General features: G+C 68.5%; 117 protein-coding genes and 1 tRNA gene (2 of these 118 only partly in view). 81 read left to right on the forward strand and 37 right to left on the reverse strand.

Features of this window, described 5'->3' with window-relative positions; genetic code table 11:
• Positions 1–58, reverse strand: partial view of a hypothetical protein gene (locus AC3A3G_RS05895; RefSeq protein ID WP_368923681.1) — the start only. The gene continues 218 nt to the left of window position 1, outside the view; only the first 58 of its 276 coding nucleotides appear in the window; it begins with the start codon at positions 56–58; the stop codon falls past the left edge of the window.
• Positions 59–230: 172 nt separating this feature from the next.
• Positions 231–1,442: a patatin-like phospholipase family protein gene (locus tag AC3A3G_RS05900; protein ID WP_487487759.1), complete on the reverse strand. Its 1,212-nt coding sequence runs from the start codon at positions 1,440–1,442 to the stop codon at positions 231–233.
• 173 nt (positions 1,443–1,615) lie between these two features.
• Here AC3A3G_RS05900 and dnaG point away from each other — a divergent pair, with 173 nt between their 5' ends.
• Together dnaG and rpoD are read left to right on the forward strand one after the other, a co-directional pair.
• Entirely contained in the window at positions 1,616–3,496 is a 1,881-nt protein-coding gene (gene dnaG, locus AC3A3G_RS05905) for a DNA primase (protein ID WP_125900562.1), read from the forward strand.
• Positions 3,497–3,571: 75 nt separating this feature from the next.
• On the forward strand, positions 3,572–5,494 hold the full coding sequence (gene rpoD, locus AC3A3G_RS05910; protein WP_200167047.1) for an RNA polymerase sigma factor RpoD: 1,923 nt from the start codon (positions 3,572–3,574) through the stop codon (positions 5,492–5,494).
• A 239-nt stretch (positions 5,495–5,733) separates the two neighbouring features.
• Here the strand turns inward: rpoD and AC3A3G_RS05915 are convergent, their stop codons facing one another.
• From AC3A3G_RS05915 to AC3A3G_RS05930, 4 genes are all read right to left on the reverse strand, one after another.
• Positions 5,734–6,087, reverse strand: coding sequence for a DUF1428 domain-containing protein (locus tag AC3A3G_RS05915; RefSeq protein ID WP_368923676.1), 354 nt, complete (start codon positions 6,085–6,087; stop codon positions 5,734–5,736).
• Between the two features lie 136 nt (positions 6,088–6,223).
• Positions 6,224–6,715 (reverse strand): VOC family protein, encoded by a 492-nt coding sequence (locus AC3A3G_RS05920; RefSeq protein WP_003166059.1) that lies wholly within the window; start codon positions 6,713–6,715, stop codon positions 6,224–6,226.
• Complete coding sequence (locus AC3A3G_RS05925) at positions 6,712–7,188, reverse strand: SRPBCC family protein (protein WP_368923672.1); 477 nt, start codon at positions 7,186–7,188, stop codon at positions 6,712–6,714. The genes AC3A3G_RS05920 and AC3A3G_RS05925 overlap by 4 nt, the downstream gene beginning before the upstream one ends.
• 3 nt (positions 7,189–7,191) lie before the next feature.
• Positions 7,192–7,638 (reverse strand): VOC family protein, encoded by a 447-nt coding sequence (locus AC3A3G_RS05930; RefSeq protein ID WP_487487760.1) that lies wholly within the window; start codon positions 7,636–7,638, stop codon positions 7,192–7,194.
• A gap of 93 nt (positions 7,639–7,731) precedes the next feature.
• Between AC3A3G_RS05930 and AC3A3G_RS05935 the strand changes: the two genes are divergently transcribed.
• Positions 7,732–8,421 carry a winged helix-turn-helix transcriptional regulator gene (locus AC3A3G_RS05935; RefSeq protein WP_487487761.1) on the forward strand — a complete coding sequence of 230 codons (690 nt, stop codon included), beginning with the start codon at positions 7,732–7,734 and terminating at the stop codon, positions 8,419–8,421.
• Positions 8,422–8,431: 10 nt separating this feature from the next.
• On the opposite strand, the gene AC3A3G_RS05940 is transcribed toward AC3A3G_RS05935, so the two are convergent.
• On the reverse strand, positions 8,432–8,644 hold the full coding sequence (locus AC3A3G_RS05940; RefSeq protein WP_487487762.1) for a flagellar hook protein FlgE: 213 nt from the start codon (positions 8,642–8,644) through the stop codon (positions 8,432–8,434).
• Positions 8,645–8,869: 225 nt separating this feature from the next.
• Between AC3A3G_RS05940 and AC3A3G_RS05945 the strand changes: the two genes are divergently transcribed.
• Both AC3A3G_RS05945 and AC3A3G_RS05950 read left to right on the forward strand, forming a co-directional pair.
• Positions 8,870–10,876: a DEAD/DEAH box helicase gene (locus AC3A3G_RS05945; protein ID WP_368923666.1), complete on the forward strand. Its 2,007-nt coding sequence runs from the start codon at positions 8,870–8,872 to the stop codon at positions 10,874–10,876.
• 50 nt (positions 10,877–10,926) lie between these two features.
• Positions 10,927–11,247 (forward strand): Mpo1-like protein, encoded by a 321-nt coding sequence (locus tag AC3A3G_RS05950; RefSeq protein ID WP_024353661.1) that lies wholly within the window; start codon positions 10,927–10,929, stop codon positions 11,245–11,247.
• Positions 11,248–11,322: 75 nt separating this feature from the next.
• On the opposite strand, the gene AC3A3G_RS05955 is transcribed toward AC3A3G_RS05950, so the two are convergent.
• Positions 11,323–11,886 (reverse strand): 3D domain-containing protein, encoded by a 564-nt coding sequence (locus AC3A3G_RS05955; protein ID WP_087138784.1) that lies wholly within the window; start codon positions 11,884–11,886, stop codon positions 11,323–11,325.
• 394 nt (positions 11,887–12,280) lie between these two features.
• Between AC3A3G_RS05955 and AC3A3G_RS05960 the strand changes: the two genes are divergently transcribed.
• The 3 genes from AC3A3G_RS05960 to AC3A3G_RS05970 are packed head-to-tail and all read left to right on the forward strand — an operon-like array spanning position 12,281 to position 15,141.
• A complete protein-coding gene (locus tag AC3A3G_RS05960) occupies positions 12,281–13,312 on the forward strand; it encodes a phospholipase C/P1 nuclease family protein (RefSeq protein WP_487487763.1) in 1,032 nt (343 codons plus the stop codon).
• A 51-nt stretch (positions 13,313–13,363) separates the two neighbouring features.
• Positions 13,364–14,299: a nucleoside hydrolase gene (locus AC3A3G_RS05965; RefSeq protein ID WP_200167065.1), complete on the forward strand. Its 936-nt coding sequence runs from the start codon at positions 13,364–13,366 to the stop codon at positions 14,297–14,299.
• On the forward strand, positions 14,296–15,141 hold the full coding sequence (locus AC3A3G_RS05970; protein ID WP_200167067.1) for a ribokinase: 846 nt from the start codon (positions 14,296–14,298) through the stop codon (positions 15,139–15,141). Before AC3A3G_RS05965 ends, AC3A3G_RS05970 begins: the two co-directional genes overlap by 4 nt.
• A 7-nt stretch (positions 15,142–15,148) precedes the next feature.
• Here AC3A3G_RS05970 and AC3A3G_RS05975 read toward each other — a convergent pair whose 3' ends face one another.
• On the reverse strand, positions 15,149–15,358 hold the full coding sequence (locus AC3A3G_RS05975; protein ID WP_087140890.1) for a hypothetical protein: 210 nt from the start codon (positions 15,356–15,358) through the stop codon (positions 15,149–15,151).
• Between the two features lie 126 nt (positions 15,359–15,484).
• On the opposite strand from AC3A3G_RS05975, the gene AC3A3G_RS05980 reads away from it, so the two are divergent.
• The 21 genes from AC3A3G_RS05980 (at position 15,485) to AC3A3G_RS06080 (ending at position 33,793) form a co-directional block, all read left to right on the forward strand.
• Positions 15,485–16,258 carry a YebC/PmpR family DNA-binding transcriptional regulator gene (locus tag AC3A3G_RS05980; RefSeq protein WP_125900570.1) on the forward strand — a complete coding sequence of 258 codons (774 nt, stop codon included), beginning with the start codon at positions 15,485–15,487 and terminating at the stop codon, positions 16,256–16,258.
• A 123-nt stretch (positions 16,259–16,381) separates the two neighbouring features.
• Positions 16,382–16,900, forward strand: coding sequence for a hemerythrin domain-containing protein (locus tag AC3A3G_RS05985; RefSeq protein WP_200215627.1), 519 nt, complete (start codon positions 16,382–16,384; stop codon positions 16,898–16,900).
• Positions 16,893–17,594: an MgtC/SapB family protein gene (locus tag AC3A3G_RS05990; RefSeq protein ID WP_125900572.1), complete on the forward strand. Its 702-nt coding sequence runs from the start codon at positions 16,893–16,895 to the stop codon at positions 17,592–17,594. Before AC3A3G_RS05985 ends, AC3A3G_RS05990 begins: the two co-directional genes overlap by 8 nt.
• Before the next feature lie 59 nt (positions 17,595–17,653).
• Positions 17,654–18,376, forward strand: coding sequence for an MgtC/SapB family protein (locus tag AC3A3G_RS05995; RefSeq protein WP_125900573.1), 723 nt, complete (start codon positions 17,654–17,656; stop codon positions 18,374–18,376).
• Between the two features lie 58 nt (positions 18,377–18,434).
• A complete protein-coding gene (ruvC, locus tag AC3A3G_RS06000; protein WP_200215629.1) occupies positions 18,435–18,947 on the forward strand; it encodes a crossover junction endodeoxyribonuclease RuvC in 513 nt (170 codons plus the stop codon).
• Positions 18,944–19,567, forward strand: a complete 624-nt coding sequence (gene ruvA, locus AC3A3G_RS06005; protein ID WP_200215631.1) for a Holliday junction branch migration protein RuvA — start codon at positions 18,944–18,946, stop codon at positions 19,565–19,567. The genes ruvC and ruvA overlap by 4 nt, the downstream gene beginning before the upstream one ends.
• Positions 19,568–19,577: 10 nt before the next feature.
• Positions 19,578–20,603 carry a Holliday junction branch migration DNA helicase RuvB gene (gene ruvB / locus AC3A3G_RS06010; RefSeq protein ID WP_200167075.1) on the forward strand — a complete coding sequence of 342 codons (1,026 nt, stop codon included), beginning with the start codon at positions 19,578–19,580 and terminating at the stop codon, positions 20,601–20,603.
• Positions 20,604–20,684: 81 nt separating this feature from the next.
• Positions 20,685–21,068, forward strand: coding sequence for a hypothetical protein (locus AC3A3G_RS06015; protein ID WP_234287621.1), 384 nt, complete (start codon positions 20,685–20,687; stop codon positions 21,066–21,068).
• 4 nt (positions 21,069–21,072) lie between these two features.
• Positions 21,073–21,516: a tol-pal system-associated acyl-CoA thioesterase gene (gene ybgC / locus AC3A3G_RS06020; protein ID WP_200215633.1), complete on the forward strand. Its 444-nt coding sequence runs from the start codon at positions 21,073–21,075 to the stop codon at positions 21,514–21,516.
• A gap of 135 nt (positions 21,517–21,651) precedes the next feature.
• Positions 21,652–22,404, forward strand: a complete 753-nt coding sequence (tolQ, locus tag AC3A3G_RS06025) for a protein TolQ (RefSeq protein ID WP_200215635.1) — start codon at positions 21,652–21,654, stop codon at positions 22,402–22,404.
• Positions 22,405–22,407: 3 nt separating this feature from the next.
• Positions 22,408–22,869 carry an ExbD/TolR family protein gene (locus tag AC3A3G_RS06030; protein ID WP_087140878.1) on the forward strand — a complete coding sequence of 154 codons (462 nt, stop codon included), beginning with the start codon at positions 22,408–22,410 and terminating at the stop codon, positions 22,867–22,869.
• A gap of 6 nt (positions 22,870–22,875) precedes the next feature.
• A complete protein-coding gene (locus AC3A3G_RS06035; protein WP_487487764.1) occupies positions 22,876–23,745 on the forward strand; it encodes a hypothetical protein in 870 nt (289 codons plus the stop codon).
• Between the two features lie 119 nt (positions 23,746–23,864).
• Positions 23,865–25,247, forward strand: coding sequence for a Tol-Pal system beta propeller repeat protein TolB (tolB, locus tag AC3A3G_RS06040; RefSeq protein ID WP_487487765.1), 1,383 nt, complete (start codon positions 23,865–23,867; stop codon positions 25,245–25,247).
• A gap of 152 nt (positions 25,248–25,399) precedes the next feature.
• Positions 25,400–25,957 carry a peptidoglycan-associated lipoprotein Pal gene (gene pal / locus AC3A3G_RS06045; RefSeq protein ID WP_200167086.1) on the forward strand — a complete coding sequence of 186 codons (558 nt, stop codon included), beginning with the start codon at positions 25,400–25,402 and terminating at the stop codon, positions 25,955–25,957.
• A gap of 110 nt (positions 25,958–26,067) precedes the next feature.
• The gene (locus AC3A3G_RS06050) at positions 26,068–27,216 is read left to right on the forward strand and encodes a DUF3667 domain-containing protein (protein ID WP_200167088.1); all 1,149 of its coding nucleotides are present in this window, start codon (positions 26,068–26,070) and stop codon (positions 27,214–27,216) included.
• A 43-nt stretch (positions 27,217–27,259) separates the two neighbouring features.
• Complete coding sequence (locus tag AC3A3G_RS06055; protein WP_200167090.1) at positions 27,260–28,108, forward strand: tol-pal system YbgF family protein; 849 nt, start codon at positions 27,260–27,262, stop codon at positions 28,106–28,108.
• Positions 28,108–29,400: a tRNA lysidine(34) synthetase TilS gene (gene tilS / locus AC3A3G_RS06060; protein WP_487487766.1), complete on the forward strand. Its 1,293-nt coding sequence runs from the start codon at positions 28,108–28,110 to the stop codon at positions 29,398–29,400. The genes AC3A3G_RS06055 and tilS overlap by 1 nt, the downstream gene beginning before the upstream one ends.
• A 42-nt stretch (positions 29,401–29,442) precedes the next feature.
• Positions 29,443–31,419 carry an ATP-dependent zinc metalloprotease FtsH gene (gene ftsH, locus AC3A3G_RS06065; RefSeq protein ID WP_368923638.1) on the forward strand — a complete coding sequence of 659 codons (1,977 nt, stop codon included), beginning with the start codon at positions 29,443–29,445 and terminating at the stop codon, positions 31,417–31,419.
• A gap of 147 nt (positions 31,420–31,566) precedes the next feature.
• A complete protein-coding gene (locus AC3A3G_RS06070; RefSeq protein WP_487487767.1) occupies positions 31,567–32,781 on the forward strand; it encodes an acyltransferase family protein in 1,215 nt (404 codons plus the stop codon).
• A gap of 63 nt (positions 32,782–32,844) precedes the next feature.
• On the forward strand, positions 32,845–33,483 hold the full coding sequence (locus AC3A3G_RS06075; RefSeq protein WP_200167094.1) for a hypothetical protein: 639 nt from the start codon (positions 32,845–32,847) through the stop codon (positions 33,481–33,483).
• Positions 33,484–33,487: 4 nt separating this feature from the next.
• Positions 33,488–33,793, forward strand: a complete 306-nt coding sequence (locus AC3A3G_RS06080; RefSeq protein WP_200167095.1) for a winged helix-turn-helix domain-containing protein — start codon at positions 33,488–33,490, stop codon at positions 33,791–33,793.
• Between the two features lie 27 nt (positions 33,794–33,820).
• Here AC3A3G_RS06080 and rnk read toward each other — a convergent pair whose 3' ends face one another.
• On the reverse strand, positions 33,821–34,240 hold the full coding sequence (gene rnk / locus AC3A3G_RS06085; RefSeq protein ID WP_487487768.1) for a nucleoside diphosphate kinase regulator: 420 nt from the start codon (positions 34,238–34,240) through the stop codon (positions 33,821–33,823).
• 464 nt (positions 34,241–34,704) lie between these two features.
• Between rnk and folP the strand changes: the two genes are divergently transcribed.
• Positions 34,705–35,541, forward strand: a complete 837-nt coding sequence (gene folP, locus AC3A3G_RS06090; protein WP_487487769.1) for a dihydropteroate synthase — start codon at positions 34,705–34,707, stop codon at positions 35,539–35,541.
• On the opposite strand, the gene AC3A3G_RS06095 is transcribed toward folP, so the two are convergent.
• Entirely contained in the window at positions 35,527–36,264 is a 738-nt protein-coding gene (locus AC3A3G_RS06095) for a hypothetical protein (RefSeq protein WP_200167097.1), read from the reverse strand. The genes folP and AC3A3G_RS06095 overlap by 15 nt on opposite strands.
• 89 nt (positions 36,265–36,353) lie before the next feature.
• Complete coding sequence (locus AC3A3G_RS06100; RefSeq protein WP_487487770.1) at positions 36,354–36,800, reverse strand: SRPBCC domain-containing protein; 447 nt, start codon at positions 36,798–36,800, stop codon at positions 36,354–36,356.
• Positions 36,801–37,064: 264 nt separating this feature from the next.
• Between AC3A3G_RS06100 and AC3A3G_RS06105 the strand changes: the two genes are divergently transcribed.
• From AC3A3G_RS06105 to AC3A3G_RS06115, 3 genes are read left to right on the forward strand one after another with little or no spacing between them, the layout of a single operon-like run.
• A complete protein-coding gene (locus tag AC3A3G_RS06105; protein ID WP_125900593.1) occupies positions 37,065–37,406 on the forward strand; it encodes a DMT family transporter in 342 nt (113 codons plus the stop codon).
• Positions 37,406–38,227: a bifunctional hydroxymethylpyrimidine kinase/phosphomethylpyrimidine kinase gene (gene thiD / locus AC3A3G_RS06110; RefSeq protein WP_125900594.1), complete on the forward strand. Its 822-nt coding sequence runs from the start codon at positions 37,406–37,408 to the stop codon at positions 38,225–38,227. Before AC3A3G_RS06105 ends, thiD begins: the two co-directional genes overlap by 1 nt.
• A 24-nt stretch (positions 38,228–38,251) precedes the next feature.
• Positions 38,252–38,824, forward strand: coding sequence for a nucleotidyltransferase family protein (locus tag AC3A3G_RS06115; RefSeq protein ID WP_125900595.1), 573 nt, complete (start codon positions 38,252–38,254; stop codon positions 38,822–38,824).
• 81 nt (positions 38,825–38,905) lie between these two features.
• On the opposite strand, the gene AC3A3G_RS06120 is transcribed toward AC3A3G_RS06115, so the two are convergent.
• The gene (locus AC3A3G_RS06120) at positions 38,906–39,280 is read right to left on the reverse strand and encodes a hypothetical protein (RefSeq protein WP_125900596.1); all 375 of its coding nucleotides are present in this window, start codon (positions 39,278–39,280) and stop codon (positions 38,906–38,908) included.
• Between the two features lie 267 nt (positions 39,281–39,547).
• Between AC3A3G_RS06120 and AC3A3G_RS06125 the strand changes: the two genes are divergently transcribed.
• The 4 genes from AC3A3G_RS06125 to AC3A3G_RS06140 are packed head-to-tail and all read left to right on the forward strand — an operon-like array spanning position 39,548 to position 42,369.
• Positions 39,548–39,898 (forward strand): hypothetical protein, encoded by a 351-nt coding sequence (locus AC3A3G_RS06125; protein ID WP_125900597.1) that lies wholly within the window; start codon positions 39,548–39,550, stop codon positions 39,896–39,898.
• Positions 39,899–40,579 (forward strand): response regulator transcription factor, encoded by a 681-nt coding sequence (locus AC3A3G_RS06130; protein WP_487487771.1) that lies wholly within the window; start codon positions 39,899–39,901, stop codon positions 40,577–40,579.
• 10 nt (positions 40,580–40,589) lie between these two features.
• Entirely contained in the window at positions 40,590–42,053 is a 1,464-nt protein-coding gene (locus AC3A3G_RS06135) for an ATP-binding protein (RefSeq protein ID WP_234288743.1), read from the forward strand.
• Between the two features lie 19 nt (positions 42,054–42,072).
• Positions 42,073–42,369: a hypothetical protein gene (locus tag AC3A3G_RS06140; protein WP_200167100.1), complete on the forward strand. Its 297-nt coding sequence runs from the start codon at positions 42,073–42,075 to the stop codon at positions 42,367–42,369.
• Between the two features lie 61 nt (positions 42,370–42,430).
• On the opposite strand, the gene AC3A3G_RS06145 is transcribed toward AC3A3G_RS06140, so the two are convergent.
• Positions 42,431–43,015, reverse strand: coding sequence for an HAD-IA family hydrolase (locus AC3A3G_RS06145; protein WP_487487772.1), 585 nt, complete (start codon positions 43,013–43,015; stop codon positions 42,431–42,433).
• Between the two features lie 225 nt (positions 43,016–43,240).
• On the opposite strand from AC3A3G_RS06145, the gene AC3A3G_RS06150 reads away from it, so the two are divergent.
• The 13 genes from AC3A3G_RS06150 (at position 43,241) to AC3A3G_RS06210 (ending at position 57,711) form a co-directional block, all read left to right on the forward strand.
• Complete coding sequence (locus AC3A3G_RS06150; protein WP_200167102.1) at positions 43,241–44,587, forward strand: hypothetical protein; 1,347 nt, start codon at positions 43,241–43,243, stop codon at positions 44,585–44,587.
• A gap of 18 nt (positions 44,588–44,605) precedes the next feature.
• The gene (ccmI, locus tag AC3A3G_RS06155; RefSeq protein ID WP_487487773.1) at positions 44,606–45,424 is read left to right on the forward strand and encodes a c-type cytochrome biogenesis protein CcmI; all 819 of its coding nucleotides are present in this window, start codon (positions 44,606–44,608) and stop codon (positions 45,422–45,424) included.
• A gap of 67 nt (positions 45,425–45,491) precedes the next feature.
• Positions 45,492–45,983, forward strand: coding sequence for a cytochrome c maturation protein CcmE (gene ccmE / locus AC3A3G_RS06160; RefSeq protein ID WP_487487774.1), 492 nt, complete (start codon positions 45,492–45,494; stop codon positions 45,981–45,983).
• Between the two features lie 3 nt (positions 45,984–45,986).
• The gene (locus AC3A3G_RS06165) at positions 45,987–47,996 is read left to right on the forward strand and encodes a heme lyase CcmF/NrfE family subunit (RefSeq protein ID WP_487487775.1); all 2,010 of its coding nucleotides are present in this window, start codon (positions 45,987–45,989) and stop codon (positions 47,994–47,996) included.
• Entirely contained in the window at positions 47,993–48,475 is a 483-nt protein-coding gene (locus AC3A3G_RS06170) for a cytochrome c-type biogenesis protein (RefSeq protein ID WP_487487776.1), read from the forward strand. Before AC3A3G_RS06165 ends, AC3A3G_RS06170 begins: the two co-directional genes overlap by 4 nt.
• A 298-nt stretch (positions 48,476–48,773) precedes the next feature.
• Entirely contained in the window at positions 48,774–50,324 is a 1,551-nt protein-coding gene (locus AC3A3G_RS06175; RefSeq protein ID WP_487487777.1) for a Do family serine endopeptidase, read from the forward strand.
• A 65-nt stretch (positions 50,325–50,389) separates the two neighbouring features.
• Positions 50,390–51,061 carry a response regulator transcription factor gene (locus tag AC3A3G_RS06180; RefSeq protein ID WP_292055863.1) on the forward strand — a complete coding sequence of 224 codons (672 nt, stop codon included), beginning with the start codon at positions 50,390–50,392 and terminating at the stop codon, positions 51,059–51,061.
• Positions 51,062–51,070: 9 nt separating this feature from the next.
• Positions 51,071–52,507: a sensor histidine kinase gene (locus tag AC3A3G_RS06185; RefSeq protein ID WP_487487778.1), complete on the forward strand. Its 1,437-nt coding sequence runs from the start codon at positions 51,071–51,073 to the stop codon at positions 52,505–52,507.
• Entirely contained in the window at positions 52,504–55,389 is a 2,886-nt protein-coding gene (locus AC3A3G_RS06190; protein WP_487487779.1) for a bifunctional [glutamine synthetase] adenylyltransferase/[glutamine synthetase]-adenylyl-L-tyrosine phosphorylase, read from the forward strand. Before AC3A3G_RS06185 ends, AC3A3G_RS06190 begins: the two co-directional genes overlap by 4 nt.
• Before the next feature lie 67 nt (positions 55,390–55,456).
• Positions 55,457–56,086, forward strand: coding sequence for an EF-hand domain-containing protein (locus AC3A3G_RS06195; protein WP_200215643.1), 630 nt, complete (start codon positions 55,457–55,459; stop codon positions 56,084–56,086).
• A gap of 62 nt (positions 56,087–56,148) precedes the next feature.
• Entirely contained in the window at positions 56,149–56,724 is a 576-nt protein-coding gene (locus AC3A3G_RS06200; protein ID WP_200215645.1) for an RNA polymerase sigma factor, read from the forward strand.
• A 10-nt stretch (positions 56,725–56,734) separates the two neighbouring features.
• Entirely contained in the window at positions 56,735–57,175 is a 441-nt protein-coding gene (locus AC3A3G_RS06205; RefSeq protein ID WP_200167116.1) for a hypothetical protein, read from the forward strand.
• A 2-nt stretch (positions 57,176–57,177) separates the two neighbouring features.
• Positions 57,178–57,711 carry a periplasmic heavy metal sensor gene (locus tag AC3A3G_RS06210; RefSeq protein ID WP_487487780.1) on the forward strand — a complete coding sequence of 178 codons (534 nt, stop codon included), beginning with the start codon at positions 57,178–57,180 and terminating at the stop codon, positions 57,709–57,711.
• Here AC3A3G_RS06210 and AC3A3G_RS06215 read toward each other — a convergent pair.
• From AC3A3G_RS06215 to AC3A3G_RS06230, 4 genes are all read right to left on the reverse strand, one after another.
• A complete protein-coding gene (locus tag AC3A3G_RS06215) occupies positions 57,696–60,083 on the reverse strand; it encodes a PAS domain-containing sensor histidine kinase (RefSeq protein WP_368923602.1) in 2,388 nt (795 codons plus the stop codon). The two genes, AC3A3G_RS06210 and AC3A3G_RS06215, sit on opposite strands and share 16 nt — an antisense overlap.
• 91 nt (positions 60,084–60,174) lie before the next feature.
• Positions 60,175–60,765: a hypothetical protein gene (locus AC3A3G_RS06220; RefSeq protein WP_200215649.1), complete on the reverse strand. Its 591-nt coding sequence runs from the start codon at positions 60,763–60,765 to the stop codon at positions 60,175–60,177.
• Positions 60,766–60,854: 89 nt separating this feature from the next.
• Positions 60,855–61,268, reverse strand: coding sequence for a CBS domain-containing protein (locus tag AC3A3G_RS06225; protein ID WP_125900616.1), 414 nt, complete (start codon positions 61,266–61,268; stop codon positions 60,855–60,857).
• Positions 61,269–61,349: 81 nt separating this feature from the next.
• Positions 61,350–63,194, reverse strand: coding sequence for a vWA domain-containing protein (locus AC3A3G_RS06230; RefSeq protein ID WP_487487781.1), 1,845 nt, complete (start codon positions 63,192–63,194; stop codon positions 61,350–61,352).
• Positions 63,195–63,376: 182 nt separating this feature from the next.
• Between AC3A3G_RS06230 and AC3A3G_RS06235 the strand changes: the two genes are divergently transcribed.
• The 3 genes from AC3A3G_RS06235 (at position 63,377) to AC3A3G_RS06245 (ending at position 67,212) form a co-directional block, all read left to right on the forward strand.
• Positions 63,377–65,242 carry a monovalent cation:proton antiporter-2 (CPA2) family protein gene (locus AC3A3G_RS06235; RefSeq protein ID WP_487487782.1) on the forward strand — a complete coding sequence of 622 codons (1,866 nt, stop codon included), beginning with the start codon at positions 63,377–63,379 and terminating at the stop codon, positions 65,240–65,242.
• A gap of 6 nt (positions 65,243–65,248) precedes the next feature.
• Positions 65,249–66,559 carry a nicotinate phosphoribosyltransferase gene (locus AC3A3G_RS06240; RefSeq protein WP_487487783.1) on the forward strand — a complete coding sequence of 437 codons (1,311 nt, stop codon included), beginning with the start codon at positions 65,249–65,251 and terminating at the stop codon, positions 66,557–66,559.
• Positions 66,560–66,639: 80 nt separating this feature from the next.
• Positions 66,640–67,212 (forward strand): NADPH-dependent FMN reductase, encoded by a 573-nt coding sequence (locus tag AC3A3G_RS06245; RefSeq protein ID WP_200167126.1) that lies wholly within the window; start codon positions 66,640–66,642, stop codon positions 67,210–67,212.
• Positions 67,213–67,219: 7 nt separating this feature from the next.
• Here the strand turns inward: AC3A3G_RS06245 and AC3A3G_RS06250 are convergent, their stop codons facing one another.
• Both AC3A3G_RS06250 and AC3A3G_RS06255 read right to left on the reverse strand, forming a co-directional pair.
• Positions 67,220–67,885 carry a class I SAM-dependent methyltransferase gene (locus AC3A3G_RS06250; protein ID WP_412876169.1) on the reverse strand — a complete coding sequence of 222 codons (666 nt, stop codon included), beginning with the start codon at positions 67,883–67,885 and terminating at the stop codon, positions 67,220–67,222.
• On the reverse strand, positions 67,872–68,447 hold the full coding sequence (locus tag AC3A3G_RS06255; RefSeq protein WP_487487784.1) for a hypothetical protein: 576 nt from the start codon (positions 68,445–68,447) through the stop codon (positions 67,872–67,874). The genes AC3A3G_RS06250 and AC3A3G_RS06255 overlap by 14 nt, the downstream gene beginning before the upstream one ends.
• A gap of 124 nt (positions 68,448–68,571) precedes the next feature.
• On the opposite strand from AC3A3G_RS06255, the gene AC3A3G_RS06260 reads away from it, so the two are divergent.
• The 3 genes from AC3A3G_RS06260 (at position 68,572) to AC3A3G_RS06270 (ending at position 70,232) form a co-directional block, all read left to right on the forward strand.
• Entirely contained in the window at positions 68,572–68,979 is a 408-nt protein-coding gene (locus AC3A3G_RS06260; protein WP_046651673.1) for a hypothetical protein, read from the forward strand.
• Positions 68,979–69,176 carry a helix-turn-helix transcriptional regulator gene (locus tag AC3A3G_RS06265; RefSeq protein WP_487487785.1) on the forward strand — a complete coding sequence of 66 codons (198 nt, stop codon included), beginning with the start codon at positions 68,979–68,981 and terminating at the stop codon, positions 69,174–69,176. Before AC3A3G_RS06260 ends, AC3A3G_RS06265 begins: the two co-directional genes overlap by 1 nt.
• Positions 69,177–69,302: 126 nt before the next feature.
• Positions 69,303–70,232, forward strand: a complete 930-nt coding sequence (locus AC3A3G_RS06270; RefSeq protein WP_200167134.1) for an alpha/beta fold hydrolase — start codon at positions 69,303–69,305, stop codon at positions 70,230–70,232.
• Between the two features lie 7 nt (positions 70,233–70,239).
• On the opposite strand, the gene AC3A3G_RS06275 is transcribed toward AC3A3G_RS06270, so the two are convergent.
• Both AC3A3G_RS06275 and AC3A3G_RS06280 read right to left on the reverse strand, forming a co-directional pair.
• Complete coding sequence (locus tag AC3A3G_RS06275; RefSeq protein ID WP_200167135.1) at positions 70,240–71,082, reverse strand: DUF3298 and DUF4163 domain-containing protein; 843 nt, start codon at positions 71,080–71,082, stop codon at positions 70,240–70,242.
• Between the two features lie 25 nt (positions 71,083–71,107).
• Positions 71,108–72,127, reverse strand: a complete 1,020-nt coding sequence (locus tag AC3A3G_RS06280) for a UbiA family prenyltransferase (protein ID WP_487487786.1) — start codon at positions 72,125–72,127, stop codon at positions 71,108–71,110.
• Positions 72,128–72,188: 61 nt separating this feature from the next.
• Between AC3A3G_RS06280 and AC3A3G_RS06285 the strand changes: the two genes are divergently transcribed.
• Together AC3A3G_RS06285 and AC3A3G_RS06290 are read left to right on the forward strand one after the other, a co-directional pair.
• Positions 72,189–73,436 (forward strand): MFS transporter, encoded by a 1,248-nt coding sequence (locus tag AC3A3G_RS06285; protein ID WP_487487787.1) that lies wholly within the window; start codon positions 72,189–72,191, stop codon positions 73,434–73,436.
• Positions 73,437–73,514: 78 nt separating this feature from the next.
• The gene (locus tag AC3A3G_RS06290; protein ID WP_487487788.1) at positions 73,515–74,153 is read left to right on the forward strand and encodes a DUF2238 domain-containing protein; all 639 of its coding nucleotides are present in this window, start codon (positions 73,515–73,517) and stop codon (positions 74,151–74,153) included.
• 6 nt (positions 74,154–74,159) lie between these two features.
• Here the strand turns inward: AC3A3G_RS06290 and ppk2 are convergent, their stop codons facing one another.
• The gene (gene ppk2 / locus AC3A3G_RS06295; RefSeq protein ID WP_125900628.1) at positions 74,160–74,903 is read right to left on the reverse strand and encodes a polyphosphate kinase 2; all 744 of its coding nucleotides are present in this window, start codon (positions 74,901–74,903) and stop codon (positions 74,160–74,162) included.
• Positions 74,904–74,998: 95 nt separating this feature from the next.
• Between ppk2 and AC3A3G_RS06300 the strand changes: the two genes are divergently transcribed.
• The 3 genes from AC3A3G_RS06300 to AC3A3G_RS06310 all read left to right on the forward strand — a co-directional run bounded on the left by AC3A3G_RS06300 (position 74,999) and on the right by AC3A3G_RS06310 (position 77,328).
• Positions 74,999–76,099, forward strand: coding sequence for a serine hydrolase domain-containing protein (locus AC3A3G_RS06300; protein ID WP_487487789.1), 1,101 nt, complete (start codon positions 74,999–75,001; stop codon positions 76,097–76,099).
• A 92-nt stretch (positions 76,100–76,191) separates the two neighbouring features.
• A complete protein-coding gene (locus AC3A3G_RS06305; protein ID WP_487487790.1) occupies positions 76,192–76,926 on the forward strand; it encodes an extensin-like domain-containing protein in 735 nt (244 codons plus the stop codon).
• A 198-nt stretch (positions 76,927–77,124) separates the two neighbouring features.
• Complete coding sequence (locus tag AC3A3G_RS06310; protein ID WP_125900630.1) at positions 77,125–77,328, forward strand: cold-shock protein; 204 nt, start codon at positions 77,125–77,127, stop codon at positions 77,326–77,328.
• 79 nt (positions 77,329–77,407) lie between these two features.
• Here the strand turns inward: AC3A3G_RS06310 and gluQRS are convergent, their stop codons facing one another.
• Both gluQRS and AC3A3G_RS06320 read right to left on the reverse strand, forming a co-directional pair.
• Complete coding sequence (gluQRS, locus tag AC3A3G_RS06315; RefSeq protein ID WP_487487791.1) at positions 77,408–78,256, reverse strand: tRNA glutamyl-Q(34) synthetase GluQRS; 849 nt, start codon at positions 78,254–78,256, stop codon at positions 77,408–77,410.
• Positions 78,257–78,272: 16 nt separating this feature from the next.
• Positions 78,273–79,406, reverse strand: coding sequence for a JmjC domain-containing protein (locus tag AC3A3G_RS06320; RefSeq protein WP_200167149.1), 1,134 nt, complete (start codon positions 79,404–79,406; stop codon positions 78,273–78,275).
• Positions 79,407–79,451: 45 nt separating this feature from the next.
• Here AC3A3G_RS06320 and AC3A3G_RS06325 point away from each other — a divergent pair, with 45 nt between their 5' ends.
• The 7 genes from AC3A3G_RS06325 to AC3A3G_RS06355 all read left to right on the forward strand — a co-directional run bounded on the left by AC3A3G_RS06325 (position 79,452) and on the right by AC3A3G_RS06355 (position 83,621).
• A complete protein-coding gene (locus AC3A3G_RS06325) occupies positions 79,452–80,105 on the forward strand; it encodes a DNA-3-methyladenine glycosylase family protein (protein ID WP_487487792.1) in 654 nt (217 codons plus the stop codon).
• A 62-nt stretch (positions 80,106–80,167) separates the two neighbouring features.
• Entirely contained in the window at positions 80,168–80,830 is a 663-nt protein-coding gene (locus tag AC3A3G_RS06330; protein ID WP_487487793.1) for a trimeric intracellular cation channel family protein, read from the forward strand.
• Between the two features lie 21 nt (positions 80,831–80,851).
• Positions 80,852–81,250 (forward strand): ASCH domain-containing protein, encoded by a 399-nt coding sequence (locus AC3A3G_RS06335; RefSeq protein ID WP_487487794.1) that lies wholly within the window; start codon positions 80,852–80,854, stop codon positions 81,248–81,250.
• A 136-nt stretch (positions 81,251–81,386) separates the two neighbouring features.
• Positions 81,387–81,959, forward strand: a complete 573-nt coding sequence (locus tag AC3A3G_RS06340) for an HNH endonuclease (protein WP_200167182.1) — start codon at positions 81,387–81,389, stop codon at positions 81,957–81,959.
• A gap of 92 nt (positions 81,960–82,051) precedes the next feature.
• Positions 82,052–82,726 carry a helix-turn-helix domain-containing protein gene (locus AC3A3G_RS06345; RefSeq protein ID WP_200167153.1) on the forward strand — a complete coding sequence of 225 codons (675 nt, stop codon included), beginning with the start codon at positions 82,052–82,054 and terminating at the stop codon, positions 82,724–82,726.
• 49 nt (positions 82,727–82,775) lie between these two features.
• A complete protein-coding gene (locus tag AC3A3G_RS06350; protein WP_125900638.1) occupies positions 82,776–83,132 on the forward strand; it encodes a hypothetical protein in 357 nt (118 codons plus the stop codon).
• Positions 83,133–83,171: 39 nt separating this feature from the next.
• Positions 83,172–83,621, forward strand: coding sequence for a hypothetical protein (locus tag AC3A3G_RS06355; RefSeq protein ID WP_200167154.1), 450 nt, complete (start codon positions 83,172–83,174; stop codon positions 83,619–83,621).
• 15 nt (positions 83,622–83,636) lie between these two features.
• Here AC3A3G_RS06355 and AC3A3G_RS06360 read toward each other — a convergent pair whose 3' ends face one another.
• Together AC3A3G_RS06360 and rpmB are read right to left on the reverse strand one after the other, a co-directional pair.
• Positions 83,637–85,337: a M1 family metallopeptidase gene (locus AC3A3G_RS06360; RefSeq protein ID WP_487487795.1), complete on the reverse strand. Its 1,701-nt coding sequence runs from the start codon at positions 85,335–85,337 to the stop codon at positions 83,637–83,639.
• Positions 85,338–85,532: 195 nt separating this feature from the next.
• Complete coding sequence (gene rpmB, locus AC3A3G_RS06365; RefSeq protein ID WP_087140498.1) at positions 85,533–85,829, reverse strand: 50S ribosomal protein L28; 297 nt, start codon at positions 85,827–85,829, stop codon at positions 85,533–85,535.
• 229 nt (positions 85,830–86,058) lie between these two features.
• On the opposite strand from rpmB, the gene AC3A3G_RS06370 reads away from it, so the two are divergent.
• A complete protein-coding gene (locus AC3A3G_RS06370; RefSeq protein ID WP_234287632.1) occupies positions 86,059–86,544 on the forward strand; it encodes a DUF3617 domain-containing protein in 486 nt (161 codons plus the stop codon).
• Between the two features lie 82 nt (positions 86,545–86,626).
• Here the strand turns inward: AC3A3G_RS06370 and AC3A3G_RS06375 are convergent, their stop codons facing one another.
• The 4 genes from AC3A3G_RS06375 to fdxA form a co-directional block, all read right to left on the reverse strand.
• The gene (locus AC3A3G_RS06375) at positions 86,627–88,234 is read right to left on the reverse strand and encodes a M56 family metallopeptidase (protein WP_487487796.1); all 1,608 of its coding nucleotides are present in this window, start codon (positions 88,232–88,234) and stop codon (positions 86,627–86,629) included.
• Complete coding sequence (locus AC3A3G_RS06380) at positions 88,231–88,611, reverse strand: BlaI/MecI/CopY family transcriptional regulator (RefSeq protein WP_487487797.1); 381 nt, start codon at positions 88,609–88,611, stop codon at positions 88,231–88,233. Before AC3A3G_RS06380 ends, AC3A3G_RS06375 begins: the two co-directional genes overlap by 4 nt.
• 170 nt (positions 88,612–88,781) lie before the next feature.
• The gene (locus AC3A3G_RS06385; protein ID WP_046652322.1) at positions 88,782–89,327 is read right to left on the reverse strand and encodes a CarD family transcriptional regulator; all 546 of its coding nucleotides are present in this window, start codon (positions 89,325–89,327) and stop codon (positions 88,782–88,784) included.
• Between the two features lie 310 nt (positions 89,328–89,637).
• On the reverse strand, positions 89,638–89,979 hold the full coding sequence (fdxA, locus tag AC3A3G_RS06390) for a ferredoxin FdxA (RefSeq protein WP_003166185.1): 342 nt from the start codon (positions 89,977–89,979) through the stop codon (positions 89,638–89,640).
• Between the two features lie 168 nt (positions 89,980–90,147).
• Here fdxA and AC3A3G_RS06395 point away from each other — a divergent pair, with 168 nt between their 5' ends.
• Positions 90,148–90,786, forward strand: a complete 639-nt coding sequence (locus AC3A3G_RS06395) for a YceI family protein (RefSeq protein WP_487487798.1) — start codon at positions 90,148–90,150, stop codon at positions 90,784–90,786.
• Here the strand turns inward: AC3A3G_RS06395 and AC3A3G_RS06400 are convergent.
• Both AC3A3G_RS06400 and AC3A3G_RS06405 read right to left on the reverse strand, forming a co-directional pair.
• Positions 90,783–91,067 carry an RNA-binding S4 domain-containing protein gene (locus tag AC3A3G_RS06400; protein WP_200167160.1) on the reverse strand — a complete coding sequence of 95 codons (285 nt, stop codon included), beginning with the start codon at positions 91,065–91,067 and terminating at the stop codon, positions 90,783–90,785. The two genes, AC3A3G_RS06395 and AC3A3G_RS06400, sit on opposite strands and share 4 nt — an antisense overlap.
• Positions 91,064–93,598 carry a helicase-related protein gene (locus AC3A3G_RS06405; protein ID WP_487487799.1) on the reverse strand — a complete coding sequence of 845 codons (2,535 nt, stop codon included), beginning with the start codon at positions 93,596–93,598 and terminating at the stop codon, positions 91,064–91,066. Before AC3A3G_RS06405 ends, AC3A3G_RS06400 begins: the two co-directional genes overlap by 4 nt.
• Before the next feature lie 285 nt (positions 93,599–93,883).
• Here AC3A3G_RS06405 and AC3A3G_RS06410 point away from each other — a divergent pair.
• Positions 93,884–93,960: transfer RNA gene (locus tag AC3A3G_RS06410), tRNA-Arg, on the forward strand.
• A 116-nt stretch (positions 93,961–94,076) separates the two neighbouring features.
• Here the strand turns inward: AC3A3G_RS06410 and AC3A3G_RS06415 are convergent.
• A complete protein-coding gene (locus tag AC3A3G_RS06415) occupies positions 94,077–94,259 on the reverse strand; it encodes a hypothetical protein (protein ID WP_200215659.1) in 183 nt (60 codons plus the stop codon).
• A 302-nt stretch (positions 94,260–94,561) separates the two neighbouring features.
• Here AC3A3G_RS06415 and AC3A3G_RS06420 point away from each other — a divergent pair, with 302 nt between their 5' ends.
• From AC3A3G_RS06420 to AC3A3G_RS06435, 4 genes are read left to right on the forward strand one after another with little or no spacing between them, the layout of a single operon-like run.
• Positions 94,562–97,057 carry a heavy metal translocating P-type ATPase gene (locus AC3A3G_RS06420; RefSeq protein WP_487487800.1) on the forward strand — a complete coding sequence of 832 codons (2,496 nt, stop codon included), beginning with the start codon at positions 94,562–94,564 and terminating at the stop codon, positions 97,055–97,057.
• Positions 97,057–97,476, forward strand: a complete 420-nt coding sequence (cueR, locus tag AC3A3G_RS06425; RefSeq protein WP_200215662.1) for a Cu(I)-responsive transcriptional regulator — start codon at positions 97,057–97,059, stop codon at positions 97,474–97,476. The genes AC3A3G_RS06420 and cueR overlap by 1 nt, the downstream gene beginning before the upstream one ends.
• 60 nt (positions 97,477–97,536) lie before the next feature.
• Complete coding sequence (locus AC3A3G_RS06430; RefSeq protein WP_487487801.1) at positions 97,537–97,734, forward strand: heavy-metal-associated domain-containing protein; 198 nt, start codon at positions 97,537–97,539, stop codon at positions 97,732–97,734.
• A 2-nt stretch (positions 97,735–97,736) separates the two neighbouring features.
• Entirely contained in the window at positions 97,737–98,222 is a 486-nt protein-coding gene (locus tag AC3A3G_RS06435; RefSeq protein ID WP_200167167.1) for a DUF411 domain-containing protein, read from the forward strand.
• Positions 98,223–98,326: 104 nt separating this feature from the next.
• On the opposite strand, the gene AC3A3G_RS06440 is transcribed toward AC3A3G_RS06435, so the two are convergent.
• The gene (locus AC3A3G_RS06440; protein WP_374759269.1) at positions 98,327–98,887 is read right to left on the reverse strand and encodes an OmpA family protein; all 561 of its coding nucleotides are present in this window, start codon (positions 98,885–98,887) and stop codon (positions 98,327–98,329) included.
• A 319-nt stretch (positions 98,888–99,206) separates the two neighbouring features.
• Between AC3A3G_RS06440 and AC3A3G_RS06445 the strand changes: the two genes are divergently transcribed.
• Positions 99,207–100,079 (forward strand): hypothetical protein, encoded by an 873-nt coding sequence (locus AC3A3G_RS06445; protein ID WP_487487802.1) that lies wholly within the window; start codon positions 99,207–99,209, stop codon positions 100,077–100,079.
• Here the strand turns inward: AC3A3G_RS06445 and AC3A3G_RS06450 are convergent.
• Positions 100,076–100,867 carry a prepilin peptidase gene (locus tag AC3A3G_RS06450; protein WP_487487803.1) on the reverse strand — a complete coding sequence of 264 codons (792 nt, stop codon included), beginning with the start codon at positions 100,865–100,867 and terminating at the stop codon, positions 100,076–100,078. The two genes, AC3A3G_RS06445 and AC3A3G_RS06450, sit on opposite strands and share 4 nt — an antisense overlap.
• Positions 100,868–101,028: 161 nt before the next feature.
• Between AC3A3G_RS06450 and AC3A3G_RS06455 the strand changes: the two genes are divergently transcribed.
• From AC3A3G_RS06455 to AC3A3G_RS06470, 4 genes are all read left to right on the forward strand, one after another.
• On the forward strand, positions 101,029–101,502 hold the full coding sequence (locus AC3A3G_RS06455; RefSeq protein ID WP_200168180.1) for a helix-turn-helix domain-containing protein: 474 nt from the start codon (positions 101,029–101,031) through the stop codon (positions 101,500–101,502).
• Positions 101,503–101,584: 82 nt separating this feature from the next.
• Positions 101,585–102,061: a hypothetical protein gene (locus AC3A3G_RS06460; RefSeq protein WP_234287633.1), complete on the forward strand. Its 477-nt coding sequence runs from the start codon at positions 101,585–101,587 to the stop codon at positions 102,059–102,061.
• Positions 102,006–102,332, forward strand: coding sequence for a hypothetical protein (locus AC3A3G_RS06465; protein ID WP_234288793.1), 327 nt, complete (start codon positions 102,006–102,008; stop codon positions 102,330–102,332). Before AC3A3G_RS06460 ends, AC3A3G_RS06465 begins: the two co-directional genes overlap by 56 nt.
• A 117-nt stretch (positions 102,333–102,449) precedes the next feature.
• Positions 102,450–104,825 (forward strand): TonB-dependent receptor, encoded by a 2,376-nt coding sequence (locus AC3A3G_RS06470; protein ID WP_487487804.1) that lies wholly within the window; start codon positions 102,450–102,452, stop codon positions 104,823–104,825.
• A 91-nt stretch (positions 104,826–104,916) separates the two neighbouring features.
• Here the strand turns inward: AC3A3G_RS06470 and AC3A3G_RS06475 are convergent, their stop codons facing one another.
• Positions 104,917–105,288, reverse strand: coding sequence for a DUF983 domain-containing protein (locus tag AC3A3G_RS06475; RefSeq protein WP_125902151.1), 372 nt, complete (start codon positions 105,286–105,288; stop codon positions 104,917–104,919).
• Between the two features lie 252 nt (positions 105,289–105,540).
• Here AC3A3G_RS06475 and AC3A3G_RS06480 point away from each other — a divergent pair, with 252 nt between their 5' ends.
• Positions 105,541–108,316, forward strand: partial view of a tetratricopeptide repeat protein gene (locus tag AC3A3G_RS06480; RefSeq protein ID WP_487487805.1) — the 5' portion only. The gene runs 68 nt beyond the window's last position; only the first 2,776 of its 2,844 coding nucleotides appear in the window; its start codon is at positions 105,541–105,543; the stop codon falls past the right edge of the window.

A 108,316-nucleotide genomic window follows, 5' to 3' on the forward strand; every position in this document is an offset into this window, starting at 1 on the left:
CGGGGCCTTGGGGCTCCACCGCCGGGCGGGCGATGGCGATGAACATGAGAAAACCCATCTGACAACGGCGTCGTTCGCGGTCTGCGGCGGCTCCGTCTGGAACAGCCCCTGCTTCTCAGGGGCGCAGGAAGAATCCACAGGCTCTGTGGACAGTTCCGCCGTTATACGAAAAATATTGTTCGTAATCAGATGGTTGCGGCCGCATTGCGGACAATATGGTTAACCAATTCCTAACCGACAGGTGGGGCGATCACGACCGCTGGCGGCGCTTGTTCCCTGTGGCGGCGGCGGGATTGACGTGGTTCCGACGGATCAACGCGCCGCTCGAAAGCGCGACCGGCCTGGGCCTCGTTCTCGCCCGCCTGGAACAGGGTGGTCATGTGGGCCTGGGTGAAGTCCAGGGTGTTGGCCTCGACGTGGTCGGGGATGGCCGCCACCGACAGGGTCAGGCCATAGCGACGGGCGAACTGGGTGACGGCGGTCAGGTCGGAGCGCTGCAGGGCCTTCATCATGGTGTCGAAGCTGCGGGCGGCGATGCTGATGGCCGAGATGCGCGAGACCTCGAAACGCGGATCCCACTTGCCGTTGACCACGACCCAGATGCGGGCGTCGCCCAGGGGGCGGGCGTCGGGCGTCTCCAGCAGCAGGGCCTGGGGCACGACCAGGAAGCTGGAGACCGTGCCGCCGTCGACGTGCAGTTCCTGAATGCGGCGGCCCTGATGCTCGACGTCCAGCAGGACGGGCGGGAAGGCGCCGGGGATGCTGGCCGAGGCGATCAGCACATTGACGAACAGCAGGCGCGAGGCCGGGTCGGTGCGCTGGGCGATGGCGCCCATGTCCCAGACGACCTGGGTCTGGGTGTCCAGGCTGGTGGTCGAGACATAGAGGCGGCGGCCCTTGCGGTGCTCCTCGGCGATGGCCGCCAGCAGCTCGGGCGAGATGTTGTTCAGCACCAGATTGGTCAGGGGCTCGGGCTTGAAGACGCCGGGCAGCATCAGGGCCAGCACGCCGCGCGACTTCAGCAGGTCATCGGTCTGGCCGCTGGTGTAGGCGTGCTCCAGCGCCGGATCGAAGCGCGGGCCTGCGAAGACGAAGGGGGCGATCAGGGCGCCGGTCGAAACGCCCGTCACCACCTCGAACTGGGGCCGGTTTCCGGCCTGGCTCCAGCCGACCATGACGCCCGCGCCATAGGCGCCGTTGGCCCCGCCGCCGGACAGGGCCAGGATGTCGAAGGTTCCATCGCGGGTGGCGTTCTGGGTGTTGACCGTCTCGCGCACGAAGCGGTCGCGGGCCTCGGGGGTCAGGAAGTCGTAGCGCCAGGGCGGGCTGGCGGCGGCCAGATCGGCGGCGTCGAAGGCCGGGCGCGGAATGGTCTGGCAGGCGCCGAGGGTCAGGAAGACGGCGGGCAGCAGCAACAGAACAAGCAGACGAAATCGGCGCATGATCGCAAGGGCTCCGGCAGGGCTGGAACGACTTAAAGCGCAGTCGTGCGACAGAAGGAAGTCAGGCGGTTGTCCACGGACTTATCCCCAGGCGGTGTTTTGGTCGGGGGCCGTCGTCGCGGCGAGCGGGCGAGGGCTGGCCTTTGCCCGCCATCGGACGGCATAGGTCAGGCGTGCGATTTGACGAACGGTTCATCGAGGAGTTGAAGGCCCGCCTTCGGCCGTCCGACATCATCGGGCGGACGGTGAAGCTCAAGCGTCAGGGACGCGAGTTCGTCGGCCTGAGCCCCTTCTCGAAGGAGAAGTCGCCCAGCTTCTTCGTCAATGACGACAAGGGCTTCTTCCACGACTTCAGCTCGGGCAAGCACGGCGACGTCATCAGCTTCCTGCAGGAGACGGAGCGGCTCAGCTTCGTCGAGGCGGTCAGCCGCCTGGCGGGCGAGGCGGGCATGCAGTTGCCCGCCGAAGACCCCCAGGCCGCCGAGCGCGAGCAGAAGCGTCAGGGCCTGGCCGACTGGATGGACCTGTCCCAGAAGTGGTTCGCCGCCAATCTGCGCCGCAGCGTCGGCAAGGCGGCGCGCGAGTATCTGGAAAAGCGCGGCCTGCCCGAGGACCAGTGGGAGCGCTTCGGCCTGGGTTATGCGCCCAACGACCGCGAGGGTCTGAAGCAGGCGCTGGTCCAGCGCGGGGCGCGGCCGGGCGATCTGGTCGAGGCGGGGATGCTGATCGCGCCGGAAGGCGGGGGTCAGCCCTATGACCGCTTCCGTGACCGGCTGATGTTCCCGATCCTGGACGCGCGCGGGCGCATCGTCAGCTTCGGCGGCCGGGCGATGAACCCGGACGACCGGGCGAAGTATCTGAACGGGCCGGAGACCTCGCTGTTTCACAAGGGGGCGACCCTGTACGGCCTGCCGGAAGCGCGGCGGATCATGGGCGCCGAGAGCCGGGGCGAGCAGGGCATCATCGTCGTCGAAGGCTATATGGATGTCATCGCCTGCCACCGGGCGGGCCTGCCTGCGGTCGCGCCGATGGGCACGGCCCTGACCGAGGAGCAGATGGAGCGTCTGTGGCGCGTGTCAGCCGAGCCGGTGCTGAGTTTCGACGGCGACGCGGCGGGCCTGCGGGCCGCCTATCGATCGATCGAGCGGGCGCTGCCGCTGCTGAAGCCGGGCAAGTCGTTCCGCTTCGCCCTGCTGGAGGGCGGGCAGGATCCGGACGACATTCTGCGCGATCGCGGGGCGCCCGCCCTGCGTCAGGCGATGGCGACGACCCGGCCCTTCGCCGAGGTGCTGTTCCGCCGCGAGGTCGAGGCCGAACCGCTCGACACGCCCGAGCGCAAGGCGGGGCTGAAGGGGCGTCTGCGTCAGGCGGCCAACGCCGTGCAGGACAAGGATCTGGCCGAGCAATACAGGCGCGACCTGTTCGACCGCTTCGACGCCCTGTTCCCGCGTCAGCAACAGCAGCGGCCGCCGCAGTCGGGCGGACGGCCGGGGCCGGGCGGGCGCTGGCGCGGTCCGCCGCCCTTGCAGGGGCAGACGGTGGAGGGGGCGCAGGCCATGCAGGCGCTGTTCCGCTCGGTCGAGCCGATCGCCGCCGCCCTGGCCCACGGCGCCATCGACGACCCGGAGCGGCTGGACGATCACATGGAGGCGGTGGCGCGCTACGGCTTCGGCGATCCGGCCCTGGACGGGCTGGCCCAGGAACTGGTTCGATTGCGTTTCTCGGGTCGGACCCTTGACTCCGCCGCCCTGCGCCGCCATCTGGCCCAATCGGGTCATGATGCCTTGATGCACGAGGTCGAGAAGGCGGCGGCGAAGTCCGGCGCGCCATTCCTGGCTGCAGACAAGCCCCTCGGCGAGGCGAGGATCCGGTGGTCGCAAGCGTTCGACGCTCTGACCCGCGCAGCGGCGTTGGACGAGGCGCTGGCTTCAGCGAAGTCGGAGGCTCATCGGGCCTTCGATAACTCGGCTTTCGCTCTGGTGAAGGCTGAGCGCGATGCCCTGCGGCGAGCCATCAAGACCGGAACGATTTGGGAAGACTCGGCTTCTTCGTAACCAACGAAGTCGTCGGGCGTTGTATTTTCGCCGCAGGGGACTGATCACCCCCGGCCGGCCGTGGAGACAGACTGAATGAGCGCGCAGACCGAGACGCAGGACGCCGAAACCAACGCCGACGGGCCCCTGCTCGATCTCACCGACGCCGGGGTGAAGAAATTCATCCGCCAGGCGAAGACGCGCGGCTATGTGACGATGGAGGAGCTGAACAAGGTTCTGCCGTCCGAAGAAGTCACGCCGGACCAGATCGAAGACATCCTGGCCATGCTGTCGGAGATGGGCGTCAACGTCGTCGAAGCCGAAGAGGACGCCGCCGAGGCGACCGGCACCGACGTGGCCGCCGCCGCCGAGACCTCGGTCGCCGAAGCCCCGGCCAAGGCGGCCTATGACCGCACGGACGATCCGGTGCGGATGTATCTGCGCGAGATGGGCTCGGTCGAGCTGCTGAGCCGCGAGGGCGAGATCGCCATCGCCAAGCGCATCGAGGCCGGCCGCGACGCCATGATCTCGGGGCTCTGCGAAAGCGCCCTGACCTTTGAGGCCATTATGGTCTGGCGCGAGGAACTGGCCAACAACCGCATCCTGCTGCGTGAAGTGATCGACCTGGACGCCACCTACGGCATCCTGAATCCCTCGTCCCTGCCGCACAACCAGCCCGCCCCGGCCCAGCCGACCGGCGAGCCGGACGGCGACGGCGAAGAGGATGACGACGAGGACTTCGACGACGGCGGCGCCATGTCGATCTCGGCCCTGGAGGCCGAGCTGCGCGACGGCGTCATGGAGGTGCTGGACGCCATCGCCGTCGATTTCGGCGAGTTCCGCAAGCTGCAGGACAAGCTGGTCGAGGCGCGCCTGAAGGGCGAAGTCCTGACCGCCAAGGACCAGAAGATCTATGAATCCCTGACGGCGTCCATCTCGGACCGCCTGAAGACGATGAAGCTGAACAACGCCCGCATCGAGGCGCTGGTCGAGCAGCTGTACGCCATCAACAAGCGCCTGATCGGCCAGGAAGGCCGCCTGCTGCGTCTGGCCGACGGCTACGGCATTTCGCGGCCCGAGTTCCTCAAGGCCTATTTCGGTTCGGAAATGGATCCGAACTGGGCTGAGCGCATCAAGGAGATGGGCGTCCGCTGGACCAAGTTCAGCGAGAACGAAGCCGCTCAGATCGACGCCATCCGCACCCATATCGCCAGCGTCGCCACCGAGGCCGGCGTGCCGATCGACGACTATCGCCGCATCGTGCAGATGGTGCAGAAGGGCGAGCGCGAGGCCCGTCAGGCCAAGAAGGAGATGGTCGAGGCCAACCTGCGCCTGGTCATCTCCATCGCCAAGAAATACACCAACCGCGGCCTGCAGTTCCTGGACCTGATCCAGGAAGGCAACATCGGCCTGATGAAGGCGGTCGACAAGTTCGAGTACCGCCGCGGCTACAAGTTCTCGACCTACGCCACCTGGTGGATCCGTCAGGCGATCACCCGCTCGATCGCCGACCAGGCGCGCACCATCCGTATTCCGGTGCACATGATCGAGACGATCAACAAGATCGTCCGCACCCAGCGCCAGATGCTGCACGAGATCGGCCGCGAGGCGACCCCGGAAGAGCTGGCCGAGCGTCTGGCCATGCCGCTGGAGAAGGTCCGCAAGGTGCTGAAGATCGCCAAGGAGCCGATCTCGCTGGAGACCCCCATCGGCGACGAGGAAGACAGCCACTTGGGCGACTTCATCGAGGACAAGAACGCCATCCTGCCGATCGACGCGGCGATCCAGTCGAACCTGCGCGAAACCACGACCCGCGTGCTGGCCTCGCTGACCCCGCGTGAGGAACGCGTTCTGCGGATGCGCTTCGGCATCGGCATGAACACCGACCACACCCTGGAGGAGGTCGGCCAGCAGTTCTCGGTCACGCGCGAACGCATCCGTCAGATCGAGGCCAAGGCCCTGCGCAAGCTGAAGCACCCCTCGCGGTCGCGGAAGCTGCGGAGCTTCCTGGACTCCTAAGCGAGACGATGAAAATCAAAGGGCGGCTCCGACGGAGCCGCCCTTTTTCTTTTGGCGAGGCGTGGCGCTTCATTGCCCGTTCCTCGCCGTCATCCTCGGGCTTGACCCGAGGATCGGGTTATCCGCCTGCTCGACCTCAACGAGAACGAGCGCGCCTTGCGCTCGATCCTCGGGTCAAGCCCGAGGATGACGGCAGAGAAGGCGAGCGAGGAAGGGGGGGAAGCGGACCTAGAGAGGCTCTATTTCTTCTCGTCGAAGACGGTTTCGAAGCCGCCCCACATCATGCGCTTGCCGTCGAAGGGCATGTCCATGTTCGCCATGGCGGGGTCGTCCTGCATCTTGGCCCAGGCGTCGTCGGCGGTCTTCTTGTCGGGCCAGATCAGCCAGGAGAAGACGACGACCTCGCCGTCCTCCAGCTTCACCGACATGGGAAAGCTGGTGACCTTGCCGTCGGGCACGTCCACGCCCCAGTTCTCGACATGGGCCAGGGCGCCGTAGCCCTTGAACAGCGGCCAGGCGACGCGGGCGGACTCGATGTAGCGGTCCTTGTTCTCGGTCTTCACGGGGGTCAGGAAGCCGGTGATGTAGTTCATCTTGGTTCTCCTTCGGAGGTTGGCCCCCTATCGCTCGCCGGCGGCTCGCTGTTTGAGGGGGCAGGGCGGATGGTCGGGGCGGGCGGGGTCGTCGTCTTGGTCGAAAGCGACAGGTCGGACGGCTTAGCTTGGCGGCCTACCCGATCCTGTCAGCAGCGGCCTCGATGGCGGCGATGTCGATCTTGTGCATCGTCATCATCGCCTCGAAGGCGGCCTTGGCGCGGGCCGGGTCGGGGTCGTCGTAGAAGGCCATCAGGCGGCGCGGCGTGATCTGCCAGTTCACGCCCCAGCGGTCCTTGCACCAGCCGCAGGCGCTTTCGGCCCCGCCGTTTCCGACGATGGCGTCCCACAGGCGGTCGGTCTCGGCCTGGTCGTCGGTCATGATCATGAACGACACGGCCTCGGTCTGGGGAAAGTTCGGACCGCCGTTCAGGCCGACGTAGCGGCGCCCGGCCAGGGTGAACTCGACCACCAGTTCGGACCCTTCGGGGCTGGACGGATTGTCGGCGGGGCTGGCGACGACGCGCTCGATGCGGCTGTCGGGCAGGCCCAGCGAAACGTAGAACTCGGCCGCCTTCTTCGCCTGGCCGAGGTCGTACCAGATACAGGGAATGATCTTGTCGCTCATGGCGCGCTCTCCTGCGGGGTGAGGTTTTCGGCGACCTGGGCCAGTTGGTCGGCGGCGGCGCCCCAGCCGGGCTCGAAACCCATGTCGCGGTGGGCCTGCATGGCCTTTTCGTCCCAGTGGCGGGCGCGGGCGGTGTAGCGCGTGCCGTCGCCTTCGGGCTCGAAGCTGTCGATGCGGACGAAGTTCATCTCGCCCGGCTGCGGGATCCAGCCTTCGGTGAAGGCGCCGGTCGTCACCAGGCGGCGGCTCGGCTCCACCTCCAGCACCACGCCGCGATACTCATGCCGCTCGCCCTCGGGCGACTGCATGACGACGTCGGCGCGGCCGCCGGGACGCAGGTCATGGTCGACCGACACCGTGCTCCACGGGCGCGGGGTGAACCATTCGGTCGCGTGCCGGGTCCAGGCCCGCCACACCGTCTCGGGCGAGGCCTTGATGAAGCGGCTGACGCTGAGTTCGTAGAGGTCGCTCATGGCTCATCCTCCGCCGACCTGGGAGGCGAAGGCTTCCGGCCCCTGGGCGGCGGCTTCCGGGTCCATCCACATGACCTCCCAGATATGGCCGTCGGGATCGGCGTAGCTGCGGCCGTACATGAAGCCGTAGTCCTGTCTGGCGTTGGGATCGGCCTGGCCGCCGGCGGCGGCGGCGGCGCGATCGACCACGGCGTCGACGCCGTCTCGGCTGTCCTCCGACACGCAGATCAGCACCTGGGCCGTCTTGTGCGCGTCCGGAATGGCGCGGTCGGTGAAGGTCGCCCATTTCTCATGCGTCAGCAGCATGGCGTGGATGGTGTCGGAAAAGACCATGCAGGCCGCCGTCTCGTCCGAGAACAGCGGGTTCATGGTCGCGCCGACCGCCTCATAGAAGGCGACGGAGCGCGCCAGGTCGGCGACCGGCAGGTTGATGAAGATCAGCTTGGGCATCGGCGATGGTCCTCCCTTGCGTGGCCCTCCCTCCCCGGACGGCCTGCCCTATGATGTTGGTCGTTCTGCGCCTTGATGTTATGTTAGTCAACCATGAAGTTAGAAAAAGTAACTACTAAGTCCGAATCCCGATCCCGGCGCTATCACGACGCCTGCGGGGCGGCGCATGGGCTGGACCTGGTGGGCGAGCGGTGGGCCTTGCTGGTCATCAGAGAACTCATGATGGGGCCGCGGCGTTTCAGCGACCTGCGAAAAGACCTGTGCGGCCTGTCGGCCAATGTGCTGACCCAGCGGCTGGAGGGGCTGGAGGCCTCGGGCGTGGTCCGGCGACGCAAGCTGCCGCCGCCCGCCTCGGTCCAGGTCTATGAGCTGACCGACTGGGGCTATGAGATCGAGCCGGTCTTCATGGTGCTGGGCCGCTGGGCCGCGCGCTCGCCCCAGCACGACCCGACCCTGCCGATCAGCGCCGTCTCCATCATGCAGTCGTTCAAGACCATGTTCGATCCCGCCCGCGCGCAGGGCGCCGAGATGCGGCTGGGCTTTGTTCTGGGCGAGGACCGGATGGTCGTAAGCGTGGCGAGCGGCTCCATCGACGCCGTGCGCGGTGAGGTCGAGGGCTGCGACGTCGTGGTGCGCGCCTCGGCCCAGGTCGTGGCCGCCGCCGTCTACGGCAAGGTTCCGCTGGAGGCGCTGGAAGGCGAGGGGGCGATGACGATCGAGGGCGATCGGGCGACGTTCGCGCGGTTCGTCGACTTCTTCCACCTGCCGGAAAAGGCGGGGTAACGGCTAGGGCCTAGACCAGGATATCCAGCAGGGCTCCCGTCATCTCATCCACCGTTCGGGCGACGGCGACGTTGGCCGAGAACTCGCTCTTGGCGCGAATCTGCTCGACCGCCTCGACGGCGTAGTCGTCCATCCGGCCCGAGGCGACGCGGCGGGCGCTGTCCTCCAGCCGGGCCGAGGCGGCCTGCATCCCGGCGGCGGCGGTGCTGAGCGGCGAGATCATGGATGATCCTTCGAAGGACGGAGGTCTGAACCCGGCCAGCATCGCCCCTGCGTGGTCAACGCCCGATCAACGGACGTGGTGAACGGCGGTCGTTTTTGTGCGATTCGGCCCCACCCCGGCCCTTATTCGTGTATAGGAAGCGCCTTCCCCGACGCCCGGCAGGCTGCGACGCCTCGCCGGGCGCGGCCGTTTAACGGTCGCCTCATCCGAACTCCCAGGCCTTTCATGCCCTTTCCCGCGATCCATCCCGCGCTTGACCGCGCCCTGCTGAACAAGGGCTACCTTGAACCGACGCCGGTTCAGGCCGCTGTCCTGGAAGGCCATGGCGAGGCGGACCTGCTGGTCTCCGCCCAGACCGGATCGGGCAAGACGGTGGCCTTCGGCCTGGCGGCGGCGCCGACCCTGCTGGGCGAGGACGAGCGGTTCGGCCAGCCGGACACGCCGCTGATGCTGGCCATCGCCCCGACGCGCGAGCTGGCGCTGCAGGTCGCGGCCGAGCTGGAATGGCTGTACGCCGAGGCGGGCGCCAAGATCGTCACCTGCGTCGGCGGCATGGACGCCCGCAAGGAAGCCCGCGCCCTGAACTACGGCGCCCACGTCGTCGTCGGCACGCCGGGCCGTCTGAAGGACCACATCGACCGCGGGGCGCTGGACCTGTCGGCCGCTCGCGTCGTCGTGCTGGATGAAGCCGATGAAATGCTGGACATGGGCTTCCGCGAGGATCTGGAATACATCCTCGATCAGGCGCCGGAAGAGCGCCGCACCCTGCTGTTCTCGGCCACCATCGCCCGCGACATCGCGATCATGGCCAAGCGGTATCAGAAGGACGCGGTGCGCATCGACACCGTCGACCGCAGCCAGCCGCACAACGACATCGAATACCGCGCCATGCGCATCGCGCCGAACGAGATCGAGCGCGCCGTGGTCAACGTGCTGCGCTATTTCGAGGCCCCGGGCGTGCTGGTCTTCTGCTCGACGCGGGATTCGGTGCGTCACCTGCAGGCCTCGCTGGTCGAGCGGGGCTTCGCCTCGGTCGCCCTGTCCGGCGAGATGGGCCAGCGCGAGCGTAATGAGGCGCTGCAGGCGCTGCGCGATCGCCGCGCCCGCGTCTGCGTCGCCACCGACGTGGCCGCGCGCGGTCTGGACCTGCCCGATCTGGGGTTGGTGATCCACGCCGAACTGCCGATCAACAAGGCGACCATGCTGCACCGCTCGGGCCGCACCGGCCGCGCGGGCAAGAAGGGGATCTCGGTCCTGCTGGTCCCGCACAGCCGCCGCCGCAAGGCCGAGATGCTGCTGGGCTCGGCCGGGGTCGAGGCCGTCTGGTCCGGCGCCCCGACCGCCGATGAAATCCGCGCTCAGGACGAGCAGCGCCTGCTGGCCGCGCCGGTCTTCGCCGAGGAAGGCGCGGACGAGGATGCCGGTCTGGTCGAAAAGCTGGTCAAGGAGCGCACGCCGGACGATCTGGCCCGCGCCCTGCTGGTGCTGCTGCGCAAGAACCTGCCCGCGCCGGAAGACCTGATCGATCCGGGCGAGGGCCCGCAGCGCAAGCCGCGCCGCGAACGCGATGCGGCGGGCGACGACGCCTACGCCCCCGCGCCGTGGCCGGGCGACCGGCTGCAGCCGGACGAAGTCACCTGGTTCCGTCTGGACATCGGCCGCAACCGCAACGCCGATCCCAAATGGCTGATCCCGCTGATCTGCCGCATCGGCGGCGTGACCAAGCAGCAGATCGGCTCGATCCGCACCTTCCCCGAAGAGACGCGCTTCGAGATCGCCCTGAGCCACGCCGATGCCTTCCGCGCGGCGGCGGCCCAGAGCAAGGAAGAGGCCCGCATCACCCCGTCCGAGGCGCCGACGCCCGGTTCAATGAAGGGCGCGCGCAACCGCAATTTCGAACGCGACGGCGAGGCCCGCCCCTACGCCAAGAAGCCCTTCCGCCGCGACGAGGACGGTCAGGGCCGCCCGCCGTTCAAGAAGAAGCCGTGGAGCCCGGAGGGCGACGCAGGCCGCAGCGCGGACGGCGAACGTCCCTTCAAGAAAAAGCCCTATGCGCCGCGCACCGATGCGGCTCCGGGCGAGGGCGGCTTCAACAAGAAGCCCGGATTCAAGGACAAGGGCGACAAGAAGCCCTTCACGCCCAAGGCGGGCTTCAAGGGCAAGCCGGACTTCAAGGGCGGCGCCAAGCCCTTCGCCAAGGGGCCGAAGAAGGCGGGCAAGCGTTTCGACTGACCTCTGATCCCTGACTTGCCCCCGGCGCGATCCGGGGGCAGGCTGGGGCCATGAGCATCGAGCAACCCCAAGGGCGGTACGCCTCGTTCGAGGCCTTCTACCCCTATTACATCCATGAGCATTCCAACCGGACGTGCCGCCGCATCCATGTGGTCGGGACGGGGCTGGTGATCGCGGCCTTTCTGGCGTTTTGCTTCACCCTGAACCCCTGGTGGCTGCTGGCCATGCCGCTGGTCGGTTACGGCTTCGCCTGGGTGGGGCATTTCTTCTTCGAGAAGAACCGGCCCGCGACGTTCAAATATCCGCTGTGGAGCCTGATGGGCGACTTCCGCCTGTTCTTCGAGACGGTCAGCGGCAAGCGGAAGTTCTGAAGACGGGCCGAGGCCTAACGAAAAAGGGCGGCCGGTTCGATCCGGCCGCCCTTTTTGTCGTCAGGCTGAAAAGCCTCAGTTCGAGGCCGTTTCCCACGCCGGGGGGCAGCCGTCGAAATCGCCCGCGTCGGCGATGGTCAGGGTCTTCATGTTCAGGCTCATGGCCGGGCGCATCGAGGCGCGGCCGTGGCCGGTGTAGAGGTCGATCTTGGCGCCCTTGATCGCGCCGCCGGTGTCGGAGGCGTACCAGTAGCCGTCGTGCACCGTGCCGTCGGCCATCTGCAGGCCGACCGTCTCGCGGATGAACAGCTTGGTGCGGCGCGGAATGACACGCGGGTCGACCGCGACCGTGCGCATCGGAATCGGGCGGCAGCCCAGGGAATCGTTGCCGGTCGCTCCGCCGCCGCCGGCATGATAGAGGCGGGCCGAGGCGCGCCAGTCGGGATCGCCGGCCATCAGCTCGAGCTGTTCAGCCGACAGGTCCGCCGTTTCGGCGGAATCGATGGAACCGGGGGCCGTCGCGGCGGCTTCTACGATTGCGGCGTCGCGGGCGACGGCCGTTTCGTAAGGGACAGGCTCTCCGGACCCGGAGAAGGCCATGGTCCACAACATGGCAAGCGCGGCGGCCGTGCTCAACATCGATCAAACTTCATGCGGCACCGGTCCCGACACGCTCCGGCAGGGCGGTTTCTGACGACGAATTACGGCGCAATTGCGGCGAATAAGATCAGTCGCTGTATCGGTAGTGGATAAGGCGCAAATGGGGCCAGTCTATCGCGCATCTGTCTCAGACTATCGCGACTATATGATATCAGTATTGGTCGAATTTAAGTTCTATACTGGTGCGCGTCTCTTCGCCGTTAACATCTTGATCGTGCGCGCTAACACTTTATTGGCAAGAAAAGCTGGCCGCGGCGCCAAGATAACGACGGCGTGATCGGTGTTGCAGCTGGCGTGATCGGCGGGTGGAGGCCGGCGCGGGAATGGGATAAGCCGTCGTTTCCCCTTCTGAAATTTCCCACGGCGCCGTCTCATGAACCGACAAGTCAAACGCCTGATGATTTCCGCCGCCGCCCTGATGCTGGTCGCGGCGCCCGCCGTTCAGGTCGAGGCCTGGGGCAGTTCGGGCCACCGGGTGATCGGCGTGGCGGCCATGCGTCACCTGCCGGGCGACCTGCCCGCCTTCCTGCGCACGGCCGGGGCCGCGTCTGACGTCGGCGAATATTCGCGCGAGCCGGACCGCTGGAAGGGCGCGGGCCAGCCGCATGACCGCGAGCGCGACACCGCCCACTTCGTCGACATGGACGATCAGGGCCGGGTGATGGATGCGCGGGGCATGACCATGGCCGACCTGCCGCACCTGAAGTCGGAATACGACGCCGCCCTGACCCGCGCCGGTCTGGACGTGGATAAGGCCGGATACCTGCCCTACGCCATCATGGACGCCTGGCAGAATCTGGAGCGCGACTTCGCCTATTGGCGCGTGCTGACCGCCGCCGAGGCGCGCGAGTCGGACCTGGCCAAACAGGCCTGGTATCGCGCCGACCGCGAACGCCGCGAGCAGTTGATCCTGCGCGACATCGGGGTGCTGAGCCACTTCGTCGGCGATGCGTCCCAGCCGCACCACACGACCATCCACTTCAACGGCTGGGCGGGCGAGACCAATCCCGAGGGCTTCACCAAGTCGCGCCGCACCCACGGCGATTTCGAGGGCGCCTTCACCAGCCGGACCCTGCGTCTGGATGCGGTCGAGGCGGCCATGGCGCCCATGAACGTCGAAGGCTTCGACCTGCGCGCCCGCACGGCCTCGCATCTGAACGCCACCCTGACGACCGTCATCCCCTTTTATCGGATGGAGAAGGCGGGCGCGTTCAAGGACACGGATCCGCGCGGCGCCGTCTTCGTCAATGAGCGTCTGGCGGCCGGGGCTTCGGAACTGCGCGACTTCGTGTCGGCTGCCTGGCGGACCTCGGCAAACAGCAATATCGGCTGGCCCGCGGTCAAGGTCGCCGAGGTCGAGGCGGGCCGCGTCGATCCCTGGACCTCGATGGTCGGCGAGGATTGAGTCGGGTAAAGGGCGATTGATTCAGGCGGCGGCAGGCGGCACACCGGATCGGTGAAACAGAGCCTGATCATTGATTGCGACCCCGGCGTGGACGACGCCACGGGGTTGCTGACCGCCTTCGCCTCGCCTGACCTCGACCTGCTGGCCGTGACCACGGTCGGCGGCAATGTCAGCGCCGCCAAGACCGCGCGCAACGCCCGCATCCTGCGCCAGATCGCCAGGCGCGAGGACGTACCGGTCTACGGCGGCGCCGACCGCCCCCTGCGCCGCGATCCGGCCGGGGCGGGCGAGTTCCACGGGCCTGAGGGGCTGGGCGATCTGACCCCGTTCGAGCCCGCCGCGCCTGTGGCCGAGGGTCCGGCGGCGCAGGCCATCGTGCGGCTGGTGATGGCGCGGCCTGCGGGTTCCGTGGCGCTGGCCGTCATGGGGCCGATGACCAATCTGGCGCTGGCCATGCGGGCCGAGCCGGCGCTGGCGGCGCATCTGGGGCCGGTCGTGGTCATGGGCGGCGCGCGCTCGGAAGGCGGCAACATCACCGCCTCGGCCGAGTTCAACATCTGGGCCGACCCGGACGCGGCGGCCGAGGTCTTCGCCTCGGGCTGCCGCATGATCGTCATGGGGCTGGACGCCACCCATCAGGTGCGGGCGACCGAGGATCGGATCGCGGCGATCGAGGCCCTGCCCACGGCCTCGGCCCGCACGGCGGCAGCCATGCTGCGCTTCTCCCAGCGGGTGGAGCGGCAGGTCGTCGGCTGGGACGCAGGGCCGCTGCACGACCCCTGCACCGTGGCCTGGCTGCTGAAGCCGGAGCTGTTCGAGCTGGCTCCCTGCCGCATCGCGGTGGAGACGGACAGCGACCTGACCCGAGGCCACACGGCGGTCGAGTTCCGCGTCGAGGCGGCCGGGGCGAACCATTTCTGGGCGACGAAGGGCGACGCGGCCGGGATCTTCGCCCTGATCACTCAGCGTTTGGGAGAAGGCGCATGAGGATCACCGTCGTCGGCTCGATCAATCTGGATATGGTGGCGGCGGCGCCGTCCCTGCCCGCGCCCGGCGAGACGGTGACGGGAGCGAGCCTGGCCCGCCATCCTGGCGGCAAGGGGGCCAATCAAGCCCTGGCGGCGCGCAGGCTAGGCGCCGAAGTGTCGCTGATCGGTCGGGTCGGCGATGATGAGATGTCGGGCGCGGCGGTGGCTCTGATGCTGGCCCACGGCGTCGACCTGTCGGGGGTGGAGACGGACCTCGCGGCGCCGACCGGCGTGGCCCTGATCACCGTCGATCCGACGGGCGAGAACCAGATCACCGTGGCCGCCGGAGCCAACCACTTCGTGACGCCTGAGCAACTGCCCGCCCGGATCGAGACGCCGCTGATCGCCCAGTTGGAGCTGCCGATCGAGACGGTGGAGGCGGCGGTCGGCCGCGCCACGGACTTCGTCTGCGTGAACTTGGCGCCCGCCGCGCCGGTGTCGGAGGCCCTGCTGCGCCGCGCCGACCTGCTGGTGGTCAATGAGACGGAGGCCGCCTTCTACGGCGACGCCCTGCACGTCGGCGGCGGGCTGGTGGTCGTGACCAAGGGCGCGCGCGGGGCGGTCATGTATCGGCGCGGGGTGGCGATGGCCTGGGCCACGCCGCCGCGCATCACGGCCGTGGACGCGGTGGGGGCGGGCGACGCCTTCGTCGGGGCGATCGCCGTGGCCCTGCTGGAAGGCATGGAGCCGGACGCCGCGCTTCACTTCGCCTGCGCCGCCGGGGCGCTGGCGGCGACCCGGCCGGGGGCGCAGCCGTCGCTTGGCGACCGCGCTGAGGTCGAGGCTCTGATGGCGGGCTAGGGGAGGCCTAGTCCCGGTCGTAGAGACGCAGCACGGCCAGGGCGCCGATGGTGGTCAGCACGCCCAGCGCAAAGGCGCCGACCAGCGAGCTTGTGGCCGCCGCGGTCGACACCGTGACGGGCCGCTTGGCGTACCACTGAACGATCTCGCCGGCGTGGGCGTGGTCGATGCCCTCGTCATAGGCTTCGTCCAGATAGGTGTCGTCGGCGGCGGCCATCGGCGTCTCCAATTCATGCCTGCGCATAATCCCCGGCGCGTTCGGGCGGTTCCCCTCTCGTGACAGAGGAAGCGGCATCCAGTAAAGGGCGCCCCTCAGCATATTCGACATCTGGCGAGCGACTCCATGGCCGGCCATTCCAAATTCAAGAACATCATGCACCGCAAGGGCCGCGCAGACGCGGTCCGTTCAAAGCTCTTTTCACGCCTGTCACGGGAAATCACCGTGGCGGCCAAGTCGGGGATGCCCGACCCGGCGATGAACCCCCGACTGCGTCTGGCGGTGAACAACGCCAAGGCCGAATCGATGCCGAAGGACAACATCGAGCGCGCCATCAAGAAGGCCTCGGGCGGCGAAGTCGATGCGATGGAGGAGATCCGCTACGAGGGCCGCGGCCCCGGCGGAGTCCAGGTCATCGTCGAAGTCCTGACCGACAACCGCAACCGCGCCGCCTCGGGCGTGCGCTCGGCCTTCGCCAAGAACGGCGGCGCCCTGGGCGAAAGCGGCTCCGTCACCTTCATGTGGGACCGGGTCGGCAAGATCCACTATCCGGCCGAAGCGGGGTCTGAAGACGCCGTGATGGAGGCCGCCATCGAGGCCGGCGCCGCCGACGTCGAGAGCGACCTGGTCAAGCCCGACATCTATGAGGACGCGCCGGGCCACACCATCTGGACCGCCTTCGAAGACCTGAACGACGTGGCCGAGGCCATGTCCAAGGTGCTGGGCGATCCCAAGTCGACCGCCATCGTCTGGAAGCCGCAGTCGGAAATCGACCTGACGGGCGATTCGGTCGGCGTCCTGTTCAAGCTGCTGGACGCGCTGGACGGCGAAGACGACGTGCAGCAGGTCTATTCGAACGAGAACATCTCGGACGAAGACGCGGCCAAGTTCGCGGGCTGATCCGTACGCAATGATCCTGACCCCGGCGCCCTTCCCCTGCGGGAGCGGCGTCGAGGGTTCAGGAACCGGACCTGAGTCCGAAGGCTTCTTAAGGCGCAAGCCTTGCTGCGAGGAGCCCGCACTATGGACATCACCCAGCTGATTCTGGACGATCATGCCGAACAGCGCAGGCTGTTCTCGCTGATCGAGCAGATCAGCGCGGACAATGTCGAGGCGCTGGAGGCGGTCTGGGGACGGCTGTCGGCCTTTCTGGACGCCCACGCCGAGGCCGAGGAACGGCATTTCTATCCCGAACTGCTGAAGCTGGGCGAAGGCGCCAACGACGCCGAGGACGGCACGGTCGAAGGCGAGACCGAGGACGCCATCGAAGACCACAACAAGCTGCGCGACGCGGTCAAGGCGGTGGCCGGGCACAAGGTCGGCAGCCGCGCCTGGTTCGATGCGATCGGCGAGGCCAACGTCGTCAACTCCAAGCACATGGGCGAGGAGGAGCGGCAGGGGCTGACCGATTTCCGCCGGAACGCCGACCTGCAGACTCGGCACGATCTGGGCGTGCGCTTCGCCGCCTTCCAGGCCCGCCACATCACCGGGGTGAAGCCGGTCAACAAAGACCCCGAAGCCTACGTCGAGAAACATGGCTGACGCCGCTTGGCTGGAAACCGTCGTCCTGCCCATCGCCGGCGCCCTGATCGCCGGCGGGATGATCGGCTTCGAGCGCGAGTGGCGCGGCCGACCGGCGGGGTTCCGCACCCACATCCTGGTCAGCCTGGCGTCCTGCCTGCTGATGCTGGCGGCCATGACCCAGGCCGACTGGGCCTTCCGCGCCCTGCCGAACGAGAACATCGTCACCGACCCGACCCGCATGGCCCACGGGGTGCTGACGGGAATCGGCTTCCTGTGCGCCGGGGTCATCTTCCGCACCGGTTTCTCCATCCACGGCCTGACGACGGCGGCCTCGCTGTGGATCACCTCGGCCATCGGCCTGCTGTTCGGGGCGGGGCTGTTCGCCCTGGGCGCGGCGGGAACGGTGATCACGGGCCTGATCCTGGTCGCGCTGCGGCTGGTCAGCGCGCGTCTGCCCGACCGCACCCTGACCGACGTCGAGGTGCGCTGGCGCCGCGACGCCCCTTCGCCCGAGGCCGAGGTCGAGGCCGCCCTGCGCGCGGTCGATCCCAGGCCCGCGCCCGACCGTTTCGAACTGATCGACGACGGCGCCGTGGTGCGACGCAGCTGGCGCATCCAGTGCGAAGGCGAGGCGGCGCTGAAGACCCTGGCGGTGCGGCTGGCCGCCCTGCCCGCGGTCTGCGGCTATGCGCTGGATCCGCGCGACGACTGACGACTTGCCGCAGCCTGCGCGGAGGTCCAACCTGAACGGTCGTTGGGAGCGTTTGGATCATGGCGATCGACTGGGGCGTGACGCATTGGGGCGTCGAGGAACTGAGCCTTCTGGCGCCGGTGGCCTCGGCCATGGTCGCGGGCGGGCTGATCGGGATCGAGCGGACCTATCACGGCCATCCGGCGGGGTTCCGCACCCACATCCTGGTCTGCATGACCTCTTGCGTCCTGATGCTGGCGGCCATGCATCAGGCCAGCTGGGGCTTCGTCGCCCTGCCCGAGCAGCGGCTGGTGATCGACCCGACGCGGATGGCGCACGGCATACTGACCGGCATCGGCTTCCTGTGCGCCGGGGTGATCTTCCGCGAGCGCTTCTCGGTGCACGGCCTGACCACGGCGGCGTCGCTGTGGACCACCTCGGCCATCGGGGTGATGTTCGGCGTAGGCCTGTGGAAGCTGGGGCTGATCGCGGCGGGGGCGACCCTGCTGGTGCTGGCCATTCTGCGCTTCCTCGACGCGCGCCTGCCGCACGTCGGGGTGCTGGACGTCACCCTGCGCTGGACGCGCGGCGCGGCGCCGGAAGAAAAGGCGCTGCGCGCCCTGCTGGCCGAGAACGGCCTCAGCCCCACGCGCATCGGCCATGTCGTCAGCCCCGACGGCCAGATCCACGAACAGCACGTCAAGGCGCGCGGCCCCATGCCGCTGAAGGTCGACGCCCTGTCCCGCGTCCTGGCCGACCAGGCGGGTCTGGCCGGCTTTTCCGTCATGCCGAGGGATGACTGAGCCAACGACTGAGCGCCCGGTCATTGTTCGCTAACCCTCTTTGGGGCAATAGGAACGGATGGCGAACGAAACGACTCGGATCCTGGGGCTGGACCCCGGCCTGCGCCGCACCGGCTGGGGCGTCATCGAAAGCGAGGGCAGCCGTCTGCGCTGGATCGCGCACGGCGTCGTCGCGCCCGATGAAAAGGCGCCTTTCTCCGAACGGCTGCTGCATCTTCTGGAGCAGGTGGGCGAGGTCTGCGCCGCCTATGACTGCGACGAGGCGGCGGTCGAGGAGGTCTTCGTCAACGTCAATCCGGCCTCGACGCTGAAGCTGGGCCATGCGCGGGCGGCGGTCATGCTGGCCCCGGCGCGGGCGGGTCTCAGCGTCGCCGAATACGCCCCGACCCTGATCAAGAAGGCGGTGGTGGGGGCCGGGCAAGCGGACAAGAGCCAGATCGCCTTCATGGTCAAACGTCTCCTGCCCGCCTCGGGCGATGTGAAGGCCGACGCCGCCGACGCCCTGGCCGTGGCCGTCACCCATGCGCATCATCGCCGGTTCAAGGCGGTCGCCGTGCGAGGCGCGGCATGATCGGTCGCCTGCGTGGAATCCTGGCCGAGGTCGGCGAGGCGGAGTGCCTGATCGACTGCGGCGGGGTGGGCTATGTCGCCACCTGCGGGGCGCGGACGCTGGGCCGCCTGCCCGCGCCGGGCGACGAGACCCTGCTGTTCATCCAGAGCCAGTGGAGCCAGGACCAGGGGCCGCGTCTCTACGGCTTCCTGAGCCGGGACGAGCGCAAGGTCTTCAACCTGATGCTGACCATTCAGGGCGTCGGGCCGAAGGCGGCGCTGGGCGTGCTGGACGTGCTGCCGCCCGCCGAATTGGCCGCCGCCGTCGCGCGCGAGGACAAGGCCGCCGTCGGCCGCGCCAACGGCGTGGGCCCGAAGCTGGCCCTGCGCATCGTCACCGAGCTGAAGGGCAAGAGCCTGAGCGAGGGCGTTTTCGCCCCGACCGCGCCGGGCGTCCACGCTGAAACCGCCGTCGCCCCGCCGCCGCCCAGCGTCACCGGCGAGGCGGTCGCCGCCCTGCTGGGCCTGGGCATCGCCGAGGTCAACGCCCGTCGCGCCGTCGATCACGCCCTGATCAAGCTGGGCGAGGACGCCGAACTGCCGCTGGTCATCCGCACGGCCCTGCAGGAGCTGGGACGATGAGGGGCGCTGCATGACCGACGACCGCATCATCTCGCCAGCCCCCGCGCCCGGCGAGCAGTACGACCGCGCCCTGCGGCCCCAGACCCTGTCCGAGTTCGTCGGCCAGTCGGCGGCCAAGGGCAATCTGAAGGTCTTCATCGACGCCGCCCGCGCCCGCTCTGAGGCGCTGGACCACGTCCTGCTGTTCGGCCCCCCCGGTCTGGGCAAGACGACCCTGGCGCAGATCGTGGCCCGCGAACTGGGCGTGGGCTTCCGCGCCACTTCCGGCCCCATCCTGGCCAAGGCGGGCGATCTGGCGGCTATCCTGACCAACCTCGAACCGCGCGACGTCCTGTTCATCGACGAGATCCACCGCATGGCGCCCCAGGTGGAAGAGATCCTCTATCCGGCGATGGAAGACCATGTGCTGGACCTGATCATCGGCGAGGGCCCGTCGGCGCGCAGCGTGCGCATCGACCTGGCGCCCTTCACCCTGGTCGGGGCGACGACGCGGGCGGGGCTGCTGGCCACGCCGCTGCGGGATCGCTTCGGCATTCCGCTGCGGCTGGAGTTCTATACGCCCGAAGAGCTGACGGCGGTGATCCGGGGGGCGGCGCGCAAGATGGGCGCGGCCATTACCGAGGACGGGGCGATGGAGATCGCACGCCGCGCGCGCGGCACGCCGCGTATCGCCGGGCGCCTGCTGCGGCGCGTGCGGGACTTCGCCGATGCTGAAGGCGGCCCCATCGACCGGCTGGCGGCGGCGCGGGCGCTGGCGCGGCTGGAGGTGGACGAGGCCGGGCTGGACAGCCTGGACCGCCGCTTCCTTAAGGCCCTGATCGAGAACTACGGCGGCGGGCCGGTCGGCATGGACACCCTGGCCGCCGCCATCGCCGAGGCGCGCGACGCGGTCGAGGACGTGATCGAGCCCTATCTGCTGCAGCAAGGTTTCATCCAGCGCACCCCGCGCGGCCGCATGGCCTGCGCCCGCGCCTATGAGCATCTGGGCCTGGAGGCGCCGCAAGCGCCGCCCTCGCCGCCGCCCGATCTGTTCTGAAAGTAGCGCGACTCTTTCGCAAGAGGGCTTCACCTCGACGGCAAAGCCGGTCATCCTTCGATTTCCCAGAAGGAGGCGGCCTTGGCCCATCCCCGCAGGATGAACCGGATGATCGTCGTGCTCGGCGCGGCGGTCGTCGTGCTGGGCGGTTTCAGCGTCTACGCCCTGATGCAGGGCGCGCATTTCGGACCGAGGCAGACGACCCCGGCCGAACGCGCCCTTGATCAGGTGCGCGAGCAGATGGGACCGCAGGCCGAAGTGCGCCATGTCGAGTCGGGGCGCGGCCGCGCCGCCTGCGGCTATGCCGGATTGAAGGGCAGCCGGGAGGCGGTGGCCTTTGTTTCGCGGCCCAACCGCATCCTGATGAGCAATGACCCCCTGACCGGCGAGTTCGCGACGTTGAAATCGCGCTATTGTCCGGGCTTCGACGCCCCGGCGCCCGCCGCCGCTTCCGGCAAGAGCTGAGACCATGACCGACCAACCCAGCGCCGGCCGCTTCGACGGCCGCGATCACCTGTTGCCCGTGCGGGTCTATTACGAGGACACGGACTTCACCGGCCTGGTCTATCACGCCAACTACGTCCGCTATTTCGAGCGGGGGCGGTCGGACTTCCTGCGTCTGGCGGGGGTAGGGCATGTCGACCTGCTGGAGCAGGACGAGCCGCTGGCCTTCGTGGTGTCGGACCTGGCGATCAAATATCTGAAGCCCGCGCGGATCGACGACGCCCTGGTGGTGCGCACCCGCTATGAAGCGATCAAGGGGCCGCGCCTGATCATCCGCCAGACGGTCGAGCGCGACGGCGACGTATTGTGCCGGGCCGATGTGACGGCCGTCTGCATCCATCTGGACGGGCGCCCGCGCCGTCCGACGAAGCGGCTGGTCGAGCTGGTGACGCCCTGGCTCTCCGGTTAAGCTTCGCAATAACGAGGTTGTCAGCGGGCGCCCTCGTGACACCGGGCGCGACGCCCGTTAGACCCGCCGCCATGAAACCGCCATGTCCGCCCGGTGCAAAAGGCGGATGAACGGACTTTCCGCCAAGGACCAAGCATGACTCCGCCCGCCGACGCCTCCCTGCTGAATCCCATCGAGCTGTTCATGACCGCCGACTGGGTGGTCAAGACGGTGATGATCGGCCTGGCCGCGGCCTCGGTCTGGTCCTGGACCATCATCATCGACAAGGCGGTGCGCTTCTCGCGCATGAACGCCCGCGCGACCGAGTTCGAGAAGCAGGTCGAAAGCGGCTGCTCGCTGGAGGAGGTCGCCGCCCAGGCGGGGCCGCAGCCGGTCGATCCCTTGCCGCGCATGCTGGTGCTGACGCTGCAGGACTGGCGCGAGGCGCGCACGCGCGGCGCCATGACGGACACGCAAGGCTCCATGCTGATCGCCCGCATCGACCGCGCGCTGGATTCGGTCATCGCCCGCGAGAGCCAGAAGGTCGAGAACGGCCTGGGCGTGCTGTCGGTGGTCGCCACCGCTTCGCCCTTCATCGGCCTGTTCGGCACGGTGTGGGGCATCATGAACGCCTTCGACAGCATTGCGGCGGCGGGCAACACCAATCTGACGACGGTGGCCCCGGCCATCGCCGAGGCCCTGTTCGCCACGGCCATCGGCCTGGCGGCGGCCATCCCGGCCTATATCGCCTTCAACGCCTTCTCGGTGTCGGCGGGCAAGTTCACCGGCCGTCTGGAAGCCTTCGCCGACGACCTGCAGTCGGCCATCGCCCGGCGTCTGGGCGCGCCGGCGACCCCGCCGCCGCCCCCGCCGCCGCCGTCCGACCTGAACCTGCGCCGGAGCGCCTGATCCATGGCCATGGGTGGTGCAGGAGGCTCCAGCGGCGGCCGCGGCCGTCGCCGCGCGCGCAAGCGGCCGCTGAGCGAGATCAACGTCACGCCGCTGGTGGACGTCATGCTGGTGCTGCTGATCATCTTCATGATCTCGGCGCCGCTGTTGACGGTCGGCGTCCCGGTGGAACTGCCCAAGACCGAGGCCAGCGCGGTCGAGACGACCGACAAGCCGGTCACGGTTTCGATCGACCAGAACGGCGCCATCTTCATCGGCGAGGGCGAGGTCCGCTGGGAACAACTGGCCCTGCGCGTGGCTGAAGAGGGCGGCGAGAAGGCGCGCGAAAAGGCCATCTTCATCCGCGCCGACGGCCGCGCCCCCTATCAGGCCGTGGCGCGCGTGATGGCGCGTCTGTCGGCCTCGGGCTTCACCAAGCTGAACCTGATCACCGACACCGCCGCCGACGAGCCGACGGAGGGCTGACGGACCTTGCGCCGCCCCAGCCCCGCCATCCTCGGATCCATCGCCCTGCACGCGGGGGTGGTGGCGCTCGCCTTCGTGTCCTGGTCGTCGAAGGACGAGCCGAAGCCGCTGGTGAACTCCGTGCCGGTGTCGATCGTCTCTGACATCGAGATCGCCGCAGCGCCTGCCGACAATCCGCAGGAAGAACCTTCTCTGGAGGATGGCGAGACGGCCCCCGTCGAGGCGCCGCCCGAGCCGACTCCGCCTGAACCGGAGCCGACGTCGCCCGCGCCGCAACCGCGCCCGACGCCGCCCGCGCCGCAACCGCGCCCGACGCCGCCCGCGCCGCAACCGCGCCCGACGCCGCCCGCGCAGCGTCCGACCCCGACGCCACCCGAGAAGAAGGCCCCGACGCCGCGCCCTACGCCCACGCCGCGTTCGACCCCGACGCCGCCCGAGAAGAAGGCCCCCGCCACGCCGCCGCGCGCCCGCCCGACGCCTGGACTGGACCTTGACGCCCTGGCCGGCCCGCCGCGCCCGACCCAGAACCGCGGCCGTCCGGCGCCGGGCCAGCAGGGCGCGGGCTCCGCTCCGCGCGCGACCGGGCCGCAGCTGGCCGCCCTGGGCGCTCAGGTGACGCCGAACTGGAACCTGAACTGCGACATGCCGGGCATGGACGATCTGGTGATCCGCGTGACGGTGCGGTTGAGCGCCGACGGCCAGATCATCGGCACGCCGCGCCTACAGGACACCCGGAACGACCCGACCTGGCGCGCGGCGTCCGAGGCCATGTTGCGTGCGCTGCGGGCGACCTCGCCCTTCACCGTGCCTGACGGCTTCCAGGCGCAGGAAGTGCCCTTCCGCTTTGAAACCAAGCGTCAATGCGGGAACCGTTAGGACGTAAATCGCCTATCACCCCAAAGTCGCCCAAATCCACGTGAAGCTGGCGATCATCCGCCGCGCTGATGCTAAAGAGGGGCGGCCAGCCTGACCGTAACGACCCGAAGGATCGACCCATGCGCCTGAACCGCCTTCTCGCCTCGGCCGCCGTGCTTGCGATGACCGCGCCCCTGGCGCTGGGCGGGTCTGTCCAGGCGCAATCCGCCCCCGCCGTCGGGGCGCCGATGCAGGATGTGGTGGTGGACGAAGGCGTGCTGCGTCCTCTCCAGATCGCCGTCGTGCCCTTCACCGGCCAGAACGGGTCGCAGATCTCGGGCGTCATCAGCGGCAACCTCAAGCGATCCGGCTTCTTCGATCCGCTGAACCCGGCCAGCTTCGTGGAGACGGGCCTGACCCTGGCCAACGCCCCGAACTTCCCGCAGTGGACCTCCATCGGCGCCCAGGCGGTGCTGTACGGCGGGGTGACGCCGCGCGCGGACGGACGGATCGACGTGGGCTTCCGTCTGTACGACCCCTATCGCCAGTGCCAGCTGGTTTCCTATCAGTTCACCGCCACCTCCGAGCAGTGGCGCCGGATCGCGCACAAGATCTCGGACGTGGTCTATCAGCGCCTGACCGGCGAGGCGGGCTTCTTCGATTCCCGTGTGCTGTTCGTTTCGGAAAGCGGCACCCAGTTGAACAAGCTGTCGCGCCTGACCATCGTCGACCAGGACGGCTACAACCCCGTCTTCCTGACCCAGGGCGACGAGGTGATCATGTCGCCGCGCTTCTCGGCTTCGAACCCCGATGAAGTGACCTATGTGGCGCTGGGCAAGGACTACAGCCGCATCTACCTCTACAACCTGTCGACCGGTCGCCGCGAAAGCCTGGGCGAGTTCGACGGCCAGGTGCTGGCGCCGCGTTTCTCGAACGATGGTTCGAAGATGGCCTTTTCGATCATCCGGGGCGGCAACACCGACGTCTATGTGATGAACCTGCGCAGTCGTCAGCTGTCGCGTCTGACAACCGACCCCGGCATCGACACCTCGCCCTCGTTCAGCCCCGACGGAGCGCAGATCGTCTTCACCTCGGACCGCTCGGGCTCGGCGCGGCTCTACACCATGCGGGCGGACGGCTCGGGTCAGCGCCCGATCAGCCGCGGCGGCGGCAGCTACACCGCCCCGGCCTGGAGCCCGCGCGGCGACCTGGTGGCCTTCACCAAGCAACAAGGCGGCCGCTTCCACATCGGCGTGATGAAGTCCGACGGCACGGGCGAGCGCATCTTGTCGTCCTCCTATTTCGAGGAAGGCCCGTCCTGGGCGCCGAACGGCCGCTACATCGCCTTCGCGCGTCAGAGCCCCGGCGGCGACACCCGTCTGTGGACCGTCGACCTGTCGGGCCGGGTGGTGTCGCAAGCGGGGTATGACGGACGCGGTTCGGACCCGGCCTGGTCGGGTCTGCTGGACGCCCCGCCGGTCAACCTGGGCGTCGGCCAGGGGCCGGATTCCTGCCCGGCCTGACGGGCTTACGGCTTCGTGAGATCACGAGCGGAGCTATTCCCATAAACTGTGCGTTATCGCGTCTGGCGCGGCGCTGCGCCGCGCGTTAGCAGCGCTCGCATACAGTCAAGCTAGAGGCGTCGGCCTCGAACCGAATGAGAAGGAGACGATCCATGAACACCTCCACCCTGATCCGGCTCGCCGCTGTCGGCGTCGCCATGGCCTCGCTGGCCGCCTGCACTAAGCCCAAGGTCGAGCCCGCCGTCCCGGTTGAAACGGCGCCCCCGCCGGCCGTCGGCCCGCAGTATCCGACCGCCCCGACCGGCCCTGTCAGCGGCGGCAACGTCGGCGCTCCGGCGCCCGGCTCGGAGCAGGACTTCGTCGTCAACGTCGGCGACCGCATCTACTTCGACCTGGACTCCTATTCGGTCCGTTCCGAGGCCCAGCCGCGTCTGGACGCCCAGGCCGCCTGGCTGGCCCGCTATCCGCAGGTCACGGTCCGCATTGAAGGCAACGCCGACGAACGCGGCACGCGCGAATACAACCTGGCCCTGGGCGCCCGCCGCGCCGAGGCCGTGCGCTCCTACCTGATCAGCCGCGGCGTTCCGGCCGCCCGCATCGACACCATCAGCTTCGGCAAGGAGCGTCCGATCGCCGAAGGCTCGAACGAGTCGGCCTGGGCCCAGAACCGTAACGGCCGCACCGCCATCGTGTCGGGCGCGCCGCGCTAAGCCGCACGGCGAAAAAAACAGACGGATGGAGGCGTCGGCGCAAGCCGGCGCCTCTTTTCTTTGCGCCTTCACGCGGTCAAAGTCCGCCGCGAATCCTGGGGAGGGACGGCATGGATCTGGAAGCGGCGGGCGGGGCGGTGACGGCGGGCGTCATCGCCGGAGCGATCGAGAAGCCGACCGGCCATGCGGGCGCGCCTCATGGCGCGTGCGCCGACTGCGGGGCCGAGGTCACGGGCAACTTCTGCTCCAACTGCGGTCAGGCGGCTCATGTTCACCGCACCCTGCTGCACCTGGGCGAAGAGATTCTGCACGGGGTCATGCATTTCGACGGGCGGTTGTGGCGGACCCTTCCTCTGCTGATCCTCAATCCAGGGCGGCTGACGCGCGAATGGGCCCAGGGCAGGCGGACGCGCTACGTCTCGCCGCTGGCGATGTTCCTGTTCACCCTGTTCGTCATGTTCTTCGCTCTCAGCTTCATGCCGCATCAGGCGGTGACGCTGCCGTCCCTGCCGCAGCAGATCGAGGCCCAGAAGGAGGCGATAGCCGAAGCGGAGCAGGTCGCAGCCGCCGCCCGCAAGGAAGTCGATGCGGCTGCGACGGCGATGCAGCCGTCGGACGGTTCGCCGCCGGCGTTCAACAGCGGCGCGCGGGCCGGCGCCGCCGCCGGCGTTCTGGCCGGGGCCGAGGCTGGCGTCATCGCTGAAAAGGCCAAGCTGGAGCGTCTGCAGAAAGACGCGGTCGAGGGCCGCAAGGACGGTCTGGCGTCGGGCAGCTGGCAGGCGCAGGTGGCGGACATCGCCGCAAGCGCGGGCGAGAGCGGGCAGACCAACGGCCTGACCAAGGCCGTCGCCAAGAAGCTGAAGAACCCGGACCTGGCGCTCTACAAGCTGCAGCAGACCATCTACAAATTCGCCTTCCTGCTGGTGCCTTTGTCGATTCCCTTCGTGGCCCTGCTGTTCCTGTGGAAGCGGGGCTTCACCCTGTACGATCACGGGGTCTTCGTCCTCTATTCCCTGACCTTCATGTCGCTGTTGCTGATGGCTGTGGTGCTGGTCGCGACGACGCTGAAGGGGGCGGGCGCGGCGGCGGGAACCATCGCGGCCCTGATCGTGCCGGTGCACATGTTCGCCCAGTTGAAGGGCGCCTACAGCCTGAAGGTCTTTTCGACCCTGTGGCGGACGGTGGCGCTGCTGATCTTCTGCGAGATCGCGGCGACGCTGTTCATCGTCTCCATCATCTATCTGGGCCTCGGACATTGATCGGGGCCTTGCCGTCGCCGCAAATCGATGGGACGACAGGACCATGCTGAAGACGCCATTCCGCCTCACCAAACCCGCCGTGCTGACGGCGATCGGCCTGACCCTGATCGGGGGCGCGGTTGTCGCCCAGGTCCAGCCGATGGAGCCGATCCAGTGGGACAAGCGCCGCCTGGACCAGCTGGACCGCAACGTCCGCCGTCTGGAGCGCGCCCTGACCCAGCGCAACGCGGCCGGCGAGCCGGTGCTGGTCGAGACGGATCCCGAGGTCGTGGCCCTGCAAGGTCAGGTCTCGATCATGGAGCGCCGCCTCAGCGACGTGGAGCAGACGTTCCAGCGCATGAACGCCGACAGCGAGCGTCTGACCTTTCAACTGGACGAGGTCACGCGTGAGAACACGCAGATGAGCCGCCGCCTGCGCGATCTGGAAGGCCGCGTCGAGCGCGCCGAAAAGGCCGCCGAGGAAGCCGCCGAACTGAACGGCCCGATCGTCGCCCACTCGCCGACCGGCGACGCGGCGCAGGATCTGCAGGCCGCCATGCGTCTGGCGGGCGAGGACGCCGCGCGCGGCGGACGCGCGTTGGAAACCGTCATCGTCACCTGGCCGAACACGCCCCAAGCGCGCGAGGCCAACAGCCGTCTGGGCGATCTGCACGTCGCCGCGCGCGACAACGCCTCGGCGGTCCAGGCCTACGCCGCCGCCCTGAACGGCTGGCCGCGCACGCCGTGGGCGCCCGAGACGACGCTGAAGCTGGCCGAGGCCCTGCGCGCCACCGACCGCGCGACCCAGGCCTGCGGCGCCCTGACCGAGTTCGGCCGCCGCTACGCCGAGGCGGCTACGGCGGCGCAGAAGACCCGCGCGACCCAACTGCGGACGCGCGCCGGCTGCAACTGATGAGTGACCTGACCGGGCGGGTCTTCGCCCGGCTGGACGCGCGCCTGAACCATCTTGGACCCGAGCCGGTCGCCCTGGCCCTGTCGGGCGGAGGCGATTCCCTGGCCCTGCTGGACCTCGCCGCCGGTTGGGCGAAGGCGAGGGGGCGACGGCTGCTGGCCCTGACGGTCGACCACAATCTCCACCCCGACAGCGCGGACTGGACCCGTTTCGCCGCTGAGGCCGCGCGTGCGGCGGGCGCTGACTGGCGCGGGCTGGTCTGGCAGGGCGCGCGCGGCGGCCCCGGCGTCCCGGCGCGGGCGCGAGCGGCGCGTCACGCTCTGCTGGCCGAGGCCGCGCGGGAAGCAGGCGCGCGCGTCATCCTGACCGGCCACACCGCCGACGATGTCGCCGAGGGCGACTGGATGCGGGCGGACGGCGCGACGCTGGGCCGCCTGCGCGAGACGTCGCCGTCGCCTGCCTGGCCGGAAGGGCGAGGGCTGTTGCTATTGCGGCCTGTGTTGGGCGAGGGGCGCGAGACGCTGAGGGATCATCTGCGCGCGCGCGGTCTGACGTGGCTGGAAGACCCCGCCAACGCGGACCTGCGCTACGGGCGGGGCAGGGCGCGGGCGGCGCTGGCGCGGGCAGAAGTCCCTGCTGCGTTGTCGGCGATTGTTGTTCATGCGAGCGCGGCCCATGAGCCGGGCGATCAGGCTTGGGCCGGGGTTCTGTCTTTGTCGCGTGATCTGCCCGCCTCGACGCTGGCCGCCGTCCTGCTGTGCGCAGGCGGAGGCGCGACGCCGCCGCGCGGGGATCGCCTGGCGGCCCTTCGGGCGCGGCTGGCGGCGGGGGAAGACTTCACCGTCGTCCTGTCCGGCGCTCGCGTCGAGGCGTCAGGCGAGCGCGTTCAGGCGATGCGCGAACCGGGCGAGTGGAAGCGTCGTCCGCTTGCCTCTCTGGCCCTGACGCCGGGGCGGCCGGCCGTCTGGGACGGGCGTTTCGAGATCAAGACCGAACAGCCGGGTCTGCGCGTCGCAGCGGCGGCTGGACGGCTGGCGCAGTTGTCGGAGCGGGATCGCGCGGCTCTGGCGCCGCTTCCGCCCGCCGCGCGGGCCGCCGCACCGATTCTTATCGACCCCGAGGGGCGGGCGGTGCTGGCCTGGCGCGGGGCGGATGTAAGGGCGCTGGGGCTGCGTCGCCTGGCGCTCGCTTTGGCGGCTTTCGGGGGCGAAACGACGCAGGAAGACGGACTCTTTCAAACCCTTCATGGCGAAACGCCGCCGTCTGACCTATTTTCAGACGAAGACTGCTGATCGACGGGCCGAGCGCGGCCCCGTCGAGGAACCGAGGACCGAATGAACCTGCGCAATTTCGCCATCTGGGGCGTGATCCTTCTGGGACTGGTGACGGTCTACGCCGCGATCAGCCAGAACGGCGGCGCCCCCGCCATGCCGGGCGCCAAGGGCGCGGCCGCCGCCGGCCGCCCCGAACCCATCACCTATTCCCAGCTGATGACCGCCGTGGAGCGTCAGGAGATCAAGTCGATCGTCGCGCGCGGCGAGACGATCACCGGCGTCTTCAAGAACGACAGCAAATTCACCGCCGTGACGCCGGTGCCGAACGCCGAGCTGGTCGAGCAGATCCGCAAGTCGGGCGTCGAGGTCGAAACCAAGAGCACGCGTCAGCCGTGGTGGTCGGGCCTGCTGGGCCTGCTGCTGCCGGTGGCGCTGATCATCGGCTTCTGGCTGTTCATCATGAACCGCATGCAGGGCGGCGCGAAGGGCGCGATGGGCTTCGGCAAGTCCAAGGCCAAGCTGCTGACCGAGCACAAGGGCCGCAAGACCTTTGACGACGTCGCCGGCGTGGACGAGGCCAAGGACGAGCTGCAGGAGGTCGTCGACTTCCTGAAGGATCCGGCCAAGTTCCAGCGTCTGGGCGGCAAGATCCCCAAGGGCGCGCTTCTGGTCGGCCCTCCGGGTACGGGCAAGACCCTGCTGGCGCGCGCGGTGGCGGGCGAGGCGGGCGTGCCCTTCTTCTCGATCTCGGGTTCGGACTTCGTCGAGATGTTCGTCGGCGTCGGCGCCAGCCGCGTGCGCGACATGTTCGAGCAGGCGAAGAAGAATGCCCCTTGCATCATCTTCATCGATGAGATCGACGCCGTGGGCCGTCACCGTGGCGCCGGCCTGGGCGGCGGCAACGACGAGCGCGAGCAGACGCTGAACCAGCTGCTGGTCGAGATGGACGGCTTCGAGGCGTCCGAGAACATCATCCTGATCGCCGCAACCAACCGGCCCGACGTGCTGGACCCGGCCCTGCTGCGTCCGGGCCGCTTCGACCGTCAGGTCGTGGTGCCCAACCCCGACGTCTCGGGCCGCGAGCGCATCCTGCGCGTTCACATGAAGGACGTGCCGCTGGCCGCCGACGTCAACGTCAAGACGCTGGCGCGCGGCACGCCGGGCTTCTCGGGCGCGGACCTGGCCAATCTGGTCAATGAGGCGGCCTTGATGGCGGCCCGCAAGGACCGTCGCATGGTCACGCATCGCGACTTCGAGGACGCCAAGGACAAGGTCATGATGGGCTCCGAACGGAAGTCCATGGCCATGAACGAGGAAGAACGCCGCCTGACCGCCTATCACGAGGCGGGTCACGCCATCGTCGCCATCAACGTCAAGATGGCCGACCCGGTGCACAAGGCGACCATCGTCCCGCGCGGCCGCGCCCTGGGCATGGTGATGCAGTTGCCGGAAGGCGACCGCTATTCCATGAAGTTCCAGCAGATGATCGACCGCATCGCCATCATGGCCGGCGGCCGTGTCGCCGAAGAGTTGATCTTCGGCCCGGAGAGCATCACCTCGGGCGCCAGCTCGGACATCGAACAGGCGACCAAGCTGGCGCGGGCCATGGTCACGCGCTGGGGCTTCTCGGAGCGCCTGGGCACGGTGGCCTATGGCGAGAACCAGGAGGAGGTCTTCCTGGGCCACTCGGTGTCGCGCAGCCAGAACGTCTCGGAAGAGACGGCCCGGATCATCGACGAAGAGGTCCGCCGCATCGTCACCGAAGGCTGGGAAGAGGCGCGCCGCATCCTGATCGACAAGGCCGGGGACCACGAGAAGCTGTCCCAGGCCCTGCTGGAGTACGAGACCCTGTCGGGCGACGAGATCAAGGATCTGCTGGAGAACGACCAGCCGCCCAAACGGGACGACGAGAACGACACGGTCGCCAAGCCTTCGGTCTCGGTGCCGGTGACGCCGGTGTCGGACGGCGTCGAGGTTGAAACGGTCAAGTCGTCGGAACCGGCCGCCGCGCCGACGACAAGCGTGCCGACCGTCTGATCTTCCGGACAGGCTGAATGAAGGAGGGGCGGGCCGCGAGGCTCGCCCTTTTTTCGTGCGTGCTGACACATAATTCGACTCATGAAGACTTGTTTGTAATTTAAACTAGTCTGTGAGATATGGCGTTATCCGAAACAGGAGGGCGCCATGACGGCATCCGCATTCGAACAAACCGAACGCGTTCACGGCCTCGACGGGCTGCGGGGCGCGGCCTTGCTGCTGGGGGTGGTGCTGCACGCCACCCTGTCCTTCTTTCCCGCCCAGATCTGGGTCGTGGCCGACGACCAGAAGTCGGTCTGGGCCAGCGGGCTCTTCTTCGTCATTCACCTGTTTCGTATGGGGAGCTTCTTCCTGATCGCCGGCCTGTTCGCCCGCATGATGCTGAAGCGGCGCGGCGTGATGGGCTTTATCAAGGATCGGATGGTCCGCATCGCCGGGCCGCTGGCGGCCTTTTGGGGGCCGGTGCTGGCGGGGATCGTGGCGGTGCTGATCTGGAACGCTTTGCTGATGGGGCTGGCCGCCGCCGACGCCCCGCCGCCGCCCAAGTATGACTGGACCAACATCCCCCTGACCCATCTGTGGTTCCTGTGGGTGCTGCTGTGGCTCTACGCCGCCCTGGTGATCGTGCAGGTCGTCGTCGCTCGGCTGGACCAGGCGGGGCGTCTGGGGCGAGGGCTGGACCGGCTGGCGGGCGGCCTGATCGGGCCGTGGGGGCCGCTGGTGCTGGGCGCGCCTTTGGCCCTGGCTCTGTGGTTCGAGCCGAACTGGATCGCCTTCTTCGGCATTCCGACGCCGGACGCGGGTCTGGTTCCCGAGATCTCGGCCCTGGTCGGGTTCGGGCTGGCCTTCGGCGTAGGCGTGCTGCTGGACCGTCGGCGCGACCTGCTGAAGCGGATGGAGGTCTGGACGCCGGCTTGGCTGGGGCTGGCCCTGGGCGCGGGGACGACGGCGCTGATGCTGTCAGGCGGACCGGCGCCCGTGCTGACGCCGATGACCGATCCGGCGACCAAGGCCATGACGGCGGCGGCCTTCGGCGTGGCGACCTACGCCAGCATGTTCGCCGTCGTTGGCCTAGCCCTGAGGTTCTGGTCGGGCCACAGCGCCCTGAGGCGCTATCTGGCCGACGCCTCCTACTGGATCTACATCGTCCATCTGCCGCTGGTGATGGCGGCCCAGGTGGTGGTGAAGGATTGGCCGCTGGTCTGGCCGATCAAGCTGATGATCGTGACGGTCGGGGTCATGGCCGTCTGCCTGGCCAGCTATGAGCTGATGGTGCGCCACGGCTTCATGGGGCGCTGGCTGAACGGGCGGCGCGTGCCTTGGCGCAAGGCGCGTGTCAGCGTCCCCGTCGCCGCCGAATAGCTTGCCAACCTTGGCGGCTGCGTCCATCCGAGAAGGCAGCCGCGTCGCGCCAGGAATCACCCGATGATCGACAAGTCCCGCACGCCCGAAGCCGACCTCGCCTTCATGCGCTCGATCGTTGAGGGCAACGGGCGACCGCCGATGACCCTGGCGGTCTGTTATCTGGCGGGGGGGCTGCTGTACGGCCTGCAGTGCCTGTTCCACGTCGGACAGGTGATCGGCCTGATCCGCTGGCCCGATCTGGCCAATCTGGTCTTTGTCGTCGGCATCACCGTCGCCTTCCTGGCGGTCCTGACCTGGGCGATCCTGAAGGACCGCAAGGCCGGCGCGTCCAACCGGGGGCCGCTGGCGACGCGGGTGACGAACGCCGCGTTCAGCGCCACGGGCATGGCCAACGCCGCCGTGGTCATCGTCTTCGCCGTGGGGGCGGTGCGGGACCAGGACTTCGCCGTCTGGCTCTATTACGCCGCCATCGTCTTCGCCCTGCAGGCGGCGGCCTGGTATGTGGCCTGGGTGCTGAAGAAGAAGGGCTGGATGCTGGCGGTGTCGCTGGGCGGATGGGTCACGGCGGTGGCCCTGGGCGTTTTGGTGCGCCAGCCGGTGGCCTATCTGGGCGTCTGCACCCTGGCGCTGTTCCTGCTGTTCGCCCTGCCGGGCTGGATTTTGTTCCGCGACGCCCGCGCAGGCGTGAAGGCCGACTGACGCCATGGGTCTGGCGGACGACTTTGGACGGATCGACGAGGTCATCCACGGCCGCATGCGGCTGGGGATCATGGTCTATCTGGTCGATGTCGAAGCGGCGGACTTCACCGAACTGAAGACGGTGCTGGAGGCGACCCAGGGCAATCTGTCGGTCCATCTTAAGAAGCTGGAGGAGGCGGGCTATGTCGCCATCAGCAAGAGCTTCGTGAACAACAAGCCCCTGACCCGCATCGCCATCACGTCGGAGGGGCGGGCGGCGTTCGCCGCCTATCTGGACGCCCTAGGCGGACTGATCGGACGAAAGGGCTGACGCCGGGGCGGCGTCAGCACCGATTATCTAGTGAGCGGCGGCCTGGGCGAGATCTTCGTCCTCGAACTTGACCAGGGTCAGCTTGCGCACGGCGCCGGACGGGTCCGGCCAGGTGATCGACTGGCCTTCCTTCAGACCGATCAGACCGGCTCCGACATAGGACAGGATGGAGACGCGGCCGGCGTCGATGTCGGCTTCCTTGGGCAGGACCAGCTGAACGCGACGCACGTCGGGGCTGTGATCGTCTGAGTACTGAAGCCATCGATTCAGGGTGACGACGTTCTTGGGCATGGCCTTGGGCTCGCACACCTTGGCGCGGTCCAGTTCCTGTTGCAGCAGGCCTGCGGGGCCCGAGCCGGGCAGGTCGCCGACCAGGCGGTCCAGGGCGTCGAAGTCGTCGCTGCGAAGCGTGATGGCGGGCAGGGCGCCCTTGCGGGGGGTGGTCATGAGGAAAACTCTCTGGAAATTCGGGCGACGTCAGGCGGCCGAGGGGCCGTCATCGTCGGGATGTTTTGGGTCAAGGTGTTCTGGGTGGGCATGTTCGGGGTCGGACGACGCCTCGGGCGCGGTCGGCCTCCGAAAGGGAATGATGTCGGCGCCGCGCGGCGGTTCGCCGGGACGGTTGTCGTCCGTGGTGTCTGGGCGGCGTGTCATGCGCAAATCTACGCGAGCGGCCCCAGGCCGGCGCGGTCCTGCAAAATGAATGGGGAAACAGGAGACTTAAAGCAACTTGGTCCCGTAACGGGCGCCCGGCGCAGGGCGCACGGCGGACCGCTACGGGTTAAAGGCCTTCGACGCGGCGTCCCGCGTGGGTGAGGCGTCGAGCCTGGCTGACGAAGCGTTCCATTGCCTTTAGAGGCTGGACCCAGGCGCGGTGAAAGTCAAACCGCGCTCTCTGGAGTCGATGTCGCATGACCCATCAATCCCTCGTGAAGCCGCCGCTCGTCATGGGCATCGTCAACGTCACGCCGGACAGCTTTTCCGACGGCGGGCGGCACGCCACGATCGAGGCCGCCCTGGCGCATGCGATGAGGATGATCGACCAGGGCGCCGATGTGCTGGACATCGGGGGCGAAAGCACGCGGCCCGGCTCGGAGCCGGTCGGTGAAGCCGAAGAGATCGCCCGCGTCACGCCGCTGATCGCTGCGATCCGAGCGCGCTGGGACGGCCGGATCAGCATCGACACCATGAAGCCCGGCGTCGCCCGCGCCGCCGTCGCCGCCGGGGCGACGATGTGGAACGACGTGACGGCCCTGAGCCATGCGCCCGACAGTCTGGCGACCGCCGCCGAGTTGGGCTGTGAGGTGGTGCTGATGCATATGAAGGGCGCGCCCAAGACGATGCAGGACGACCCGCGTTATGATGACGTCACGGCCGAGGTCATGGCGCATCTGGCGGCGCGGGTCGAGGCGGCCATGGCGGCGGGCGTGGCGCGCGAGAAGATCTGGCTGGACCCCGGCATCGGCTTCGCCAAGACGACGGCGCATAATCTGACGCTGACGGCGCGGTTGGACGCCCTGGTCGATCTGGGCTTTCCCGTTCTCTACGCCGCCAGCCGCAAGCGGCTGATCCAGGGTGTGGACGAGACGGCCGTCACCGCGACCGACCGGCTGGGCGGCTCCTTGGCTTTGGCGATGGAGGGGGCGCGCCGTGGGGCAAGGATGGTTCGGGTCCACGACGTGCGCGAGACGGTCCAGGCGCTGAAGGTCCAGGCCGCGGTGGCTGACCTGTTCTCAGTCCGGCGTTGACGTCGCGGACGCGGCGGCCGGCTCCGCCTGGTCGCGGCCTTTGGCATAGTAGCCGCCGCACAGCTTGATAGTCCCGTCCAGAGACCGGCCGGTTCCGAACACGGCGGGCGTATGAACGGCCTGGGTGATGGGGGCCGAGACATTGGGGAAGTTGGCGGACAGATAGGCGCGAACATTGTCGCGCCAGCCTTCGACCCGGTCTGGCGGGGTGAGGTCCGGGCGCGGCGTATCGAACAGGTAGAAGAACTGGTTCTGCATGGCCTGACGCGGAACCCGGCCGTCTCTCGTCGCTTCGTGCAACTCCGTCAGGCTGGTGTTGGGGTTGTAGCGACCGACGAAGACGACTTCGCCCGGCCGGACGTCGAAACGAACCGTGCCGTTGTTGTAGCAGACGCCCCATTGGCTGATCCGCAAATCGGCAAGCGCATAGACTCCGGGTTTGGCCTGTCCGACCAGGTAGGATCGCTCGCTGACTGCGGCGGACTGGGGATCAATGCCTGCCCAGCCGCCGAAGAAGTTGGCGGTGATCTTACCGGTGGCGGGGTCGAACGCCATGACGCCGAGATTGTACTGGGCGTGAGCGCGCAAGTCTTCGGTCGGCTCCACCTCGATGACTACAAGGCCGATATCAGACGAGGAAGAAACGCTGATGTCCTTTGGCGTAGCCGCGCAGGCGGCCGTCATAAGAACGCCCAAGGCCGCGAAGACCATACGCAGGTTCATGTCATTATTCCCTGATACCGGAGTTCACTGGTACGGTAGGAGCGAGACTTCGCCAAGAGGGAAGAGCACGGCCCAGGCTGGCGTTCGGCTTAAACCTTGGGCTTCCAGGCGGCTGCGACCTGATCGGGAAAGCGGTCGATGATGAAGGTCGGCTCGATGGCTCGTTCCAGCCAGAGCTTGGCCCCGGCGAGGACAAGGGTGAAGCCTTCCATCGCTTCGAGAGCGGCCTTTACGCCTGAATCGGAGGTTGCGAAGCCGCGATTGGTGATTTCGACCCAGGTCGCGACTCCACGATCCTCGAATGTCCATTCGACCTCGGTGGGAACCTCGTCCAGATCCCATTCAATCAGGATGCGGCGGTTCGGCTCCAACGCCTTGACCAGCAGTCGACTGACGACGCCGTACATGCCCCATGTCCAGGTAACGTGGGCGCCTGGCGTCAGGCGCCGGTCCGCATGGGTGAACCAGAACCATGACGTCACCCCTGGCTCGGTGAAGGCCTGATAGACTTCGTCGGTCGGCCGACGGATCAACATTCCAGTCTTCACCAAAGGTGCTTTCATGTACCCATCCTTACCATGAAATTCGTGTGACGAAGCTCATCAGATCGCGCTCTTTGCATCGGACTTGCTGAATTCTACCAAATCCGTCTGCTCTTTCCTTAAGAACGACGTGCATTGTTTTTATAGCTGAGTATCAAAGTTCGATCTTTAGCCCTCTTTTGAAGGGAGGGCAGTCGGGGCTGGGCAAGAAGACGGTTCTGTCTTGTCTGAGGCGCCGCCATCGGCCATGCAGCCGTCATGTCCTGGCTTCTGTCTATCAATCCGTGGTTGGTGCTTGTGGTTGCGGGCCTGTTTGAGGTGGGCTGGGCCTCCGGCGTCAAATATGTCGGTGTTCAGAGACCACTGATCTCATTGGGCGTGGCCGTGGCCTTGGCCGCCAGCATGGTGGGCCTGTGGGCCGCCACGCAGAAGTTGCCGGTGGGCACGGCCTATGCGGTCTGGACCGGCATCGGTGCGGTTGGCGCGGCTGTGGTCGGGATCGTGGTCTATGGCGAGCCGGCGACGGCGGTGCGGGCTGTCTGCATACTATTGATCGTGGCCGGCATCGTCGGGCTGAAGCTCTTCTCGGGGGCGCACTGATGACCCAGGATGCGGATCTGGTGAAGGAGGGCGGGCGCGGGCGCGTGCTGATCCTGGCGGGCTCGGACTCCGGCGGCGGAGCGGGCGTGCAGGCCGACATCAAGGCCGTGACCATGCTGGGCGGGTTCGCCGCTACGGCGATCACGGCGATCACAATCCAGAACACCCTGGGCGTTCACGGCGTCCATGCCTTGCCGCTGGAGGTCATCGAGGCCCAGGCCAAGGCGGTGTTGGACGACATCGGAGCCGATGCCCTGAAGACCGGCATGCTGGGCTCGATCGAGGTGGTCGAGACGGTCGCGGAACTGATCGACTATGCCGGCAACACGCCGACGGTGGTGGACCCGGTGATGATCGCCAAGGGCGGCTCGCCGTTGCTGGAGGACCGTGCGGTTGAAGCGGTCCGGCGGCTGATGGTGCCGCGCGCGGCCCTTTTGACCCCCAATGCGCCCGAAGCCGAAACCCTGACAGGGATCGCCGTGGCCGATCTGGACGGACAGCGACGAGCCGGCGAGGCCCTGCTGGCGATGGGCGCGCGGGCGGTGCTGATGAAGGGCGGTCATGTGCCCGGCGAGACGGTTGTCGATCTGCTGCTGACCGCGAACGGCGAGACGGTGCTCGAGAGCGAGCGGGTCGATACACGTCATACGCATGGGACCGGCTGCACCCTGGCCAGCGCATGCGCTGCGGGGATCGCCAAGGGCCTGCCGCTGCAGACCGCCGTGGCCGAGGCCTGGGCTTACGTCGCCGAGGCTATCCGCCGCGCGCCGGGACTGGGCCAGGGGCACGGCCCGCTGGATCACGGCTGGCCCTTGCGCTGAAATCCCATGCCCCATGGATCGTCCATGAACCTTGAGACCCGACTGATCGACATCATCCGCGCGGATGCGGACGTGATGCAAGTCCTGACCGTGGTGCGAGAACTGGATCTGCCGGATTGGCGGCTGTTCTCGGGGGCGGTCTATCAGGGCGTGTGGAACGCCCGGACGGGACGCGCCCCAGGCTATGGCGTCAAGGACTACGACATTGGCTATTTCGACCCTGACACCTCCTGGGCCGCGGAGGATGCGGTGATCAAGCGGGTCGCGGCTGCTTTCGACGCGCCGGTGCGCGAGCGGGTCGAGGTGCGCAATCAGGCGCGGGTCCACATATGGTTCGAAGGCAAATTCGGCGAACCATACGAGGCCCTGACCAGTACCGATGAAGCGCCGGCTCGGTTCGTGGCGCCGGCGTTTGCGGTCGGGGTGCGGTTGGAGAAGGACGACGCCCTCAGCGTGGTCGCGCCGTTCGGGCTGGAGGACGTATTCGACATGGTGATCCGCCCCAATCCGACGCGGGGTCTGGCCAAGGGCTGGGACAAGGCGATCGCCAATGCGCGCGGGCGCTGGCCCGAGATCACGGTGATCGAACCGGCATAGGAAAAGGGCGCGACCCTTGCGGATCGCGCCCTCGGCAGAGCCCCTGACAGGGAGGGATGGGGCCCTGATTCCATGCCGCCGTCAGTGGCGGCGGTCGTTGTGGTCGCGGCGCTCATAGCGGATGCCGGCCGACAGACGGTCATATCGACGGTCCAGATCCTGGCGCTCCCAGCGGGTCAGGCCGCCGCGCTGATAGCTGCGCTCCAGACGGACCAGGCCGTTCAATTGGTCCTTCAGGCGTGAGGCTTCGCGGTAGCTGAGTTGGCGGTTGCGCAGGCCCTGGTCGATGCGGCGATCCAGGTTGTACTTGCGCTGGTTGATCGATTGCCAACCGCCGTAGTTCTGCTCGTAGCCGTGACCTCGCGAGGGACCGTGGCGATCATAGGATTGAGCCGCGGCGGGCAGGGCGGTCGAGGCGACCGTGACGGCCAGGGCGGGGATCAGCAGGTTTTTCATGATCTTGCTCCTTCGGTTCTTCGCAACCGGATCGGGCTGCGTTGACGCCACAAGACCACCCCGGGCCTGAGCCGCATCTGAACGGCGCGTTTCAGACAGCGTTCATCAGCATGAGACTTTCGTCATGAGGGGCGGCTGATGAATTCGTCCTGCGGCGCCGGGGCGACAGCGACGGAGAATCCCTGCGCGAGCGTTCCTTGTGCGGGTGAACGGCGATAGACTGCACGTTCAGCCCCCGTTCAGAGGCCCCTGTCTAGAAGACAAACCATGATGCGTATTCGAGCCCTCCTGCTGGCCGGCCTGATCGCCATCGTCCCGTTGACGGGCGCGGCGGCCCAGTCGCGCGGCCGCGACCGGGATAGCAACGACGATCGCTTCCAGGATCGTCGCGAGGAACCCCGGAGCTATCCGGGCCAGGGGCTGCGGGATGCGCCTCGCTCGGCCCCTCGCGCCGATCCCGGCGACATCGCCCGCCGCGTCCAGTCGGGCCGACCTGGTCGGATGCTGGGCGTACGCGAGCGCGGCGGCGACTATGTGGTGCGTTGGGAGTACCCGGGCGGACGCGTGTCGGACATACAGGTTGACGGCCAGTCCGGCCGGGTTCGCGGAGACGACTGAATGCGGGTGCTGCTTGTCGAGGACGACGTCGATCTGTCGCGCCAGTTGAAGACGGCCCTGAGCGACGCCGGATACGCCGTGGACCATGCCCCGGACGGCGAGGAGGCCTGGTTTCTGGGCGATACCGAACCCTATGACGTGGTGGTGCTGGACCTCGGTCTGCCCAAGATCGACGGGGTCTCGGTTCTGGAACGCTGGCGGCGCGAGGGCAAGGCTACGCCGGTGCTGATCCTGACGGCGCGCGGCGCCTGGTCGGACAAGGTGGCGGGCTTTGACGCGGGGGCCGACGATTATCGGACCAAGCCGTTCCACACCGAGGAACTGCTGGCCCGCCTGCGCGCCCTGCTGCGCCGTTCGGCCGGCCATGCGGCGGCGACCCTGACGTGCGGCGGCCTGAGGCTGGACCCGCGCGCGGCGCGGGCGACGGTCAACGGCGAGCCGCTGCGGCTGACGTCGCTGGAATACCGGCTGCTGCACTATCTGATGATGCATCAGGGCCGGGTCATCAGCCGGACCGAACTGGTCGAGCACCTGTATGATCAGGACTTCGATCGAGATTCCAACACCATCGAGGTTTTCGTCGGGCGCCTGAGAAAGAAGATCGGTTCGGACCGGATCGAGACGGTGCGCGGCCTGGGCTATCGCCTGTCGCCGTTAGCCGGTGAAAGCGACGCTGCCTGATCGTCCTTCCATGATCGAGCCCATCACCGACCTTGGGGGCGAGGACGCGGCGTCCCTGCCGCCCGTCAGGCGCGAATGGGCCCGTTGGTTCGGCCGCCCCGGTCGGTCGCTGACGCGGCGGCTGATCTGGTTGGCGGCGGCGTGGATCCTGATTGGCCTGGCGGTGGCGGCGGTGGTGCTGACGTCGGTGTTCCAGGAGGCGGCCTTGCGCCGGCTGAGCAACACCCTAGGCGACACCATTGACGAGGCCGTGGTCGCCTCCGTCATCACGCCCGAGGGCGAGGTCTTCGTCGGCGAGATCCAGGACGCCCGCACCCAGCGTCTGCTGTCCGGCAAATACTGGATGGTCGCTGAGCCGGGGCGCGACGGCAGGCTGCACGTCCTGGCGCGGTCCGCTTCACTGGGCCAGGCCGAACTGGACTACGGTCCCGAGTTGGCCGAGCGACTGCGGTCGGCCTTCGGCCAGACCATCAGCTACAACGCCGAAGACGGCCCCAAGGGCGAGCCTCTGCGTATCGCCGCCAGTATGAAGCAATTGCCGGATCGCCAGCGGCCGGTGGTCTTTTTCGCCGGTATCGATCGTTCGGACGTCGATGCCGACACCCGCCAGTTCGCCACGGTGACGTGGATCGCCATGCTGCTGCTGGGGGCAGGGCTGGTCTCGGCGGTCTTTATCCAGGTGCGGGTGGGTCTGCGCCCGCTGTTCGACTTGGGCGACGAGATTTCCAACGTCCGCCAAGGCCGCACGCATCGGGTCGAGGGCGATTATCCGCTGGAAATCCAGCCCCTGGCCGAGCAGGTCAACCGCCTGCTGGCCCACAATCAGGAGACCGTCGAGCGTCAGCGTACCCACGTCGGCAATCTGGCCCACGCGCTGAAGACTCCGCTGGCGGTCATGCTGGCCGAGGCCAACGGCCAGCAGGGCGCGCTGCCCGATCTGGTGCGCCGTCAGACCAAGGTGATGCAGGATCAGGTCGATCATCACCTGCGCCGCGCCCGCGCCGCCGCTCGCGCCGCCCACGGTCTGGGCGAACGCACCGACGTCAGCGAGGTTCTGGATGAGCTGGCGGTCATGCTGGAGCGGGTGTTCGAGACCAAGGACGTCGAGATCGACTGGCGTGCTCCGGACGATCTGGCCTTCCTGGGCGAGCGGCAGGATCTGCAGGAAATCTTCGGCAACCTGCTGGAGAACGCCGCCAAATGGTGCAAGCGCCGGGTGCGTATCTCGGCCGGACCATCGACGCCGGGCCAGATGATCGCCGTGGTCGAGGACGACGGCCCCGGCCTGCCCGCCGACCAGCGCGACACCGCCCTGAAACGCGGCACGCGCATGGATGAGGACACGCCCGGCACGGGCCTGGGCTTGTCGATCGTCGACGAACTGACCCGCGCCTACGGCGGCCGCGTCACCCTGGCCGACAGCGACATGGGCGGCCTGAAGGTGGTGCTGGAACTACCCGCGGCGGAGGGGTGAGGCGGACAGTGTCGCAGCAATGAGCGTGAAGCTGTTAGATCTGGGTTGCAGACAGTCAGCCTTTGGCGCCTACTTTATCAAAGCAACTGAGGGGAAAGCTGCAATGAGACTTGAGAAGAATTTTCTTGCGGTGGCCGCATACGTTGGCCTTGGCGTGTTGGCTATTGCGACGATCACATTCGGTGCGCTTTACCACTTTGCGAGCAATGGTGATCGTTTTCAGCCTTGGTTGCTTCCCATGTGTATTTTGACTTTATTCGGTGCTGTTGTGGTTGATCGTTTTGTGAAGAGCCGTCGAACTGATCGCACAGAGTAAGCGATGGGAAGTCCCTAGCGGCTTGTGAACGCTCGTTACGACTTGTCGCTCAACTCTGGGATCAAGCAGCTGAGCGTGGCGCCGGGGTCCAAAGCGCGGCATTCCACCCGCGCGCACGCGCGGCTTCGACATTTTTTTCGATGTCGTCGATGAAGGCGATTGCCGGCGCGGGCAGATCCACGCGTTGCTCTACCGCTGCATAGAAATCCTGTGACGGTTTCGAAACGCCAAGCTGTGCGGCGTAGTGCATGTCGTCAAACCGGTCGCGAAGCTTGAGCGTATCCCACAGATAGGACGCGCGTTCATGCTCCTGAACGGTCGCCAGATGTAGAGGCGTTCCTGACGCCCGGACCTCGGCCAATTGAAACAGCAGGGCCTCGTCCAGATGGGCGTCGCCTTCGAACCAGTAGCGGATCAACTGATCACAGCTGACGTGCGGCGCGACGTCTGCGAGCGCGGGCGCCAATCGGTCCCGAAGCGTTGCGCGACCATGAACGACGTCGTCCCACCATGGTTTGAAAAAGCGGTCTTGCAGAGCCCGGCGTGGAATGCCCAGATCCTCTTCAATACGAGCGGACCATCCTGATGGATCGGGGTGACGAACCACGACGCCATCGACATCCACCATCAACACGGCCGGTTTCATCAGACCTGCAGCCCATCACACCTCGAGACAGAGGCATTCTGCTGGTTTGCAATCCGGCTGCAAGGGACGCGAAACGAGGTTCGCTTATAGATCGGTGGAGACGTCACTGGCGAAGGGCGAGCGATCCTGCCCCTGCTGTCGCACACGTCTCAAAATCCCCTGTTAACCCGCGACGGGGCACCCTCAGCGTCTTGGCCGGGAATCAGTTCGGTCGAAGGAGCCGGGATGGCGGACCTGTCGGGCGTCCAGAGGGCCGCCTTGGCCCATTTGATCGAACGGTGTCCGGACCGGATCCTGTCGCAGTTGCTGGGGCTGGCGGGAGCGATGGCAGGCGACAGGGCGGGCGCGATGCGCGAAATGGTCGAGGTCGAGTTGCTGGACCGTCGTCGTCGCGATGTCGCTTTCGGGCCTCTGGCTCCGTTGTTTCATCCGCGTGAAGACGGGCTGGGCGGGCTGGATTTTCCGGCGGACCTTCTGGTTCGGCTGTGGCGCGCGGCGACGCGCGGCGAGCCTGAGCTGCTGCCTCAGCTGGATCGCGACGACGACCTGTCGCGCATGGTCGCCGACCGCCTGTGCCACAGCGCCGCGGTGGTGCTGCGCGATGCGCCGGATGTGGTCTGGCCTGACGTCGGGCCGGAGCGGGTCGAGACCATGGCGGCCTGTCTGGATCTGGCGCCGGTGATGCGGCGAGCGCTGCCGTATCTGCCGGCTTGGATCGGACGGCCGGGCGTCGCCGAGCTGGCGGAACTGAAGCTGGCTCTGCGGCAGGCTTCGGCGGTTGGTCCGGGCGGCGTCGAGCGGCTGCTTGAGATTGTCTTCGCCCATATGCCGGACGCGCGGCTGATGTTGCGTGTGCTCGGCTTGATCGGCGCGTCAGGGCGCGAGGCGGCGACTGGGCGTGAGGAAGCGGATCGATTGATCGATCGGGTCGTGTCGGCCCTGGCGCAGCGCGCCGCCGAGGTCGTCGCACTCAACCCCGCCGCAGATGAGAATGAGCATAGGCGGCTGGCGGCCGGGCTGAACTGGTGCGCTGAAACCCTGGCCGAGATTGATGTCGCACTTTCGCTTGGAACCGACAGCGTCTGGGCCAAGGCCGTGCGTCAGGCGCGCCTGAAAATAGCGCTGCGCCTGTCCGAGCATTTCGCCGCAGCGGAGAAGGCGGTCGACGCGGTTCTGCCGGTCGAACGGACGGCTTTGGCGGGACGGATGACGCGGCCTACCCCGCGTCTGGATCAGGCGCCGGACCTGCAGGCGGCGGCGAAGGCGCGTGCGCTTTTGGCGCTGACGGGGCAGGTGCGCGACATCACTGCGGTGTTCGGCTGTGAAGCCGAGCGCCGCCAGACGGCCGAGGCCCTGACCGGGCGGTTGGCGACCTGGGCGGATGAGGCGATCGAGCGGTTGAACGACGGCCGGGCCACGGATGAGGTCGTGGCGCGCAAGCGCATCGGACTGACCGCCGAACTTCTGGGCCTGCTCGGAGCGCGGGACGCTTCGCGCACGGTGCGGCGGCGATTGGCTATTGCAGGTTCCAACGCAGGTGCGGCGTCGCGCGCCTCGCCTCCGGCCGCCTGATCCGCTACAGCGGCGGCCATGACGGTCTTCTGGATCATGACGGCCCTGGCGACGGCGCTGGCGGGCCTGGCGGTGCTGTCCGCCGCGCGACGCGGGGCGGAGGCCGAGAGCGTGGCGGATCGCGACGCGGGCGCGCGCGAACTGGCCGAGCTGGACCGGCTGAAGGCGCGGGGCCTGCTGGACGAGGCGAGCTGGACCGCCGCGCGAGCCGAAGCGGGCCGTCGCCTGCTGGCCGCCCACCGCGCGGATCGCCGTCCGGTGTCGCGCTCGGCCGACCGCTATTGGGTGCTGGGCGGGATCGGAGCGGCCGCCGCCGCGTCGCTGGGCCTCTATGTCGTCTTCGGCGCGCCCGGCATGAAGGATCAGGCCTATGAGACCCGCGTGCGCGAATGGGCCTCGACGCCCGAGGCGCTGGAGCCGGCGCAGGTTGCGGCCGTGCTGGGGCAGGTGGTCAAGGACCGGCCCGACGACCGCCTGGCCCTGACCATGCTGGGCGCCGCCCGGTTCGAGGCGGGCGACCCCATCGGCGCGGCTTCGGCCTTCCGCCGCGCCCTGGCCATACAGCCGGACGACGCCCAGAGCTGGGCGCGTCTGGGCGAGAGCCTGGTGCGGGCCAATGACGGTGCGGTCGACGGCGACGCCGAGGCGGCCTTCCGCCAGGCGGTCAAGCTGGACCCCGACCAGCTGGGCGCGCGCTTCTATCTGGGCGAGGCCGCCCTGGCGCGCGGCGACCGGGCCGAGGCCGAGGCCATGTGGACGCCCCTGATCGCCGTGCTGGCGTCGTCGGATCCGCGTCGCGCCGACCTGCAGAACCGCCTGGCCGAGGCCGCCCGATGAGCCGTTGGCCCGCCCTTAACCTCGTCCTATACGCGGTGGTGTTTTCCGCCGTCCCCGGATCGTCGACATGAGCTGGTTGCCCAAATCGCCCAAGGCGCGCCGCCGCCTGTGGGTCGTTATCGCTGCGGCGCCGGTGCTGGCTCTGGCCGTCGGCCTGTCGCTGTGGGCGATGAAGGACAATGTGACCTTCTTCTATTCCCCCTCGGAGGTGACGCCGCAGAAGGTTCCGGCCGGTCAGATGATCCGTCTGGGCGGTCTGGTCGAGGCGGGCAGCGTGCACAAGGCCGCCGACGGCTCGGTCGTCTTCGTCGTCACCGACAACGGCGCGACGGCGCAGGTGATCTATCACGGCGACCTGCCCGACCTGTTCCGCGAGGGGCAGGGCATCGTGGCGCAGGGCGCCTTCCGTCCCGACCGCACCTTCGAGGCCAGCCAGGTGCTGGCCAAGCACGACGAGACCTATATGCCGCGCGAAGTCGCCGACAGGCTGAAGGAAAAGGGCGAGTGGCGGCCGGATGATGCGGCGGCGCCCGCCGCGCCTGCGCAACAGGGGGCGTAAGCGTTGATCGTCGAACTGGGCGCCTTCGCCCTGATCCTGGCGCTGGTGCTGTCGGTGCTCAGCCTGGCGCTGACCACGGCGGGCCGTCTGCGGCTCAGCCCGGTGCTGGCCGGGGCGGGGGGCGGCGCCATGCTGGCCTCGGCCGCAGCGATCGCCCTGGCCTTCGCCGCCCTGATCTACGCCTTCGTGGTGTCGGACTTCTCGGTGTCGAACGTGGCCATGAACAGCCACACCGACAAGCCGGTCTTCTACAAGGTCGCCGCCGCCTGGGGCAGCCATGAAGGCTCCCTGTTGCTGTGGTGTCTGGTGATGACGGTCTTCGGCGGGGCGCTGGCCCTGGCGCGCGGCCTGCCGTTCGGGCTGAAGACCTCGGCTGTGGCCGTGCAGGCGGCCCTGTCGAGCCTGTTCCTGGCCTTCGCCGCCTTCACCTCCAACCCCTTCTTCCGGCTGGACCCGGCGCCGGTGCAGGGCGCGTCCCTGAACCCCCTGTTGCAGGATCCGGCGCTGGCGGTGCACCCGCCGCTGCTCTACGGCGGCTATGTCGGGTTTTCGGTCTGTTTCTCGCTGGCGGTCGCCGCCCTGATCGAGAAGCGCGTTGATCCGGCCTGGGGCCGCTGGGTGCGGCCGTGGGCGTTGGCGTCCTGGGCCCTGCTGACCGTCGGCATCGCGCTGGGCTCCTTCTGGGCCTATTACGAACTGGGCTGGGGGGGCTGGTGGTTCTGGGATCCGGTCGAGAACGCCAGCTTCATGCCGTGGCTGGCGGGCGCGGCCCTGCTGCACTCGGCCATCGTCACCGAGCGGCGCGGGGCGCTGGCGGGCTGGACCGTCTTTCTGGCGATTCTGGCCTTCACTTTCTCCATGCTGGGCGCGTTTTTGGTGCGCTCGGGCGTGCTGACCAGCGTTCACGCCTTCGCCGTCGATCCCCAGCGGGGCATGATGCTGCTGGCCATTCTGAGCGTGGCTGCGGGCGCGGCCTTCATCCTGTTCGCCCTTCGCGCCCCGGCCATCCGCTCGGGCGCCGCCTTCGCTCCGGTCAGCCGCGAAGGCGCGCTGGTGCTGAACAACCTGTTCCTGACGGCGGCGGCGGCGACGGTGCTGTTGGGCACCCTTTATCCGCTCATTCTGGAGGGCGTGACGGGGGCGACCATCTCGGTCGGCCCGCCCTATTTCAACGCCGTCTTCAACCCGTTGATGATCGTCGCCTGTCTGATCCTGCCCGCCGGGCCGCTGCTGGCGTGGAAGCGCGGCGATCTGAAGGGGGCCTTGCAGCGCCTATGGCTGGCCGCCGCCCTGGCCATCGCCGCCGCCTTCGCCGCCTTCTTCCTGTTCGAGCCGAAGAAGGCGCTGGCCGCCGCAGGGCTGGGCGTCGGGGCGTGGCTGATCTGTGGCGCGCTGGCGGAGCTGGGCGTGCGCACCAAGGCCTTCCGCGCGCCGCTGGCCGAGACTCTGCGTCGCGCCAAGGGCTTGCCGCTGGGCGCCTGGGGTATGGCGCTGGCCCACGCCGGTCTGGGCGTCTTCATCCTGGGGGCCGTGGTCGAGACCAGCTTCAAGGCCGAGGCCGCGCTCGCCCTGCCGCTGGGCGGCGAAGTCGCGGCGGGGCCGTGGAAGGCGCGGCTGGATGCGGTTCAGGTCATCGAAGGTCCGAACTACCTGGCCGAGCAGGGCCGTCTGACCATCATGCCGGTCGACGGCCGCGCGCCCGAGCGCGTCATCACCGCCGAGCGCCGCTTCTTCCCGGCGGGCGGCCAGACGACGACCGAGGTCGGCCTCGACTTCCGCGGTCTGGACGACGTCTACGCGGTCATGGGCGACCGGGCGGCGACCGACGCCGGCGAGCGCGCCTGGATCGTGCGCATCTACTACAACCCGTGGGCGCGGTTGATCTTCCTGGGACCGGCGCTGATGGCGCTGGGCGGGCTGATCTCCCTGCTGGACCGGCGCCTGCGCGTCGGGGCGGGTTCGCGCGTGAAGAAGGCCGCCCAGCCGAGCGAGCCAGTCGAGGCGCAGGCGTGAGGCGCGCCGCCGCCCTGTTCGCCGTCGTCCTGCTGGCCGGCGCCGCCGCGCCCGCGCTGGCCGAGCCGCCGCCTGCGCCGGATCGTCCGCTGACGGACCCGGCAGACGAAGCCCGCGCCCGCGCCCTGTTCGGCGACATCCGCTGCGTCGTCTGCCAGCACGAATCCATCGCCGACAGCCCGGCCGGCATCGCCGCCGACCTACGCGGTCTGGTGCGCGAACAGATCGCCGCCGGAAAGACCGACGACGAGATCAAGGCCGACCTGCTGCGCCGCTACGGCGACTATGTGCTGTTCCAGCCGCCGCTGCGGATCGGCACCTGGCTGTTGTGGTTCGGCCCCTTCGCCCTGGCGGCGGGGGCGGGGGTGGTGCTGGTCCTGCGGGCGCGTCGGCGCAGTGCGGGCGAGGCCGCGCCCCTGACGCCGGAAGAAGAACGCGCCCTGGCCGCCCTGACGGCGGACGACGAAGCGAGGCGCTGAGCTACGCCCTATCTCCCGCTCATCCCGTCGGACGCCGGGATCCAGGTCTTTGGGTGTAAACGTGGCGGATGATGTTCTCACTGAGCCCCGGCGTCCGCCGGGGTGAACGGAGAGAAGGGGCTGGCTCCTGTCCATTTGGAAAGCCTTTCGCCGCCTTCCTGACGCAGACGCGCCACACCGCGAACGACGATCAGAAACAATCATCGCGACGGCGTGCATTGGCTTGAGCCGTAACGCCCTATATCCATGGGCGAACGGAGCTTTTCCGTATCCGCCAGTAAAGACTGCAAGGACGACGATGCTGAAACGCAAGGAGTTCATTCTGGGGGCCGCTGTCGGCCTGACCTTCGCCGCCGCCGCGACGGCGGGCGGGGTCATCACCTGGCCGGGCGCCGAAGCCGCGCCCGCCGCCAAGGTCGGACAGCTGGTTCCCTCGGCCGGGGCCGGAGCGCTGGCCTTCGCCCCGCCGCAGGGCGCGCCGCTCAGCTTCGCCGACATCTTCCAGCAGGTCGCCCCCGCCGTGGTGCAGATCGACGTGAAGACCCGCGTCCAGCGCCCGCGTGGCGGCGTGTTCCAGATCCCCGGCTTCGGCGCCGTGCCCATCCCCGGCGCGCCGGGCGGCTCAGGCGAGGAAGGCGAAGACAATTCGACTACGGCCCTGGGCGCCGGCTCGGGCTTCCTGATCTCGGCGGACGGCTTCATCGTCACCAATAATCACGTCGTCGAGAACGCTGAGGAGATCAACGTCAAGTTCAGCGACGGCCGCGAGTTGAAGGGCAGGCTGATCGGCCGCGACGAGGGCACTGACCTGGCCGTCATCAAGGTCGAGGGTTCGGCCTTCCCCTTCGTCAGCTTTGAAGAATCCGCCGAGCCGCGCGTCGGCGACTGGGTCATCGCCGTGGGCAACCCCTTCGGCCTGGGCGGCACGGCGACGGCGGGCATCGTCTCGGCCAAGTCGCGCGACATCGATCCGGCCGGCTACAACGAATATCTGCAGATCGACGCCGCCATCAACCGGGGCAACTCGGGCGGACCGACCTTCGACATCTATGGCCGCGTGATCGGCGTGAACACGGCGATCTTCTCGCCGTCGGGCGGCTCGGTCGGCATCGGCTTCGCCATTCCGGCGACCACGGCCAAGGCTGTCACCGACAAGCTGATGCGCGGCGAAAGCGTCGAGCGCGGCTATCTGGGCGTTCAGATCCAGACCCTGTCCAAGGATGCGGCGGCCGCCCTGGGGCTGAGCGAAGACACCAAGGGCGCCTATGTCGCCGAGGTGACGGCCGGGGCCCCTGGCGAACGTGGCGGAATGCAGATCGGCGACGTGGTCGTCAGCGTTAACGGCGATGCGGTCGACAGCTCGACCGAACTGACTCGCCGCGTGGCCCGCGCCAAGCCCGGCGACACGCTGCGGCTGGAAGTTCTACGCGACGGCAAGCGCCAGACGTTGAACATCCGCGCGGGCACCCGTCCGTCGGAAGCCGAACTGAACGGCGGCCAGGATTCGGGCGCTCAGCAACCGGGCGAGGATGGCGCAGCTGTCGGCCAGTCGATCGAGGGCATGACGGTGACGCCGATCACTGCGGCCCTGCGTCAGCGCTACTCGATACCGGAGGATATGCAGGGCGTGGTGGTCACCGCCGTCGCTCCGCGTTCGGAAGCAGGCAAGATGCGGATGCCGGTCGGTACGGTCATCCAGCGCGCCAACAACCGCGTGGTCCGCACCGAGGCCGATCTGAAGGCGGCTGTCGACAAGGCGCGGGCGGCGGGGCGGCCGGGGGTCTTCCTGTTGGTGCGAACCCCGGCGGGCAACTCTTCGGTGGTTCTGCCCTTCGCCAAGTCTGAATAAGGCGTAACTCACGAGATCGGCGGCGATGCGCTAACATCGCCGCCGAATCTTTTTTGGGAGGCTGCATGCGTATTCTGGTGGTTGAGGACGACGCTGAAGCCGCGACCGCCATGGTGCGCGGCCTCAGCGAGGCCGGGCACGAAGTCACCCATGCGGTGGACGGCGCCTTCGGCCTGCTGGAGTCGCAGAAGGGCGGCTACGACGTCTATGTCGTGGACCGCATGATGCCGCGCCTGGACGGCGTCGGCATGGTCGAGACCATCCGCAAGGGCGGCGATCAGACGCCGGTCCTGTTCCTGTCCGCCCTGGGCGAGGTCGAGGATCGCGTCACGGGTCTGAAGGCGGGCGCCGACGACTATCTGGTCAAGCCCTACGCCTTGGCCGAACTGGTCGCGCGGGTCGAGGCCCTGTCGCGCCGCCGCGAGACGGGCGGGGTCCAGACCGTGCTTAAGGTCGGCGACCTGGAGATGAACCTGATCGCCCGCACCGTCCACCGCGACGGCCAGGAGATCGACCTGCAGCCGCGTGAGTTCCAACTGCTGGAGTTCCTGATGCGCCACGCCGGCCAGTCGGTGACGCGGACCATGCTGCTGGAGAAGGTCTGGGAGTACCACTTCGACCCACAGACCAACGTCATCGACGTCCACATCAGCCGCCTGCGCTCCAAGATCGACAAGGGCTTCGACAAGGCCATGCTGCAGACCGTGCGCGGCGCGGGGTACCGGCTGGAGGCGTAAGGCCCCGGCATGAAACTGCCCTCGCTCTTTCGACGGACGCCTTTCCGGCTGACGCTGCTGTTCCTAGCGCTGTTCGTGGCGACGGCCAGTGCGGTGCTGGCCTATGTCTACTTCGCCTCGGCGTCCGAGGCGCGGGCGCGGGCGGAGGCCAGCGTCAAGGCCGAGGTCGAGGGGCTGACCGCCGTCTATCGCACACGAGGGCGCGACGCCCTGAATCAGGTGTTGGTTGAGCGCACGCTGAAGGGCGGGCCCTACCTCTATCTGCTGATGGCGCCGGATCGCTCGGTCATTACCGGCAATGTCTCGGAATCGCCGCTGGATCCGCCCAAGGCGGACGCGCCGCCGTCGACTGCGCGCTGGGACGACTTCCGCCTGACCGATACGGACGAGGACGGCCGCGTGCGCCGTCGCGGGGCCATCGGCGTGGAGATGACCCTGTCCGGCGGAGAGCACCTGTTCGTCGGCGAGGACATCGGAGACATCGAAGCCTATCTGGCGCGGCTGACCCAGGCCCTGTGGGGGGCGATGGTCATGGTGCTGGTGCTGGGCGTCGGCGGCGGGCTGTGGATCAGCCGGGGCGTCGAGCGCGCCATGGCCGGTCTGAACCGCGTGGTGGCGGCGGTGCAGGAGGGCGACTTGAAGACGCGCGTCCCGATCCGCCACTCCGGCGACGAGCTGGACGAACTGGCCGAGGGGCTGAACGGGATGCTGGACCGGCTGGAGGGCTCGATGGCCTCGATCCGCCACGCGGGCGACGCCATCGCCCATGACCTGCGCACCCCGCTGAACCGGATGAAGGCCAAGATGGAGGTCGCCCTGATCGACGCCGAGGCGGGGCGGACATCGGGCGTCGACGCCCTCAGCGTGGCGCTGGAAGAGGCCGACGCCCTGCTGAAGACCTTCAACACCGTGCTGGCCATCGCCCGTCTGCAGGCGGGCGGGGCGCCCGATCCCAAGGTGTTCGACGCCGCCGATCTGGCCGCCGACATGGCCGAGCTGTACGAACCGGCGGGCGAGGACAAGGGGCTGGAGTTCGCCGCCGAGATCGAAAAGGGGCTGATGATCGAGGGCAATCAGCCCTTCCTGGCCCAGGCCCTGGCCAATCTGATCGACAACGCCATCAAATATACGCCGGAGGGCGGGGCGGTGATGTTCCGCGCGCGCCGCCGTTCGTCGGGCGACGTGGAGTTTTCCGTCACCGACAATGGGCCAGGCGTGCCGGACGAGGATCGCGAACGCGTGCTGCAACGCTTCGTCCGCCTGGACAACAGCCGCACCGAGCCGGGGTCGGGCCTGGGTCTGTCGCTGGTGACAGCGGTGGCCGAGGCGCACGGCGGGCGCATCCAGCTGGACGAGGGGCCGGGCGTCTATGACGGGCGCGGGCCGGGTCTGCGCGTGGCCCTGATACTGCCGGCCGCCAGCCGGGCGCTTGAGGCTGAGGCGTGAGCCACGCTCTGGCGACGCGGTTGCGGCCGTGCGGCCCCGTGCGCGACGCAGAGGCGGCGGCGCGCCTGCATGAACGGCTGGCCGAGGCGGCGGACGCCGACGGCTGGCGCGCGACGCTGGATGCGGCCTGGACGGCGCTGGAGCCGGTCTTCGCCGCCCCGCCCTATCTGGCGGGCTTGGCGCGGCGCTGGCCGGATCGGCTGCGGCGAACGCTGGACGCCGATCCTGAGACGCGGCTGGCGGAGATTCTGGCGGCGGCGGACGCCCTGAGCGGCGCGCCGGATGAGGCCAAGGCGCCGCTGCGTCATTTGAAGGCGGAACTGCATCTGCTGACGGCGCTGTGCGATCTGGGCGGGGTCTGGGATCTGGATCAGGTGACGGGCGCCCTGTCGCGCTTCGCCGATACGGCGGCGCGGGCGGCGCTGAGGATCACGGCCGACGATTGGCGCAGGCGCGGGCGTCTGGTCTCGGCGCCTGACGATCCGCGCGGGCCGGTGCCGGGCCTGTTCGTCCTGGCCATGGGCAAGGGCGGGGCGTTCGAGCTGAACTACTCCTCGGACATCGATCTGTCGCTGTTCTATGAGCCGGAGACGCTGGAGAGCGCCCTGGCCGAGGGCGTGGAGATGCAGGGCTTCGTCAACCGTCTGGCGCAGGGGCTGACGGCGCTGTTGGCCGAGCGGACGGCGGACGGCTACGTCTTCCGGGTCGATCTGCGGCTGCGGCCCGACCCGTCCTCGACCCCGCCCGTGGTCGCGGCGCCGATGGCGCTGGCCTACTATGAATCCGTCGGCCAGAACTGGGAGCGGGCGGCCTTCATCAAGGCCCGCGTCTGCGCCGGGGATGCGGCCGAGGGGGCCGCCTTCCTGAAGGCGCTGGTCCCCTACATCTGGCGGCGCAGCCTGGACTATCAGGCCGTGCTCGACATCCAGTCGATCAAGAAACAGATCCACGTCCACAAGACCGGCGAGGGACTGGAGGCGGCGGGCGCCAATCTAAAGCTGGGCCGGGGCGGCATCCGCGAGATCGAATTCTACGTCCAGACCCAGCAGCTGATCCTGGGCGGACGCGATCGGTCCCTGCGCTCGCCACGCACCCTGGAGGCGCTGGACGCCCTGAGCGCCGCCGGCCACATCGCGCCCGAGGCGCGCGACGAGCTGCGCGCCGCCTATGTCGAGCTGCGTGCGCTGGAGCACCGGGCGCAGATGCTGGCGGATGAGCAGACCCACATCCTGCCCGTCGATCCCGAACGCCGCGCCGATGTGGCGGCCCTGGCGGGGCAGGGCGATCTGGCGGCCTTCGACGCCGAAATCGAGCGCCTGCTGGTGCGGGTTAACGCCCGCTATGGCGAACTGTTCGAGGGCGGCGAAGACCTGTCCTCGCCCTACGGCAGCCTGGTTTTCACGGGGGTTGAGAACGACCCCGGCACGCTGGAGACCCTGGCGCGCATGGGCTTTTCCGAACCCGCCACGGTGTCCGACACGATCCGCAGCTGGCACCACGGCCGCATCCAGGCCACGCGCACGGCGCGGGGGCGAGAGCTGTTCACCCGCCTGGCGCCGCAACTGCTGACGGCGGTGGCCAAGACGGGAGCGCCGGACGCGGCCTTCCGCCGGTTCGCCGTCTTCTTCTCGGGCCTCAGCGCAGGGGTGCAGGTGCAGGCTCTGTTCCTGAACCAGCCCAAGCTGTTCGACCTGGTGGTCGGGGTCATGGCCTTCGCACCGCGACTGGCGCGGGCGCTGGGGCGTCAACCGCAGGCTCTGGACGGGGTGCTGGACGCGCGCTTCATGACGGCCCTGGGCACCGACACCGGCCTGGCCGATCAGGTGGTGCGCGAGGCGCATGAGGCCGGCGATTTCGAAGGGGCCATGAACGCCGTGCGCCGCCTGCACCGCGAACAGACCTTCCGCATCGGCATGCATGTCGTCACCGGCCGGACCACGGCCGAGCAGGCCGGGCTGACCTACACCTCCCTGGCCGACGCCTGCATGAAGGGGCTGGCCCCGGCGGCCCTGGCCGAGGCTGAGCGAATGGGCGGGGCCTTCGACGGCGCGGTCGCCGTGGTGGCCCTGGGCAAGGCCGGGTCGCGTGAGATGACGGCGGGGTCCGATCTGGATCTGATGACCGTCTATGCGGCGCCGCCCGAGGCGGTGTCCGCCGGGCGCGGCTGGAGCGCCGAGACCTTCTACGGCCGCTTCACCCAGCGGTTCATCGCCGCCTTATCCGCCCACACCGCAGAGGGCGGGCTGTATGAGGTCGATATGCGGCTGCGGCCGACTGGCTCCAAGGGGCCGGTGTCGGTGCGGCTGGAGACGTTACAGGCCTATTACGCCGAAGAGGCGGACACATGGGAGTTCATGGCCCTGACGCGCGCCCGGGTGGTCTGGGCCAGTGATGCGACGTTTGGTCCGCGCGTCACGGCGGTGCTGGAGGAGGCTCTGCGGCGGCCGCGCCCCGGCGTCGATGCGGCGCATGACGTGCGCGCCATGCGCGACCTGATGGAGCGCGAGCGACGGGCCAAGGGGTTCTGGGATCTGAAGCTGTCGGCGGGCGCGCAGGTGGATGCGGAGTTCGTCGGCCAGTATCGTCAGCTGACGGCCGCCGCCGCCGGCCGACCGTTGACCGTCTCGACGCTTGAGGCGCTGAAGGATGACCCGATCCTGGCTGACAGCTGGCGCACGCATCAGCAGTTGTCGCAACTGACGGCCTGCGCCTTCGAGGACAGGAACGACCCGGATCAGGAGCCGTCAGGCTTTCAGAAGCGCCTGGCCGCCACGATAGGCGCGCCCGATTTCGATACGCTGAAAGCGCGCCTGATCGATCTGCGGATGCGGGCGCGGCGGGCGTTCGATGCGGTCCTGCCCCCTATCCGCGACGGAAACTGATCCGGATCGCGTTCAATCTCTCGACAGGGATGCTTTCGGGGCGGCTTCGCCCCAGGAGACCATCGAGATGAAGACCACATTCGCCGCCGCCGCTGTTTCCGTCTTGCTGTTGACGCTGGGCGGGGTTGCCGCCGCACAGACCACGGCCCCCGGAACGGCGCCCCAGCGCCAGGCGCGTATGGCCCAGCCGGTCACTCAGGCCGACTTCGTTCAGCGCCGCGTCGAGCGGCTGCGCGCCGCAGATGCGAACCGCGACGGCCAGGTCACGGCCGAGGAGATGCACGCGCACGCTCAGGCGCGCCGCGCCGAACGTCGCGCCGCCCAGTTCGACCGGCTGGACGCGGACAAGAACGGCGCCGTCAGCCGCGCCGAATTCGAGGCTCCCCGCCAGCAGATGCGGGGGGATGGTCGTGAACGCGGCGGCCGTTGGGGCCATGCGCGCCGGGACGCGGAACAGGGGCGCATGGGCGGGCGTGACATGCGCGGTCGGAACATGCGCGGCGAGGCTGATCGCTTCCCCATCGCCATCGCCGAGGTTGAACGCAAGGCGACCGAGACCTTCGCCCGCATGGACGCGAATCGCGATGGAACGCTGACGGTGGAGGAGCGCCGCGCCGCCATGCAGGCGGGCCGCGCCGAGATGCGTCAGAGGCGCGAGCCGCGCCCGGCGTCGCCTTCGGCGCCGGTTTCGGAGTAAGGTGATGTCGGGGACGGCGGATGGACCGCTCGCCCTTTTCTCGGCCGACCAAAGAGGCGTGATTGGCGAAGACCGCCGACCCCGACGAGGACCTGGTGAAGCGCGTAGGCGCGGGCGATCCTGCAGCCGTTCAGGCCATGGTCGCGCGCAAGCTGCCGCGCATGTTGTCGCTCGCCCAGCGAATGCTGGGCGATGCGACGGAGGCTGAGGACGTGGCCCAGGAAGCGATGCTCAGAGCCTGGAGGCAGGCGCCGCGCTGGACGCCGGGGCAGGCGCGCTTCGACACCTGGCTGCATCGGGTGGCCCTGAACCTCTGCTACGACCGGCTGCGGCGACGGCGCGAGATCGCGACCGACATGCCGCCGGATGGAATCGACGAGGGCCCGGCGCCGGATCGGGGCCTGCTGGCTGCCGAGACCGGGGTCCGGGTTGAACGCGCGCTGGCGCGCCTGCCTGAGCGCCAGCGCGAGGCCATCGTCCTGTGCCACTATCAGGAGCTCGGCAATATCGAGGCGGCCGCCCTGATGGAGATCAGCGTCGAGGCGCTGGAAAGCCTGTTGTCGCGCGGGCGACGGGCGTTGCGGACGGCGCTCGCGGACATGGCGCCGCATGGCGCTGCGAAGGCGATGGGGAGATAGGGGGCTGAAGATGACGACGATGAACCTGGAACGTTTTGAGTATCTGGCCGACGCCTATGGCGCAGACCTGCGACGCTGGCCCGAGGCCGAGCGCGAGGCGGCGCGGCTGCTGATGGCCGCCGATCCGCGCGCCGGTGTCGTGCTGACCGAGGCCGACCTAGTGGACGCCTTCCTGGACGCCGCGCCGCGCCAGGCGCCGTCGCATGCGCTGCGTGAGCGGGTCATCGCCGATGCTGCGGGCGCGCGCCTGGGACAACGCCGGCGCGGGCTGGGGCCTCTGGCCTGGATGTCGGGCGCAGGCTGGGCGGCGGCGGCCTGTGCGGGCGTGGCCTTCGGCATGGTGCTGACCGGTCAGATGACGGCCGAGACCCGCGCCGACACCGTGCTTTATCAGGCCAGTCTGACGGCGCCCGACGACGCAGAAATCCTGGCCGCAGGCCTGGGGAGATAAGCATGAACAAGGGTCTGAAGATCGCCCTGGCCGCGTCGGTCGCTTTGAATATCTTCGCCGTGGTCGGCGGGGGCACCGCCTGGGTGCTGTCGCGCAAGGCGGCGGAACAGGCGGCCGAGGGGCGCAAGCCGGGCCGCAGCGAACCGGTCTGGGCTGTGGTCGAGGCGCTGCCGTCGGCCGTTCGTGACCAGGTGAAGGGCGAACTGCGCGCCAATGCCCTGCAGGCGCGACCGGACTTTGAGGACTCGCGCGCGGCGCGACGCGAGGCCATCGCCTTGACGGCGTCCGACAGCTTCGACGCGGTGGCGGTCGCAGCCTTACTGGAACGCTCTCGCGCGTCCGAGATGCGTGGACGCGCCCGTCTGGAAGCCGGGGCGGTCGAGACCCTGGGGCGCCTGTCGCCGGAAAACCGCAAGGCTTTGGCGCCCATTCTGTCGCGTCACAAATCGAAATCGCGCGAGAAGTGCAATCCGACGCCGCCGCCGCAGGCGACGGAAAAGGCCAAGGATCAGGCGGGTGATCAGGCCGCCCGCTGAACCCGTTGAATCGGAGCGCCGAGCGGGGCCATAGCGCCTGCGGGAGCGCACACGGGCAGATCAAACCAGACCGTGGTGCCGCGTCCAGGTTCGCTGTCGATCGTCATCTGGCCGCGATGCAGCTCTATCAGGGACTTGGTCAGGGCGAGGCCCAGTCCCGTGCCCTGCGTCGATTTGGAATGCTGGCCCTCGACCTGTTCAAACGGTTGAGCCAGGCGGCTCAGATCCTGCGCCGAGATTCCGATGCCGGTGTCCGCGACGGCGATCCGCATCGTCTCGTTGTTCAGCGGGACGACGCTGACTTTTACGGCGCCGCCTTCGGGGGTGAACTTCACGGCGTTTGAGATCAGGTTCAGCAGCACCTGCTTCAGTCCGCGCTGATCGGCTTCCACGCGAAGGTCGTCGGGGCAGGACAGGCTGAGGCGCAGTTGTGATTCCAGCGCCTTGCCGCGCATCAGCCGCACGGCGTCGGCGCACAGCTGGTCCAGGGCCACGACTTCATAGTGGAGCGTCAGTTTGCCGGCTTCGATCTTGGCCATGTCCAGGATGTCGTTGATCAGGCTGAGCAGGTGCTGGCCCGAGGCGTGGATGTCGGCGGCGTAACCCTTGTAGCGATGGTCGCCCAGGGGGCCGAACATCTCGCCCGCCATGATTTCCGAGAAGCCGTTGATGGCGTTCAGCGGCGTGCGCAGTTCATGGCTCATATTGGCCAGGAACTCGGACTTGGCGCGGTTGGCGTCCTCGGCGCGGGTCATGGCGACCTCGTATTTGCGCGCCAGCAGCGAGAGCTTGTCCTGGCTGGCCTCCAGCTCCTCGACCATGGCGCGCAGTTCGTCGGCGGCGCGGCGGCGTTCAGCCTCCTGGCGACGCACAACGGTGATGTCGGCGCAGATGACCACCGTGCCGCCGTCGCCGGTGAACCGTTCAGCCATCTGCAGCCAGCGACCGTCCTTCAACTCGACCTCGCGCACGCCCGCGCGCCCCTCGACGGAGGGCCGTTCGGTCTTGATGGCGTCTGCGGCGATCCGCGTCAGCTCGTCCTTCAAGGCGCCGCGCCGCACCACGCCCGGCGGAAAGGCGAAGGCGTCCTGGAAGCCCTGGTTCCACAGGATCAGCCGCCCGCGCCGGTCGAACAGGACGAAGGCGTCGGACACGCTTTCGATGGCGTCGCGCAGGCGGCTCTCGGCGGCCTGGGCCTGGGCCTTGGTGCGGCGGGCGTCGGTGACGTCCAGCGCCACGCCCATCAGATTGACGAAAACGCCGTCGCGGCGCGGCTGGCGCGACTGGCCGCGTGCATCGATCCAGCGGATGCTGCCGGACTTCAAGGGTACGGGGAAGGCGGCCTCGAAGGCGCCATGCAGGGCGGCTTCGTCCAGGGCCTGATGCAAGGCGTCGCGATAAGAAGGGTGGACCCGGTCCATCAGCGCCTGCGTCGTCAGACGCGACCCGTTCTCGACCTCAAGCAAGGCGGCCATGTAGTCCGAGAGGATCATTTCGCCGCGGCCGATGTCCCATTCCCAAACGCCGCAGCGCGCCGCCTCGACCGCCACGCGAAAGCGTCGCTCGGTTTCGGCCCAACGCCGCCCGACGCGCATCTGACGCCAATTTTGCACTGCGATCACAGCCAGCATCAGCACCACCAGCAGCAGAGGGCCGGCCAGCACCCAGGCGTCTTCGAGCCAGGCGGCCAGGCCATGGGCGTGCGGCAATGCGGCGACGACCGACAGGCCCGTGTCGCCGATGGGGGCGACGGCCGCCAACTGCGCCCGACCGTCCGGCCCCTTGACCGCGCGGCCCGGCTCCGCCGGAGTCTGACCGGACGGCATGACGCTCAGGGCGGCGTCTTTCAGCGTGGCCTTCAGCGACGGCAGGGGCGTGCGGGCCAGAAGCACCGTCCCGCCCGCTGCCGTGACGCTTTGAGTCAGGCCGTCGTCGCCCAACTGGACGGCGTGAAGGGCGATTGCCGGCGCGGAGAGCCGTGCGCCGCTGGCGGCCAGGACGCGGCCTTCGGCGCTCAGGATCATGAAGGCGGCTTCGGGGGCCAGGGCGCGGGCCTGATCCAGGGCGGCGGCGGGTTGACCGGGGGCCTGGGCCAGTGCGCGCGCGCCGGCGCGCAGGGCCAGGGCGGCGCGATCCGCCTGGGCCTCGACCTGAGAGGCGGCCAGGCGGGCCTCCAGCGCCAGAGCCTCGATGCGAGCGGCTTCGGCTTCACGGCGCGGACGGTCCGCCTCACGCAGCACCAACAGAGCGTAGGCGGCCAAGGCCAGGGCGACGGCGAGCGCCAGGATGCGCACCCAGGGCGCGGATCGCGCGTCCTGCTGGTCCGTGGCCCTGCGGCCCGGCCCATAGCTGCGCCGCTCTGTGCCCTGCAAAGGCGACCTCCTGTGCCGATTCAACGCGGAATCTAGGCTGCGTCGCCGACTCCTGTCGAGGGTCGGCGGGGCCGGAGGCTGCGCCGGGGCGCTAAGCGTCGGTTTCGGAAAGGGTTACATCTTCGCGGGCGGCGGGCCGCGTCGCTTCAGGCGGGGGCGCCAGGACGTCGGTGATCCGGCGCAGCACGGTCTGGGCCTGACGCGCCAGGCGCACGGTCTCCGGCGGGGCGTCCTCGGGCGCTTCCGCGACCGAGGCCAGAAGTTCTCGCGCCAGCCCCATCAATTCCGGCGCGGCGGCGATCAGACGCGACTGGAATTCGATGCGTTGGGGATCGCGGTCGTATTCCGCGCCCGGCACGCGCCAGCCGCCCCAGTCCGCCTTGTCCGTGACGACGACCGGATAGCTGCCGGGGAAGGGATGATGGGCGCAGTCGGCGGCGTCCTGCCACTTGTTTCGGGCGCGCAGGACGCGCCAGTCGCCCAGGGCCGTGGCCGCGCGATCCTCCGTCGGGAGTTGCAATTCGCCGCCGGCGAATTCGCGGCCCAGGCCCACGTCGTAAGTGATGCGGACAGGCTCGTCGAAGCCCTTGGCCCAGACAGGGTTGACCTTTTCGACCTGGGCCCAGACGCCGACGCTCTCGACCCAGACCTTCTGGCCCTTCTGGAACTGGGCGCGCGCCATGCCGGTCTCCCCTCGCGATCAAGGGGAGAGCATGGCGCGCCAGCCGTTATCGCGGGGTTCCGCGAGATGGTTAGCGAGACCTTAAGTCATCATCCGGGGCGGGAAATCTCTTCCAGCGCCTCGCCGGCGTAGCGTTCCTTGACCCGCGTCGACAGGTCGCCCAGCGAAACCACGCCGACCAGGCGACCGTCCTTGTCCACCACAGGCAGGCGGCGAATCTGGCGCGAGGACATCAGGTCCAGCGCGACCTTCAGGTCGTCGTCGGCCCGCACCACCAGGGCGTCGCGCGACAGCACGTCCAGCACCCGCGCCTCCGGCCCCGCGCCCGAGGCGACGGCGCGCACCACGATGTCGCGGTCGGTCAGGGCGCCGATCAGCCGGTCGCCGTCGGCCACGGGGATGAAGCCGAAATCGCCCGCCGCCATGCGTCCGGCGACATTCTGAAGGGTGTCTTCGGGGCGGGCGACCTGCACGTCCTTGCTCATCACGTCGCGAATCTTCATGGCCTTCTCCCTTGGCGCGGCCGTTGCGGCCTGGCCTTAAGAACCCGCGCCGGCGGTCGCGGTTCCGGCGGCGCGGGCAGGCTAGGGTTCGCGACGTTCGGGCAGGCTCTGGGCGGCGCGGACCAGTTGCACGAACTCGGCCCGCTCGCCGTAGGGATCGGCGCCGCGCGCGCCCTGGGCCAGGTCCAGCACCCGATCCCAGCCGTAGTCCGGCGCCATCCAGGGATCGCCGCGCAGCTTCTGGCCGAAGGCGGCGACGGCCAGGGCCCAGCGGGTCGCCTCGGGCGGAGTGTCGGCGCGCGAACGGTCGGTCAACGGCTGTTGGATCAGTTCCGAACGCTGCTGGCCGGGCTGTTTGTATCGCACCTGGATGAAGCCCAGTTCGCCGTTCGGGTCGCCGCCGCCGGTCGCGATGCGGTTGTCGGGATAGCGACGCTCGGGGATCTGCGTCGGCCCGCCGACAGGCGTGATTTCATACAGGGCCGTGACGGAGGCGCCCGACCCGACCTCGCCCGCATCGACAGCGTCGTTGTTGAAGTCTTCTTCGTTCAGCAGGCGGGTTTCATAGCCGATCAGCCGCCATTCGGCGACGCGAGCGGGGTTGAACTCGACCTGGATTTTCACGTCGTCGGCGATAGGGAAGGCGCCCCGGTCGAACATTGGCCCGAACAGACGACGGGCCTCATTCAGGTCGTCGACATAGGCCGCCGTGCCATTGCCTGCCTGGGCGATCGCCTGCATCCGGGCGTCCTGATAGTTGCCGCGTCCAAAGCCGTAGACGGACAGGTAAATCCCCGTCTTGCGCTTGTCGGCGACGTAGTCTTCCAGCCGCTTGTCGTCGGTGACGCCGACGTTGAAGTCGCCGTCCGTGAACATCAGGATGCGGTTGACCTTGTCGCGGCCGAAGCCGGCCTGGGCCTGGTCATAGGCGTTGGTCATGCCGGTCGCCCCGGCCGTGCCGCCCGAAGCCCGCAAGGAGGCGACCGCGCAGCGCAGCTTCAGCTTTTGCGTCCCTGCGGTGGGGGCCAGCGTCGTGCCGGCGCCCTCGGCGTAATAGGCCACGGCGACGCGATCCTGGGGCCGCAGGCGGTCGATGATCAGGTTCATCGACTGCTTGGCCAGGTCCAACTTGTCCGGGCTGTTCATCGAGCCGGATACGTCGACCAGGAAGGTCAGGTTCAGCGGGCGGCGCTGTCCTTCGGGCAGTTCATAGCCCTGAAGGCCCACATGAACGATCCGGCGACCCTCGGACCACGGGGAGGCCGTCGCGGCCGTGGTGACGGCGAAGGGCCGCGCGGCCGAGGTCGGGCGGGCGTAGCCGTAGTCGAAATAGTTGATCATCTCCTCGACCCGCACGGCGTCGCGCGGCGGAGCCCTGCCGTTGTCGATGAAGCGGCGGACGTTGGCGTAGGCGGCGGTGTCCACGTCGATGGAGAAGGTCGAGACCGGCTGATCCGCCGTCCGCTTGACCGCATTGGGCGTGGCGTCGGGATAGCGTTCGGTATCGACGGGACGCGGCGGCAGGGGAGGGCCGGGGGGATAGGGACCGATGCGCGACCCGCTGACGACCACGCCGTTCACCGTGGGGGGCGGGGCGGCGTATTCGACCCGGTCTTCCTTCTTGGTCGCTTCGATCGGCAGGGTGACGGGCGGCGGAGGAGGCGGAGGAGGAGGAGGAGGCGCAAGCGGCGCCGGATGGGGCGGCCGTGATCGCAGGACGGGCGGACGCGCACGGGAGGGCGGCGACAGGTCGAAGCCGAGTTCGCGACAGGCGGCTGGGCTGGGCGTTCCGTCCTGCACCACAGGCGACGGAACGGGCGCGGCGCCGACCGGGGCGGCGGTCATGAGGGCGGCGACGGCGACCAGCGTCAGGCTCGCCGGGCGACGCTGGAATCCGGCGGCGCGGCGCCGTGGATGCTGGGACATTGAGCGATCTCCTCCAACCCTGTCTCGTCCATGAAGAATGACGATGTTCGGCGGAACTAAGGCGAAGGTTCTTCGCGTGGGCGCATCGTCGTCGCCCTGTGGCGCAGATGCTGTGGTGAGGAACCCCCTCGCTATTCAGTCCTTTCGTCCCCACTATGAAGGCTTAAGCATAAGGGTGAGCGATGGCCGAGGCTGCGACGGGACTGGAACTGGGCCATGTGGCGGCCCTCTTGGCGGCGGGCGTGGTGGCCGTGCCGATCTTCCGCAAGCTGGGGTTGGGCTCGGTGCTCGGCTATCTGGCGGCGGGCGTCGCCATCGGTCCTTTCGGCCTGGCCCTGTTCCGCGAGCCGCAGACCATACTGCACGTCGCCGAGTTCGGCGTGGTCATCTTCCTGTTCATCATCGGTCTGGAGATGCGGCCCAAGCGGCTGTGGGGGATGCGCAAGGAAATCTTCGGCCTGGGTTCGGCCCAGGTCGGCCTGGCGGGACTGGCCCTGACGCTGGTGGCCATGGCGGCGGGCGTTTCGGCGCCGGTGGCCTTTGTCGGGGCCATGGGCTTCGTCATGTCCTCGACCGCCGTCATCGTGCAGATGCTGGAAGAGCGCGGCGACCTGCCGACGCCCAGCGGACAGCGGGCCGTGTCCATCCTGCTGTTCGAAGACCTGGCCATCGTGCCCCTGCTGGCCATCGTCGCCCTGCTGGGCGCCTCGATGGGGCAGTCGGCCGAGAGCACGACGCCGCTGTGGCAGTCGATCGGCCTGGCCCTGGCGGCGCTGGCGGGCGTGCTGGCGGTCGGCGTCTACGCCATCAATCCGGTGTTCCGCTTCCTGGCCCGCAACGGCGGGCGCGAGGTGATGACGGCCGCCGCCCTGCTGGTCGTGGCGGGCACAGCCTGGATCATGGACGGGGTCGGCCTGTCGATGGCCATGGGCGCCTTCCTGGCCGGGGTGCTGCTGTCGGACTCGACCTTCCGGCATCAGCTGGAGGCGGACGTGGAGCCGTTCCGCGCCATTCTGCTGGGCCTGTTCTTCCTGTCGGTCGGCATGGCGCTGGACATCGGCGTGGTCATCAACGACTGGCGCATCGTCGTGGCCGGCTTGGCGGCCTTCATGGTGGTCAAGGCCCTGGTCATCTATGTCGTCGCCCGCGTGTTCAAGGCGCGCCACCATGAGGCGATCGAGCGCGCGGCCCTGTTCGCCCAGGGCGGCGAGTTCGCCTTCGTCCTCTACAGCGCCGCCGCCACGGCGGGGGTGATCGACGCCCAGGCGGGCGCGGCCCTGACGGCCATCGTCATCCTGTCGATGGCGCTGACGCCGCTGACGACCCTGGCGCTGAAACGGCTCCTGCCCAAGGAGGCGGGCCTGTCGCCGGAAGACGCCGAGGGCGTGGACGCCGCCGACGGCCTGGGCGGCCAGGTGCTGATCATCGGCTTCGGCCGCTTCGCCCAGGTGGTGTCGCAACCCCTGCTGGCGCGCGACGTGGACGTGTCGATCATCGAGAACGATGTGGAGATGATCCAGGCGGCCGGCAACTTCGGCTTCAAGGTCTACTACGGCGACGGCACGCGCCTCGACACGCTTCGGGCCTCGGGCGCGGGCAAGGCCGAGGCGGTGCTGGTCTGCGTCGACAAGCCGGAGGCCGCCGACAAGATCGTGCAACTGGTCAAGTCCGAATTCCCCGGCGTGAAGCTGATGGTGCGGGCCTTCGACCGCGGTCACTCGCTGCGTCTGATCCAGGCGGGGGTCGACTATCAGGTGCGCGAGACCTTTGAGTCCGCCCTCCGGTTCGGCCAGGCCGTTCTGGAGGAGCTGGGCCTGCCGGAAGACGAGGTCGCCGACGTCATCGCCGACGTGCGCCGTCGCGACGAGGCGCGCCTGGACCTGGACCTGACCGGCGGGCTGAAGGCCGGGGCCGCCCTGATGCGGGGCAATATGCCGACGCCGCAGCCGACGCCCTACATCAAGCCGCACCGCGAAGGGCGTCTGGTCAATGAGGACGAGGCCCCGCCCGAGGCTGTCATCGAGCCGGCTGCGCAGAAGGCGGACTGATCGGGCATGGCGAGCATCGACCTGGCCAAGCGGGCCTATGACCACGGCTGGCGTCTGGACCCCATCGTCCGCAGCCTGCTGGACACCGACTTCTACAAGCTGTTGATGCTGCAGCTGATCTGGCGCCGGTTCCGCGACGTGCCGGTGACCTTCTCGGTCATCAACCGCACGACTTCGGTGCGTCTGGCCGAGGAAGTGGACGAGGTGGAACTGCGCGCCCAACTGGACCACGCCCGGTCCCTGCGCTTCACCAACCGCGAACTGATCTGGCTGGGCGGCAACACCTTCTATGGGGTGAAGTCGATCTTCAGCCCGGACTTCCTGGCCTGGCTAGCTGAGTATCGCCTGCCGGACTACGACCTGTCGCGCAGCGCTGACGGCCAGTATCGGCTCGAGTTTTCGGGAAGCTGGGCCGACGTCACCCTGTGGGAAATCCCCGCCCTGTCGATCCTGAACGAACTGCGCAGCCGCCGCGCCCTGCGCCGCATGGGCCGGTTCGAGCTGGACATCCTCTATTCGCGCGCCAAGACCAAGCTGTGGAGCAAGATCGAGCGGCTGAGAAAACTGGAACCGCTGGCCCTGTCGGACTTCGGCACGCGCCGCCGCCACGGCTTCCTGTGGCAGGGCTGGTGCGTCGAGGCGCTGAAGGAGGGGCTGGGAAGCGCCTTCATCGGCACCTCCAACGTACTGCTGGCCATGAACAACGACCTTGAGGCCATCGGCACCAACGGTCACGAACTGCCCATGGTGCTGGCCGCCATGGCGGGCGAGGACGAGGCGGCTCTGCGCGCGGCGCCTTATCGAGTGCTGGAGGAATGGCGGGCGGCCTATGACGGCAATCTGCTGATCGCCCTGCCGGACGCCTTCGGCACGCAAGCCTTCCTCGACGACGCGCCCGATTGGCTGGCCGACTGGAAAGGCTTCCGCCCCGATTCCGCCCCGCCGATCGAGGGCGGCGAGATCATCATGAAGTGGTGGGCGTCCAAGGGCCGCGACCCGCGCGAGCGCCTGCTGGTGCTGGCCGACGGGCTGGACGTCGACGGCATCGAGGCGGCCCACGCCCATTTCAAGGGGCGGGTGCGCACCAGCTTCGGCTGGGGCACCAATCTGACCAACGACTTCCGTGACTGCGCTCCGGTCGAGGCGCCCGAACTGCTGCCCCTGTCGCTCGTCTGCAAGGTGACGCAGGCGGCGGGCCGTCCGGCGGTGAAACTGTCGGACAACGTCGAAAAGGCCACCGGCGACCGGGCCGAGATCGAACGCTATCTGCGCGTCTTCGGCGAGGCGGGGCGCGGGCGTCAGGCCGTGCGCGTCTGATACGGAACCGCTAAGCTTGGTTGAACATTTCGTCATCAGCGGCGCCGGGCGCCGCCCATAATTTCAGCGGGACGCCTCTCATGACCACCTATAACGTCGGCTACATCATCGGTAGCCTGTCCAAGGGCTCGATCAACCGCAAGCTGGCCAAGGCCTTGGTCAAGCTGGCGCCCGAGAAGCTGCATTTCCACGAGATCGGTTTCGCCGACCTGCCGCTCTATTCCTATGACTACGACGCCGACTATCCGGCCGTGGCCGAGACCTTCAAGGCGGCGATCAAGCGCTCGGACGCCATCCTGATCGTCACGCCGGAATACAATCGCTCCATGCCCGGCGGGCTGAAGAACGCCCTGGACTGGGCCAGCCGCCCCTATGGAACCAACGCCTTCAAGAACAAGCCGACGGCGGTCATCGGCGCCTCGCCCGGTTCGATCGGCACGGCGGTGGCCCAGCAGGCGCTGCGGCCCGTCCTGGGCTTCCTGCAAGCTCCGCAGATGAACACGGTCGAAGCCTATATTCAGATGACGCCGAGCCTGATCGACGATGACGGCAACGTCACCGTCGCCAGCACCGAACAGTTCCTGCGCGACTACATGGAAGCCTTCCATCAGCACATGGCGCGGGTGCTGACCGTCCTGCCGCGCGACGCCTGAGGCGCTTCTACGCCTCCAGCGCCCAGACCCGCGTGCGCTTGACCTCCTGGTCCTCCAGCTCGCGCGTGGTCGGCACGCGGTATTCGGCCAGCAGGCTGAGGCCCTCCTTCGGGAAGTAGGTGCGGCCGGGGTCGCCGACCCGCACCTCGGCCCCTGCCGCGCGCGCCTGCTTCAGCCAGGCCAGCATCGCCTCGGCCATCGGTCCTTCATAGAAGACGTCCCCGGCGCAGATCAGGTCGAACGCCTGGGGCGGGGCCTCCAGCAGGTTGTCGGCGGTGAAGGCGATCTCGACGCCGTTGGCCTCAGCGTTCGCCGCCACCGCCGCTGCGCAGAAGGGATCGATGTCGGCGGCCAGCACCGAGACCGCGCCCGCCTTCATCGCCGCGATCGCCACCAGACCCGAACCCGTCGCCAGGTCCAGCACGCGACGCCCGGCGACTTCGTCGGGGTGGTCCAGCAGCCAGCGCGCCAGCGCCTGTCCGCCCGCCCAGGCGAAGGCCCAGAACGGCGGCGGCAGGCCCATCTCGCCCAGTTCTTCCTCCGTCAGCTTCCAGATGGGCGTGACCTCGTCGGCCAGCCACAGGGCAATCTCGGGCGTGTGGGAGACGGGCTGAAGGCGGGTGTTGTCGCGGATGAAGCGGGCGGGGTCGGCGATCCGTCTAGTCGAGCTCACGGGCGCCCTCGATCACGGCCTGATAGACCAGCGACCGATCCGGTCCGCGCGTCATGTGCAGCAGCACCCAGGTCGAACCCTTACGCGCCACGACCACCCGCAGCTGATCGTTGAACACGCCGTCGGCGAACCCGGCGGGCGCGACCTTGTCGCTGAGCAGGATCAGCGACCCCATGCCCGAGCCGCAGCGGGCGATGCCGGTGCAGGCGAAAACGGTTTCATAGCCGCCCTCGCGCAACGCTTCCTCATAGTGGCGCGCCATGTCGATCGGCGCGACGGCGGGGCGGATGGCGTAGTCCAGGTGGCTGATCTGGCCCTGCAGGCGCAGGGCGTTTTCCGGGGCGGTGCCTTCGGCCACCGGGCCGGTCGGCAGGGTGATCTCGGCCACCGACAACTGACGCCAGGCGCGGATGCGCGCGCCGTCCATGCGCGGCAGGTCGTCATGGTCACGCGCGCCCCGCACGTCCTGCTCGACCGGGGGCGGGGCAGGCGAGGCGGCGGACGCCGCAAGGGGCGCGACGGCCGTCAGAACGGCCAGGACGAAGGCGGGAAGGCTACGCATGCCGACAAGCTAGGGGCCGCCGAAGCGGCTGGCAAGAAAGTCAGGACAGGCTGATAAAAAGTCAGGTTGACATGACACATTGGTGATGTAAGGTTGACCTTACACAAAGTCAGGAGCGCCTGCCATGTTGACCCTTTCCAAACAACAGACCCCCGCCGGGCGCCGCTACGTCCTGCGGACGTTCGCCTTCATGGTCCCCTATGTGGCGATCTGCGTGGCGATGATGACCACCGACGCCTTCGACGGCGTGATGGGGCGCCCTGCGGGTTGGGTGCTGGCGGCCGCCGTGGCCGCTCCGGTCATCGGCCAGATCTGGGCGACGCTGGCGCTGATGCGGGAAAGCGATGAGTTCGTGCGCATGGTCACGGCCAAGCAGTTCATCATCGCCTCCGGCCTGGCGATGGCGGCGGCGACCTTCTGGGGCTTCGGCGAGACGTTCGCCGGGGCGCCGCATCTGCCGGCCTGGCTGATCTATCCGTTGTTCTGGGCGGCCTTCGGTCTGGTCTCACCCTTCATTCGGTCGTCGAACTGATGAAGAACCGGCTGAAACTGCTGCGCGTCGAGCGCAACTGGACCCAGGAGCGGCTGGGGCAGGCGCTGGGGGTGTCGCGCCAGGCGGTCAACGCTCTGGAGACCGAGAAGCACGACCCCTCGCTCGACCTGGCCTATCGCATCGCCGCCCTGTTCGAGCGGCCGGTCGAGGACATCTTCGAGAACCCGCACGCCTGACGCGTAAAGTCAGGAAAACCTTACTCTCCTGTTTCGCTTCATCGCCGTCATCTTCGGGGCCGCCTCGAGGGACGAACCCTGCTGCGCGCTGAATAGCGGGCAGGGCCAACACACCAAGGAAACGCCATGACCAAGATCTCCGCACCCGCCAAGACCCTGCGCGCCTTCATCCTGGCCGCCGCCGTCGGCTTCAGCGCCGCCAGCATCGTGTCTCCCGCCCAGGCCGAACCGGCCCGCGCCCAGGCGCCCGCCTTCGTCTCCGATCGGCTGTCGGTCGAGGTGATGGGGCAGGGGCCGGACGTGATCCTGATCCCCGGTTTCGCCTCATCGCGCGAGGTGTGGCGTCCGCTGGCCCGGCGCCTGTCGGCGACGCATCGCGTCCATCTGGTGCAACTGGCCGGTTTCGCGGGCGAGGCGTGGACGCACGGCGACGGCGCCTTCGTCCAGCCCGCTGTCGATGAACTGGCGCGCTATGCGGCGACGCTGGACCGGCCCGCCGTCATCGGCCATTCGATGGGCGGGCTCAGCGGCCTTCTGCTGGCGCAGCAGCACCCCACGGCGGTCAGCCGCGTGATGAGCGTCGACAGCCTGCCCTTCTTCAGCGCCATGTTCGGCCCGCAGGTCACGCCGCAGACCGCGCGGCCCTTCGCCGATCAGGCCGCCGCCTCCATCCTGAACGCGGACGAAGCGGCCTTCCGTGTTCAGCAGGAACGCACCGCTGTCGGCATGATGCGCGACGAGGCCGGGCGCGCCGCCATGGTCGACTGGTCGATGGCCTCGAACCGCCAGGCGATGGCCTCGGCGATCCGCGAGGTAATGACGACCGACGCGCGGCCCGGCCTGGCGGCCATGACCACGCCGGTCTGGGCGGTCTACGCCTCGGACGCGGACGGCGGGGCGCCTGCCGCCATGGCCGACGCCCTGTGGAGCCGCGAATACGCCGCCCTGCCGGGCGTGACGCTGAAGCGCGTCGACGGCGCCCGGCACTTCATCATGGTCGATCAGCCTGACCGGCTGGACGCCCTGGTCGACGCCTTCCTGAAGCGCGAGGACTGATCGCGGATCAGGCGGCGGGCGCCTTCAGCCGCAGGTCGTCGGTGACGTCGCCCGCCTTGGTCGGGGCGCCCGCAAACTCGCCCGCATACTCCGGCGACAGGGCGCTCTGGAAGGTCGACAGCGGCAGGGTCAGGTAATAGGCGCCCTCGACATAGGGGCCGACCGCATAGGCGTCGAGCAGGAAGGTCAGGCCGCCCGCCTTACCCGGAACCGAGCCGGGCGCCAGGGTCACGGCCACGTCCTTCAGCTTGGGGCAGGCCCACATCTCGCCGGTGGTCGAGACGGGCGTGGCGCCGGGACGCTTGGTCTTGGCGGTGTTCACCGCCTGGCACAGGGCGCGCTCCAGGCCGGTCTTGTCGGCCTTGTCGGCGAACAGGTCGGCGGCGGCGATGCGGCGGCCTTCGGTCTTGTCCCACAGCAGGCCGGTGGCGACCGTGTTCGGGTGGGCGCCGCCCGAATAGTCGAAGTCGGTCCGCATCAGGCTGAACAGGCGGCTGGTCTCGATCGGGGCGCCGTAAACGATGGTCTTCTCATAGGGCGGCATGCCCTCGGGCGAACCGGCTTCGGTGCGGTCGGCCTGGGCGCCCTCGGCGTATTCCTTCAGCTTGGCCACCTCGTCGCGGTACAGCGGGGTGTAGAGCGCCGGATAGGACAGCACGTTTTCCGGCAGGCTCAGGCTGACCTTGGCGTAGGGCGTGGCGCTGTCGTACTTCAGCGGCCCCTCGACGGCGTGGGCGGAGGCGGCCGGCGCGGCGGGCGTCTCCTTCTTCTCATTGCGCTGGCAGGCGGCGAGCGAGGCCGCGACGGCGGCGGTGACGAGAAGGACGCGAAGGGGGCGCGAAGGGATCATGCCGGGCTCCTTGGGAACGGTTCGATCAGAAAGCTAGGCCGTTGAACGCGATGGCGGCCAGAAGGATCAACCCCGCATCGCGATTTGATTTGAAAAGACGCAGGGAAAGTTTCGGGTCGTCCGGCCGCAACCGCCGCACCTGCCAGACGAAATGCAGGGCGTAGAGCGCCAGACCGACATAGAAGACCGGCCCCAGACCGGCGACGGAGCCCGCTGCGCCGGCCAGGGCCACGGCCAGGATGTAAAAGACAGCCACGCCTTCCTTCACCTTGCCGCCCAGCGCCTGCGCCGAGGACTTCACCCCGGCCATGACGTCGTCCTCAATGTCCTGAAGCGCGTAGATGGTGTCGTAGCCCAGGGTCCAGAAGATCCCGCCCGCGTAGAGCAGCCCCGCCGACAGGGCGAGGTTCCCCATGCGGTTCAGGCCCTCGGCCATCCAGTAGCTGTCCCCGCTGATCTTCACGCTCAGCACATAGAGCCAGCCCAGGGCGAACAGCCCGCCCGTCGCCGCCGCGAAGCCCAGCAGGGCGCCCCAGTTGAAGGTCAGGCCCAGCCACGCCTGCGGCCACCAGGTGATGCGCTTCATGAAGGGATAGGCCGCCACCAGCCCCAGTGACAGGGCGCCCAGCAGCACCGACGTCAGGTTCATCGTCAGCAGAATGCACAGGCTGATGAGGCTGAGGCCGCCGACGAAGGCCCAGGCCTGCTTCACGCTGATCTGCCCCGCCGGAATGGGGCGCAGGGCGGTGCGGGCCACCTGGGCGTCGAAGTCGCGGTCGACGATGTCGTTCACCGCACAGCCCGCGCCGCGCATCAGGGCCGCGCCGACGGCGAAGCCGACGACCAGCCACAGCTCAAAACCGCCGAACGGCCGGTCGTACTGGTTCAGCGCCAGCATGATCCCCTGCCAGCCGGGCAGCAGCAGCAGCCACGTCCCGATCGGCCGGTCGAAGCGGCCCAGCTTCAGCCAGGGCTTCAGACGCTCGGGCGCATGGCGGTCGACCCAGTTCTGGCCGGCGGCGTCGGGAAGCGGGGCTGTGTTCATGCGAACCGTCTTAGCCCTCCAGGCGGCGCCGGGTGAAGGGGGCGCGTTTGATCGCAGTTTCATGAAGTTTCTCGCCGGAGCCGGACCCAGGCTGGACAGCGAGCGCCGTATCCCGCACTGGGCGCGAATGGCTCGCAGCTACATCCCCCGCAGCGTCTGGATTCTGGGCGTCGTCAGTCTGTTGATGGATGTCTCGTCGGAGATGATCCAGACGCTTCTGCCCATCTATCTGGTGGTGGGGCTCGGCGCTTCGGCGGTGATGATCGGTCTGGTCGAAGGCTTCTCCGTCGTCGTGGCGACGGCGGTGAAGTTCCTGTCGGGCTTCTGGTCCGACCGCATTGCGCGGCCCAAATGGCTGGCGGTGGCGGGCTATGGGCTGGCGGCCCTGTCCAAGCCGATCTTCCCCCTGGCGGCCTCGGTCGAGGGGGTGCTGCTGGCCAAGGGGGTGGACCGGATCGGCAAGGGCGTCCGCACCGCCCCGCGCGACGCCCTGGTCGCCGCCGTGACGCCGCCGGACATTCGCGGCCGCGCCTTCGGCCTGAGAAAGTCGCTGGATACGGTCGGCGGTTTCGTCGGCCCGCTGCTGGCGATCGGGCTGATGGTGGTGCTGGCGAACGACATCAAGGCGGTGTTCTGGCTGGCCTCCATCCCGGCCTTCCTGGCCGTGGCCCTGTTGGTCGGCGGCGTGTCCGACCCGCCGCGCCCGGACGAGGGCGCCAAGAAGCCGCCCAGCCTGAAGGGGGCGCTGCGTCTGGACGCCGGCACCTGGACCATGATCGCCCTGACGGCGGTGATTGGCCTGGCGCGGTTCAGCGAGTCCTTCCTGCTGATGAAGGGGCTGGACGTCGGCGTCCCGGCCGCCTTCGCGCCGGCGGCCATCGTCCTGCTGCACCTGGTGTTCGGTCTGGCCGCCTTCCCGGTGGGGGCGCTGTCGGACCGTATCGGCCGCACCTCCCTGCTGCTGCTCAGCCTGGTCTTCCTGGCCGCCGCCGACGTGGCGCTGGCGCTGGCGAGTGATCAGGTCGTCTTCTACCTGGGCGTGGCGTTGTGGGGCCTGCACATGGGCTTTTCCCAAGGCCTGCTGATGACCCTGATCGCCGATGCGGCGCCCGCCCATCTGCGCGGCTCGGCGTTCGGCCTGTTCGCCCTGATCTCGGGCCTGATCGCTCTGCTGGGCAATGTGGCGGCGGGTCTGCTGTGGGAAGGCTTCGGCCCGCAGGCGACCTTTGCGGTCGGTGCGGTTCTGAGCCTCGTCTGCGCCCTGGGCATTGCTGGGTGGATGCGGCTTCGGACGGCGCGCAGCCGCTAGGAGCGACGCCGGGCTTGCGCGTCGGAGCCGTCCGGTTAGGCTCGAGACCTCAGAACAGCAGCCGGTCGGACAGGACGGATGACGATACGCAGGAAGGCCCCGTTTCCCTGGCTGCTCGTCCTGACCTGGCTGGTGCTGCTGGGCGCGGCTGTCGGGGGCTTCCTGACCGGCGAGTTCAGCGTCACCTTCGTCGGCGCCGGGACGTTTCTGCTGACCCTGGTTCCGTTCTGGCTGGCGCCGCGCGTGGGGCTGAACCTGCCGATCGGCTTCGTCACCGCCATCGCCGTCTTCCTGTGCGCCACCCTGTTCCTGGGCGAGATGGGCGATTTCTACGAGCGTTACTGGTGGTGGGACGTGGTGCTGCACGGCGGCTCGGCCGTGGCCTTCGGCCTGGTCGGCGCCCTGTTGATGCTGATGCTGGTGCAGGGCAGCCAGTTGAAGGCCGCGCCCCTGACGGTGGCCTTCTTCGCCTTCTGCTTCGCCGTGACCATCGGCGCCCTGTGGGAGATCTGGGAGTTCATGCTGGATCAGGTGTTCGGCCTCAACACCCAGAAGTCCGGCCTGGTCGACACCATGTGGGATCTGATCGTCGATTCCATCGGCGCCCTGATCGGGGCGGGCGCCGGCTGGGCCTATCTGAAGGGACGCGAAGGCGGGCCGCTGGTGCGGGCCCTGCGCGCCTTCATCGACAAGAACCGGCGCCTGTTCGGCGGCTGAAGAGGCCTATTCAGCCAGCCGCCCTTTCGCCTCATCGGCGGAGAAGACGACCGACGGGTCCGGCTCGCGGCACTCCAGGCCGGGGCGGTTCAGGCGGCGCAGGACGTGGCGCAGGATGTTCAGCCGCGCCGTCTTCTTCTTGTCGGTCGCCACCACGGTCCAGGGGGCGTAGTCGACATGGGTCCGCTTCAGCATCTCGTCGCGAGCGGCGGAATAGGCGCTCCAGCGGGCCTGGGCTTCGGCGTCCAGGGACGAGACCTTGAAGCGTTTCAGCGGGTGGTCGACGCGCTCCTCCAGGCGGCGGGCCTGTTCGTCGCGGCTGATGTCCAGCCACAGCTTGATCAGGATGACGCCCGACTGGGTCAGCATCCGCTCGAAATGCGGAGCGTCGTGCAGGAAGCGCTCATGCTGTTCGGGCGTGCAGAAGCCCATGACCGGCTCGACCCCGGCCCGATTGTACCAGGAGCGGTTGAAGATCACGATCTCGCCCGCCGCCGGCAGATGGGCGGCGTAGCGCTGGAAATACCACTGGGTCGTCTCGCGGTCGGTCGGCTTGGGCAGGGCGACGACGCGCGTCTGCCGCGGAGCCATGTATTCGGTCATGCGCTTGATCGCCCCGTCCTTGCCGGCGGCGTCGCGCCCCTCGAAGACGATGACGACCTTCAGTCCCTGTTCGATGGCCCAGGCCTGGGTCTCGACCATCTGGATCTGCAGGGCTTCCAGGATGTCGGCGTAGTCGTCCTTGGCCATGGGCGTGTCCTTGTGTCGCGATCGGCGAACCTTGCGGCGAATTCACTGGCGTCGCCAGCCTCGCCGTTCAGGGTGCAACGCAAAAGGAGCCGAAAATGATCAATCGTCGTCATGTCCTGGCCGTCGGCGCGGCGGTCGCGGTTGCACCTACGGTGGCGCGCGCGGAAGGCGAGGCGGCGTTCGACGCCGCCCTGACGACGGCCTTCGAGACGGTCAAGCCGGTCGCCCTGGCGGGCGGGGTGGTGACAGACGAGGGCCTGGCTTGGTCCGGCGTGCGCGGCGTGCGGCGCGCGGGAGGGGACGATCCGGCGACGACGAATGACCGCTGGCACCTGGGCTCCAACACCAAGGCGATGACGGCGGCCCTGTTCGCCCGTCTGGTCGAACAGGGACGGGCGCGCTGGGCCATGCCGCTGACCGAGGCCTTTCCTGACCTGGCGATCGACGCGGGCTGGGACGGCGCGACGCTGGACGATTTCATGACCCACACGGCGGGGCTGAAGGACGAGGCGGTCATGGGCATGGCCTGGCTGATGACGGCCCGCGCCGATCCTCAGTCCCTGGCGGAGCAGCGCCGCGTCATCGTCGAGAAGGCGCTGGCCGCCCCGCCGACGGGCGCGCGCGGGACGTTCGCCTATGGCAACGCCAACTATGTGCTGGTCGGGGCGGCGATCGAAACCATCACCGGCGGTTCGTGGGAAGAGGCCATGCAGGCCGAGGTGTTCGGGCCTCTGGGCCTGGCCGCGGCGGGGTTCGGCGCTCCGGCCGGAAACGACAACGCCTGGGGCCACCGCCGCATGGGCGAGACGACGACGCCGATGGATCCGGCTGATCCGGGGGCGGACAATCCTCTGGCGCTCGGCCCGGCGGGGACAGTTCATATGACTGCGGCTGACTACGCCCGCTTCCTTCAGGTCTTCCTGACCGAGGGCGGCGGCTGGCTGAAGCCCGAGACGGTGCGGCGTCTGGTCACGCCGAGCGAGGGGCGCAACTACGCTCACGGCTGGATCGCCCTGCCGCCCCAGCCCTGGGCCAAGGGGCCGGTGATCGCCCATGAGGGTTCGAACACCCTGTGGCATGCGATCACCCTGGTCGATCCGGCGGGCGGACGCGCGGTCTTCGGCCTGTCCAACGACGGCGGGCGCGGCGGCCCGGCCTGTCAGGCTCTGGCGATGGGGATCCTGCACGCGCTCTGAGCATTGGCTCAGCGATGACCTCCCCTCCAGCGCCGCGAAGGTCCAAGCCACCGCCGTCCACGCCGCTGGCAGATCTCTGGAGCGAGGCGTGGATGCTGGCCCTGGCCGCCTGCGGCGCCTTCGCCATGATCGATGCATGGGCCCCGCCGCAGGATCTGCCGTGGAAGCCGCTCGACCTGCGCCTGCCCATCGGCGCCGCCACGGCCGCAAAGATACGGGCGCTGGACCTGCCGCCGACGGCGACCGCCGCCGAGGTCGAGACCGGCACGACGCGCTGCATCATCCTGCTGCGCCAGGCGGGCGTCGCGGTCGAGCGGGCGTCGGATCGCGACGACGGCGGATTCTGCGTCGTGCAGGGGGCGGTGCGGCTGACCGGCGGCGATTTGACGCCCCTCGACCCGCCGGGCGTGGCCATGCGCTGCCCCATGGCGGCGCGGCTCCTGTTGTGGGATCGCGAGGTCGTGCGTCCCGCCGCTCGCGAGATCATGGGCGCAGAGGCCGTCCGGATCGACAATCTGGGAACCTACGCCTGCCGTCGCGTCTACGGCTCGGCCGACACGGCGGCGCGCCCCAGCCAGCACGCGCGCGCCAACGCGCTCGATGTGGCGGGCGTGGGCCTATCGGACGGCCGCCGGACGACGCTGGCCGCCGATTGGGACGGTCAGGGCCCTTCAGGGGCCGCCGGGGCGGCGTTTCTTCGGCGTTTGCGCGACGGGGGATGTCGTCTGTTCGGCAATGTGCTGACGCCGGACTATAACGCTGCGCATCGCGACCACTTCCACCTGGACGCAGCGGGCCGGGGAGTATGCGCGCGGCGACGAAATTAACTGTAACGACTGTCAGCGGGATTTCGCTTTACAGTTGACCGCTGTGGATAGTCGGGTGACAACATCGCTGCAGCCCGGATTTCACGTGGGGTCCAAACCCGCGTCTTGCTCCTTCGCCTGAACGAGCTTGTCCAGATGGGCTGACGGGCGCTCCTGCTAGGACGTCCGCCTGGAAAAGCGCGTTTACGGAGACGCAATATGGCGACCGGCACGGTCAAGTGGTTCAACCCCACGAAGGGCTTCGGCTTCATTCAACCCGACACGGGCGGCGCGGACGTTTTCGTCCACATCACCGCTGTGCAGAAGGCTGGTCTGGCTGGCCTCGATGAAAACGCCAAGGTCGAGTACGAGCTGGAATCCCAGCGCGGCAAGACCTCGGCTGTGGACCTCAAGGTTCTCTAAGGCCCCGAACCCATAGGGTTCTAGGAAAGGACGCGGGGGGCGACCTCCGCGTCTTTTTTATTTTGCGCCTGTTTTGGGATCAGAGCTTCAACTCGGTCCTGAGGTCTTCTGGCGTCAGCCCGCCTTCCCGCAATTCGGCCAGCGTGACCGAGCGGTCGCGCTTGGCGTAGCGGCGGCCATCCGGCCCAGCCAGCAGGCGGTGGTGATGATAGACAGGTTCGGGCCAGCCCATCAGCGCCTGGATCAGCCTCTGGATGTGAGTCGCTTCGAACAGATCCCGGCCCCGGATGACATGGCTGATCGCCTGCAGGGCGTCGTCGTGCGTCACGGCCAGATGATAGGCGGTCCCGGCGTCCTTGCGCGCCAGCACCACGTCGCCCGCCGTTTCGGGCCGCGCCCTGACCCGGCCGGTCTCGCCGTCGGGGCCTGAGCCTTCCTCGATGAAGCGGAGTGCGTCCCACGCGGCGCCGCCCAGCGCCTCCTTGGCTCGATCCAGCGACAGTCGCCAGGCGAAGGGACGTCCCTCGGCCAGCAGTCGCGCCTCTTCATCGGCCGGATGTGGGCCGGGACGGGCCGCCTCGGCGGGGCCGTGGGGCGCATCGCCGATGGCGTCCAATATCTCCTTGCGCGTGCGGAAGCAGCGATAGAGCAGGCCGCGCCCATTCAGCGCCTCGACCGCGGCGGCGTAGTCGGCCCGATGATCCGACTGGCGCCGCACCGGCGTCTCCCAGTCCAGCCCCAGCCAGGTCAGGTCTTCATGGATCCCGACCTCGAACTCGGGCCTGCACCGCGTTGGGTCGATGTCCTCGATCCGCAGCACGAAGCGCCCCCCCGCTTCCTTCGCTGCGCCCCACGCCGTCAGGGCTGAGAAGGCGTGGCCCCTATGCAGGCGACCGGTGGGCGAGGGAGCGAAGCGGGTGGCGAACATGGCGCGTCAGAGCGGGTCAGACCCGCTTCAATACTCCGGACTTTTCGGCTTGATCCACGGTGGCGCGAATGTCGGATTCGGGCACGAAGTCGAACTGGGCGATAAGGTCTTCCAGAGCAAAGACATGTTGGGACAGCGCCCAGTGCATCGCGTGTGCGACGGGACCGGCGTAGAGCGGAGCCATGACGGCGGTGCGGCTGTATCGGGTCAGCGGCGCTCGCTCGGGCAGAGTGAAACGGTGCGTACGGGGCGTCAGCCGTTCCTGGGTCATGGCGACTTCATCGCGGAAGGCGGAAGAGGCTGCGAGTTGCGCCAGCTTCTGGCCCAATCCGGCCAGGTGTTGCTGCAGGGCGCGACCGCCGTCCTTGTCCGGTGACGGCAGATAGGCACGGAAGGCCGGATCCTGCATTGCGGCCTGCTCAAGCAGATTGAAGATGATGCGGCCGTAAAGGGAGGCGATGGAGAAGGTGACGTGAAGGGAGGCCGCGTCCTGGGCCAGGGCGTCATGGTAACAGCCGCGCGGCAGATAGAGGACGTCGCCGGGACGCATCATCACTTCGGCCTGCAGTCGGCCCCGCGTCTGTTCGAACCAGTGTCGCATGTCACCCACGCCGGACGGCATCTCGACCGGGGCGTCTGCGCGATTTTCATAGATGCGCCACAGCTTCTCGCCTTCGGTCTGGACGGCGAAGACGTCAGTCAGATCAAAATGGGCGCCGAAAGCCTGAACCCCCTTGAACGAGCAATAGATGTTGGCGCCCATGCTGGCGGCGAAGGCGCGCCCCAGCATGGACGACAGATCGGCGATCGGCGGGGTCAGATCCTGCACGTCGCCTGCGATCAGACTGGCGCCGTCGGCGACGAAGAGCGCGACCTTGGCCGGATCGGGGCGGAAGACGGCGCCGGACTGGGTCTGGACCGTGCGGCAATAGCGTTCGGGCGGAACCGGCTGGGTATTGTGCACCAGCTTCAGGCTCTGGGCGGTCCAGATCGATGGTTGGTTCAGCAGGCCGTTGAACGTGGACCAGTCCAGCAGCGCACGCTTCGGCTCACCCTCGCCGGCCGGGATGTGCAGCGGCTTTCGGCCATGGAAGTCGGCGAAGAAACGATCAGGGGTGATCGGGTGAAGAAGATCGTCCAGAGTGCGCATGGGCGCGATGCTAGAGCGGCGCTGTTTTCCTGTCGATACAACCTCATGGCCCTTGCTCCCTCCGCTTCTTCCGTCGCCGCAGCCCGTGAGGCTCTGGCCGCCGCCGATCCGGCCCTGGCCAAGGCGCACGCCTCGACGCCCGTGTTCGAATGGCGGCTGCGGCCCGGCGGCTATGAAGGTCTGTTCCGCATGATCGTGGAGCAGCAGGTCTCGGTGGCGGCTGCGGCCTCGATCTGGAAGCGGGTGGTCGAGGGGCTGGACGGTCAGGTGACGCCGGACGCGGTGCTGGCGCGCGATGTCGAGACGCTGCGCACCTTCGGCCTGTCGGGGCAGAAGGCGAAATACGGCCATGAGATCGCTCGCGCTCATGCTGACGGCCATATCGACTTCGATCATCTGGAGCGGCTGGACGACGCCGAGGCCATCGCCGCCCTGGTCGCCATCAAGGGCGTGGGCAAGTGGACGGCCGAGACCTTCCTGATGTTCTGCGAGGGGCGGCAGGACGTTTTCCCCGGCGGAGATGTGGCCTTGCAGGAAGCCATGCGCTGGGCCGACCGCGCCGAGGCCCGTCCGAACGAGAAACAGGCCTATGCCCGCGCCGAGATCTGGCGGCCGCATCGCGCGGTGGCGGCGCATTTGCTCTGGGGGTGGTATGGTGGCGTTCGGCGCGGCGAAATCGCGCTGGACGAAGGCGTCTAGCCTTCGGCATTTCACCAAGGCTGGGGGCGACCCCGAAGACGGCGCCGCGCGGCGCCCTGGGGATGATGACGATGTTGGAGCCGATCGCGGGCGCAGACCTGGTTCGTCCGGCTGCGGTGCTGCCGTTGCTGGATTTCGCGGGGGTGGCCGTGTTCGCCGCCACCGGCGCCCTGGCCGCCGCGCGCGAGAAGCATGACGTCCTGACCTTCGCCTTCTTCGCCGCCGTGACCGGCATGGGCGGCGGCACCCTGCGCGACCTGTTGATCGGGGCGCCCGTCTTCTGGGTGCAGGACTGGCGCTATGTCGCCGTCTGCATGGTGGCGGCGGTCGGCTTCTGGATGCTGGGGTCGCGGTCGTGGCGTTTTCGCGCCCTGCTGTGGCTGGATGCGGTCGGGTTGGCGGCCTATGGCGTCATGGGGGCGGCCAAGGCGGCGTCCTATGGCGTGACGCCGCTGATCTGCATCGTCATGGGCGTGCTGACGGCCTGCTTCGGCGGCATCGTGCGCGACGTGCTGGCGCACCAGCCCTCCATCCTGCTGCGGCGCGAGTTGAACATCACCGCCGCCCTGGTGTCTGCGGCCCTGTTCGTCGGACTGAAGGCCGTGAGCCTTCCCACATGGCCCGCCGTGACGGTGGCTGTCGTGGCCGGGTTCGGCGTGCGGGCCGGCGCTCTGAAATGGGGCTGGAGCCTGCCCGCCTTCCCGACCGCCGCTTCGCGATATTAAACCCAACTGACGAGAACGCAGATGAACGACCTTCCCGCCGCCTATGCGGCCGCGCCCCGTTGGCCCTTTGGCGACAGCCCCGAACTGGCTGATGAATTGCTGGCCCTAGTGCTGGCCGGCGGCAAGCGCGCGACCTGTTCGTCGCTGGCGTCATGCGAGGCCGACATCATGCCGACCGTGGGCGAGGTCAGCGTCATTCTGGACGGCGCCGGCGTTCCTCGCTGCGCGATCCGCACGACCCAGGTCGAGATCATGCCCTTCGAGCAGGTCAGCGAGGACTTCGCCCGCGCCGAGGGGGAGGGCGACCTGACCTACGAATGGTGGCGCGACGCTCATGAGGCCTATTACCGCCGCGAAGGCACCTGGGTGCCGGACATGAAGGTGGTCTGCGAGCGCTTCGAACTGGTCGAGGTCTTCTAGGGGCGCGTCACGAAAACGCGCCGTATCTGTCATGGCGATGCGGGAGAATCAGGCGTAGGGTTTCGCCGTCAGACCAAGGAAGGAGACGTGTCTTCAGTCCTGTCGCGTCGATAACCCCCCGTATGAGCGGGAGGGCCTGATGCAGGTCCTGTCCCGCCCGCCGTCCGGCTTTCCGGCCCTGGTGCTGAACGCCGATTTCAGGCCTTTATCCTATTTTCCTCTGTCGCTGTGGCCGTGGGAGGAAGTGGTCAAGGCCGTGTGGCAGGACCGCGTCGACGTGGTCGCCACCTATGACAAGGTCGTCCGCAGCCCCTCGCTGGAGATGCAGCTGCCCAGCGTGGTCTGCCTGAAGTCCTATGTGGATCAGGACCGCAAGCCGGCCTTCACCCGTTTCAACGTCTTCTTGCGCGACGGTTTCGCCTGCCAGTATTGCGGCGCGCCGGGCACGTCCCAGGATCTGACCTTCGATCACGTCATTCCCCGCTCGCGCGGCGGACGCACGACGTGGCAGAACATTGTCGCCGCCTGTGGTCCCTGCAACCTGAAGAAGGGCGGTCGCACGCCCGGTCAGGCGCACATGCCCCTGCGCCGCACCGCCCACCAGCCCAGCGCCTGGCAGCTTCAGCAGGCGGGGCGGCGTTTCCCGCCCCACTTCCTGCACCAGAGCTGGCTCGACTACCTCTACTGGGACATCGAGCTGGAGCCGTAGGGCGGGCGTCTTTGATCGTCGTGCGACGGTCTGCGTCGTTCGGGCGCTTCACAGCTCTTGCAAAATGCCCTTCAACAGGTGTTGGAGGGGGCATGAGCCGGGATACGAATTGGCAGCGGCTGACGGAACGGGAGCGGCAGGTTCTCGCCTATGTCGCCGCCCACCATCAGAGCAAGAGCATCGCCAGGATGCTCGGCACGGCTCCCAAGACCGTGGACGCCCAGATTTCGTCCGCCTGCAGGAAGCTGGGCGTCGCCAATCGCAACGAGGCGGTGCGCCTTCTGCTACAGGATGAGAACGCCTTTCTGGACATAGGGGGTAATCCCCCACCGGCTTCGTCCCCAATGGCTGTGGGCGTCGTGGGCGGCTCCTTTCTCCCTGTCGATTTCAGGGGAGTTGATGGAGACAGCCACGATGCTTGGAACCTCGCCAGAGGACGTTCTGCCGACCATGACCTACGCGGATCTGGCGGCGGCGTTGGAGCAGGTGGCGTCGAACGAAGCGCATCGGAACATGGCGCCCTATCTGGTTTCGGCATTGCGCCGACAGGCTCCGTTTCTGACGGGGCGGATGGTCCTGTTCGAGATTCTTCGTTCGGCCATCTGTTTGGCGGACATTCCGGCGGCAAGTTCGAATTTCTGACCCAATCGGCTGGCTGGCGACGGCTGGCCTGGGCGGTGGCTGGGTCATTGGTCCTGGCTTTCGCCTTGCCGCTCGCGCTGAAAGGCGCGTTGTGGCTCCAGAAGCTCGTGCACTCGATTCAGTAAACCCTGACCGACGTCTTTCAGACGCGCCGCTGCGGCGGCAGGAGGTCCTATGTCTCAACGAGAAGCGACGGCCACAAGGGTCGCCGCCTATATCAATCACGCCGAGCAATCGCTCGACGAAGCCCTGTCGCGCACGTCGATCCTGGTCAGCGAACTGCCTAGCCTGCAGCGTGACGCCGGGCTGAACGCGGCCTGGGCCCAACCCGCCGTGGCCTCGGTCTGCGTCGCCTTGAACAACCTGACGAGCGCTCGGGCCGCTCTGATCGACGCACACAAGTCGCTCTCGGCCGTGCAACGCAAGCTGGGCGTGACCACGTTGGAAACTCCAAACAACGACAAGCCAGCTGAAACCGGGCCGTTCGCCCGACAGGCGGAGGCTGCGGTCGTCGTGCCGATGCGCGCCTAAGCGTCTTGACGCGGGCGAGGAGCGCGGCGACCTAGGCACATGGCCGCGCTTCTCGCCCCGTTCGATCAGATCCAGGAAATCCTCGGACTTGCGGCTGTGGTCGTCACCGGTCTGTTCGCCGTCTTCATGGGGCGCCGAGAGGTCAGGGTCGCAGGGGTTCTGCACCTGATCGACGGGTTCAGCCTGACACTGGTCGGGGCGCTGACCCACGGTGCGACAAGCTTCATCTCTGCCGATGTGAAGGCGATCCTGATCTGGTTTGCTTACGCCCTGATGACCTTGCGCTGGCCCGGCCGGTGGCTGGTGGTGCTGACGGCGTTGCAGGGCCTGGCGGTGCTGATCCGTTGGTCCTTCTGGCTGGATGCGGAACTGCCGCGCGCCACCACCTCGCTGATCCTGAACCTGACCGGATGGATGATGCTGTTCATCCTGCTGGGCGCGACGGTGGCCTATCCGCGCCGTCCCTGGTTCTCGGCTAAACCGGCCTGACGCGCGATCCGTAGTTTAGCCGCTCGACTTGTCCTGAGACGCCTTCCAGGTTTCCAGATATTCGAGCCGACGCAGAACCTTTGAGCCGGGGTCCAGCAGGATGTGGGCGCCCGCCGGAGCGGTGAAGGTCGCGCGGCCATTGGTCATGGGCAGGGCGCGCAGAACACCGTCCACCTCGACCTCGACGGGCAGGGGGAAGGGGCGGCTGTTTCCGGTCTTCCATTCCAGGCTTACGCGCTCGCCGTCGCGGGTCATGACCAGATCGGGCAGAGCGGCCTGATAGAGGTAGGCGTCGAAGAACCAGCCCATGTCGCGGCCTGTCACCTCATTGACGATGGCCACATAGTCCGACGTCGTGGCGTAGCGCGGCTTGAAATTCCCCGGTTGCGGATCGGGGCGGCCATAGACCAGACGGCGCAGGCTCTCATAGAAGGCGTCATCGCCGATGTGCAGGCGCAGGGTGTGGGCGATCAGCGCCCCCTTGTAATAGAGGTCCAGCGCCGGGCCGGTCTTGTCGTCATAGACGGTCCCCGCGTCCTGCGACCGGCCGGACACGACCGGGAAGCGGTTGGCCAGGGTCAGGCGCATGGTCTGCAACTCGGCCTGCATGGCTCGCTCGCCGTTCAGCCAGCGGGCGTAGAGGGGCTGCATATAGGTGCCGAACCCTTCGTGTAGCCACATGTCGTCCCAGTCGGCGTTGGTCAGCTGATTGCCGAACCATTCGTGCGCCAGTTCGTGCTGCAGCAGCCAGTCGTAGCCCTTGCCGTCCAGCTTATAGCCGTTGCCGTAAGCGTTGATGGTCTGGTGCTCCATGCCCAGGTGCGGCGTCTCGACCACGCCCATCTTCTCGTCGCCGAAGGGGAAGGGGCCGATCGTCGTCTCGTAGAAATCGAGCATCTGCGGGAATTCGTCGAACAGACGCTGCGCCTTGGCCGGATCAGCGGATGCCAGCCGCCAAAAACGCATGGGAATCATATTGCCGAACCGGCTTTGATAGTCGGCGGCCATTTCCACATAGGGGCCGATGTTCAGGCTGATGGCGTAGGTGTCGGGCTGGCGCGCGGTCCAGTTCCAGGTGGTCGTGCCGTCGCCGTTGTCGGTTTTGCCCACAAAGCGGCCGTTGGCGGGGGCGCTGAGGCTTGAGGGGACGGTGATGTGCAGATTCACCCGCTCCGGCTCGCCCTGCGGATGGTCGATGCAGGGCCAGAACAGGTCGCAGCCCTCGCCCTGAACCGCGCTGGCGATCCACGGCTGGCCGTCGGGCGTCGTGGTCCAGACGAAGCCGCCGTCCCACGGCGCGCGTTTGGCCTGATGTGGGCGGCCGGAATAGGCGATGCGGACGGAAACGCTTTCGCCCGTCGTCAGAGGACGGGGCAGGGGGATGGTCAGCCGTCCCTCGGGATTGGACCAGTCGGCGATCGCCCGTCCGTCCACGGTGATGGCGGCGATGGCGAAGACCGCATCCAGCTCGATCACGACCGCCGCCGTCGGCGCCGTGGCGGTGAAGTCGAGGACCGCGACGCCCTCCAGCGACTGGCTTTCCGGCAGCAGCTTGAACGACAGGTCCGCCTTGTCGAAGCGCAGCGCCAACTGCTCCGCCGTGCGCGGCGTGCCGCTGGACAGGGTGAAGGCGGTGGTTTCGCGTACCGCCTCCTGCGCCAGCGCGGGCGAAGTCAGCAGGGCTGTCGTCAGGCAAAGGACGGCGAGAGGGCGCAAGGTCGAGGCTCCGGCTGGGTGAGTCCTGAGGGTAGCGGGCGGGGCGGAGCTCGCAAGTCCGCACCTATTTGCCGTCATCCTCGGGCTTGACCCGAGGATGACGGCGGTAGGAGACGTCGCAGAACCGGCAAAACGCGCAAAAGAAAAAGGCCGGTGTTTCCACCGGCCTCTTCAAAATCCGTCAGTCGACGCCGATCAGGCGGCGGCTTGCTCGGCCAGCTTGGCGCGGACCTGACGCTTGATGCGCAGGGCGGCGATCGACAGCTGCTCGTCGCGAGCCTTGACGATGAAGGCGTCCAGGCCGCCCTTGAAGTCCAGGGTGCGCAGGGCGGCGTTCGAGATACGCAGCGAGAAGGTCTGGCCCAGAGCTTCCGACTGAACCTTGACCGTCTTCAGCGATGGCAGGAAACGGCGCTTGGTCTTGATGTTGGAGTGGCTCACGTGATGGCCGACCATGGGGCCGATACCGGTGAGTTCGCAGCGACGCGACATCTGAAGATCCTCAAGGTCACATCCGCGATATCGGTGCGGACGCATGAAACAGGGACGCAACGAACAAAGAGGCCCGCGCGAGAGGGGGCCGTATAGAGGAATGACTCGCCGGGCGTCAAGGCTGGAGTCATCGGGCGACGGGATTGGAGTCATTCTGAAGGCGAGGGATCGCCTTCGTTCAGCAGTCGTTCAAGGCGTGACTATATAGAGCAGACCCATGATGAGTCCCATGAACGGCAAATCCATGAAGACCTTGATCCCCTTCGCCCGGCTGATGGCCGTCGTCGCCCCCGTGGCCGCCGGCGCCGTGATGCTGGCCGCGCCCGCGTCCGCGCCTCAGGCCCAGTCGGCCGCCCAGTCCGAGGTTCTGCCCGGCTACTGGGAATACACCACCAGCGTCATGGGCGCCCGCGACACAGAGCAGAAGTGCGTGCGGCCCAGCGAGATCAACCGATTCTTCGGCGGTCTTTCGACGCGCAAATGGCGGTGCACCTACCCGACCCGCGAGGTCGGGGACGGCCGCGCGCGCTTCGAGGGCAGTTGTCAGGACCGCAAAGGCCGCCGCATCAACGTGCGCCTGAACGGCACCTATGAAGAGCAGGCCTTCCGCTTCAACGGCGGCGCGCAGCTGGCGCGCGGCACGCCCTATATTCCGGCCAGCATCACCGCCCGTCGCCTGGCCGCCCAGTGCCCGGCCGGTGCGGAGTATTTCTGATCGAAGAATCCGCGCGGCTAGACGCGAAAAGACCTCGGCGCGGCGCACCGAGGTCTGATCTTCGTCACGGTGATCGACGGGGTTACAGGCTGCGGGCCTGCTCGCGCATGCGTTGGGCCGAACGGACCACATCGTCGGCCTGTTGCGGCAGGGTGCGTGACAGTTCGATCAGCTGGGCGTGAGTGACCTCGTTCCCGCGGGCGCGGTTTTCGGCGATCACCTCGGCGCGACGGGCTGGATCGCGCAGACGCAGGGCGTTGGCGCGCATGGTCTCGGCGCCCTGATCCATGTCGTCGGCGCCGCGCAGCATGCTGGCGCGCGCATCGATCATGGCGACGCGGGCGTGTTCCCTGGCCGCGTCGGCGGCGACGCGGGCGCTTGCGGCGGCCGCCGCGGCGTCGCGAGTGACCCGTTCAATGGCGTCTCGGCTGCTGCGGGCGGCGGCTTCCGCTTCGCGACGACCGTCCTGGGCGTCACGCCGAGCGGCGTCAGCAGCCAGGCGGGCTTCGGCCCTGGCGGCCTCGATGTCGCGCCGCTCGCCGTCTTCCAGCATGTCCAGATGGATGGTGCGGCCGTTCTCGACGATGAGGCTGGACGTGGTCTGGACCGATTTCGCAGGCTGCGCCGGGCGTTCAGGGGCGGCGGGCGGAGCTGGCGGCGTAGGCGGGACCGGCGGGGCGGGCGGCGTCCAGGCGACGCTTTCGGCCGCCGCTTCGGCGGCGCGCGGGATCAGCTCAATGGCGGCCAGGGGCGTGGCCACAGCCAGCAGGGCGCCTACGGACAGGGCCAGGGTCAGCGGGCGGGACGGAGTCTTGCGAGGGGACGTCATGATGCGGCTTATCCTTTTGGTGAGAGAGGCGTGGGATCCGGCGATGCCCAGGGCGGCGCCGGTGGAAGAAAAGGGGGCGGTCGAGGCCAGGTCGACCAGGACGCGGGCGTAGAGACGGCGGTCCATGCCGGCGACGGCCAGGGCGTCGGCCGCCTCCTCCGTCCGGGCGGACAGGCTGTGGTGCAGCAGCCAGACCAGGGGGTTGAACCAGAACAAGGCCAGGGCCAGGCGCGACAGCAGGGCGAAGATCCAGTCGCCACGGCGAATATGGGCCAACTCATGGGCGAGCACGGCTTCGGCGGCGGCGGCGCGCGAGACGCAGTCCTCGCCGATCAGGATGACGCCCGGCGGCAGGCCCCAGCTGAGCGGCGTCTTGACATGAGCGGAGGCGATCAGGCGCGTGCGGCCGTCGGCGTTCAGACGGCGCAGGGGCGTCGTCCAGGCCGGTGCGGATACCGTGCGGCCCTGGCTGGTCCAGCGGCGCAGGGTCCACAGACCGACGAGGAAACGGGCGCCGACCGCCAGAAGGCCTGCGGCGTAGGCGAGAGCGATCAGTAGGGCCCAGGGCGCGCCGGCCGGCAGCTGTCCGGCGACCGAGGCGTCCGCCATCGGCTGCAGGCTGACGGACCAGGAAGCCGCCGAGGCAGGCTCGACCGAGGGCAACGGCGTCAGCCAGGCCAAGGGCAGGCTGGGCCCGACCCACAGGAAGACGGGCAAGGCGACCAACAGGCAGACGGCGATGCGCAGCACCAACGCCCGTTCCGCGGCCGGACGCCGGCTCAGGAAGGCGGACAGGGCCAATCCCGCAGCGGCGACGCCGCCAGACTTGACCAGAAGCTCCAGCAGCAGGGCCCCGGTCACGCCTTGCTCTCCCTAGAAGCGTTGTCGTCAGCATCGTCGATGGCGCGGCGCAGGGCGGCCGCCTGCTCTGGGCTCAACGTCTTGGCCATGCCCAACAGGGCGGTGGCGGCCGTTACGGCTGATCCGGCGAAGAAGGTGTCGACCATGCGCCGCAGAGCGCTGTCGGCCAGGGCGCCGGTCTCGGGCGCCGGGCGCCAGACAGAACCGGACGTGCGCTCGACGAGCTTCTTGGCTTCGAGCCGTTTCAGCAGGGTGCGGACGGCTGAGTCGCTGAGCGGGTCAATCAGGGCGTCCCGGACGGCGGCGGTCGAAGCCTGGCCCAGACGGCACAGGGTCTCGAACACCTCTCGCTCTCTGCGGGGCAGGGTTTCGATCATGACGCGCCCTTTTCTTTCGCTACATATGTAACGCTACAAGCGTAGCGAAATGCGGCTTAATTGGGGCGGATCATGTGAACTTTCGGAAAGGCGCAGCGGGGGGGGGCGGGCAAAGAAAAAGGCCCGGCGTCGCCGCCGGGCCTTTCGCGTCGTTTGCGGATCGCCTGAGGTCAGGCGGCCTCGGCTTCAGCCTCGGCGGCCGGCGCGACCGGCTTCTTGGCGCTGAGCGACTTGCCCAGCAGGGCCATGGCGGCGTCCTTGTCGATCTTGTTGGCGGCGGCGACTTCGCGGGCCATGCGGTCCAGGGCCGATTCATAGAGCTGGCGCTCGGAATAGGACTGTTCCGGCTGGGTCTCGGCGCGGTGCAGGTCGCGGACCACTTCGGCGATGGAGATCAGGTCGCCCGAGTTGATCTTGGCTTCATACTCCTGGGCGCGGCGCGACCACATGGTGCGCTTGACGCGGGCGCGGCCCTTCAGGGTCGTCAGGGCCTTGGACACGGTGTCGTCGGCGGCCAGGGTGCGCAGGCCGGCGGTCTTGGCCTTCTTGGTCGGGACGCGCAGGGTCATCTTCTCGTGCTCGAAGGTCACGACATAGACTTCCAGCGCCATGCCGGCGACTTCCTGAGTCTCGATCGCGGCGACCTTGCCGACGCCGTGCGCGGGATAGACCACCGCATCGCCAACCTTGAATTCCAGACCGGTCTTGCTCGTCATGTCATTCCTTTCCCGAACCGTAGGGATGAGATCGTCGCCACGCTGATAGTGAAAAACCGCCCCTCCGCCGAGCGCTGGGCCCGGCGGTTGAGGCGGAGGATCGCACTGTCAGACGCGAAAACGGATCACCAAACCTCTGGCCGACCTCGTCTCTAGCGGCGAGGTTCTGTCGTAAATGCGGGCGGCGCGCAGAGTTGCGGAACCGCCCGTTTCGAATAGGGAGGAACCTATCATAAAATTAGGAAATCTCAAAACATCCACAGGGCGGTCGGCGATGACCGGCACATTGTGACTGCATTGTGGCGAGAACTTAGGAGCCCTTGCCCGGCTTGGGGCTGAAGTACTTCTCGAACTTGCCGGTTTCGCGCTCATACTGTTCGCGATCCGCCGGGGGCACGCCCTTGACTGTGATGTTGGGCCAGACCTTGGCGTATTCGGCGTTGACCTGCAGCCACTTGCCGTCGGGCTCGTCCTCGGTGTCGGGGACGATGGCGTCGACGGGGCATTCCGGCTCGCACACGCCGCAGTCGATGCATTCGTCGGGCGCGATGACCAGGAAGTTCTCGCCCTCGTAGAAGCAGTCCACTGGACACACCTCGACGCAGTCCATGAACTTACATTTCACGCAGGCGTCGGTGACGATGTAGGTCATGGCGTTCGGGCGGGCCTGTGGCAGCGAGGGAGGTCGAGGGCGGGCACATGGCCCCGACGGAACCAACTGTCAACCGAAGGCGCTGTTGCAAAGCTGTTCAGGCCCGATGTCGCCGGGCCCCGCTCCACATTCGTGACGCCCGATCATCGACCGGCAGGAGGCTCCACCATGCGTTTCATCACTCACTCAGCCATTGGCCGTCTCGGCGCCGCGAGCCTGGCGCTCAGCCTGCTGGCCGGTGGCGCGGTTGTGGCCCAGTCCGCCCTGACCAAGGTTCCGTCCGAGGTCCAGGCGGGCGACTACAAGCTGGACCCGGAGCACGGCAAGATCACCTGGTCGGTCGATCACCTGGGCTTTTCGACCTATGTCGGCCAGTTCGTGAATGTTCAGGCTGAACTGAAGCTGGACCCCGCCAACCCACCTGCCAGCACCTTGACCGCGACCATTCCCCTGAGGGATGTGGCGTCGAACTCGGACGGGCTGAACCGCCATCTGCAGACGGCGGACTTCTTCGACACCGCCAACCATCCGGTCGCCACCTTCCGCTCGACCCGGATCGTGATCGACGCCGATGATCGCGATGAGGCGACGGTCCACGGCGAGCTGACACTGCGCGGCGTGACCCGTCCGGTGGTCATGGAGGTCGACTTCAATCAGGCCGGCCCGACGCGCGGCGGTTACAAGGCCGGCTTCGACGGCGAGGCCACCATCAAGCGGTCCGACTTCGGCATCAACTTCGGCCTGCCCGCCCTGGGCGACGAGGTGAAGCTGCACATCGAAGGCGAGTTCGTGAAGGCGGCGGGTTAGGTCGGCGCGTCCAGCGGCTCATAGAGGGCGCGGGCTTCCTCGGGCGGGCCGCGCTTTTCGCCGATCTGCACCACGCGCACGGCGATGAGGCGCCCGCCTTGGGCGAAAAGCACCTCGTCGCCGGGATGGACGCTGCGGCTGGGCTTGTCGAGCCGGGACTGGGCGCCGTTGTGCGTCAGACGGATCGTACCCTTCTCGACCATGGCGGCCGCCAGGCTGCGCGTCTTGGCGAAGCGCGCGCGCCACAACCAGACGTCGATGCGGCAGCTCTCGAGGCTCATTCGGCGTTCTGGCCCGCCCCCTGAGACGCGGCGCGTCGCGGGCGACGCCGGGATCTGCGCGCCGTCTTGGGTCTGGCGGAGGAGGCCGGGCGGGGCGGCTGCGTCAACTGCGCCAGGGCGGCGAAGGGCGAATCCTTGGGCGGGGGCGTCGATTTGCCGGGGGACGGCGCGCGTTCCGCACGCGGCGTGCGCAGGGCGGCCTGGATGGCCTTGGCCTGGTCCGCTGTCCAGCCGAGATCGCTCAACGCCTGCTCCGACAGCGGCGTCTTGCCTGCCGCCCGTTGAGCCTCGGCGAAGGTCTCCAGCGCCTCGACCGGCGCGGTCCAGCGCCCGACCGCGCGTCGCCCGAAGGCGGACAGGGCGCGCGCCGACGGCGGCGGTTCGGGCAGAACCGACAGGCCTTCGCTCACGAGGCCGTTGATCGCCTCGCGCGGCAGGAAGGCCTGCGCCAGGGCCGCGCCGCGCGGCTTCATCACGCCGGGCAGCCAGACCGAATGGGCGCCGACCCGGATGGCGAAGGTCTTCAGCGTGCGCCGCTCATGCTGGCTCAGGGCTGCTAGATCGCGCTCGACCTCGCGTCGGGGGATCAGGCCGCCCGCCTCGATCAGCCGGAAGGCCAGACCGCGCGGCAGGCCGGTCAGGGCGCCGCTCTCGATCGCATGGCGCAGCCGCTTCAGCGGCTTTAGCGCCCGCCCGGCCTCGGCCGCCAGGCAGGCCTCCATGCGCCGCTCGGCCCGCTCGCGCGCCGGGATCGGCCCCAGTTCGCCCAGCAGCCGCACGCGGGGCGAGAACGGGTCTTCATTGACGATCCGCCCGGTCAGGGCGCCGTTCCACAGCACCCCGCCGTCGGGCGTGACGGAAAAGGCCGCATCCTCGTCCGCCGCCAGCCGCCCCAGCCGCCGGGCCACCTCCGGCCCCATGGCCCGCGTCGCCGCCTGCCGCAGCGCCCGGTCGGCCAGCGCCGATCCGCCCGCGTCGACCGTGAAGCAGACGCCGTCCAGATGGCCGACCACCTCGCCCTCGACCGTGACCTCGCCGTCGTCGGCCACGCCCGCCAGCACGTCGGAGCGCACGTTCAGCGTCCGCATCAGCGCCGCCGTGCGCCGGTCGACGAAACGCGCCGTCAACCGCTCGTGCAGCACGTCGCTGAGCCGTTCCTCCAGCGCCTTGGTCCGGTCGCGCCATTCCTGCGCGCCCGCCATCCAGTCGGGCCGGTTGGCGATGTAGCTCAGCGTCCGCACCCCCGACAGCCGCGCCGAAAGCTGATCAATCTGCCCGTCGTCGCGGTCCAGATCGTTGAAGCGCGGCGCCACCCAGTCCTCGGTCAGCCGCCCGCGACGACCGGTCAGGGCGGTGAAAATCTCCTTCGACAGGCGGGCGTGTTCGTCCAGCGTCGTCTTCTGGAAGTCCGGCAGTTGGCACGCCTCCCACAGCCGCATCAGGGCGCCGCGCGAGCGGGCGATCTTCCTGACGTCCTCATCGACGGCAAAGCGCCGCAGCAGGGTCTCGTCCAGCGCCTGCGCCGTCAGCCGCAAACCATGCCGGTCCGGCGTCACCGTCAGCGACCGCAACAGATCGGGCAGCGCATCAAAATCCAGTCGTCCGCTGCGCCACTCGGCTGCCTCGACCGGATCGAAGCGGTGCTCGACCACCTGTTCGACCTGTTCCTCGTCCAGCTCTTCCGCCTCGCCGGTGACGCCGAAGGTGCCGTCGCGCAGGTGCCGCCCCGCGCGCCCGGCGATCTGGCCGATCTCGGCGGCGTGCAGCCAGCGCGTGCGCCGCCCGTCGAACTTCCTCAAACCGGCGAAGGCCACATGGTCCACGTCCATGTTCAGCCCCATGCCGATGGCGTCGGTGGCGACCAGGAAGTCCACCTCGCCGGACTGGAACAGCTCGACCTGGGCGTTGCGGGTGCGGGGCGAAAGCGAGCCCATGACCACGGCCGCCCCGCCTCTCTGGCGACGAAGCAGTTCGGCGATGGCGTAGACCTGCTCGGTCGAGAAGGCGACCACGGCGCTGCGCCGAGGCAGGCGGGTCAGCTTCTTCGATCCGGCGTAGCTCAGCGTCGACAGCCGGTCGCGGGTCACGATCTCCGCATCCGGAACCAGCGAACGCATCAGCGGCGCCATCGTCCCGGCGCCCAGGAACATGGTCTCGAACCGGCCGCGCGCGTGCAGCAGTCTTTGCGTAAAGACGTGGCCGCGCTCGGGATCGGTGACCAGCTGGATCTCGTCCACCGCCAGAAAGTCGACCGACCGCTCCAGCGGCATGGCCTCGACGGTACAGACGAAATAGGCCGGGCGCGGCGGGACGATCTTTTCTTCGCCGGTGATCAGGGCGACCGAGGCCGCCCCGCGCCGCTTGACGATCCGCTCATAGATCTCGCGCGCCAAGAGGCGCAGCGGCAGGCCGATCATGCCCGAGGCGTGACCCAGCATGCGCTCGACCGCCAGATGGGTCTTGCCGGTGTTGGTGGGGCCCAGGATCGCCGTGACGCGCGATGGAGCCATGCCTGCGGAACGGTCGCTCATGACCGGTCCAAGGTGGCGAACCCCGCCTGCTTTCACAAGCGGCGCGGCGATTTCAATGTGAGCGAAGAAGGAATGGTAAGCGGAACCTTACCGCCCCCTGGAACACGGGCGAAACGAATCATGACCGAATCAGCGACGTTCGCCGATTCAGGCTTTGTTCCATACTAGGGATTGTATCTTAATGGCTCTTAACCACAAGGCGGAACCATCGCCGCCGCCTCATGCCGCGCCCGCGGCGCGCAGGGGCTTCCCTGACGCCGCAACCTCCTTTAGGCAGACGCGCGTGGCCCCGTAGCTCAGCTGCATAGAGCAAGGCTTTCCTAAAGCCGAGGTCGGAGGTTGGAGTCCTCCCGGGGTCGCCATCGCTTTGAGTCGCAAACACCTTAGGGTTCGCGACCAGAGGCGGCCAACTTTCTGGCGGATGCTTCGGGTGCTCACGGAATCGGGTCGTCATCTTTCATGCGAGTCGGCGCCGGCTTTAGTTCAGGGCGCGGCATTTGGATTTGGCGTCGTTTATCGATGGGCTGTCGATCATGCAGGTGATGTATTTTCTGCCGTCGGTGAGGATGAACGAAAACGAGTTCTCGTTGTTCTGAAACATCTCGGTCTGGTCGTTGCTGTAGGCGACGATCCTCCATCCGGCGTCCAAGAGTTCGGTCATCGACTGGGGTACGGGTGTCCATTCGGTGGCGCGCTCATGAAGATCAGCGCGGGGTCTTTAGCGTGATTGGGCTTCTGCGATCGTGGGCGTGATTGCCGGGAACGCGAGAAGCAGGCCGAGTTTTCTCATTAATTTCGTCCTTGAGGATCAATCAGACCGACCCTTGTTGACTAATTGAGCGCCGTAAAGATCTTGGCGGCCTTCGTTTCCAGTGCCGCAAAGAGCATGGAGCAGAGGTGTTGACCTTCCCTTGATGGGAAGGTTTACAGGTGTCGTCGTCAAAGGTTTACGAGGACGACGTCATGGCCGCCGAAGGCTTGAGAACACTGGATCTGCCTGTCCTGGGCATGACCTGCGCCAGCTGCGTAGGGCGCGTCGAAAAGGCCATCCGCGCCGTGCCGGGCGTGACGGAGGCCCAGGTCAATCTGGCCGCCGAGCGCGCTCACGTCGCCTTGTCGAGCGAGGGTTCCGCCGCCGCCGTCGCGGCCGCTATCAAGAGCGCCGGCTATGAACCGATGGAGGAAGAGGTCGTCTATCCCGTGCGGGAGATGACCTGCGCCTCCTGTGTCGGCCGCGTGGAAAAGGCGCTGGCCGCCGTGCCGGGCGTGCTGTCGGCCAGCGTCAATCTGGCGACCGAGCGGGCGACGGTGCGCTTCCTGTCGGGGGCGACGACGTTCCAGGATCTGGCCGCCGCCGTCGAACAGGCCGGCTATGTGCTGGAGGCGCCCGAGGACGCCGGGCCGGACGCCAGCGACCGCGAACAGGCCGCCCGTGACGCCGAGATCAGGAAGCTGGGCCGCGCGGTGCTGATCGCGGGCGCGGCGACCCTGCCGCTGTTCGTGCTGGAGATGGGCTCGCACTTCGTGCCGGGGATGCACCACTGGGTCAGTGAGACCATCGGCGCCTTCAACTGGAAGGTCATCAGCTTCGTGCTGGCGACCTTCGTCCTGTTCGTTCCGGGGATCATCTTTTATCGCAAGGGCGTGCCCGCCCTGCTGCGCTGGGCGCCGGACATGAACTCCCTCGTCGTGTTGGGCGCGACGGCGGCCTGGGCCTTCTCGACGGTGGCGACGTTTGCGCCGCAGTGGCTGCCCGCGGGTACGGCCAACATCTATTTCGAGGCGGCGGCGGTGATCGTCACCCTGATCCTGGTCGGGCGCTGGATCGAGGCGCGGGCCAAGGGCCGAACGGGCCAGGCGATCCGTCGTCTGATGTCGCTTCAGGCCAAGACCGCGCGCGTGGTGCGTGACGGCGTCGAGCAGGACGTGGCCGTCGATGCGGTCAAGGTCGGCGACGTGGTCGTGGTGCGCCCCGGCGAGCGGGTTCCGGTCGACGGCGTGGTCACGAACGGCGCCTCCTTCGTCGATGAATCCATGCTGACGGGCGAGCCGATCCCGGTCGAGAAGACCGCCGGGGCTGAGGTCACGGGCGGCACGCTGAACACCACGGGCGCCTTCCACTTCGAGGCGCGTCAGGTCGGCTCGCAGACCGTGCTGGCCCAGATCGTCAAGATGGTCGAGGCGGCGCAAGGGGCCAAGCTGCCGATCCAGGCGCTGGTGGACAAGGTGACGGGCTGGTTCGTGCCGGTGGTCATGGGCATCGCGGCCCTGACCTTCGCCGTGTGGTTCCTGTTCGGGCCGGACCCGGCGCTGGGCATGGCCCTGGTCGCGACCGTGGCCGTGCTGATCATCGCCTGTCCGTGCGCCATGGGTCTGGCGACGCCGACCTCCATCATGGTGGGCGTGGGTCGCGCGGCGGAGCTGGGCGTGCTGTTCCGCAAGGGCGAGGCGCTTCAGGCCCTGCAGGGCGTTGACGTGGTCGCCTTCGACAAGACCGGCACCCTGACCGAGGGCAAGCCGACCCTGACCGATCTGGTCACGGCCGAGGGCTTTGACGAGACGACGGTGCTGGCCCAGGTGGCGGCGCTGGAGATCCGCTCCGAACATCCGGTGGCCCGCGCCCTGGTCGCCGCCGCCGAGGCGCGCGGCGTGACGGTGGTCGAACCGCAGGACTTCGCCTCCATCCCCGGCAAGGGGGTGACGGGCCTGGTCGACGGGGCGCGCGTCGCCGTCGGCGCCGACCGCTACATGGCCGAGCTGGGCTGCGACGTGGCCGTGTTCGCCGAGGCGGCGGCCCGTCTGGGCGACGAGGGCAAGACGCCGCTCTACGCCGCCGTGGACGGTCGACTGGCCGCCATCATCGCCGTGGCCGACCCGGTCAAGGCGACGACGGCCGAGGCCATCGCCGCCCTGCACGAGCTGGGGCTGAAGGTGGCGGTCATCAGCGGCGACAACCGCCGCACCGCCGCCGCCGTCGCGCGTCGTCTGGGCATCGATGAAGTCCACGCCGAGGTCATGCCGGACGGCAAGGTGGCGGTGATCGAGGCGCTGAAGGCGGGCGGGCGCAGGGTCGCCTTCGTCGGCGACGGGGTGAACGACGCCCCGGCCCTGGCGGCGGCGGACGTGGGTCTGGCGGTCGGCGGCGGCTCGGACGTGGCGATCGAGAGCGCGGACGTGGTCCTGACGGGCGGCGACCTGCGCGGCGCGGTCAGCGCCATCGGCCTGTCGCGGGCGACGATGAACAACATCCGCCAGAACCTGGCCTGGGCCTTCGGCTACAACGTCCTGCTGATCCCGGTGGCGGCGGGGGTGCTGTATCCTGTCTTCGGTCTGATGCTGTCGCCCATGCTGGCGGCGGGGGCGATGGCCCTGTCCAGCGTCAGCGTGGTGCTGAACGCCCTGCGCCTGCGGGCTTTCAAACCCCATATCGGTTCCAACAGCGTGAAGGGAGCCGCGTGATGAACATCGGCAAGGCTGCACAGGCGACCGGGGTCACGGCCAAGATGATCCGCTACTATGAGGCGCAAGGGCTGATCCGACCGGCGGATCGGACCGACGGCAACTATCGCGATTTCAGCGACCGCGACCTGAACGACCTGCGCTTCATCCGCCGGGCGCGGGGGCTGGGTTTCTCGATCGAGGAGATCAGCCGCCTGCTGTCGCTGTGGCGCGACGACTCGCGGCCCAGCCGCGAGGTCAAGGCGATGGCACAGAAGCACCTGGTCGATCTGGACGCGCGCATCCTCGAGATGCGCGAAATGGCCGATACCCTGCGTCATCTGGCCAACTGCTGCGCCGGGGACGAGCGGCCGGACTGCCCGATCCTGTCCGACCTGGCGGGCGATCCGTCGCAGGGCGCGAACGATGCGCCCGCTTGACCTTCCCATGACGGCAAGGGGTTCAATGAACCGTCGCGTATCAAGAAAAGGAGCATCGTCATGATCTCGCTCAACATCCCGAAAATCCGCTGCGGCGGTTGCGTCGCTTCGGTCGAGAAGGCCGTCCTGTCCGTCGATCCGGCGGCCGGGATCACGGCCGACATTCCGGCGCGCCGGGTCGAGGTCGAGACGACGGCGTCCCCTCAATCCCTGGCCGACGCCCTGGCGGCGGCCGGCTATCCCGTTCAGGAGAACTGAAGATGAAGATGCCTGTTAAGATGGCGGCGATCGCTATCGGGGCGCTGGCTGTCGGCGGCGGCGTGTTCCTGGCCGAGGGCTTCGCCCGGCCCGCCGAGGCGGCCGAGATGACTGTCTACAAGAGCGATTCCTGCGGCTGCTGCGGCGGTTGGGTCGATCACATCCGGCGCTCGGGCATTGAGGTGAATGTGGTCGCGACCGACGACCTGGCGCCGGTCAAGCAGCGTCTGGACGTGCCGCAGTCGCTGTGGGGCTGCCATACGGCCGTGATCGACGGCAAGGTGATCGAGGGCCACGTCCCGGCGGCGGGCGTGAAGGCCTTCCTGAAAAAGCCCGGTCAGGCGCGCGGCATCGGCGTGGGCGGCATGCCGACCGGCTCGCCCGGCATGGAGGCGCCCGGCTATGCGCCCGAACGCTATGACGTCATGACCTTCGGCGAGGGCGCGCCGGCGCGCTTCATGACTTTCGTCGGCGCTGATCCGGCCTGATCTGGCCCCTGATAGGCTGAAAAGACGACGGCGGCGCCCCTTGCGGGACGCCGCCGTTTCTCGTTCCGGCCGGGGCAGGAGGCCGGAGCGAAAGCCTTCAGCCGTTAGGCCAGAACCATGATGGCGACGCGGCGGTTTTGCGCGCGGCCCTCACGGGTGTTGTTCGGCGCGACCGGCTTGGCGGCGCCGTAGGAGATGGTCGCCATGCGATTCAGGGCGATGCCCTGATCGCTCAGGAAGCGACGCACCGCTTCGGCGCGTTCCTGGCCCAGACGCTCGTTGATCTGGTCATTGCCGGTCGAGTCGGTGTGGCCCTGGATTTCCAGATAGACGTTGGCGTTCTCGGCGCGCAGTCGCTGAACCAGTTCGGCCAGACGCTGCTCGGCTTCCGGCGACAACTCGGTGTGGTTGACCGGAAACTTCACCGAGTCGTCCGACAGCACGACTTCGTACAGGAACTTGCCCTGGGCCAGTTTGTGCGCGGCGTTGGCGCGGGCCAGGGCTTCGCCCGCTGTGCCTTCAACCTGAGTGACGTGCGCGTCGACGCCGTCGACGCGCTCATTCACGACCTGCACGTTGTCGCGGACGAACCGGTGGCTGGCGCAGCCGCTGACGGCGATGCCGAGAACGGCGACGGCGCCGATGACAGCGGTCCTAGATGCCAATTTGATCAAATTCAGTCTCCTTCGTGCCCGGCCCAACTCCGGGGGATGTTACGCGCCGCACCGGTGTCGGTTGCAAAACGGCGGAGCAAAGACGCGCGAAGAAGTGAAAAGGTTCAGCTTGACTGTAAAAAAATTTCAACAATCTACGTTTTGCTGTTTTGGGTCGATTTATGGTCTGGCTTGTTGGCGCCATTTTCCTGACGTGCTGGGATGGTCATTGTCGAATATCAAAGGGCGAGGAGAATCTATTGATAGCTTTGGTGTTTGGGGGCGACCAAAACTACAAGTCCCATGACGGCAAGGCTTGGGGAGTTTCGGGGTGAAGCCGGGGCCTCGTCGCCATCGGAACAAGGCCGGCCCGATCCTGGGCAGCTTGATCGCGCACGGTTTGATCCTGGCGCTGATCATTGCTGCGCCGGTTGAACGACCGCCGGAGGCTCCGGTTCCGCCGGTGATCGAGGTGATGCTGGTCGAACCGCCGCCCCCACCGCCGCCGCCTTCGGAACCTGCGCCGGGCGACGCGCCTGCAGGCGGCTCGGAGCCTGCGCCGGCGCCCAAGCCGGAACCGGCGCCCGCCGCGCCTGCGCCCGTTCCCGCCCAAACGCCCGAGAAGGCGCGGCGCACCGCGCCGACGCCGCCGACCCCGCGGCCCAGCCGTCCGACGCTGCGCCCGGCGACGGTCGAGCCTCTGCCCATCTCCGCGCCGGAGCCCAGCGTCTCCTTCGTCCTTCTGGGCGAGGGGGCCCTGAGCGGCGCCCTGACCGCAGGACAGGGCTCAGGCGGGGGCGGCGGCGCAGGGGCGGGCGTCGGCGGCGGCAGCGGCGGCGGGTCCGGTTCGGGCGTGGGCGGCGGCTCGGGCCAGGGCTGCGACATGGTCAAGCGCATCCAGGACGCCCTGCGCAACGACGCGCGCATCAACGCCGCCATCGGCCAGGCCTATCGCACTTCAGGCGCTTCGGGCCGCGCCATCCTGATGTGGAACGGCGACTGGCTGCAAAGCCCCGGCGAAGAGGGCAAGGGCCTGGCCGGGGTGCGTCAGGCCATCGCCGTGACGGTCGGCTTCTCGTCGCGCGCCTGCAAGGCCGAGACGGTCAACGGCTATGTGCTGCTGACGCTCAGCGACCAGCCAGGCGCGCCGCGCGTGGCGCTGGGCGGCGGGCGCTGGCGCTGGTCGGACCTGCTGTCGCTCTAGGCGCCGAAGGCCAGGCCCAAGGGACCGTAGAGCCAGGTCAGCCAGGCCCCGACGGCCAGGAAGACGCCGAACGGCAGGCGGTCGGTGGAGGCCACGGGACGGCGCAGCACGAGCTTGGCCGCCACCAGGCTGAGGCCGGTCAGCGACGCCCACAGCAGCACGCTGGGCAGGCCCATCCACCCGACCCAGGCGCCGATCGCGCCCAGCAGGAACGGGTCGCCCCCGCCCAGACCGTCGCGTCCGCGCAGGCGCTTGTAGAGGAAGGCCAGCAGCCACAACCCGCCGAAACCGGCGGCCGCCCCGATCAGGGGCGTCTTCAGCGGCCCGATCAGCGACCACTTCAGTCCGCTCTGGATGTTCGCCGGGTCCAGGGCCACAGCGGCGAACAGGCCGCTGAGGAACAGCGGCAGGGTCAGGGCGTCAGGCAGCCAGAAATGCTCGGCGTCGATCACGGCGATCAGCAGAAGCTGCCAGCCCAGAACGGCCCCGGCCAGGGCCCAGGCCGGATCGGGAAAGCACAGGGCCGCCCAGACGCCGACGGCGCCGGACGCCAGCTCGATCAGGGGATAGCGCAGGGGAATGACGGCGCCGCAGTCGCTGCACTTGCCGCGCGACAACGCCCAACTGACCACCGGGATCATCCGCCAAGGCTTGAGCGGGCGCCCGCAACCGCCGCACCGCGAGCGGCTGACCACGATGTCCTCGCCGCGCGGCAGGCGCAGGCTGACCAGGCTCAGGAAGCTGCCGACGATCAGCCCCAGCCCGCCCATCAGTAGCGCCAGCATCATGTTTTCGTCCCATGGTCTGTTTTCGGAAGGAGTGTGGCGCGGGGAGCGCAGAATGGCGCCATCATTTGCCTTGCTCGCCTTGGTTGTGACTCTCTATCGAGAGAAGAGAGCGGCTAGACTGGACGGACGCCGTTCTGAACGGATAGTCGGATTCTGTGCCCATGAACGCGAAGATCGACAAGCTGACGCCGCGCGAACGGGAAATCCTCCTGCTCGTGTCGCATCGCCTTGGCGACAAGGAGATCGCGCAGCAACTCGGTCTGTCGCCACGCACCGTTCAGAACCATCTGCATCGCGCCTATGAAAAGCTGGGCGTTTCCGACCGTCTCCAGGCCGCGCGCGTGTTGAGTAATTCCTACTCAGGGGGATCATTCCCCCTGTCGCCGTCCCCCGTCGTATCGGCAGAAGGGGGCGTCCTCGCAGGGTCTTCGGAAGATGTCGAGGGCGGGAGAACGCCGTGGCCGACACCTTTCTATCGGTCGTATGCGAGCCTCAGAACCTGGCGCCGGCCGCGCAAGATCGGCGGCTCCGTCTTGTGGCTGATCGTGGGCTGGGCTTTCGCCTGGATCCTGATCGCCGTGGTTGCGGCCACTCTGATGCGTCCCGTCCTGGAGATGATCCACGCTCTGCGCTGACGCTCTTTGCTGGTGGAGAAGCGCATGACTGACGGGAAATAACGGCTTGGCGCTTGGATAGGCTGGTCAGCCGGAGGCTTTGATGGACTTGGTTCAATTGGCTTTGCTGTTCCTCGGTTTCGTGGGGCTGGGCCTTTTGTTGTGGCGTGGCGGTCCTGGCGATCGCGCGGCTGCCGCCGTCATGCTGATGACCTTGGCCGCTTCCTATGTCGTCGAGGATTTGACGTGGAACGGGCTCTATCTCGGCCTGATGATCGTCGATGGCCTGGCTTTCGTGGCGCTGTGGCTGATTGCCGAGCGCGCGGGTCGCTGGTGGATCGTCCTGGCGTCCGCGTTCCAGCTTGTCGGCGTCCTGGCCTACTGCGCTCCGCTCCTGTCGTCGGAGCCTCTGGCATGGGCGCTTTTCACGCTGATTTGGGGCCTGTGGTTCCTGATCGTGCTCACATTCTTCTTTGGCGTCTGGGAGGTCGAGGCCGACCGGCGCTTCGCCCTGGGGGGGCGAGATGGCTCAACAATGGACGATGGAGGCCGCGCGCGCGCTGCTCCGTCAATGGAATGACAATCGGCTGGAGGTCTCGGTCCGCGAGGGGGGGCTGACAGCCGAACTGGGGGCGCTTGAGGTCTGGTTGCTGGAACAGCGACCGGAGACCTTGGCTGAGGCCGAGCGCCTTCTGGATTTGATCACATCGCATCAAAGCGGCGGCGGGCGCGGGTTGGAGCAACTGTGTCGCATCGGCGGCGGCGTGCGCAACGACGTGGCCCCGCATCGCAGCCGGGTGGAGCATAGCTTCGCGCCGCGCGCTTCGGGACCGCTGGCCGGGCGGGCCTGAAAGTCATCGTTTGATGATCGTCGGTCGGGGTTCCGCCCCGCCGACGGGGCTGTTACATCCGCTGACAGTCCGCGACGAAGCCTTGCGCCGTCGCTCCGCCAAGCGGTTTTTCCTCCCATGATTTCTGCTGTTCGCGCCGCGTCTCTCGCGTCCGCCTCCTTGTCCGTGCTCGCTTTCGCCGCGCCCGTCATGGCCGAGGCGGCCATTGACGAAGGACCGACCCAGGTGTCCGAGATCGTGGTGACGGCTGAACGGCGCGAGGCGCCGCTGGCGGCGACGCCCCTGTCGCTGACGGTGGCCGCACAGCCCCTGCTGGACGATATCGGCGTGCGCGACATCAAGGATCTGCAGATCCTGGCGCCGGGGCTGATCGTGGCCTCGACCTCGAACCAGACCTTCACCACCGCGCGTATCCGCGGCGTCGGCACTGTGGGCGACAATCCGGGTGTGGAAAGCTCGGTCGGCGTCATGATCGACGGCGTCTATCGCCCGCGCAACGGCGCGGCCCTGGGCGATCTGGGCGAGGTCGAGCGCATCGAGGTGCTGAAGGGCCCGCAGGCGACCCTGTTCGGCAAGAACACCTCGGCCGGCGTCATCAACGTCGTCACCGCCGCCCCCTCGTTCGACGCGGGCATGGCGGGCGAGGCGACCTTCGGCGACTATGGAACGCACGGCGGTTCGGTCTCCCTGACCGGCCCGATCGTGGACGAGGTTCTGGCCGGGCGGTTGTATGTCGCCGCGCGTCGCCGCGACGGCCTCTATGACGTGAATACCGGGGAGGGGCCGCGCACCTCGACCGACGATCAGACCGAGAATTACGACACCGTGCGCGGTCAGTTGCTGTGGCGCGCCACGCCGAACCTGACCGCCCGCCTGACCGCCGACTGGACCGAGCGGGACGAACGCTGCTGCGTCGGCGTGCAACTGGTGACCGGCGCGACGGCGCCTCTGCTGGCGACCTTCGCGCCCGACGGCGGCGTGGCGGCGACACCGAAGCCGTGGGATCGCGTGGCCTATTCCAACCGCGACACCAACACCCGCATCCGCGACAAGGGCCTGGCCCTGCACCTGAGCGCCGATCTGGGCTGGGCGAGGCTGGAGAGCACTTCGGCGGTGCGCGACTGGCGCGGCGTCATCAGCCAGGACTGGGACTTCACCTCGGCCGATCTGGCCTATCGCCCGGACGACGGCAACTGGTCGAACCGCTTCCGCACCCTGACGCAGGAGTTCCGTCTGTCGGGTCAGCGCGGAAAGCTGGACTGGTCGGCGGGCGCCTTCTTCGCCGATGAGAAGCTGACCCGTCGCGACAGCCTGTTCTACGGCGCCGATTACGAAGGCTATGTCAGCCGCCTGCTGTCGCGCTCGGCGTCGAACCCGCTGGGCGACCCGGCCTTCGTGTCGAGCGTCACGGGGCTTCCCGTCGGCCAAAGCTTCGTCGAGGGCGAGGGCCAGCTGGACCGCTATTGGCAGACGGCTCGCAGCGCCGCCCTGTTCGGCCAGGTCTCCTACGCCGTGACCGGCCGCCTGACCCTGACCGGGGGCCTGCGCCGTACCCATGAGACCAAGGAGATGACGGCCGCCTATCACAACACCGACGGCGGCCGGGCCTGCGCGGCGGCGCTGGCCAACGGCGTCAGCAACGCTATCCTGTGCCTGCCGTGGTCGAACCCGGCCTTCAACGGCCTGAGCCAGTCCGAGACCGTCAAGGACGAGGCCTGGACCGGCATGGCCCGCGCCGAGTTCAAGGCGACCGAGGGCGTGCGCCTCTACGCCTCCTGGTCGCGAGGGCGCAAGAACGGCGGCTTCAACCTGGATCGCGGGCAGACCAATCTGGTCCCCGACGCCTCGCGCGCCTTCCCGGCCGAGAGCGCCGACGCCTTCGAGGCGGGGATCAAGAGCGTGATGCTGGACCGGCGCCTGCTGGTCTCGGCCGCCGCCTTCCGCCAGACCTATGACGACTTCCAGCTGAACACCTTCCTGGGCACGACCTTCCTGGTCCGCTCAATCCCCGAGGTGCGGGCCAAGGGCGTCGAGGCGGACTTCATGTTCCTGCCGTTCGAGGGGCTGTCGCTGCAGGGCGGCCTGACCTACGCCCAGACGGAATACGGCGACGACGCCGTGCCGGGCCTGCCGCTGCTGGCGGGCAAGCGGATGAATTTCGCGCCCCTGTGGAGCGGATCTCTGGCCGGAACCTATGAGCGGCCGGTGGCGGCGGGGCTGACGGGCCGCGTCACCCTGGCGGCCAAATATTCGTCGGAATACAACACCGGCTCGGACCTAGACCCGGCCAAGAGCCAGCCGGGCTTCTGGCTGGTCGACGGCCGCGTCGCGCTAGCTCGCGACGACGCCTGGAGCGTCGAGCTGTGGGGCCGCAACCTGTTCGATCAGGACTATCGCCAGGTGGCCTTCGGCGCGCCGTTCCAGACGGGGACGCTGGGCGCCTTCCTGGGGGCGCCGCGCACGGTGGGCGTGACCCTCCGGGTGGTGCGATAGACGTCTTTATTTCAGGGAGACAGCAGGCTGGCGATCCCTCCCTCTCCCGGAGGGGGAGAAGGATGAAGGGGAAGCAAGAGCGACGAGAACGTCAGTCCTTGTCGCGGGCGGCGGCCTTGGCGGCGCGTTCGGCCTGACCGCGCCAGCCGTAGCCTTCGCCGTGCTTGCCGACGCTGACGAAGACGGCTTCCTCGGCCTTGTGGAAATACTGCTCGGCCACCATCCAGCCCTTGAAGGGCCGCAGCACCCACAGGCACATGGCCGCCAGGATCGGGAAGGTCACGACGAAGTGGACCCAGATCGGCGGGTGCACGGTGAACTCGAAGATCATGAAGGCGATCATGCCGACAACGCCGACCGCGCACATGACAAAGAAGGCCGGGCCGTCCGCCGGATCGGCGAAGCTGTAATCCAGGCCGCACTTCGGGCAGGACTCGCGCAGGCTGAGATAGCCCTTGAACACCGGGCCCTCGCCGCAGCGGGGGCAGCGGGCGCGCAGGCCGGTCTTGAGCGGGCTCAACGGGGGATAGGCAGGGTCGGACACGAGGCTGTTCCTGAAAAGAACGATGGCTGATGGTTTCGGCCTTCGGGCGCCCGGACGCAAGCGGGTGTTTTGTCCTATCCACGTGGGAAGGTTGGCGGGCAGAGCTTTGTTTTCCGCGATTTAAGCCCCGTTAACCGCGATTAAAGCCCTTCGCGCGAGCATGCGCGCGATATGTCCGGGGCCACCGCCAAGAAGCGCGTTCTGCAGACGACCGTGGCGGCCGCCGCGGCGGGCGTCGTCGTCTTCGCGCCCCTGGCGCCGGCGCCGTCGCTGGCCCAAGGGCAGTCTCAGGCGGGCGCGCCGGTCGAGATCCGCATCGGCGCCAACGCCGGCTTCACCAAGATCGAGTTCGCCGGGGTCGTGGGATCGCGCGCGCGGGTGCGCCAGGACGGCCGCACCGTCGTCGTCCGCATCGGCACGACCGCCGCCCCCGACGTCAGCCGCCTGCGCGTCGATCCGCCCAAGGGGCTGGAGAAGATCGAGACCCGCGCCGCCCAGGGGGCGACCGAACTGATCCTGACCCTGGCCGAAGGCGCGGGCGCGACCAGCGGGACCGCCGACGGCGCCGTCTGGCTGAACCTGTATGCGCCGGGCGCGCGGGCGGACGGCTCGCGACCCTCGCCCGTGCCGATCGGCGGGGCGGTGCCGGTGGCGGCCGAGGTCAAGGGCCAGCAGACGGTGATGCGTTTCGCCTGGAACGGCCCGGTCGGCGCCGCCGTCTTCCGACGCGGCGAGGCGGTCTGGGCCGTCTTCGACCACGCCGCCCGCATGGAGATGAAGGGCGAGGGGCTGAACGGCGCCCGCTGGGCCGCCGGACCCGACTTCACCGCCGTGCGCATTCCGGTCGAGCCGGGCCAGGCCGTGGCCGCCCGCGCCGAAGGCTCGACCTGGGTCGTGACCATCGGCGGAACCGCGCCCTCGCCCAGCGGCGTGGACATCGAGCGTGACGACGCGGTCAAGGCGTCGTTGACCGCGCGCATGGCCGGGGCGACCCGCACCGTCTGGCTGACCGATCCGATGATCGGCGATCGCTTCGCCGCCGTCACCGCCCTGGCCCCCGGCAAGGGACTGAAGACCGCACGCCGCACGGTGGACGCGGGCTTCCTGCCCACCGCCCACGGCCTGGCGATCGAGACGCCGACCGACGATCTGAGCGTCACGGCCGACGGCGACCTGGTGACCGTCACGCGCCCGCGCGGCCTGACCCTGTCCTCGCCCACGGCGGGGTTGGAGGCGGCCGAAGAGGGAGGGGACGCCCCGCGCGCGGCGTCACGGCCGGCCCTGATCCTAGCCGACTGGTCCGCCGATGCGGGCGAGGGCGGCTTCACCGCCCGTCACCGCGCCCTTCAGGACGCCGCCGAGCGTGAGAGCGGCCGCGCCGTCGAAGAGCCGCGCGCGCCCATCGAGGCGCGGCTGGCCTACGCCCGCTTCCTGGTCGGGCACGGTCTGGGGTTCGAGGCGGTCGGGGTGCTGAACGCCCTGATCAAGCAGACGCCCGCCATGCAGGGGGTGGCCGAGGTGCGCGGCTTGCGCGGCGCCGCCCGCGCCTCCATCGGCCGTTTCGCCGAGGCCGAGGCCGACTTCTCGTCCGGCGCCCTGGCCGGGGATCCCTCGACCAAGGTGTGGCAGGGCTATATCGCCGCCCAGCAGGGCGACTGGGCCAACGCCCGGCGACTGTTCGCGGCCGGCGCAGGCGTGGTCGACGGCTTCGCCCCCGAATGGCGCGCCCGCTTCGGCGCCGCCCACGCCATGGCGGCGGTCGAGACCGGCGACGCCGACGCCGCGCGCGAACTGCTGGCCTATGTCTTCAGCCAGCCGAACGTCTCGGCCCCGGACCAGCTGACCGCCCGCCTGGTGCAGGCGCGGCTGTTCGAACTGGATCAGAACCCCGATCGCGCCCTGGCGATCTACAAGGCGGTGGCGCGTGCGCCGCTGGACGGCATCGCCACGCCCGCGCGTCTGGGCGTCATCAAGCTGGAGATGGCCAAGGGGACGCTGAAGGCCGACGCGGCCGCCGCCCAGCTGGAGGCGCTGAAATGGCGCTGGCGCGGGGATGCGACCGAGCTGGCGGTGATCCGCACCCTGGGCGAGCTGTACCTGTCGCAGGGCCGCTATCGCGAGGCGCTGACCACGCTGAAGACGGCGGGGCCGAAGATCGTCACCCTGCCGGGCGGCGACCGGCTTCAGGCCGATCTGGACAACGCCTTCCGCGCCCTGTTCCTGGAAGGGGCGGCCGACGGATTGCAGCCGGTGCAGGCCCTGGCCCTGTTCTTCGACTTCCGCGAGCTGACGCCCGTCGGCGCCGACGGCGACGAGATGGTGCGGCGTCTGGCGCGGCGCCTGATCGACGTCGACCTGCTGGATCAGGCGGCGGAACTGCTGAAATACCAGGCGGAGAACCGACTGGACGGGGTGGCCAAGGCGCAGGTGTCGACCAATCTGGCCGCCGTCTATCTGATGAACCGCCAGCCGGAAGAGGCGCTGAAGGCCCTGTGGTCGTCGCGCACGACCCTGCTGCCGACGGCGATGAACCTTGAGCGCCGCGCGCTGGAGGCCCGCGCCCTGATGGAGCTGGGGCGCTACGACCATGCGCTGGAGGTGCTGGGCAAGGACGCCTCGCCCGCCGCGCGCGACGTGCGCGCCGACATCCTGTGGAAGCAGCAGCAGTGGGGGGCGGCGGCCGCCCTCTACGAACAACGCCTCGGCGACCGCTGGAAGGAGACGGCCGTGCCGCTCAGCGAGGTCGAGGAGACGCGCCTGATCCGTGCAGGCGCGGGCTATTCCCTGGCGCGCGACGCTGGGGCGTTGAACCGACTGTCGAAGAACTACGGCCGCTTCGCCGAGGGCGCGCGTTCGCCCGGCGCGATCCGGGTGGCGCTGGCGGGGCTGGACGGGGCCGACGGCTCGGGCCGCCCGCAGGACTTCGCCGCCCTCAGCGCCGGAGCCG

The sequence above is a fragment of the Brevundimonas sp. Soil_N_31 genome (assembly GCF_057655995.1).

Bases quoted from the DNA above. Each gene is read 5' to 3' on its own strand.
- AC3A3G_RS05900 (WP_487487759.1), bottom strand. From the start codon at position 1,442: ATGCGCCGATTTCGTCTGCTTGTTCTGTTGCTGCTGCCCGCCGTCTTC.
- rpoD (WP_200167047.1), top strand. From the start codon at position 3,572: ATGAGCGCGCAGACCGAGACGCAGGACGCCGAAACCAACGCCGACGGG.
- AC3A3G_RS05915 (WP_368923676.1), bottom strand. From the start codon at position 6,087: ATGAACTACATCACCGGCTTCCTGACCCCCGTGAAGACCGAGAACAAG.
- AC3A3G_RS05920 (WP_003166059.1), bottom strand. From the start codon at position 6,715: ATGAGCGACAAGATCATTCCCTGTATCTGGTACGACCTCGGCCAGGCG.
- AC3A3G_RS05925 (WP_368923672.1), bottom strand. From the start codon at position 7,188: ATGAGCGACCTCTACGAACTCAGCGTCAGCCGCTTCATCAAGGCCTCG.
- AC3A3G_RS05930 (WP_487487760.1), bottom strand. From the start codon at position 7,638: ATGCCCAAGCTGATCTTCATCAACCTGCCGGTCGCCGACCTGGCGCGC.
- AC3A3G_RS05935 (WP_487487761.1), top strand. From the start codon at position 7,732: ATGAAGTTAGAAAAAGTAACTACTAAGTCCGAATCCCGATCCCGGCGC.
- AC3A3G_RS05940 (WP_487487762.1), bottom strand. From the start codon at position 8,644: ATGATCTCGCCGCTCAGCACCGCCGCCGCCGGGATGCAGGCCGCCTCG.
- AC3A3G_RS05945 (WP_368923666.1), top strand. From the start codon at position 8,870: ATGCCCTTTCCCGCGATCCATCCCGCGCTTGACCGCGCCCTGCTGAAC.
- AC3A3G_RS05950 (WP_024353661.1), top strand. From the start codon at position 10,927: ATGAGCATCGAGCAACCCCAAGGGCGGTACGCCTCGTTCGAGGCCTTC.
- AC3A3G_RS05955 (WP_087138784.1), bottom strand. From the start codon at position 11,886: ATGTTGAGCACGGCCGCCGCGCTTGCCATGTTGTGGACCATGGCCTTC.
- AC3A3G_RS05960 (WP_487487763.1), top strand. From the start codon at position 12,281: ATGAACCGACAAGTCAAACGCCTGATGATTTCCGCCGCCGCCCTGATG.
- AC3A3G_RS05970 (WP_200167067.1), top strand. From the start codon at position 14,296: ATGAGGATCACCGTCGTCGGCTCGATCAATCTGGATATGGTGGCGGCG.
- AC3A3G_RS05975 (WP_087140890.1), bottom strand. From the start codon at position 15,358: ATGGCCGCCGCCGACGACACCTATCTGGACGAAGCCTATGACGAGGGC.
- AC3A3G_RS05980 (WP_125900570.1), top strand. From the start codon at position 15,485: ATGGCCGGCCATTCCAAATTCAAGAACATCATGCACCGCAAGGGCCGC.
- AC3A3G_RS05985 (WP_200215627.1), top strand. From the start codon at position 16,382: ATGGACATCACCCAGCTGATTCTGGACGATCATGCCGAACAGCGCAGG.
- AC3A3G_RS05990 (WP_125900572.1), top strand. From the start codon at position 16,893: ATGGCTGACGCCGCTTGGCTGGAAACCGTCGTCCTGCCCATCGCCGGC.
- AC3A3G_RS05995 (WP_125900573.1), top strand. From the start codon at position 17,654: ATGGCGATCGACTGGGGCGTGACGCATTGGGGCGTCGAGGAACTGAGC.
- ruvC (WP_200215629.1), top strand. From the start codon at position 18,435: ATGGCGAACGAAACGACTCGGATCCTGGGGCTGGACCCCGGCCTGCGC.
- ruvA (WP_200215631.1), top strand. From the start codon at position 18,944: ATGATCGGTCGCCTGCGTGGAATCCTGGCCGAGGTCGGCGAGGCGGAG.
- ruvB (WP_200167075.1), top strand. From the start codon at position 19,578: ATGACCGACGACCGCATCATCTCGCCAGCCCCCGCGCCCGGCGAGCAG.
- ybgC (WP_200215633.1), top strand. From the start codon at position 21,073: ATGACCGACCAACCCAGCGCCGGCCGCTTCGACGGCCGCGATCACCTG.
- tolQ (WP_200215635.1), top strand. From the start codon at position 21,652: ATGACTCCGCCCGCCGACGCCTCCCTGCTGAATCCCATCGAGCTGTTC.
- AC3A3G_RS06030 (WP_087140878.1), top strand. From the start codon at position 22,408: ATGGCCATGGGTGGTGCAGGAGGCTCCAGCGGCGGCCGCGGCCGTCGC.
- tolB (WP_487487765.1), top strand. From the start codon at position 23,865: ATGCGCCTGAACCGCCTTCTCGCCTCGGCCGCCGTGCTTGCGATGACC.
- pal (WP_200167086.1), top strand. From the start codon at position 25,400: ATGAACACCTCCACCCTGATCCGGCTCGCCGCTGTCGGCGTCGCCATG.
- AC3A3G_RS06050 (WP_200167088.1), top strand. From the start codon at position 26,068: ATGGATCTGGAAGCGGCGGGCGGGGCGGTGACGGCGGGCGTCATCGCC.
- AC3A3G_RS06055 (WP_200167090.1), top strand. From the start codon at position 27,260: ATGCTGAAGACGCCATTCCGCCTCACCAAACCCGCCGTGCTGACGGCG.
- tilS (WP_487487766.1), top strand. From the start codon at position 28,108: ATGAGTGACCTGACCGGGCGGGTCTTCGCCCGGCTGGACGCGCGCCTG.
- ftsH (WP_368923638.1), top strand. From the start codon at position 29,443: ATGAACCTGCGCAATTTCGCCATCTGGGGCGTGATCCTTCTGGGACTG.
- AC3A3G_RS06070 (WP_487487767.1), top strand. From the start codon at position 31,567: ATGACGGCATCCGCATTCGAACAAACCGAACGCGTTCACGGCCTCGAC.
- AC3A3G_RS06075 (WP_200167094.1), top strand. From the start codon at position 32,845: ATGATCGACAAGTCCCGCACGCCCGAAGCCGACCTCGCCTTCATGCGC.
- AC3A3G_RS06080 (WP_200167095.1), top strand. From the start codon at position 33,488: ATGGGTCTGGCGGACGACTTTGGACGGATCGACGAGGTCATCCACGGC.
- rnk (WP_487487768.1), bottom strand. From the start codon at position 34,240: ATGACCACCCCCCGCAAGGGCGCCCTGCCCGCCATCACGCTTCGCAGC.
- folP (WP_487487769.1), top strand. From the start codon at position 34,705: ATGACCCATCAATCCCTCGTGAAGCCGCCGCTCGTCATGGGCATCGTC.
- AC3A3G_RS06095 (WP_200167097.1), bottom strand. From the start codon at position 36,264: ATGAACCTGCGTATGGTCTTCGCGGCCTTGGGCGTTCTTATGACGGCC.
- AC3A3G_RS06100 (WP_487487770.1), bottom strand. From the start codon at position 36,800: ATGTTGATCCGTCGGCCGACCGACGAAGTCTATCAGGCCTTCACCGAG.
- AC3A3G_RS06105 (WP_125900593.1), top strand. From the start codon at position 37,065: ATGTCCTGGCTTCTGTCTATCAATCCGTGGTTGGTGCTTGTGGTTGCG.
- thiD (WP_125900594.1), top strand. From the start codon at position 37,406: ATGACCCAGGATGCGGATCTGGTGAAGGAGGGCGGGCGCGGGCGCGTG.
- AC3A3G_RS06115 (WP_125900595.1), top strand. From the start codon at position 38,252: ATGAACCTTGAGACCCGACTGATCGACATCATCCGCGCGGATGCGGAC.
- AC3A3G_RS06120 (WP_125900596.1), bottom strand. From the start codon at position 39,280: ATGAAAAACCTGCTGATCCCCGCCCTGGCCGTCACGGTCGCCTCGACC.
- AC3A3G_RS06125 (WP_125900597.1), top strand. From the start codon at position 39,548: ATGATGCGTATTCGAGCCCTCCTGCTGGCCGGCCTGATCGCCATCGTC.
- AC3A3G_RS06130 (WP_487487771.1), top strand. From the start codon at position 39,899: ATGCGGGTGCTGCTTGTCGAGGACGACGTCGATCTGTCGCGCCAGTTG.
- AC3A3G_RS06135 (WP_234288743.1), top strand. From the start codon at position 40,590: ATGATCGAGCCCATCACCGACCTTGGGGGCGAGGACGCGGCGTCCCTG.
- AC3A3G_RS06140 (WP_200167100.1), top strand. From the start codon at position 42,073: ATGAGCGTGAAGCTGTTAGATCTGGGTTGCAGACAGTCAGCCTTTGGC.
- AC3A3G_RS06145 (WP_487487772.1), bottom strand. From the start codon at position 43,015: ATGAAACCGGCCGTGTTGATGGTGGATGTCGATGGCGTCGTGGTTCGT.
- AC3A3G_RS06150 (WP_200167102.1), top strand. From the start codon at position 43,241: ATGGCGGACCTGTCGGGCGTCCAGAGGGCCGCCTTGGCCCATTTGATC.
- ccmI (WP_487487773.1), top strand. From the start codon at position 44,606: ATGACGGTCTTCTGGATCATGACGGCCCTGGCGACGGCGCTGGCGGGC.
- ccmE (WP_487487774.1), top strand. From the start codon at position 45,492: ATGAGCTGGTTGCCCAAATCGCCCAAGGCGCGCCGCCGCCTGTGGGTC.
- AC3A3G_RS06175 (WP_487487777.1), top strand. From the start codon at position 48,774: ATGCTGAAACGCAAGGAGTTCATTCTGGGGGCCGCTGTCGGCCTGACC.
- AC3A3G_RS06180 (WP_292055863.1), top strand. From the start codon at position 50,390: ATGCGTATTCTGGTGGTTGAGGACGACGCTGAAGCCGCGACCGCCATG.
- AC3A3G_RS06185 (WP_487487778.1), top strand. From the start codon at position 51,071: ATGAAACTGCCCTCGCTCTTTCGACGGACGCCTTTCCGGCTGACGCTG.
- AC3A3G_RS06195 (WP_200215643.1), top strand. From the start codon at position 55,457: ATGAAGACCACATTCGCCGCCGCCGCTGTTTCCGTCTTGCTGTTGACG.
- AC3A3G_RS06205 (WP_200167116.1), top strand. From the start codon at position 56,735: ATGACGACGATGAACCTGGAACGTTTTGAGTATCTGGCCGACGCCTAT.
- AC3A3G_RS06210 (WP_487487780.1), top strand. From the start codon at position 57,178: ATGAACAAGGGTCTGAAGATCGCCCTGGCCGCGTCGGTCGCTTTGAAT.
- AC3A3G_RS06220 (WP_200215649.1), bottom strand. From the start codon at position 60,765: ATGGCGCGCGCCCAGTTCCAGAAGGGCCAGAAGGTCTGGGTCGAGAGC.
- AC3A3G_RS06225 (WP_125900616.1), bottom strand. From the start codon at position 61,268: ATGAAGATTCGCGACGTGATGAGCAAGGACGTGCAGGTCGCCCGCCCC.
- AC3A3G_RS06230 (WP_487487781.1), bottom strand. From the start codon at position 63,194: ATGTCCCAGCATCCACGGCGCCGCGCCGCCGGATTCCAGCGTCGCCCG.
- AC3A3G_RS06235 (WP_487487782.1), top strand. From the start codon at position 63,377: ATGGCCGAGGCTGCGACGGGACTGGAACTGGGCCATGTGGCGGCCCTC.
- AC3A3G_RS06240 (WP_487487783.1), top strand. From the start codon at position 65,249: ATGGCGAGCATCGACCTGGCCAAGCGGGCCTATGACCACGGCTGGCGT.
- AC3A3G_RS06245 (WP_200167126.1), top strand. From the start codon at position 66,640: ATGACCACCTATAACGTCGGCTACATCATCGGTAGCCTGTCCAAGGGC.
- AC3A3G_RS06255 (WP_487487784.1), bottom strand. From the start codon at position 68,447: ATGCGTAGCCTTCCCGCCTTCGTCCTGGCCGTTCTGACGGCCGTCGCG.
- AC3A3G_RS06260 (WP_046651673.1), top strand. From the start codon at position 68,572: ATGTTGACCCTTTCCAAACAACAGACCCCCGCCGGGCGCCGCTACGTC.
- AC3A3G_RS06265 (WP_487487785.1), top strand. From the start codon at position 68,979: ATGAAGAACCGGCTGAAACTGCTGCGCGTCGAGCGCAACTGGACCCAG.
- AC3A3G_RS06270 (WP_200167134.1), top strand. From the start codon at position 69,303: ATGACCAAGATCTCCGCACCCGCCAAGACCCTGCGCGCCTTCATCCTG.
- AC3A3G_RS06275 (WP_200167135.1), bottom strand. From the start codon at position 71,082: ATGATCCCTTCGCGCCCCCTTCGCGTCCTTCTCGTCACCGCCGCCGTC.
- AC3A3G_RS06280 (WP_487487786.1), bottom strand. From the start codon at position 72,127: ATGAACACAGCCCCGCTTCCCGACGCCGCCGGCCAGAACTGGGTCGAC.
- AC3A3G_RS06285 (WP_487487787.1), top strand. From the start codon at position 72,189: ATGAAGTTTCTCGCCGGAGCCGGACCCAGGCTGGACAGCGAGCGCCGT.
- AC3A3G_RS06290 (WP_487487788.1), top strand. From the start codon at position 73,515: ATGACGATACGCAGGAAGGCCCCGTTTCCCTGGCTGCTCGTCCTGACC.
- ppk2 (WP_125900628.1), bottom strand. From the start codon at position 74,903: ATGGCCAAGGACGACTACGCCGACATCCTGGAAGCCCTGCAGATCCAG.
- AC3A3G_RS06300 (WP_487487789.1), top strand. From the start codon at position 74,999: ATGATCAATCGTCGTCATGTCCTGGCCGTCGGCGCGGCGGTCGCGGTT.
- AC3A3G_RS06305 (WP_487487790.1), top strand. From the start codon at position 76,192: ATGCTGGCCCTGGCCGCCTGCGGCGCCTTCGCCATGATCGATGCATGG.
- AC3A3G_RS06310 (WP_125900630.1), top strand. From the start codon at position 77,125: ATGGCGACCGGCACGGTCAAGTGGTTCAACCCCACGAAGGGCTTCGGC.
- gluQRS (WP_487487791.1), bottom strand. From the start codon at position 78,256: ATGTTCGCCACCCGCTTCGCTCCCTCGCCCACCGGTCGCCTGCATAGG.
- AC3A3G_RS06320 (WP_200167149.1), bottom strand. From the start codon at position 79,406: ATGCGCACTCTGGACGATCTTCTTCACCCGATCACCCCTGATCGTTTC.
- AC3A3G_RS06325 (WP_487487792.1), top strand. From the start codon at position 79,452: ATGGCCCTTGCTCCCTCCGCTTCTTCCGTCGCCGCAGCCCGTGAGGCT.
- AC3A3G_RS06330 (WP_487487793.1), top strand. From the start codon at position 80,168: ATGATGACGATGTTGGAGCCGATCGCGGGCGCAGACCTGGTTCGTCCG.
- AC3A3G_RS06335 (WP_487487794.1), top strand. From the start codon at position 80,852: ATGAACGACCTTCCCGCCGCCTATGCGGCCGCGCCCCGTTGGCCCTTT.
- AC3A3G_RS06345 (WP_200167153.1), top strand. From the start codon at position 82,052: ATGAGCCGGGATACGAATTGGCAGCGGCTGACGGAACGGGAGCGGCAG.
- AC3A3G_RS06350 (WP_125900638.1), top strand. From the start codon at position 82,776: ATGTCTCAACGAGAAGCGACGGCCACAAGGGTCGCCGCCTATATCAAT.
- AC3A3G_RS06355 (WP_200167154.1), top strand. From the start codon at position 83,172: ATGGCCGCGCTTCTCGCCCCGTTCGATCAGATCCAGGAAATCCTCGGA.
- rpmB (WP_087140498.1), bottom strand. From the start codon at position 85,829: ATGTCGCGTCGCTGCGAACTCACCGGTATCGGCCCCATGGTCGGCCAT.
- AC3A3G_RS06370 (WP_234287632.1), top strand. From the start codon at position 86,059: ATGAACGGCAAATCCATGAAGACCTTGATCCCCTTCGCCCGGCTGATG.
- AC3A3G_RS06380 (WP_487487797.1), bottom strand. From the start codon at position 88,611: ATGATCGAAACCCTGCCCCGCAGAGAGCGAGAGGTGTTCGAGACCCTG.
- AC3A3G_RS06385 (WP_046652322.1), bottom strand. From the start codon at position 89,327: ATGACGAGCAAGACCGGTCTGGAATTCAAGGTTGGCGATGCGGTGGTC.
- fdxA (WP_003166185.1), bottom strand. From the start codon at position 89,979: ATGACCTACATCGTCACCGACGCCTGCGTGAAATGTAAGTTCATGGAC.
- AC3A3G_RS06395 (WP_487487798.1), top strand. From the start codon at position 90,148: ATGCGTTTCATCACTCACTCAGCCATTGGCCGTCTCGGCGCCGCGAGC.
- AC3A3G_RS06400 (WP_200167160.1), bottom strand. From the start codon at position 91,067: ATGAGCCTCGAGAGCTGCCGCATCGACGTCTGGTTGTGGCGCGCGCGC.
- AC3A3G_RS06405 (WP_487487799.1), bottom strand. From the start codon at position 93,598: ATGAGCGACCGTTCCGCAGGCATGGCTCCATCGCGCGTCACGGCGATC.
- AC3A3G_RS06415 (WP_200215659.1), bottom strand. From the start codon at position 94,259: ATGACCGAACTCTTGGACGCCGGATGGAGGATCGTCGCCTACAGCAAC.
- AC3A3G_RS06420 (WP_487487800.1), top strand. From the start codon at position 94,562: ATGGCCGCCGAAGGCTTGAGAACACTGGATCTGCCTGTCCTGGGCATG.
- cueR (WP_200215662.1), top strand. From the start codon at position 97,057: ATGAACATCGGCAAGGCTGCACAGGCGACCGGGGTCACGGCCAAGATG.
- AC3A3G_RS06430 (WP_487487801.1), top strand. From the start codon at position 97,537: ATGATCTCGCTCAACATCCCGAAAATCCGCTGCGGCGGTTGCGTCGCT.
- AC3A3G_RS06435 (WP_200167167.1), top strand. From the start codon at position 97,737: ATGAAGATGCCTGTTAAGATGGCGGCGATCGCTATCGGGGCGCTGGCT.
- AC3A3G_RS06450 (WP_487487803.1), bottom strand. From the start codon at position 100,867: ATGATGCTGGCGCTACTGATGGGCGGGCTGGGGCTGATCGTCGGCAGC.
- AC3A3G_RS06455 (WP_200168180.1), top strand. From the start codon at position 101,029: ATGAACGCGAAGATCGACAAGCTGACGCCGCGCGAACGGGAAATCCTC.
- AC3A3G_RS06460 (WP_234287633.1), top strand. From the start codon at position 101,585: ATGGACTTGGTTCAATTGGCTTTGCTGTTCCTCGGTTTCGTGGGGCTG.
- AC3A3G_RS06465 (WP_234288793.1), top strand. From the start codon at position 102,006: ATGGCTCAACAATGGACGATGGAGGCCGCGCGCGCGCTGCTCCGTCAA.
- AC3A3G_RS06470 (WP_487487804.1), top strand. From the start codon at position 102,450: ATGATTTCTGCTGTTCGCGCCGCGTCTCTCGCGTCCGCCTCCTTGTCC.